This window comes from Mycobacterium sp. NGS39 (genome assembly GCF_059812765.1).
In genome coordinates, this window is record NZ_JCALDH010000003.1 from 55,010 (window position 1) to 167,419 (window position 112,410).

Below are 112,410 nucleotides of genomic sequence, written 5' to 3' on the forward strand. Positions count from 1 at the left end.
ATGTTGGGCAGACGGGAGCGCGATCGGGCGCAGCGGTGGCAGCGTTATTGGGATAAGCACTCCCGTTCCTACGACCGAGAGATGGGTTTCTTTGACCGCTTTGTGTTCGGTGACTCACGAGAATGGGCATGTTCGCGCGCCGCTGGCAACGTCCTCGAAGTTGCGGTGGGCACCGGGCTTAACTTGGGTAAGTATCCGCCGGACGTGCAGTTGACTGGAATCGATTTCAGTGCAGAGATGCTCGAGATCGCACGTGCCCGGGCCAGGGAACTCGATCGCGAAGTCGACTTCCAGCACGCTGACGCGCACGCTTTGCCGTTCGACGATGCCACCTTTGACACCGTTGTGTGCACTTTTGGGTTGTGCGCGATCCCTGACGTCGACATTGCCCTCGACGAGATGACCCGGGTGCTGCGGCCCGGGGGCAAGCTGATTTTGGTGGATCATGTCGCCAGCTCGTCGCGTGTGGCCCGTGGCGTGCAGCGTGGGTTGGAGTTTCTAACGGTTCCCCTTGGCGGCGAGCACTTCCTGCGTCGCCCGGTGGTTGAAGTCCGCAAGCGGCCATTCGCTATAGAGCGGGCTGAACGATTCAAGCTGGGCATCGTGGAGCGCGTCGTCGCCCAGAAATGTGCCGCGTGAACAGTCTCACCTACGGCCACAACGGCGCTATGACGTAGCTTCATCGACGTTGTGCCTCACTGCGGCATCTGTCGAACCCGCCGGAGTCTCACATTCGATATAGCATCTACGTACATGGTCAGTACGCCATTTGGTGCGAAGCCGCGGTGAGGCCTCTTGGCAACGCCAATAGCTAGGAGGATTCCGGTGCGCGTACGAGGATTCGGGGAGCTGGAGGCGGTCATCATGGACCGCATCTGGAACCGGGATCCCGACACTTCCACATCCGTTCGGGAAGTATTCGACGAGCTCGCCGCTGAACGCGACATCGCCTACACAACGGTGATGTCCACGATGGACAACTTGCACAGCAAGGGTTGGCTCGAACGCGAGCGTGATGGAAAGGCCTACCGGTATTGGCCCACTCTGTCCCGCGAACAGCACAGCGCGCGTCTCATGCGCGAGGCATTAGACGGCGGTGGTCGGTCGGACTTGGTGCTCAGCCACTTCGTCGAACAGATTGACCGGGAAGACTCAGAGCGCCTGCGCGCAGCGCTGCGGCGGTTGGCGAGACGAAAGCGCCAACGGTGATTCTCGCTTTGGTCCTCCTGCTTTACAGCTTCACAGTGCTCGTGGCTGGCCCTCGGTTATTGCGGTGGCTGACTCGACACGGCGAAGTGCCCCGCTTCGGGATCGCCGCGTGGCTCGTGGCGATCAGCAGCGTCTTGCTGAGCTGGTTGGCGGCCATTGGTTCGGTTTTTGTTGACGTCGCACGCCACTGGCATCATCCCGACCACCTTGTGCTGTCTTGCTTGGATCGGTTGCACGGCGCGGTGACGGGTCATCACGGCTCAATAGCACAAACCGTAACGCTCGCTTTGGCAGCTGGCGTATCCGTAGCGGCGGCATCCACCGGCGTGCGGCTAGTCCGGACGCAGGCGCAGCTGCGCCTCCGGGCTCATCGGCACGCGCAAGCTGTGCGACTCGTTGGTCATCGCACCAGCGTTGAGGATGTGGTTGTTGTCGAGACTGACCTGCCCGCTGCCTACTGCGTAGCGGGTCGACCGCCCGCGATTGTGCTCACCACAGCGGCCCTCGCAAGACTAGATAGTCGTCAACTGAACGCTGTACTAGCCCACGAACGTGCCCATCTGGCTGGACACCATCCCAATCTCGTTGCTGCCCTTCGCAGTCTGGCAACAGTATTTCCAAAGCTGGAATTGATGACACAAGGCTTGGCCGAGATTTCGCGGCTATTGGAAATGTGCGCCGATGATGTGGCCGCTCGCCGGCACGGTCGTTGGGCGCTTCTGTCTGGTCTCATGGTTGTCGCTGGCGTGGCACCCGCCGAAGCTTTGGCCGCCTCGGGCATTGCCGTTCTTACGCGCGCTGAACGTCTTACCGCACCGCCGATTCGCCGCGCCCAGGCCCGGGCCTCCATGGTATTGGGGACCGCCGTCGCGTTCTTGGCGGCTGCGCCGTTCGTCATCATCGCCATAACCGTGTCGGGCGCGCTCATCTGCGGCCCGTAGGCAATGGGCCAACGAACCGGATGATCCTGACGCAACGAAAGAAGAAAGGAATGGCTGTGACCAGGAAAATGACGCTGACGATCGGCGTAGCCGCGCTGGCCGCGCTGACTACGGTGGCGGCCTGTAGCAATTCGACTAGTAATCAGGGCAGTTCGGCGACATCGAGCGCTAGCACCTCCGCAGCGGTATCCCCTGAGGCACACAACCAACAGGACGTCATGTTCGCCCAACACATGATTCCTCATCACCAGCAAGCCATCCAGATGAGCGACATCGTGCTTGGGAAGCAAGGTATCGATCCACGTGTAGCGAATCTGGCCAACCAGATTAAAGCGGCGCAAGGACCCGAGATCCAGAAAATGCAGGGCTGGTTAAGCGAGTGGGGCGTGACCACGACACCGACGATGCCAAGCATGAGCATGATGCCGCACCCAAGCGGCGCGCCGAGCCAGAGCCAGATGCCCGGAATGCCGGGGATGCCAGGCATGGGTGGCATGCCGGGGATGATGTCGGAACAGGACATGACGGCACTGCAAAACTCGCAGGGCAAGGAGGCGAGTAAGCTCTTCCTGACCCAAATGATCCAGCATCACCAGGGTGCGATCACCATGGCCCAACATGAAATCGATGCAGGCCAGTACCGGGAGGCCGTTGCATTGGCGCACTCGATCGTCAGCTCACAGCAGCAGGAGATCACGACCATGCAGGCCATCCTCGGCTCTCTTTAACCCGCAGTCGTCAATCAGTGCGTGCCCATGACGTGACATCGCGTGGCCAAAAGCGTAGAGCAAACCGTGGCTAGGTCGTCGACGGTCGGTGCGCTGGGTGAGGGGGAAAACGGCGGTGAGCCGCATATCGATGAGATGGTCGATCGGTGCGATGGCGGCTGTATTACTGACGGTGGCAGCGCTGATGATGGTGGCCGGTCGTAAGGACCGCCAGCTCAGCGCGGACAACGTCAACTGCATGCAGCACAAGTGCATTGCCCTAACATTCGACGACGGACCCACCCCATTCACCGATCGCCTGCTGCACGTTCTCGCCGCCCAGGGGGCGCGGGCAACCTTCTTCTTGATCGGCAACAAGGTCGCCCGCGATCCCGCCGCGGCCAAAAGGATTACCGATGCGGGGATGGAAGTCGGAAACCACACCTGGGAACACCCCAATATGACTACGGTCCCGCCCGCCGATATACCCAGCCAGCTGAGTAAGGCCACCGAGGTGATCAAGGCGGCGACCGGCCGAGCTCCCACCCTGTATCGGCCGGCTGGCGGGCTATCGAACGACGCTGTCCGGACAGAGGCCGGTCGTCAGGGATTGGCCGAAATCCTATGGGACGTAATTCCCTTCGACTGGATCAACGATGCCAACACCGCGGCAACGGTCTACATGTTGAAGACACAAATTAAGCCGGGTTCGGTTGTGCTGCTGCATGACACGTACTCCAGCACTGTCGATGTGGTCTATCAATTCTTGCCGGTTCTGATCTCCAACGGCTATCACATGGTTACGGTCAGCCACCTGCTCGGCCCGCGGTCTCCAGGCACGAGCTATGGCGGGCGTGAAAATGGTCCAGCGGTCAACGATATTCATGACATCCCGGCCGCCGACATACCGAGCCTGCCGCCAACCCCTTCACCTAGACCCGCGCCGAACTTGCCGATCACTGATATTCCTAACCAAAACCCCGGCGGCCCACAATAATTCGGGCTGATCTCCGTCGAGCGTATGGGTACTTTGCGGTCAATAGTCGATCAGCCGGGTGACATACGGCATCATTCCGGAGGTACGCACTGGTGAAACCTTCACTGGTACCCCCGTCTGTTGCGCTTCCAACATTTGGCCGTTCCCGAGGTACATGGTCTCGTGCTGACTTGCATTGGGCCCGTAGAAGATCAGATCACCGCGGCGCATTTGTGATGCCGGAATGTGGCGGCCGGCGTTGTACTGATCGCCCGAGTAATGTGGCAGCTTGATACCGACGCCGGCGAAGGCGTACAGCATCAGGCCGGAGCAGTCAAAGCCAACGGTGTCAGCTCCTGAGTCGATTCCGCGCGACGGCCCGGCGGCAGTGCCGCCACCCCACGAATAAGGCACGCCCACTTGTGACAGTCCACGGCGGATCACGTATTCGGCAGCTTGCCGTCCATACACACGTGGAATACGGCCGTTCGTGATGCCGGGGTCCGCTGAAGCACTCGTTCGAGGTAGGAGGCCGAGTTGAATAAGGAAGTTGCGGCCAAGATCGGCGGTTACCTGCGACGAGGTTGCCGTGATATTCAACACGGCGTTGACGATGGCGATGGGATCGCCGGGCACGTTGGCGCTTGGCATTTTCGGCAGGTTTGGATCCCATTGAGTGGCGTCACCGGCAGCGGTGGGCGCAGTAGCCAGCGCAGTGGCGACGATGGTGACCGCCACGAGTTGGCGGGCGCACCATTTCCATCGCCTCATCGGATTCTCCCTAGAATTTGGCGGCCACACGGCTACGGGGGTACCGGGTACTACACGGTGATCGTCGGCGGTGCGCCGACCATGCAACTACTGACCTACTTAGTACGTTGCAATAACGTACATCACTTCTTTCTCTCCTGAAACAGCTGTAACAGTCTCGAAGCCGTAACTTTTTTGCGCCCCGGCGTTGATTTGGTGGGAGCGTGCAGCGCTGCGCTGCTCCCCCCGAGCAGATGCAAGGTGCTCTCGTCTCTGCTCGATCGGTCGGCGTCATCAGCCGACGGCCTACTATGTTGGTACGTAGTTAGAGTCCCATCTTGCGATGGATTCCACCTATTCCCTATGGGAGACAACTTGCTACTAAGTCACCGCCTCAAGGTGTTTGCGCTGGGTGCCGCGCTCGTGAGCCTCGGATTGGCGGGGGCACTGGTCTTGGTGTGGGAGCCGCTGTGCCAGACTCCGTGCCAGCCCGGAATGCCAAACGCCGGGATCGATGGCCCACGTCCATCGGGGGCTCTGGCCGAAATACGTGTTGTACCAGGCGCAGACGCCGACGACGTCGACCCGTTGGAGCCCATTTCCGTCATGGCCATCTCTGGCCGGTTGATCGACGTGGTGATGAGAAACGAGCAGGGTGTGCGGATTGCGGGCATCATGACACCCGACAACGCCGCATGGAAGCCTGGTGTCCCCCTGGGCTATGGCCGTGTTTACACGATGGCTATTAGCGCTATGGGAACCGACGGCACGATCACCACGCGAGTGTCGAGTTTCTCCACCGTGACACCGCACAATCAGACCAAGGTCTCGCTGACGACTACTGCTGGCGCTGCGTTGCAAGCGGGTGGGACATACGGCATAGGCGCCGTCGTTGTGGCTCACTTCGATGAGCCGATACCCGATCGGGCCGCTGCTGAACGGCGACTATTTGTCAACACGCAGCCCCCAGTGGTCGGATCGTGGTATTGGCTCGACGACCAGAACGCTCACTGGCGCCCGCAGCAGTACTTCACTCCCGGGACGGTGGTCACCGCGGCAGCCAACATCTACGGGGTTCCGCTGGGTGATGGCCTCTACGGCCAAGAAGATACTTCCGTACGCTTCATGATCGGCGATGCGCACATTTCGATCGCTGATGACACCACGAAGCAAGTAAGTGTGTTTAATAACGGCGTCTTGGTCCGCACCATGCCCACATCAATGGGCATGGGCGGGAGTGAAACGATCGGTGGAAAAACGATTTCATTCTGGACTCAGCGTGGCGTGTACACGGTTATGGATAAGGCCAATCCGGTGATCATGGACTCGGCGACTTATGGTTTGCCGATTAACTCCAGGCTCGGCTACCGAGAGGCGATCAACTACGCCACCCGAATCAGTACAGATGGAATCTATCTCCATCAGCTCAACAGCACGGTGTGGGCCCAAGGCAATACCAACGTCAGCCATGGCTGCCTGAACCTCAACACCGACAACGCCAAGTGGTTCTTCGAGTTTTCGCGGCCCGGCGATATCGTCGAGGTGCGTAACACCGGAGGCGAGCCATTGCAGCTGTGGCAGAACGGTGATTGGAGCATTCCCTGGGAACAATGGCTTAAGGGCAGCGCTCTTACCTGAGCGAACCGCGGGGACGCACGCCAGATGGCGCAGCACAACGTGAATGTACGCATACCTGGTAGGCGGCCAAGGCGAGCTGGCCCCGGTCTCGTGGAATCTCGCGATTACGTGCAATGTCTTGACTTGCCACAATAAGGCGAAGGGACGCCCTATCCATGCGTTGGCGGCATCGGGTCGGGCGCGTACCGGCCCGCCCTGGCCCATACCCCTAGGGGGTATATAATTTAATGAGACACGTGAATTGACAGGAGATACGATTATGAAACGATTAGCACTGATTGCGACCCCTATAATTGTAGTTGGTCTTGCGGCAGGCGGGCTACTTTACTTCACGGACAATGGCGGTAAGACGACGATGCCCGGTATGGACCACGGCAGTATGACGTCGAGCGGCACTTCGTCGCGCTACACCAATAATTTGATGTCTGGGCAGTCCTACAAGAGCAACCAACCCACAACACTGCGCCTTGACATCGAACACCAGGGCAAAGTATTCAAAGATTTTGCAATTGATAGCACAAAGCTCATGCACTTGGTAGTGGTGCGAAAGGACCGCCATTACTTTCAACATGTCCATCCCGAATATGACCCGTCCACTGGCGTGTTCACTATGGCTAACTTCCAGTTTCCGACCGATGGCCAGTACCGATTGTATGCGAATTTTGTACCGGTAAATGCACCGAAAGATGCCATGGGTATGGACGAAGCAGAAGCGCCCTATGTCGACGTCTCCGTAGGCGATGCCGATAAGGTCCCCGACGAGCCGCTCGGCATCGATAATCTTGCTAGCATTCAGGGCGGGCTTACTGCGACCATCACGGCCGCGCCGGCCAATGATGGGCCGAACTACGCGAAACAGCACCCTACCTTTTATGCACGACAAGATGAGACGATTTATGTAGAGCTAACCAAAGACGGCGCGCCATTCAAGAACTTGCAACCCTATCTTGGCAATTTGGGCCATATGGTGATCTTAGGGCCGGATCTAGACTTTATTCATGCCCACCCGATGTCGAATGATTCGAGCAATCAGAGTGGCTATATCCCGTTTATGGTGACATTCCCGGAAAGCGGCCAGTACAAGCTATATCTTCAAACCCAAGCGAATAGCACTGTCAGTACTTTCGATTTTACTGTCACTGTTAAATGAAATGAAGAAGCCGCTCACAACATCCTTCCTGACGCGCTCGGACACCCTTTCTATATACCCCCTGGGGGTATATAGAGGTACTGCAACGGCGATCAACCTCCTGACCGCAGACCTCAAGGAGAGGTTCCTATGAGCGCTACAAGGGATGACGCGCCGGTCGGCGCCGCGACAACCGGCCCGGATAGCACTTGCCGCGAGGATGCCGCTATGGCTGCGGTCGGTGTATGGATCGTGGCAGCGGTTCACCTGGATGGTCGCGCACACTTCGAGGAGTTGCCAGACTCGTTCTTTACCTGGTGGCACCTCTTGATGTACTTGGGGTTGGCTGTTGCCATTGCGTTGCTTGTGATGATGGGTGAACGCCGCCGCGAATCCGGTCAGTCAATCGTGTCGGCGGTGCTGCGGCAACCGCGCGGATACGGCTATTCACTGGTCGGGGCGGTGGTGTTTTTCCTCGGGGGTGTCGGGGACCTCCTGTGGCACAGCGTTTTCGGCGTTGAAGCGGGGCTCGACGCACTGCTGAGTCCGACACATCTGGTGTTGTTCTGCGGCGCCGTGCTGCTCTTCAGTGGCCCCATCGTTGCTGCGACCGCCAAGACCGGGCGACGAGACGTGTGGCCGTTGCCCGCGCTTCTCAGCATCGGCGCCATCGCCGGCGTGACAGGATTCGCTTTAAACTACGTCTCTGGATTCACCACCGACGCGCCCCTGAGGCGGGTGGAGCGGTTCCCCGAGGGAACTCCGGAGCACTACGCAACCGAAATTCCGGCCGTCGCTGGTCTGGCCGCCCTTGTTCTTACAAGCTTCCTCTTGGTTGTACCGCTGGTATTTCTAGTCGTGCGTCGCCGTGTGCCATTCGGCACCGGAATGGTAGGTGTCACCGCACTAGCGCTGCTCGCTCAGACGGTGCACAACTTCGACCGCCCGTGGATCATGGCGGCAGCCGCAGTGGGTGGTTTCTTCGTCGATGTTGTCATCGTGGTCGCGTACCGACGTATGTCGCGGTCGGCACTCGCAGTCACAATCGCCGTGATCGTCCCGCTGGTGGTGTGGTCGGCGCAGCTTATGGCTCTCGAATTTACTGATGGCGTGCGCTGGTCACCGGAGCTGACTGCCGGATCGGTGCTGCTATCGGCCTTGATATCGGCAATTGTCGTCGTCGGCACAAGCCTTCCGAACCAGAAGGAGTTGGCACTGTGAATGCGATCTGGCACGCCCTGGCCGTTGCGGGGTCAATGGCCTGGGAGATCCTGTGGGCGTTGATTCTCGGATTCGCCCTCTCTGCCGTGGTCCAGGCGGTGGTGCGTAAGTCGACGATCGTACGACTGCTCGGCGATGATCGACCTAGAACACTCGCTGTAGCGGCAGGTCTGGGCGCAGCATCTTCGTCATGCTCCTATGCTGCTGTTGCCTTGGCGCGCTCGCTGTTTCGCAAAGGGGCCAACTTCACAGCGGCGATGGCCTTCGAGATCGCCTCCACCAACCTGGTGATCGAACTTGGCATAATCCTCGCGCTGCTAATGGGCTGGCAATTCACCGCAGCCGAATTTGTCGGCGGCCCAATCATGATCGTGCTGCTGGCTGTGCTATTCCGAATCTTTGTGCGTTCGAGGCTAATCGACGCTGCGCGTCATCAGGCCGAACGCGGCATCGCCGGATCGATGGAAGGCCATGCCGCCATGGACATGGCCGTCGCGACCGAGGGACCGTTTCTGCGACGACTGTTGTCCGGGAATGGATTTACCGCCGTCTCGCACGTCTACGTGATGGAATGGGCCGCCATCCTGCGGGATGTCATCGTCGGCCTGCTCATCGCCGGTGCTGTGGCTGCCTGGGTGCCGAATTCCTTCTGGCAGAGCTTCTTCCTGACAGATCATCCAACCTTGTCGGCGGTATGGGGGCCCATCGTCGGCCCCGCCGTGTCGATCGTCTCGTTCGTCTGCTCGATCGGCAACGTGCCACTCGCGGCGGTGTTGTGGAACGGCGGCATTAGCTTCGGCGGTGTTGTCTCCTTCATTTTTGCCGATCTACTGATACTGCCAATTCTCAATATCTACCGGAAGTATTACGGCGCCAAGATGACGCTGGTCCTGTTCGGCACGTTCTATGCGGCCATGGTGGGCGCGGGATATCTGGTTGAAATCATCTTCGGCGCCGCTCGCCTGATCCCGGCGCACCGCAGTGCGATGGTGATGGAACAGGGCATCACTTGGAACTACACCACGTGGCTCAACATCGCGTTTCTGATCCTCACGGCGATACTGCTGATCCGATTCATCCGTACAGGAGGCATTCCGATGCTGCGGATGATGGGTGGCTCGCCCGACATGAACCATGATGGTCACGGGCATCACCATCACACGCCCGGCCATGGAAGTCATGAACCGCACGACCCCCGTCAGCACCGTCATTAAACGGAATGAGACCTCTCGGGTAGTCAAATGGATTCTCGCACGCGGCAGCGCAACGCAGAACTGCTTGCAACCCGATGCCTCTACTAATGTGCCCAGTAGGAGGGCGACTGTCGGCTGCGGTTGCACCGCGTAAGAATTGAGGAGAAGTCATGTCGAAACATCGTCGATTGCGGTGGGCGTGGGCCTTCTTATCCCTCGTTGCCCTGGCCGTCGCCGCATGCGGTTGGGGGAATGATCATGAGTCATCTGCGGCGAATGGATCATCGGCCGTTGGTACATTACCCGCAACGGCGAGTACTCGGCCCGGCGCGGTGACGATCACGATCGAAAACTTCGGGTATCAAGTCCCAGGGACGCTGCCACCTGGTGCCGAAGTCACCGTCTTCAATAGGGATTCAACCGAACACACGATCACGTCCGATGCGGACGGCGACTTCAACATCGAGGTAGCGGGCAATTCGCGTGCAACCTTTACCGCACCGCAACAGTCGGGAGCTTATCCGTTCCATTGCGCCTACCACCCAACGATGACAGGCCAGCTGGTTGTTACCCATCAGGACTAGTCGTCAGGCAGTCCCGGCCGGATCGAGCTCCACCATTACAGAGCGCCTAACTCCCTAGAGGAAGGCCATCATCAGCACGACGTCAGAAGGTAAATCGTGGTCCATTCAGTGAAGAGGCATTCGAGGCGCTACTGGGGCATGTGGTTCTTTGCGATAGCGGCGTTGATAGCGATAGCCGTGGGCGTAATCGTTATTGTCACAGGCACTTCTGGCAGCGGCGAATCGAAACAACAAGCGGCGCGGGACCATTGCAAATCCGAGGTCTTCCGCAAGCTGGCCTCACCGTCAACCGCAAGCTTGTCGAGCGTCAAGGCGCAAGCCAGCAATTTGGATGCCGACAGCCGTGATCTGTTCCCGCTGAAGCTTGACGAACCCCTCAAAGGGGTTCCTATGTCTCAAATCTCGGTATGGGAAGTTTCCGGTGTTGTAGATGCGCGCAATGAGGTTGGTACTACGATCCATGACCGCTTCACATGCCGCGCTTATTTCGTCGACGGCAATGTGGCTGACACGCTTGTTTTGTTTGATCATGACCACTAGGTCCAGCCGGGCGTGCGGCGATGGCAATGACCCTCTTCGCTGTGGACGTCCAGCGCCCCGAGATCGACGCGATGAAGGGCCTCCGCGGGCCGCTGTAAAGCGGACGCGACCGATCGTGCGCCTGATGCGATACCACAGCGATTCCAGGTCAATAACGGGATCGCTTCGATCGAATGAGCACCGCTCGATCAGCCGTCGCGTTGTTACAGTCGAGGTGTCGTGATGTCTCAGACCGCTCGATCAGGTTCGGCTGGCGCAATCCTTGCGCTGGCCGCCGCGGCGTGGCTACTGATCGTCACCGCTGAGTTCGCAAGTCTGTGGTCAGAACCGGCGATGCCTCACCACCCGCACGCGCTTTCACTCTCGCCGAACGACGGCTCCGCCGTTGTCACGGCACACGACCACATCGAAAACGATGCTGCGCCGGCGGCTCCTCGGGCCTTCACTGCCGCAATCATCCCACGAACGGTGACCGCGTTGGTCGCGTTGTTCCTCGTCGCCCCGCTGGCCATGTGCGCCACGTCGCTTTCACAAATTCTGTCGCCTGTCATGCGAGGACCGCCCGGCGACATGCTGGTACCTCTTACAGGGCGAAGGCTGCTCAGCCAGTTCTGTATCGCTCGTCACTGACAGGACAGCGGCAAGCAGGTCGTGTCTCAACACAACCTGCTGGTGGCTGTTGTCCAAGTCAATCTGCCGTGCGCATAAACTGTGCGGCTTCAATGCAAAGCGATGAATTAATGGATCATGTCTTGTACCCGCACGCTTCAGAAGTCCACCGCGTTAACCGATGTGTTCCTGGCCGCTCTCGCCGCCCAGGTGCGATGGTGGGACACACTCCCGTCCTCTGGATTTCGGAGCCCTTTGCCTCGGACGGCCACGGTTTCTGGGCCAAGTTGGAAGGGTTCAACCCAGGCGGCATGAAGGACCGTCCAGCGATGCACATGGTGGAGCGTGGACGAGCCCGCGGTGACTTACGGCCCGGCGCACGCATCATCGAATCCACCAGCGGCACACTGGGCTTGGGCCTCGCGTTAGCCGCGACGGTGTACCGTCACCCGCTCACCCTGGTCACTGACCCCGGCATGGAGCCGATGATGCGGCACATGCTAGCCGCGTACGGTGCCGAAGTAGATCTCGTCCGCGAACCGCATCCTCGCGGAGGATGGCAACAAGCGCGCCGCGATCGTGTTGCCGAGTTGCTAGCCAGTGATCCGCAAGCGTGGTATCCCGACCAGTACAACAATCCCGACAACGTCGACGCTTATGAACCGCTTGGTCGCGAGCTGATCGCTCAACTCGGCAGCGTCGATGTGCTGGTGTGCTCGGTGGGCACTGGTGGCCACTCTGCAGGCATCGCCAGAGTGGTTCGGAAGGCCAATCCACAAATGAGACTGATCGGCGTTGACACCGTGGGCTCCACGATCTTCGGGCAACCTGCATCACCGCGCCTGATGCGCGGGCTTGGATCAAGCATCTATCCCGGCAATGTGGACTATGCCGCTTTCGATGAGGCGCACTGGGTTGCGCCAGAGGAAGCGGTGTGGGCCTGCCGGACTTTGGCTGCGACACACTACTCGAGTGGTGGGTGGAGCGTCGGCGCAGTGGCGTTGGTTGCGGGATGGGCCGCTCGCACCCAATCGCGAGGCGCGACGGTCGCAGCCGTGTTTCCTGACGGGCCGCAGCGCTATTTCGACACGATCTATAACGACGATTACTGCCGCGCGCACGGCCTTTTGGACCACGAGCCGCCTCGCGAGCCTGCCGTCATAACGCACCCAAGGGAGCAGGTGGTGCGGTCATGGACGCGTTGTGAAGTCGTGCTCAATCCGAAGCAGATGGTGCGCCGATGAATTTGCTTCGCCAGTTCCGCAGCTTCGACGCAGCGAGTCGACTGCTGATGATCAATCAGTTCGGCATCAACCTCGGCTTCTACATGCTCATGCCATATCTGGCTGGTTATCTGGCCGGCCCACTCGGCCTTGCCGCATGGGCCGTGGGACTTGTTCTCGGTCTACGGAACTTCTCACAGCAGGGCATGTTCATTGTCGGCGGCACTCTCGCTGATCGCCTCGGCTACAAGCGACTGATTGTGGCGGGGTGCCTGTTGCGCACCGGGGGTTTCGCTCTGATGGCCCTCGCCGAATCGCTACCAGTTCTGCTCGTTGCATCCGCAGCAACAGGTTTCGCGGGTGCGCTGTTCAATCCAGCGGTCCGCGCCTATTTGGCCGCCGATGCCGGTAGCCGGCGCGTGGAAGCATTCGCGATGTTCAACATTTTCTATCAGGGAGGCATTCTGCTCGGTCCGCTGGCCGGACTCGCGTTGATGAACTTCGACTTTCGCGCCACCGCTCTGGGTGCCGCCGTGGTCTTCGCGATACTGACCGTCGCGCAGATCCTGGGGCTTCCCGCCCGTGTCACCACCTCCGTCGGCGAGCGGACGGCGATTATGCATGACTGGCGGCAGATCCTCGCTCACCGACCGTTTCTCTGGTTCGCCGCCGCAATGATCGGTTCTTACGTTCTATCGTTTCAGGTTTACCTGGCACTTCCACTGCAGGCGCGGATGTTGATTCCAGAATCTTGGTTGATTACAGCGATTTTCATGATTAGCGGTGTCGTCGCGGTAGCAGGACAACTGCACATCGCCCGTTGGTTCGCGAAGCGGTGGGGATCAGGCCGCAGCCTCGTGATCGGCATGGCCATCCTTGCATCATCCTTCACGCCCCTTGCACTTGTTCCAAACAGTCAGCGGTTCGGCTCGATCCCCGCGATCACCGCGCTACTGGTGTGTGCGGCATTACTCGCAGTCGGTTCTGTCGCCGTGTTTCCATTCGAGATGGATACCGTAATGTCGCTATCCGAGGAACGCTTAGCGGCAACCTATTACGGCTTTTACAGCACGATCGTCGGTGTTGGCATTCTCCTCGGTAACCTCGTTACAGGAGCGGTCATGGAGGCGGCGCAAAGAATTGATGTGGGCGAGCTCGTCTGGATAGGATTAATTGCGATTGGCGTTATTTCGGGATTGGCGTTATATCGACTAGACCGGGGCGGCCACTTGCGTGCCTCAAAAAGTGGAAGTGCGCTGACCGTATGAAGTTGGTATTGGCGCCGACTACAAGAGGTCACTAAAGTTTAATGACTGACTGAGGCGAAGTATGGTTGTCGACTTAGAGCCTTGGAAGGTCTACCTCGCGCGCAATCTGCTCGACTACTTCATGAACGGCCCTACTGCCGAGAGCCCAACATTCACCATCGTCTAATATTCCCCGGCATTCCATTACCCGCTTACAGAAAATCTCGCCCGCTCGCTTATTGATCAGGTCTTCGTGTGTACGATCACGCTTTTGCGGATCGATCGCTCTAGCTAGTTGAGCAAATGCCGATTCTGCTGGGATTTGCCACGTTCCTGTCGCAACGCTTCTGTGGTCATCAGGATCTTCGGTGTACCACACCCCGACAACGTCGATGGTCTCGCCGCTCCTCACATCATCGACCACAAGATCAAAATTGTCGGATGTAATGCGACAACCACCGTCGCTTCTTTCTGTGGGACAAAGCGGATAAGGGGGTACATAAGGCTCCGCGTTTCTAAGCATATATCTGTATATTGCAGCAACGCGACGGAAGCTTCAGTGAAAATTCTTACTGATTCAGCAATCCGTTAAGTAGCCAGACCACACTGGCGTTTTAATAACCGGATGTCTACTTATCAACCCATGCGAACGTGCGCTCGACGCACAAACGAGCCGCCTGCCCGATGCGTTAATCGGGCTTTTTCTTTTCCCGCCCATGAGTATCGCGCATCTTGACTCCCCACTTACGAAGTTGGCGCCAGACCGTTCCGTGATCTACCCCAAGATGCACGCCTATCTGCGCTAGTGACTGCCCTGCTTCGTACAGATCGGCGGCTTCGTTGATCTGGTCGTCGGTCAGGGGTTGGTTGCGTATGAGAACACCGGCATCCCGGAGCAGTCGGAGGACACTGCCCTTGCTGATCCCGAAGGCTGCCGCCAACGTAGTCGATGGCTCGCCTGCCGCATAGCGCTGGATGATCTGAGCGACAGTGTCCGCTTTTAGCCGTTGGCTCAGCTTGAACGGCTGGGTTGGAGCAGATTGCGGCCATGGTGATGGTATGTAGAAGTCGCCGTTATCGCTTCTGACCAGCGATTTTGTTAAAATATGGACGGATCTCTGGAACGCATCAAGTTTTGAGTAACGTCTCAGCAGTTCCACCAATTCGATACCTTAAGGTTCTTACTCGAACCATTCCAGAGAGGTCGAGATAGCAATATCTGGGCCTTTTTGTGTTGTATCGATACATGAGATTACTTGTGCCGATCTTGAACCCGCAACCCTTGTTGGAGACTCAAGTCTCGTCCAGTGGCCCTGTAATTGAAATTACAACATTAGCACTCTTGACACTAGAGTGCTAGTTTTGCTATATAAAAATTAGGTAGATGTGTGAGTCCATTGGCTTCGCATCTACCACCGCAAAGATGCGGTGACTTGTATTAATCATTTAATTCACAACCGTTACTCCGCATGGTACGAGGGGTTGCCATCTGGAGTTAGGAGACGCACTGTTAGCCGAATCCCTATGGCAGCGTCACTCCATGTATAGCAGCTTCCAATGTGCCGTGCGCAGCACGGAGAAAGGAGGTGAGCTATGAAAAGTTTAGCTTTGCGTAGTCCCGCGTTGGGGCTTAGCAATCGCCTATTTGATAATTTCTTTGATGATTTCTTTGATAGCGTTCGTTGGCCGAGCGCAGTAGTTCGCCAGCCTTTGACCGACATTTCCTACAGCGATGACGGCAAGACGATGCGCATCGATATGGAAGTGCCGGGTTACCAACCGGACGATATCCAGATGTCCGTTGAAAACGGCGTTCTGGAGATCAGCGGCGAACGCAACGAAAAAGAAGAACACAAAGACAAGGACCGCAGCTATATGGTCCGCGAAATGAGCCGTAGCTTTGCGCGGCGCGTCGTTCTGCCTGAGGGCAGCAACAGCGACAGCATCGCGGCCGAACTGGACAACGGCATCTTGAAGGTCACCGTGCCGATGGCCGAAAAGCACGCGGCGAAGCGGATTCCTATCGCTGCGAAGAAAGGGAAGGCCAAGCTGGCTTCACTTACCGAAGCTAAGCCGGAAGATAAGTAGATTTCTGGCGACCCGGCACTGGCCATAGCAGCCCGTGCCGGGGTCGCTTCAAGGAGTTACGTCCATGAAGATGACACTTATCCTATCCAGTTTCATCAACTTCCTGTTCGGCCTCATCGAAGGGCTACTAATGGTAAGGGTGGTCTTAAAACTATTCGGTGCGAATGCGGCTGCGCCGTTTGTCCATTGGGCCTACGGTGTTACCGCGCCGCTACTGGCTCCTTTTCAGGGCGCGTTTCCGGCGCCAGTTCTCGACGGCGTATGTGTGATCGAATTTACAGCGTTGTTCGCCATTCTGGTCTACGCTTTAGGAGCGAATCTGCTACAGGAGTTAGTGGCATACACCGACGCCTGGAGCACCCGCAGAGTGGTGCACAAATAATCAGCTAAAGCGAAAGGAGGTGAGCTATGGCTAACGGCATTTGCGACATTTGTCAGCGTCGTCCTGCAACGCATACCATTACCGCGACGACCAGTCGAAACGGAAACCAACAGGTAATTGAGGTATGCGACCAGGACTATGCTCGCGTGCGCGGTCGCCAGACTCACTCTCCTTTCGATTCGCTGTTTGGCAGCAGCAGCCTGCTCGACATGTTTGATGACCTCCCAAGCGATTTCGGACGACTCAGTTCCGATATGGGCTATCCGATTCCTCGGGACCGCGAGGCGACAAACCTCGAGAAATATTTGTCCGAACACGCTAAGGAGATCATCCAACAAGCCGCTGAAACGACGGTCAAATTCGGTCGGCGTGAAGTCGACACCGAGCATTTGCTCTATGCCCTCGCCGACAGCGATGTCACGGCGGAAATTTTGAAACAGTTCAAGTTGAAACAAGCTGACCTGAAGGGCTACATCGAGGCCAATGCGCCTAAGGGTGACGAGAAGGAGCCCGAAGAAGGCCAGGTGGAAGTCACCGTGTCGCCAAGGGTCAAGGCGGTGCTGGAAAGCGCGTTTCAAGTTGCCCGCGAACTGGGCCATGGCTACATCGGACCCGAACATCTGTTGATCGCGCTGGCCGAAGAGGACGAAGGTATGGCCAGCGAAGTCCTGAGGAAGTATGGCCTGACACCGCAGGCGCTTCGGCAAAAAACCGTCAAAGTCGTCGGCAAAGGCGCCGAGGAAGGCCGCGTCGATACGAAGACCAATACGCCGCAGCTGGACAAGTTCTCACGCGATCTCTCCAAGCTGGCCCGTGAGGGCAAGCTTGATCCGGTCATCGGCCGTGCCGACGAGATTGAAACGACGATCGAGATACTCGCGCGGCGCACCAAGAACAATCCGGTACTGATCGGCGAGCCTGGCGTCGGCAAGACGGCGATTGTCGAGGGCTTGGCGCAGCGCATCGACCGCGGCAAGGTGCCGGAGGTCCTGAAAGATAAGCGCGTCGTGGAACTGAACCTCAACGCGCTGGTCGCGGGCAGCAAGTACCGCGGCGAGTTCGAGGAGCGCGTCAAAGCGGTCGTCGATGAGATCGTCGAACACAACGACGAGCTGGTCGTATTCGTCGACGAGCTGCACACCATCGTCGGTGCCGGCCAGGGTGGCGGCGAAGGCGGCCTGGACGTATCGAACGTCCTAAAGCCTGCCCTCGCCCGCGGCGAATTGCACCTTGTCGGCGCGACGACGCTGAACGAATACCAGAAATATATTGAGAAGGACGCCGCGCTGGAGCGCCGCTTCCAACCAGTGTTTGTGCCCGAGCCGACCGTCGAGCAGACGATCGAGATCCTTCGCGGCCTGCGCGACAAGTACGAAGCGCACCACAAAATCAGGATCACCGACGAGGCGATCGTCGCGGCAGCCACATTATCCGACCGCTATATCTCCGGCCGGTTCCTGCCTGACAAGGCGATCGACCTGATCGACCAGGCGGCGTCGCGTGTCCGTATCGGCGCCGACACGTTCACGTCTGACATCAAGGAAAAAGAGGACGAGATAGCGCGGCTGAAACGCGAGCAGGAGTACGCGTCCAGCCACAAGCAGTACGAGGACGCCAAGAAACTTGACCGTCAGGTCAAGGACAAGACGGACGAGAAAGACAAGCTGACGGATGAGTGGCGACGCAAGAAAGGCGTGACGTCGCGCGAAGTGCTCGCCGAGCATATCGCACAGATTGTCGGCGCCATCACCGGTATTCCGGTAACTGAGCTGACGCAGGAAGAAAAAGACAAGCTGCTCAAGATGGAAGAGCGGCTGCATGAGCGCGTCATCGGACAGGACGAGGCTATTACTGCCGTTTCCAACGCGATCAGGCTCAACCGTGCCGGGTTGAGCGAGGGCAACAAGCCGATCGCGACGTTCCTGTTCCTTGGCCCTACGGGTGTCGGCAAGACGGAGCTGGCAAAAGCGTTGGCCTGGGTCGTCTTTGGTGATGAAGACGCCGTGACGCGTATCGACATGAGTGAATACATGGAGCGCCACAGCGTCGCGCGGCTCATCGGCTCGCCACCGGGGTATGTCGGCTATGACGAGGGTGGCCAGCTGACCGAACGCGTCCGCCGCCGGCCGTACACCGTGCTGCTACTCGACGAGATCGAGAAGGCGCATCCTGATGTCCACAATGTCCTGCTGCAGGTCTTCGACGACGGCCGTCTGACAGATGGCAAAGGCCGGGTCGTCGACTTCACCAACACGATCATCATCGCGACCTCCAACGTCGGCGCGGCCATTATCAGCCAGGACCTCGCGGTCAAGAAGTGGCAGCGCGAACCGCATGCCGATGTGAAGAACGATGTGCTGCAGGAACTTCGCAATCACTTCCGCCCAGAGTTCCTCAACCGGCTGGACGAAATCATCGTCTTCGAGCCGCTGAATAAGGAGCAGATCAAAGACATCGTCAAGCTGCAGCTGGAACGCGTCAAACGGACTGCCCGCGCCCAGCACATCGAACTTGAATTTGACGATGCTGCGGTCGAACATCTTGCCGAGATCGGCTATCAGCCGGAATACGGCGCACGCGAGCTGAAGCGCCGCATCAAGACAGAAGTTGAGAACCGCCTGGCGACCGAGATACTGAGCGGCAAGGTCAGCGAGGGCTCGCGCATATTGGCTACCCACACCAGTAAGCAAGGCATCCAGTTAGTCCGACCGAATGCCAAGCATTCGTCTAAAGCGGCCTGACCGCAAGCAATTGAGATAGGAGGGAGGTGGTCTATGACAAATGCAACACTTCATTCTGACCGTACGTTGCCCTACCCGGCAGCGATAGGCGCAGGCAAGACGGAATCGAGCACTCTACCGTCGGCAGGGCGCCATAACCGAGAACTATTCCGACTACGGGCTTCTCGACTGGCCGACCTGTTCCCGGACGAGCTGGTGATTCAAGAGAAGACGATATCGGTCATCTGCAACCAGTTCCTCGTGTCGTATGTCGAGACACTTCCCGTACGCGACATTGGCAGGGTCGTCTATGTGGACACTGTCTTCTTCGGAGGCCTCCGCATCATCGGTAAGAACACTCAGCACGAGCTGAAAATAAGAGGCTTGAACAAACAGCAGGCGATCAAGGCAAAGGAGATCATCGAAGGCCTGCTCCTTGAGGACTCCGGCGTTGTCGACGTCCCTCACTGGGTAGAGGCGGATCGCCGCCGCGACATGCTCGCCGAGGCTGGCCGCGCTCCCGAGAATCAAAACGATCTCCATGATCGTGCGCATGACAATTGAGCAGGGGCAGAGGCTATCGCTCCCGTCCGTGTGAGTCGCGCATCTTCACGCCACGCTTGCGCAGCTGGCGCCAGACGGTGCCGTGGTCGACGCCAAAGTGCGCACCGATCTGGGCCAACGAACGACCGGAGGCGTAGAGATGAGCAGCCAGAGCGATCTGATCATCGGTGAGGCCTTGCTTGCGAATCGGCACGCCAGCATCGCGAAGGAGCCGGATGACACTGCCCTTGCTGATGTTGAAGGTGGTGGCGATGGCGGTTGAGGGTTCGCCTGCTTTATAGCGGGCGATGATTTGGGCTATGACGTCCGGTTTGAGCCGCTGGGAGAGCTTGAACGGCTCGGGTGGATCAGTCCCAATACGAGGTGTGCTCGGCGCCTGAACGAGCCCGTCAGGGGTGAGTACGCCAGATTCACGCAGCATATGAACTGTTTTTGACGGACTGTCAAGGTTCGAGTAACGCCGCATCAGCTCCACTCAGTTCAGTTCTCGGCCCTGCGGCCCGCCTCACCGCCGATGAACAGACCACCGATGATGCTGACGATGCCCAAAGCGGTGAACCCGAGCGCGCTCGCCTGCCAGACACGACCGATGTCGTCGCACCGGGTCGCCAGGTCGTCGCTTGCCGAGAGCTCACTGCCAGTCGCTGTGGCCACCTCTGCAGCCTGCGGCTGATAGGCGATGCCGCACGATTTTGCTGAGCCATTCTCGGTGACCGTCAATTGATGGGAGCCGACGCCTACTCCAACCGCGAGTAGCGCGACGCCCAATACGAGAAACAGCGCTTTCACTGCGTCTCCAACTGTTCCGATTCGTGCCCCGGTTGTTTTCTCATGAGGATCGTCTCACCACTTCCGTCATCGCACTCGGATTTGCTCTTAGGTGAACGGTGCCAGCGGCGCACCGGTTCGTCAGTCGACCGATCGACCTATGCGATGGAGTACATGCGGATCGTCCGATTGGGGGACCCGGGCAATTAAAGCTGCTGCTGCGATTTCGGCGCGTTTTCAACGGTGAGCGTCACTACGCTGAGCGTCGTTTCGCGCGCCGAAATCCTAGAACGACGTCGGCTGTTCGATGAAGGTGAACAGTGCCCAGCCCATGCAGATCAGCAAGTTCATTGCGACGGCGACGAGCGCCAGGAACATCAGGCATCGCGCACAGAAACGACGGCGGCGTTGGTTGTGCGCGTGGCGTTCCTCGCGGATCAGGTGCCTGGCTGCGAGCGCGAAATTGACATCGACGAATTCGTCGGTGCTGACGGCCGCGCCGGCCGCGATCTGGCGGAGCCGCGCGGCAGGGATCTCGACGCCCACGCCGGCGAAACTTCGACTCAGGCGGTACGCCTGCCAACGGCCCAAGTCGTGATCCGTCATGGCCACACGACGCGGGCGGTTGGTCCATTCCTCTTGGTTCGACGGGGTGGTCATCTCCCAGATTGTGCGACAGCGCAGCGCCCAATGTTGCGAATTCACAAGGATTTTCCACTGCATGCGAACGCCCGCTCGTCCGCCGCGCACACCGTGCGGTGTCAGCGTTTGCCGTAGCCGACCTCGGCCGGCAAGGGCGGCCCGGACGGCGTCGTCGGAGCCGGTGTCGTCGGAGCCGCCGGCGAAGCGGGCGCTCCCGGGCGGTGGAAGTCGACCATCTTCTCCTCACGGATCACCCTGTTGTCGACGGTGACCGACAACGAGTTCGCGGTCACGAAATAATCCACGCCGTCGTTCTTGGCGACGAACCCCCCGTCACCGGACTCCGAAGCAGCCAGAATCACCTTCGCGCCGTCGCGCACACGGACACCGCGGTACTGATACTGGCCGCCCGGGGTCTTGCAGATCGCCACCCGCGACGAATCCGTGCTTCCGAAAACCACGGCAGTGTCCGGTGCGGTGCACCGCGCAGTCGAGTCGACGTAACCCTGCCCGTCGCTGGCAGGCGCAGCGTGAGCCATTGGGAGTGCGATGGTGAGCAGGGCCGAACCCGCCGCCGCGGCGATGGCCAGGCGACGCGTCGAAACCGCAGAGAACGACATCACCTCCACCAGACCACGGTTCGGCGGACCGTGCGAGCGTCGGCTCCAAGGCACAACCGAATTGTTAGCGATCAGAAACCTCGGCGTGTCGACAATTTCGGGTATTTCCAGGCCGTGGCCTGCAACTGTAGGTTTTGCCGCAGCTGACGCCATGATTGGAAGGGCCCGGTCATTGCCATACCAGCCCCCTTGTCCGCCACGCCGCAGGCCGCACCTTGTCAAGCGAACTTCGTTGAGCGACAGCGCAAGACCATGTGGAGGATGAACGCATGCGCCATCTGACAGCTGTAGTCACCGTCGCCGTCGCATGTGTCCTCGCCGCAGCCTGTGGCAACAGCAACGAGGGCAGCAAGACGTCGAGCAGCAAACCAACGACGACGACCGTCGCCGCACCTCCGCTCGCCGATACCGACCTGCCCGGGTTGCTGCTCAGTCCCGAGGAAATCAACGCCGCCATGGGCGCAACGGAAATGGTGGTGTCGAACACTCGTTTCGAGATGTCCGACGACAGCGCCTTGATGGAGCCTAAAGAATGCCTCGCGATCGACGGGGCGGCGCAGGCGCAGACGTACGCGGGCAGTGGCTTCACCGCTGTGCGTGACCAGACGCTGCAAGAGGGCGACAACTTCACGCATTTCGCCGAGCAGGCGGTGGTGCTTTTCCCGAGCGCCAAAGAAGCCACCGCGTTCTTCACCGCATCGGTCCAGCAGTGGCCGGCTTGCCATACCTACAAGCACCTTCAGTCCGGCTCTGAATGGCAGGCGGGACCGATATCCAACGCCAACGGCATCTTGAGCATCACCGCGAGTCAACAGAACGCGAAAGCCCCCGGCTGGGCGTGTGGGCGGGCTCTGGCAGCCCGCAACAACGTGGTCGTTGACGTCAACACCTGCAGCCCCAACCCGGCAGACACCGCGGTGAAGATCGCCGCCCAGATCGCCGCCAAGGTGAAGCACTAGCAGCGCGGCTAAGAGTCCACTGCCACAGGCACACAACGACTCTCACGATCTCGACGTGTGTGCGGCCGTCGTCGGCTTGAATGTCATATGCCGACGTCGAGAAGAGAGCCCATGAAGAGTCGTGAAAGCGCCGTTGTGCTGTCCGAAATGGGAATCGCGCTGTGACCGCGTCGACTGCGACCGTGTCGCAGAAGCCGGTCGAATTCGATCCTTACTCTGACGACTTCTTCAATTCTCCCTACGCGACGTACCGCCGGATGCGTGACGAAGCGCCGGTGTACTACAGCGAGAAATACGACTTCTACGCGCTGACCCGCTACGAAGACGTCGCGCCGGCGTACAAGGACTTCGAGACGTACTCGTCGGCCAAGGGCGTCACGCTCGACATGGTCAAGGCCACGGATCTGAAGATGCCGGAGGGCCGGCTGATCATCATGATGGATCCGCCCGAGCACGAGGTGATGCGCAAGCTGGTGAACCGGGTGTTCACGCCGCGCGCCGTCGCAGCACTTGAACCGATGATCCGGGAAAAGATCTACGACGTCGTGAAGACGTTGAATCCCGAGTCGTTCGATGCCGTCGCGGATTTCTCGGCTCTGTTTCCGGTCGAGATCATCACCGCAATGCTGGGCGTCCCGCCCGAAGACCGCCAGCAACTTCGCATCTGGCTGGACAAAGGACTGGAACGCGCGCCGGGATCGATGAATCCGTCCCGGGAAGGTATCGACTCGATGATCAAATCGGGGACCTACTATTACAACCTGATTCAGCAGCGCCGAGCCGAGCCTCGCGACGACATGATCAGTCGGCTGATCGAGACGGAAGTCGTCCAGGACGGCGAGGTGAGGCGTCTGGATGACGTCGAGATCGCGGGTTTCGCCAACATGTTGGGCGGTGCGGGCGCCGAAACGGTGACGAAGCTCGTCGGCAACGCGGTGGTGGTCTTCGCTGAGAACCCCGACCAGTGGCAAGAACTACGAAACGACCGCAGCAAGATTGCGGCGGCATTCGAGGAGTTGCTCCGCTACGAGGGGCCGTCGCAGTACAACGTGCGGTACACGATGCGCGACGTGACGTTGCACGGCACCACGATTCCGGCCGGCAGCACCGTCGTGCTGATCAACGGAGCCGCGAATCGTGACGAGAGAGTGTTCCCGGATCCGGATCGGTTCGACATCCACCGTGAGCGCAAGTTCGGCTACAACAGGACTGCGTCGGGTGCACATGACCAACGTCTGCGGTTGGTCGAATGTCCCTGTTCGCGCTGCCTGACGTCGGTTTTCGCCAGTCCGGGCAATGTGCGGCACCTCTGCGTGAGCGGGGTTACTGTCGAGTAACAGCCCAGCTTCTGTGGAGGTCGACATGACCGTGACGAAGGAAGTCAGCGAGCAGCAAGCCCGACAAGTCGCCGAGCAGGCGCGTGAGGCGCGATGGGAGCACCCGAGTTTCGGCAAGGAGCTGTTCTTGGGCCGCTTGCGGCTGGACCTGGTTCATCCGCACCCCAGCGGTGCCCCGGAAGCCGTCGAGCGCGGGGAGGCGTTCCTGGCAAAGCTGCGCGCCTTCTGCGAATCCGAGATCGACGCCGCCGTGATCGAACGCGACGCGCAGATCCCGGACAACGTCATCCGCGGCTTGAAGGATCTCGGTGCGTTCGGCATGAAGATCGGTACCGAATACGGCGGCGTCGGTCTGTCGCAGGTCTACTACAACAAGGCGCTTGCGCTCGTCGGGTCCGTGCATCCGTCGCTGGGCGCGCTGCTGTCCGCGCACCAGTCGATCGGGGTGCCGCAGCCGATCAAGATGTTCGGCACCGAAGAGCAGAAGCGCACCTGGCTGCCCCGGTGTACCCGCGAAATCAGCGCGTTTCTGCTGACCGAACCGGACGTCGGCAGCGACCCGGCCCGGCTACACGCCACCGCCACGCCCGACGGCGACGACTACGTCCTCAACGGTGTCAAGCTGTGGACCACCAACGGGGTGATCGCCGACCTCCTGGTGGTGATGGCGCAGGTGCCCAAGAGCGACGGGCACCGAGGCGGCATCACCGCGTTTGTGGTCGAGGCCGACGCGCCCGGCATCGTGGTGCAAAACCGCAACGCATTCATGGGACTACGCGGCATCGAGAACGGGTTCACCCGGCTGACGGATGTGCGGGTCCCGGCGGCCAACAGAATCGGCCGGGAAGGCGAAGGCCTCAAGATCGCGCTGTCCACGCTCAACGTCGGACGCCTTTCGCTGCCCGCGGTGTGCACCGGCTCGGCGAAGTGGTGCCTGAAGATCGCCCGGGAATGGTCGCGCGAGCGCGTGCAGTGGGGGCGGCCGGTCGGTGAACACGAAGCCGTGGCCGGCAAGGTGGCGTTCATCGCGGCCACCGCCTACGGGTTGGAGGCGATGCTCGATCTGGCCAGCGAGCTCGCCGATGCCGGCGGCGCCGACATCCGGATCGAGGCCGCGCTGGCCAAGCTCTACGGCTCCGAGATGGCCTGGCTGATCGCCGACGAGCTGGTGCAGATCCGCGGCGGCCGCGGTTACGAGACCGCCGCGTCGCTGGCCGCCCGCGGCGAGCGTGGCGTGCCCGCGGAACAGATCCTGCGCGACCTGCGGATCAACCGCATCTTCGAAGGCTCCACCGAGATCATGCATCTGCTCATCGCCCGCGAAGCCGTGGACGCGCACTTGTCGGCGGCCGGTGACATCATCGACCCGCAAGCCGACGTGCGGCGCAAGGCCCGAGCAGCCGCCCAAGCGGGAAAGTTCTACGCGCGCTGGCTGCCCACCCTGGTCGCCGGCAAGGGGCAGCTGCCCACGTCCTACCCCGAGTTCGGCCCGCTGGCAGCGCATCTGCGCTACGTCGAGCGGGCCAGCCGGCGGCTTGCCCGCAGCACCTTCTACGCGATGTCGAGATGGCAGGGCAGGCTCGAGCACAAGCAGCGTTTCCTCGGGCGGATCGTCGACATCGGCGCTGAGTTGTTCGCGATGACCGCCGCGTGCGTGCGGGCGCAGCGCGACAACGCAGACCCCACCGCGGTCGAGCTCGCCGACGCGTTCTGCCGTCAGGCCCGGGTCCGCACCGAGCAGCGCTTCGACGAACGATGGCACAACAGCGACGACTCCGACCGGGCGCTGGCCCGCGCGGTGCTCGACGGCCGCTACACCTGGCTGGAGGAAGGCATCCTCGACCCGTCGATCGACGGCCCCTGGATCGGGCAAGACGGCGGCGCCAGCAAGGACGACGTGCACCGCGTCATTTCCTGAATCAGGTTGCGCCACAACAAGTTCCGCACCATGAGTCTTTGGAGGTGGCCAGCTGGACAGCTTCGCGCGACTCAATGCGGTCGGGGCGGCCCTAGCCGCCGCGGCGATCGCGATATCACCGGCACCGGCGTCAGCTGATCCGGCCGCAACTGACGTGATCACCGCCGTCGCGGTCAGCCCGGCGGGCGAGCCGATCAACGGCTACCAGGAGGCGCCGGCTCAGGGAAACGTCACCGCGGTCACCGACTGCACTGCGCCGTCTCCGTCGGCGCTGGCCGACGACATCTACTCGTGCTCCCCAAGCGCCGCCGGCGCCGGAACCTGCTGGCCGTCGACGCCCGGATCGCTGCTGTGCATCGACGATCCGTGGAGCAAGCGGCTGCACCGGGTGACCTACGACGGTCCGCTCCCACACGTAGCGCCACCGGCTGTCACCGATCCGTTCGCGCTGCTTCTCACTGACCGCACCCGCTGCCTGCTGCGCAACGGCGGCGCGTGGGGCGGCCGCGACGACGGCTACGTCGGCGTCTACGGCTGCGGCGACGCGACCTCGAATCTCGCAGTGCTGTGGTTGCCCAGCGCAGGCCCCGGCACGTGCATCGACCGGTCGCAACCACTGTGGACGGTCAAAGTCGGACAACTCGGTAGTCCGGGGGAGCGGTTTGCGCCGCCGCAGATCCGCACGGTGGCCAGCGCATGGTTCGCCGGCAACGCCGTCTAGTCACCCCACGACGCACCCCTCGGCAAGTTCTGTAGGGTGATGCACCGATTCCGGGCCGTCGAATGAGGAGCAGCTGGTGACGCTCAACACCGTCGCGCTCGAGCTCGTACCACCCAATGTGGAGCGAGGTCGGCAGCAGGCGATTGAGGATGCGCACAAAGTGCTGCAGTTTTCCGCCGAGTCCGGCCTGGAGGGCCGGATCCGGCACGTGATGATTCCCGGGATGATCGCCGAAGACGACGACCGGCCCGTCGAGATGAAGCCGAAGCTCGACGTGCTCGACTTCTGGTCGATCATCAAGCCGGAGCTGCCGACGGTGAAGGGACTGTGCACGCAGGTCACGGCGTTCATGGACGAGCCCACGCTGCGCGAGCGCGTGGCGCAGCTTTGCTCGGCGGGTTTCGAGGGCATTGTCTTCGTCGGCGTCCCACGCACCATGCAAGACGGTGAGGGCTCAGGCGTCGCGCCCACCGACGCCCTGTCGATCTACCGGGAGCTCGTACCCAACCGGGGCGTGATCCTCATTCCCACCCGCGAGGGCGAGCAGGGCCGGTTCACCTTCAAATGCAATCAAGGCGCCACGTTCGGCATGACGCAGCTGCTGTATTCCGACGCGATCGTCGGCTTTCTCCGCGAGTTCGCGAAGAGCTGCGACCACCGGCCCGAGATCCTGCTGTCGTTCGGCTTCGTGCCGAAAGTGGAGGCCCGGGTCGGCCTGATCGACTGGCTGATCCAGGACCCCGGAAACGCTGCGGTGGCCGACGAGCAGGAGTTCGTCAAGAAGCTGGCGGGCAGTGACCCGGCGACAAAACGCCAACTGCTCGTCGACCTCTACAAGCGGGTGATCGACGGGGTCGCGGAGCTCGGTTTCCCGCTGAGCATCCACTTGGAGGCGACGTACGGCGTCTCTGCCGCGGCGTTCGAGACCTTCGCCGAGATGCTCGCCTACTGGTCCCCGGCGGTTCCAGGAGGAAGTCCGCGCCACTGAGCGCACAAATCGGATCCGCCGAGGGCACAAATCGGCGCCCACTTGTTTCTCTTTGCCGGGTTGCGGGCACGCTGCGGCCATGGCGTTCAAACTCACATACCGCGATGGACAAGAAGACGATTACGACGACTCCACCAAGTGGGCCGTCGAAGACGGCGTTCTGAAGATGGGGCGAGAGGCCGGCAAGTGGACGGTCCTGGTGTCGCCAGGTCATTGGGCCACGATCGAAGTTCGCGACGACGACAAGAGCGGCCGCGACAAAGACAAGGACCGTGACAAGGACAAGGACCGTGACAAAGACGAGGATAAGGATCGCGAGAAAGACGACGACGACAAAGACGACGAGGACAAAGACAAGCGCGACAAAGACAAGGAAGACGATAGGGACTGACCCGGCCGCCGTCGGCGATCAGACCATCGCGGTCGGCGAGACTTTCAGGCCAATGGCCAACGCACCGGCCAGTTCTCGGCTGACGTCGTAGTCGAAGATCACGTGGCCGCTGAGGACGTCGACGTCACGCTTGAACCGCTGCAGCGGATTGCTGACGAAATGCGCACTGGCACCTGACGATTCGAGCAGTCCAGAGATCACTGCACGCGATTCCCGCACGATGTGTGCAGCCGCCAGCCGGGCGTCGGCGCGGATCGAGCGCGGCACGCGGTCCCCGGTGGCCAGGATCGTCTCGATCTGATGCGTCGTGCCGTCCAGCAGTCCGTGCAGCGCACGCAGCCGAACCCGGGCGTCGGCCAACCGGGCTTGAGCGGCCGGCTTGTCCTGCTGCCGAGTGCCCTCGTACGCGATGACGCGCTCGCCGAGCCGTTCCGCATACAGCTCGGTGACGCGCTCGGCGGCCCCCAGCGCGGGCATCGCGGCCACCAGGGCGAGCGCCGGCACCATCGGCCATCGGTAGAGCACCGCGTCGTGCAGCGCAGCGCCGGGCGCAGTGCCGCGATAGATGTCGACGACTTTGACAAGCCGATGCGCGGGCACAACGACGTCGTCGACGACGACGTCGTTGGACCCGGTGGCCCGCATCCCGTCGGTGTGCCACACGTCGACGACGCCCACTTGCTCCGCGGGAAGCAGGGCCAGTGCCGGATAGATCGCGTCGTCGGGTCCGCACAGCGCTCCGACCATGACCCAGTTGCCGTGCATGACGCCGGTGGCCCAGGACCAGCGGCCGCGCAGCCGCACGCCGCCGTCGACGGGGACGCCTCGGCCGGTGGGGGCCAGCGCCGCCGGCGCCAGGAAAGGCTCGCTCGCGAACGCCTCTTCCTGTGCCCGCTCGTCGAATAACGCCAGAAGCCAGTTGTGCAGCGCGTAGAACGCCGCCGTCCACGCCGTCGAGACGCACCCGTGTGCCATCCGCCGCACGGGACCGAATATCTGCGAAAACGCTGCCTGCTGGCCGCCGTAACGCGCCGGTCGGAGGAGTTCGGTGAAGCCCGACTCGGTGAGTTCTGCGACGGTGGCCGCGGGCAAATGCCTTAGCTGCTCGGCCTGCTGCGCGCGCTGGGCCAGCCGGGACACGAATTCGTCGGTGATGGCGCCGGCCGTCATCCCGGCACCGTACCATACCTTTTGGTATGGTCGGCCGTCACGGCCGCAGCATGAAGTCGAGGAACCGCTCACGCTGTTGGGCGGATTGCCTCTTGGGGGTGGCGCCGGACAGATGCAGGAACCCGATGCCTGCGGCGAACACCGTGTCGGCTCGTAGCTGAGCATCGCCGGCGTCAAAGCCACAGTCGCAGAACGCCTCCCGCACTGCGCGCAGCAGCCGCCGGTCAGCCGAACGCACAGCTGCCGCCACCGTCTTGTCCGAGCGCGCCCACTCACGCATCGCTCGCTCCAGCGTCCAGTGCCGCTGGCTGACGAGGGACGACATCATCCGGGACAGCCGTTCGCGCGGCGCGACATCACGCATCCGGGCGATCGCACGGCGATCTTCGTCGCGCAGCTGCGCCCAGGATTCGATCAGCGCGCTGCGGTAGGCGGCCATGTCGGCGAAGTGCCAGTAGAAGCTGCCCTTTGTCACGCCCATGCGTGCGCAGAGCCGGTCGAGCTTGAGTGCGTTTCGCCCCTCCTCGGCCAGAAGCGCATACCCTGCCTTCAGCCAGTCATCTGCCGACGTGCGAGTGGTCACGGCAGTGGGTGGCCGGGCAGGCTGCCGACCTCCAAGCCCGCCATGCTGCAAGTGCCCTCGAAAATGACCCGGCCGAATTCCCTTATGCGGCAACTTAGTCGACCGGCAAGGTGTTCGAAATCGGTGTCGACGTTGCGGCGCTCCGCGGGCAGGGGCACCGGCAGGACATGCGGATCGAGGGCTGTTCCGTCGCCGTCCAGGTCGACCTGATAGCGCAGACCCCTGGCGCGAACTTCCCACCGCCCGTCGCCGACGTCCCACTGCACAAGCTCGGGCGGGGTCACGCGGATCACCTTCTGGCCCAAGCGCACTACCACTCCGCCGACGTCGCGTCCGAGGGGGCCGAGCCGCAGACGCCCGCCCGAGAACGCGACACAGACGTCGGCACCGTCGAAGTCGTGGGCTTGTCCCCACCACCAGCGTTCCGGGAAACCCGCGCCCCAATTGCGTTCGGAATACCACCGGGCATCGTCGAATCGCCAAATCTCGCCGCTGAATTCGACGGTGCCGCTAGCGGATCCACCGAGCCGGTACGGATGCCAGTACTGGTTGAGGAAGGGAACCGAGGAGAAGACTCCGCCTCCGGCGAAAGCCTTGGGCCAAGGGAATGGGTTTTCGAACCGCAGATCGAGGTGAACGTCGTCGAGATCGATGCGAAGCCGTTCCGCCGACGCGCTCAGGGTGCGGGCCGGATCGGTGCCGGCTCGGACCGCGAAATGCGACCGCGGCGCGTGCGCGTCGTCCAACGCCGCCGATCGCACCAGGCCGCCGGGATGCAAAGCCACCGCGACGGTCGCCCAGTCGCCGTCCGGATGACGGTTGACGCTGCACAGCGCCACGGCCACGCGACCGGAAGCCGCGTCGGTGACCCGCCAAAACCAGCCCTCCATCTCCGTTCCGTGGGACGGCAGAGGGTCGCCGAAGGGCACGTCGGCGCCGGTGCGCCGGTACAGGTCGACAAGGCGGTGTACAGCCCCCAACGATCCGTTGCGCAGGTTTTCAGTCAATGTCATCGGCGACCTCCCGGGGCAACTCTAGGTATAGCCGAGTGCTGCTCGCCGAAAGTGGGTAGCCGTCAACGAACAGCCAACGAGGGGAGAAGCGCTCATGCGCGCCGAAGAAGGCGACGAATCGATCGAAGAACTCGCAGCAGACGCCAAGAAGTCGCAGAAGAGAATCGACGAGGCGGTCGACAACCCCGAACGCGAGTCAGATCACCCGCAGCACCGCGCCGATCGCTAAGCCGGCGACAAGCAGTGCGCCCGCCAGCCGCACGTGCAGCCACGCCAGCGCGGCGTACCACAACGGCCACACCGGAAACTTCGGCGGCGGCTCCGCCGGCGGGGGCTTGCGGAAGTACGGCCAGACCTTCACCAGCCGGGGCAGCGCCAGCACCACCACCAGCGCCGGCCACGGCATCGCACCTACCGCCACACACACGCCGACCAACACGTAGAAGCCGACCATCATCGCCAGCGTCGTGACCCGGGCGCGCGACTCGCCGAGAAGAACCGGCACCGTGCGAATGCCCAGCGGCGCGTCGTAGGGGATCTTGTCAATGTGCTTGCCCATCAACACCGTTGTGCACAGCAGCCCGTACGGCAGCGACGCCAGCAGCACGTCCCACCCGACGTGACCGACCGCCGAATAGTAAGTGCCGCAGACCATCAACGGGCCCCACACGACCAAGACGTCGGGCTCGCCGAGTCCGCGCTTCTTCAACCGAAGCGGAGGCGCGGTGTATGCGACGCTCAGCACGAACCCGGCGAGCGCGAACGCGAGGACGGGCCAGCCGCGCACCAGTGTCAGCACCACTAAAATTGCCAGGTCCGCGAGATTGACCGCCAGGATCGCCGATACCAGGGTGCGCCGGCTCACCAGACCGGACAGCACGGGATGCGGTGCATACAGCGCGCGGGGATAGTTCTCGCTGTCGGTGCCCGCTTTCGTGTCGAACAGATCGTTCATCAAGTTGTTGGCGGTGTGCGCCAACAGGATGCCCACCACCGCGAGCACCAGCCAGCGCCAATCAAGCCCCGGCTCGCCGACCGCCAGCAGCGCCGCCACCAGACCGGCGAACAGCGTCATCGGCAGCACCGCGGCGCGGGTGACGACGATCCATCGGGTCACCGCGTCGACACGGCCGTCTGGGGGCGGGTTCGTAGTGCGCAAGGCGTACAGCCATGAACTGATGCGCGACCGCGTCGCGACCTCGGCCATACGGACAGCGTAGGCCGATGTTCAGCGCTGGTCACCGCGCTTTGGGATACAGATACTGTTCCTCGATGACCGACGAATTCGATGCCCGCCAACGATTCACCGACGCGCAGGTGGCCTGCCTCGCCACCGCCTCGTCCGACGGTGTGCCTCATGTCGTGCCTGTCGTGTTCGCGGTCGCCCACGACGTCGTGTACACCGCGGTGGACACCAAGCGGAAGACCACCCACCGCCTGCGCCGGCTGCGCAATATCGAGCAGAACCCGCGCGTCAGCCTGCTCGTCGACCACTACGACGACGACTGGAACCAGCTGTGGTGGGTGCGCGTCGACGGGCTCGCGCAAATTCATGACCGGGGTGAGGAGATGGCCACCGGATATGACCTGCTGCGCCGCAAGTACCCCCAGTACCAACGCATTTCGCTGACCGGTCCGGTGATCAGCATCGCGGTGAGCCGCTGGTCTTCGTGGCAGTCCTGATCGCGACCCGACAGACGGCTCAGTGGTGATCGGTGCGGGTCAGCTGACGCTCGAGCTCTGCCAGCGACTGCCGGGCGTAGCCGCGCCACAACCAGCCGAACACCGGCAGCGCCGGCGCACCGAGCCGTGAGCGCGGATGGATCGTCCACCGCCAGGTCACAGTGGTGCCGTCGCCAGTCGGGTTGAACAGCCACTCGCCGTCCACCTTGCTGACCAACGGGGACAGCGGACCTTTGATGTCGCGCAGCACGTAGCGAAAGGCGTGCGGCGGTTCCACGTGGGTGAGCTCCTCGCGCATGCTGCCACCACCGGTCAGCCACACCGTGCGCGTCTGACCGGCGCCGTCCCAGCCGCCGGTTTGCTCGGTCACCTTGCTGATCGGCGGGATCGGCCCGTACCAGCGCTGAAACAATGTCGGCAGTGGCAACGGCAGGGTGCCGGCGAAGGCCCGCTGGGCGTCGACGGGAATGTCACGAGACTGCTTCACAGTCAGCGGCTTCGTCATGGCGCTGATCGTAGTGGGGCAGTGTGGTGATCTCCGCGGCCACGGACCGGCGCGACTCGAAGCGGCCGATCCCCAACGCCACCACGGCGGCCAGCCCCCAGCCGAGCAGGATGTCGATGACGTAGTGCTCGGCCGAGTACACCAGTGTGAAGGCCATCATCAACACATATGCCGCCAGAATCGGACGCCACCGGCGTTGCACCCGAGTCCACAAGAACGCCGCGATCATCGCCGAAAGCGCGGCGTGCAACGACGGAATGGCAGCGACCATGTTGACGCTGACCTGGCCGCTGTTCACCAGGTCGCGGGCGACGTGGAGGTGCAGCGTCTCCCATCCCCGGGTGGAGATCCGCTCGACGAACTGATTCGCGCCCGGCTGAGTCATCTGCATCGGTCCCAGCAGCCCGCCGTCGGGCACGCCCGCGGGGGAGCCGAACATGCACGCCGGATACGACGGGCCGCCCGCCACGTCGGCAGCCGTGCACCGGGCGGCCGCCCACGGCGGCGCGGCGGGCAACACGATGTAGATCGCCAGCGCGGTGAACGACAACGCGACGAAACGGCGCACGAACGCCTTCCAGTCCTCCCGTGAACGCAGCCACAGCGCCCCGGCCACCACGTAGGGAAGGATGAAAAACGACATGTACACGGTGCTGACGGCGACCTCCCACCACGGCGGCGCCGCCAACTTGATGTGCTCCTGCAACCAGACCGTGGGCACTTTGCCGAAGAACAGCCACTTGTCCGCGTCCACCTGCCATTGCCAGAGGGTGGGTGTGCCCACGAGTTTCGCCGCGCCGCGGCTCACGTCGTAGACCAGCAGCACCACCGCAAACGGCAGCCAGTCGCGGATCACCATCAGCATCTTGCGGCGACCGATGCTGGCCGCGATGAGACCGGTCGCGATGTAGAGCAGGATCAGTTCGCGGTTGAAGGCCAAGCCCGCGGTCAAGGTGCGGTAGACCACGACGACGGCCCATGTGGTGACCGCCGCGCGCCGTATCAGCGTGAGGCGCCGCTGCCGGGCCGCGGCGTCGTCGTCCAGCGACGATTCGAGTTCCCTGCGTCGACGGAGGACGTCGGGCAGCCGCGAAAACCGTGCGGATGCTGTCTCCACGTCCACGCTCAAGACATGAGCCTTTCAGCCAGCCGGATACCAGGTGCAGCCGACCAGGCGTTTCGGCCGCGCGTTTCCGAAGTCTAGATACTCGCGAGAGACACCCACGTCGCCGCCTGAACACGACTTGGTAACCGGGGAGCTGCCGTGGGCCACGCCAGGTGGGCGCCGGAGTCGGTTCTGGCCACCGGCGCGAGTTCAGAAAGTCGACCCAATTCGACTGCAGTCGAGGGTATGAAATTGGTGTTTTCAGCAACATTTCAGGTCGGCACGATTAAATCGAAATGAGCCGAACCCAAAAGTGTTGCTGCGACCAGCAATTCAAGTAATTGACGCGGACGATTGCGCAGCTAGCGGCGTTGACAGTGAACCGCGGCACTCCTAACGTCCTGCGCACGCTGGCGATGATAGGAATGCAATTGGAACCCGTATATGAAGTTCCGCGCGCCGCGGCGATGATGCCGCGGCGGTCGCCTTTTGTGGGCGCATATCGGCGAGAAAGTAAGCCGGCGCCGAGAATTGTCGCGCAGCGACCATGACGACGGTGGTGTGGTCGAAGCCGGCCGTTGCGATCGGCGACTTCGTAGTGCTCGCGGGCGAGACTCTGGCCGCGACGTTCCGTCGACCCTTTGCATGGCGCGAGCTGCTGGATCAGATCTGGTTCGTGGCCAGGGTCTCGATCGTTCCCACGCTCGTGCTGTCGATCCCGTACACGGTGCTCATCGTCTTCACGCTCAACATCGTGCTGCTGGAGGTCGGCGCCGGCGATCTGTCCGGTGCCGGCGCGGCGCTGGCGTCGGTGACGCAGGTCGGCCCGGTGGTGACCGCGATCGTGGTGTCCGGCGCCGCAGCCACCGCGATGTGCGCTGATCTGGGCGCCCGGACGATTCGGGAGGAGATCGACGCGATGAAGGTCATCGGCGTCGACCCTGTCCAAGCACTTGTGTTGCCGAGGGTCATCGCCGCGACGTTCGTCGCGATGATGCTCTACTCGGTGGTCGCCGTGGTCGGGCTGTTCGGCAGCTACTTCTTCGTAGTCTTCGTCCAGCATGTGACGCCGGGTGCGTTCGTCGCGGGCATGACCCTGCTCACCGGGTTGCCCCAGGTGATCGTGTCTTTGGTCAAGGCGCTGCTGTTCGGACTGTCGGCCGGTCTGATCGCGTGCTACAAGGGCCTGCACGTCGGCGGCGGCCCGACGGCGGTCGGCAACGCCGTCAACGAGACCGTGGTGTTCGCGTTCATGGCGCTGTTCTTCATCAACATTCTGGCCACCGCGTTCGGCGTGAAGGTCGCGCCGTGACCACGTTGCGTTGGCCGAGGACGGTCCGGGGCCGCGCATGACGGCGGTCGAGGAGTCCGCACCGGGCGCCGAGTTCCTGAACGGCCTCGTCGCCGGCACCCGCAGGCTGGGCGAGCAGACGGCGTTCTACGGCCAGGCGCTTGGCGCCGTCGCCGACGCGGTCCGGCGCTACCCGACCGAGGTGCTGAGGCTGGTCGCGGTCATGGGTATGGGCAGCGGAGCCCTGGCCGTCATCGGCGGCACCGTCGCGATCATCGGTTTCCTCACGCTGTGCACGGGCGCGTTGATCGCCGCACAGGGCTACAACACGCTGTCCAATGTCGGCATCGAAGCCCTCACCGGTTTCCTGGGCGCTTTCCTCAACGTGCGATTCATCGCGCCGGCCACCGCCGGGGTCGCTCTGGCCGCCACGATCGGTGCCGGCGCGACCGCCCAGATCGGCGCAATGCGCATCAACGAAGAAATCGACGCCCTCGAGGTCATGGGCATCCGGCCGATCACCTACCTCGCCTCAACCCGAATCGTGGCGGGGGTGATCGCGGTCATCCCGATCTACACGATTTCGGTGCTGATGTCGTTTCTGGCGACACGATTCGGAACGACGATCGTCTACGGCCAGTCCCGTGGTGTCTACGACCACTACTTCTCGACGTTTTTGCACCCGATAGACCTCTTCTGGTCGTTCGCGGAGGCGCTGGCCATGGCTGCCGCCGTGATGGCGGTGCACACCTACTACGGGTACACCGCGACCGGAGGTCCTGCCGGGGTCGGCGAAGCCGTCGGCCGTGCGGTGCGCACGTCGATCACCGCGGGCGTTTTCATCCTGCTGACCATCACGCTGTCCGTGTACGGGCAGTCCGGAAACTTTCATCTGTCGGGGTGACGGGATGAGCGAGCAGAAGACGAACTCGCCCCGGCGGGAACGTATCGATCCGATTTGGTGGGCGCCTGTGCTGCTCTTGGTGATCACAGCGCTGTCGACGCTCACCGCTTTTCAGTTCTCCGGAACGCTACGCCAAACCGTCCCGCTCACAGTGGTGTCCGACAGGGCCGGACTGGTGATGGAAGACGGCGCGAAGGTCAAGTTGCGCGGTGTCCAGGTCGGCGAGGTGGTTTCTGTTGGTGCGCAGCCGAATTCAGCCGGGACCAACGTCTCCAAGCTGAACCTCAAGATCGACCGAAGAAACTTTCGGTACCTACCGGGCAACCTCGAGGCGGAGATCAAGGCGAGCACGGCGTTCGGCGCCAAGTACGTGGACCTGGTAGTGCCGGCGACCGGCGCCAGTGCCCAGCGCCTCGAGCCGGGAGCCGTGCTGCACTCGCGCAACGTGACCGTCGAAGTCAACACGGTGTTCGAGAACCTGCAGTCGGTGGTCCATTCGGTCGACCCGGCGAAACTCAACGCGGTGCTGTCGGCCGTCGCGCAATCGGTGCGAGGCAAAGGTGATCGCATCGGCGAGGCGATCACCGATGCGAACGCCGTACTGCAGGCGGTGAACCCGCGCATGCCCACGGTGCAGCAAGACTGGCGATTGTTCGGTCAGACTGCGCAGGCGTATTCGATTGCAGCGCAGGACATTCTGTCGATTCTCGACTCGTTCACGACGACGAGCACGACGATCAGCACGCACGACAAGCAACTCGACGAGTTGCTGCTGGCGGCAATCGGCTTCTCCCGGTCGGGCATCGACACAATCGGGGCCAACCAGCCGAATCTGGTCGATGCCGTCAACATCATGGTGCCCACCACCGACCTGTTGTTCAAATACTCGCCCACCTACGCCTGCCTGTTCCAGGGCGCGCAGTGGTTCCTCGACCATGGCGGCAGAGACGCGCTGGGCGGCAATGGCAAATCTGTGATCATGGATGCCGCGTTGCTGTTCGGCGATGACCCGTACCGCTATCCCGACAATCTGCCCAGGGTCAACGCCAAAGGAGGCCCCGGGGGCAAGCCCGGTTGCGGTTCGCTGCCCGATGTCAGCAAGAACTTCCCGGTGAAGTATCTGGTCACCGACACAGGATTCGGCACCGGGTTGGACGTGAGGCCCAATCCCGGCATCGGATTTCCCGGCTGGGCCAACTACTTCCCGGTCACCCGAGCGGTGCCGGAACCGCCGAGCATCCGCTATCCCAGCGGCCCGGCGCCAGGACCGCCGCCGCCGTATCCGGGTGCACCTCCGTACGGCGCGCCGGAGTTAGCGCCGGACGGAGCGCCGCTCTATCCGCCGCCGCCCGAAACGCCCCCACCGCCATCGCCCTGACGGTTCACTCGACCAGCCCGTCACCGAGAAAGCAAGGAAAGCCATGAGAGGCACAACCATTCGCGCTGTCACGCGCGTGGCGCTGTTCACCGTGTTGTGCCTGATCTTCATGTTCATCCTCGTCACAGTGTTCGGGCAATTCCGGTTCGGCCACCGCGCCTCCTACCGTGCGGTGTTCACGAATGTGTCTGGTCTCAAGGGCGGCAACTTCGTTCGGATCGCGGGGGTGGAAGTCGGCAAAGTCAAGGGCCTCGCGCTGCACAAAGACGGCACCGTGACCGTCGACTTCGCGATCGACACCGGCTTGACGCTCACCGAGGGGACAAGGGCGGCGGTGCGCTACGAGAATCTGGTCGGCGACCGCTATCTGTCCCTCGACGACGGACCCGGCTCGACGCGCAAACTGCAACCGGGACAAGCAATTCCGCTATCGCACACGTCGCCTGCACTTGACGTCGACGCTCTCATCGGCGGGTTCCGGCCACTGTTCCGTGCGCTGGACCCCCAACAGGTCAACGCGCTGTCCGGCGAATTGCTGAAGGTCTTCCAGGGCCAAGGCGGCACCATCGCGTCCGTGCTGGCGCAGACCTCGGCGCTGACCACCACCCTGGCCGGCCGCGACGAGTTGATCGGCCAGGTGATCACGAATCTAAACACGGTGCTGCACACTTTCGCCACCCGCGATGATCAGTTCTCGCAGGGCCTGGACAAGCTGAGCCAACTCGTGAAAGCCCTGGCCGACCGCAAGACAGACATCACCAACGGCGTGGCGTACATCAACGCTGCGACGGCCTCGGTCGCCGACTTGCTGGCGGCGGCGCGCGAACCGATCAAAGACACCGTCGCGCAGACCGACCGATTCGCCGGACAGGTCATGGCCGACCGGGACTACGTCGACGATCTGGTCAAGACACTGCCTGACGGGTATCAGGTGCTGGCCCGCAACGGCCTTTATGGCGACTACTTCGGCTTCTATCTCTGCGACGCGATCCTGAAAGTGAACGGAAAAGGCGGCCAGCCGGTCTACGTCAAACTCGCCGAGCAACCGAGCGGACGGTGCACGCCCAAATGACCTCATTGCGAAAACCACTCGGCGGCAAGCTGACCCTGCCGGCCATCAAACCGCTGGCTGAGCGCAACCGGCTCGCCGTCGGTGTGGTGGGCATCTCGATCCTGGCCGCCTTGATCGTCGCGGTCTTTTCCTACGACAAGATCCCGTTCATCAAGGGCACGAAAGACTACTCCGCCTACTTCGCCGAAGCGGGAGGCATCAAGTCCGGCAGCGATGTGCGGGTGTCCGGGCTGTCCGTCGGCAAGGTCTCCGACGTTGTGCTGGACGGCACGAAGGTCCTCGTGACCTTCACCGTCGACGACGACGTCGAACTCGGCGACCGGACGGAAGCCGCAATCAAGACCGAGACGGTGCTGGGCACCAAGATGCTCGAACTCACTCCGCGCGGCGACGGCAAGCTCGCCGGTGCCATCCCGCTTCAACGAACCACTTCGCCCTATGATTTGCCGACCGCGTTGGGTGACCTGACCACGGTCATCAGCGGCTTGGACACCACGCAACTGTCCTCGGCGCTCACCACATTGGCAGACACCTTCAGAAACACTCCGCCGGAATTGAAGAACGCGCTCGAGGGGGTAGCGCGGTTCTCCGACACGCTCAACAACCGCGACGCCAAGCTGCGTGGTCTGCTCGCCGATGCTAACAAGGTCACCGCGGTGCTGGCGAAGCGCAGCGACCAGATCGCCGACCTGGTGGCCAATGCCAACGCTCTACTGGCCGAGCTGCTTTCGCAACGAGAGTCCGTCGACGCGTTGATGACGAACGTCGCGGCCGCATCGCAACAGATTTCCGCACTGGTGAACGACAACAGGACACAGCTCAAGCCTGCGGCCGACAAACTCAACGGCGTGCTGGGCATTCTCGACAACCGCAAGAAGGAACTACAGCGCACACTGTATCTACTGCGCCGCTATGCGATGTCATTCGGCGAAGTGCTCGGTTCCGGGCCGTTTTTCAAGGCGTCGCTGGTCAACCTCGCACCCGGCCAGTTCGCGCAGCCCTTCATCGACGCGGCGTTCTCTGATCTGGGCCTGGACCCCAATGTGCTGCTGCCGTCGCAACTTGTGGACCCGCCGACCGGTCAACCGGGCACACCCGCGCTGCCCGTGCCCTACCCCCGCACCGGACAAGGCGGGGAGCCGAATGTCACTCTGCCCGAAGCGATCACGGGTAACCCTGGTGATCCGCGCTACCCGTACCGCGAGCCTCTGCCGGCGCCGGCGCCCGGCGGCCCGCCTCCGGGACCGCCCGCGGCACCGGCGCCTGCCCCGCCACCGACCCCGGTATTCGTCCCTGCGCCAGGCGAAGTGCCCCCTAGCGGAGGGCAGTAGCCGTGCCCACAGAGTCCTCGACTCATCTGCAACGCACCAGACGCCTGCGGGTCCTGCGGATCGCAACCGCGCTCACCCTGGTCGCCGTTCTCGCGATCGGGGTCAGCATGGTCACCACGCCATGGTGGAAGCGGGTGAGCCGGAATGTCTTCGTCGCCTACTTCGCCAACACCAACGGCCTCTACACCGGCGACGAGGTTCGCATCCTCGGGATAGCGGTGGGAACCGTGGAGAAGATAGAACCGCAGCCTGCCGCGGCGAAGGTGACATTGTCAGTGGACTCGAGCTACCCCGTACCGGCAGACGCGCGGGCGGCGATTCTGTCGCCGTCACTGGTCACGGCGCGAGCGATCCAGCTTGTCCCGGCCTACTCCGGCGGGGCGAAACTCGCCGACGGCGCGACGATTCCGTTGAACCGCACCGCTGTCCCCGTCGAGTGGGACGATCTGCGCCAGCAGCTGGAAAAACTGACCGACTCCTTGCAGCCGACCACCCCCGGCGGGCCCAGCGCTGTCGGCGAATTCGTCAACAGCGCCGCGGCCAACTTGCGTGGACAGGGTGACACCGCCCGGGACACCGTCATCAAACTGTCGCAAGCGGTTTCGGCGTTGGGCGACCACAGCACAGACATCTTCAGCACGGTGCGCAACTTGCAGCTGCTGGTGTCGGCGCTGTCCTCGAGCAGCGAACTACTGGCGTCATTCAACAGAAACCTGGCCGACATCACGACCGTGCTTTCGGACACGCCGGACGAGTGGTCGGCGGCGACACAGAGTCTGGACAGCGCGGTGAACAACCTGCGCGGCTTCGTCGCCGAAAACCGGGAGGCGCTCGGTGAGACGTTCGATCACCTCAACGCGATCACCACCGCGCTCAACGACAGCCGCGGTGATGTCAAGCAGATCCTGCACATCGCGCCGACTGTGTTTCAGAACTTCATGAACATCTACCAACCCGCCCAGAGCGCGGTCACCGGAATCCTCGCCCCGGTCAACTTCGCCAACACGGTCCAATTCATCTGCAGCGCAATCCAAGCCGCGTCTCGAGAGAACTGGCAGCAGTCGGCCAAGTTGTGCGTGCAGTACTTGGCGCCGATCATCAAGAACCGCCAGTACAATTTCCCGCCTCTTGGTGTGAACCCGTTCGTCGGTGCGGCGGCGCGGCCCAACGAGATCACCTACAGCGAAGACTGGCTCAATCCCCATCTGCCACCGGCGACCGCCAACGAGACCTATCCGCCCCAGCCGGCCGCGCCGTTGCCGGGCGAAGCGGCGTTGCCCGCGGGTTCGCCGGGACCTGGAACCGCCCAGTCCACCGACCCCAGCCAAGGACTGCGCGGCCTCATGGTGCCGGGAGGATCGCCATGAGACGCAGCGCAGCGGCGGCCTTACTCGTCGCGTCCTTGGCCGCTATCCCTGGATGCCAATGGCGGGGCCTTAATTCATTGAGCCTGCCGGGAACGACGGGCACCGGCGACGGCTCCTACACCATCCAGGCGCAACTGCCCGACGTCGTGACCATCCAGCAGAACACCCGGGTGCGCGTCGCCGACGTCAACGTCGGCAACGTCACCAAAATCGAGGTGCAGGACTGGCATGCGCTGGTCACCATGCGCATCAACCGCGACGTCCACCTTCCGGCCAACAGCACCGCCAAGGTGGGACAGACCAGCCTGTTGGGTTCCATGCACATCGAACTGGCGCCGCCCACCGACGAGCCGCCGCGCGGCGACCTGAAGGACGGTTCGGTGATCCCGCTGGCACGGGCCGCCACTTATCCGACCACCGAACAGACACTGGCGTCGGTGTCGGTTCTGCTCAACGGCGGCGGACTGGCTCAGCTGCAGGAGATCAACCGGACGTTCGCGACTGCGCTGGCCGGCCGAGAAAATGACATGAAAAGCCTTCTGAGTCAACTGGATACGTTCATCGCTCAGCTGAACACCCAGACCGACGACATCATCACCGCCACCGAAAACCTCAACTCGCTCGCCGGCCAGGTAGCCGCGAAGAACCAAACCGTCGACAAGGCACTCACCACGATTCCTCGCGCGCTTGGCGTGCTGTCCGACTCCCGCACCAAACTGGTGGAGGCGATCGACGCGGTCGGAAAGTTCAGCGCCATCGCCGCGTCGACCGTGGACCAAACCAAGCAATCGCTGGTGGCGAACCTGCGCAACATTGCACCCGTGTTGCGCGAACTGGCCAACGCCGGCCCCGCTCTCACCAAAGGGCTCGACTTCCTCTCGACGTACCCGTGGGTGAAAAGCACTCTCGCGAACTGGTTTCGCGGCGACTTCGCCAACATCACCCTGGTCATCGACCTGACTTTGAGCCGGCTCGACAGCAGCTTGTTCACCGGGACCAGCACTTCGGGGGCTACTAGCATGCTGCGCTTGTCACGCGGGGTGTGGATCCAACTGATGATACTCGCCGCCATCACCATCGTCGCCGTCGGCGTCATGGCATTCGGCTTCCTCCACGTCCCCGCCCTGCTGGGAGTCGGGCGGTACACCGTGACGGCCGAACTTCCCACGTCTGGAGGGCTGTACCCGACCTCGGTGGTCAACTACCGCGGCACCGAAGTCGGCCGGGTGGAATCCGTCGACCTCACCCGCGACGGGGTTCGCGCGGTGCTCACGCTCGACTCAGCCGTCGCGATCCCGTCGAATGTGTCGGCCGCAGTGCACAGCCGTTCTGCCATCGGTGAACAGTTCCTGGAACTGACGCCGCAACCAGGGACCCACGACGCGAGTCCGAAATTGCGCGACGGCGACGTCATCCCGGTGGCCAAGGTGCAGGTTCCGCCCGACATCGGACGGCTGCTCGACGCCACCAACACAGCACTGCAAGCGATTCCGCAGGACAACCTGCGCACCGTCGTCGACGAAGCGGCCAAAGCCGTCGGTGGGCTAGGACCGGAACTGTCACGCATCGTCGACGGGTCGACGGCGCTGGCCACCGACGGCGGCAAGACCGTCGAACCACTCGGCAAGCTGATCGACCAGTCGCCCCCGGTGCTGAATTCCCAAGTGCAGACCGCTGATTCGATCCAGACCTGGGCGCAGAGGATGGCATCCATCACCGGGCAGTTGAGCGCGCACGACGCCGCGTTCGCGGATCTGCTCGATGTCGGAGCCCCGGCGCTGCAGGAAGGCAAAGCGCTTCTCGATAGGATCGCGCCCTCGTTGCCGGTGCTGTTGGCGAACCTGGTCAGCCTCGGGGACATCGCGGTGACGTACCGCAACGACATCGAGCAGCTGCTAGTGCTCTTCCCGCAGGGGACCGCCGTCATGTCGGCGATCGCGCTGGCGAACTCCAACACCAAGCAGCCCTACCGCGGCGTCTATCTGGACTTCAACCTGAACCTGAACCTGCCACCGCCCTGCAACACCGGATTCCTTCCTGTCCGGCAGCAGCGGTCGCCGTCGGATCAGGACTACCCGGACCGGCCCGCCGGCGAACTGTACTGCCGGATCCCGCAGGACTCCGATCTGAATGTGCGCGGGGTGCGCAACGTCCCATGTGAGAGCAACCCGGCCAAACGCGCGCCGACCGTCGAGTTGTGCGAAAGCGACGAGCCCTACGTGCCACTGAACGACGGCTACAACTGGAAGGGCGATCCCAACGCAACCCTGTCGGGCCAAGGCATTCCGCAGTACCCGCCTAGCGCAACACCTGCGCCTGCGGCGGCGCCAACTCCGCCCGTCGCATTCGTCCCCTACGACCCGTCCACCGGCACCTACGTGGGCCCAGACGGCCACACCTACACCCAGTCCGACCTGGCTGGCAGCGCGAAAGGCAAGACATGGCAGAGCATGTTGATACCGCCCGGCAACTAGTCGACCCCGACGCCCCCGATGACGCCCCCGATGACGCCCCCGACGATGACAGGTCTCGTGGTGCTGAACCCGTTGCGGCCAAGAGGCTTTCGGGTACCAAGGCAGCTTTCGCTGCGCTGCTGGTCGTGGTGGCGGCGCTGGGCAGCGTGACCGGCTGGTGGGCATACCGCAACTATCAGGACCGTCAGGCACAGGCCCAGCGCAACCTGTTCGTGCAAGCCGCTCGTCAAGCAGCCGTCAACCTGACCACTATCAGCTACACCGAAGTGGACGCCGACGTGCAGCGGATCCTCGATTCGGCGACCGGCACCTTCCGAGACGACTTCCAAAAACGATCGCAACCGTTCGTCGACGTCGTCAGACAGGTCCGCTCGAAGTCAGAAGGCACTGTCGCCGAAGCCGCCGTGGAATCCGAAACCGGCGACCAGGCTCAAGTGCTGGTCGCGGTGTCGGTGAAGACGTCGATCGCGGCTGCGCCAGAACAAGACCCGCGTCGGTGGCGATTGCGGATCAGCGTCGAGAAGACGCCTGACGGCGCCAAGGTATCGAATGTGGCGTTCGTGCCGTGACCACCACCGCAGCCGCTACCGCACAGAAAGAGAGCCGGACCATGTCCATTGACACCGACGCGTTCATCGAGACTCCACCGCCCGACGTGGACGACAAGCATCCGCCGCCGGGCGATGCCGAAGCGGGCACCGGCGAGGGGGGCGGTGGCGGTGAATCGACAGGCGCCGTCGACGAACCGGACGTCGGCGACGGGGCCGAGGAGCCGACCGCGCGACGCGTACACGTTCGCTGGCGGCGAATCTTCGGCTACGGTGTGCTGCCTGTGGCGGCGTTGCTGCTGGCCGTGGGTGCCGGCTACCTGAAGTGGCTGGATGGGTCAGCGAGACAAGCGAATTCGGCTGCTGATGAGGCCGTGCGTACCGCCAAAGACAGCACGGTCGCCCTTCTTTCGTACCGGCCGGAGAACGTGGAGCCGGCTTTGTCGGCCGCCGCTGACCGACTCACCGGCGGCTTTCGTGACCAGTACACACAGCTGGTCACGTCCGTCGTGGCTCCCGGCGCCAAGCAGCAGCACATCTCTGCGGCCGCTACCGTGCCCGCCGCGGCCTCGGTCTCTGCGACCCAAGACCATGCCGTTGTCCTGGTCTTCGTCAACCAGACCACCACCATCGGCCACGACTCGCCCACGCAGACCACCTCCTGCGTGCGCGTCACTCTCGACAAGGTCCACGGTCGATGGCTCATCTCGCAATTCGAACCGGTGTGACGTCCGCCGTGACCGGCCTGTTGGCCTTCGGTATCGCGGTCGCCCCACCCGCAAAAGCGGATGCGGTGGCATATCTGGTCAACGTGACGGTGCGTCCGGGCTACAACTTTCCCGATGCCGACGCCGCACTGGCCTACGGGCACGGCATATGTGACAAAGTGGCCGCGGGTCGTGCCTACGCGCAGATGGTGGGCGACGTCAAGAGCGACTTCGCCACGTCCGACGAGTTCCAGGCGTCCTACCTGATCGGCCAGGCGGTCAACGAGCTGTGCCCTGCCATGATCTGGCAGCTACGCAACTCCGCCGCGGATTACCGGCCGCAGCCGTCATGAGCCGCCGAACAATCCCGATCGCGGTTGCCGCAGTGCTGTTCAGCGGTAGTGCCGTGGCCCCCTTTGCGCACGCCGACAACAAGCGGCTCAACGACGGCGTGGTCGCCAATGTCTACACCATCCAGCACCAGGCCGGCTGCACCAACGACGTGGGAGTGAACCCGCAGCTGCAGCTTGCCGCGCAGTGGCATGCCGTCGACGTGCTCAACAACCGAGACCTGCAGGGCGAGAGGGGTTCTGACGGATCCACGGCGCAATCCCGGGCTGATGCCGCAGGATTCCGGGGCCAAGTTGCCGAAACCGTCGCTGTCAATCCCGCACTGGCCATCAACGGTGTCGAGATCCTCAACCAGTGGTACCACGACCCGGTCGCCTTCGCGATCATGTCGAATTGCGCCAACACCCAGATCGGCGTCTGGTCGGAGAACAGCCTGGACCGCACCGTCGTGGTGGCGGTCTACGGGCAGCCCGCACCAGCTGGCCCGGGCGGCTCACCAGTTGCTGGGAGCGGCAATGTCCCGCTCGACCCGAGTCCCGACTACGACGCCAGCGACGAGATCGAGTACGGGATGAACTGGCTGCCGTGGGTTTTGCGAGGTGCCTATCCGCCGCCCGCCTATCCGCCGTCGTAGAGGCGAAGGGCGGCGAAAAATCAGCTGACCTTCGCGGACCGGGTATCGGCCAGCTGGGTCAGCAGTGCCTTGATGTCGGGCCGCGGGCCACGGTTGTAGGGCAGCTTGGCCAGGGCCGTCGCCATCGGGCAGGTGTTGCTGAGCGCGGCATAGGTCAAGCCGCCCCCGATCGCAGCCGCCACCCACTTCACCTGTGGCACAACGATGCTCCCGAGGATTGCCGACAGGACCACCGAGCCGGCGACCAGACGCACCTGACGTTCCAAGTCCCACCGCTGGACGCCGCGATCGACTGCGAACCCCCGATTTTCCCAATCGAGGACACCATTCTCCAGCACCTGAGCGCCGGTCAGCCCCGCACTTCGCAGCAGCTGGTGAGCTTTGGTCGATCGTTGACCGGATCGGCAGACCAGCACAACGTCGTCGTCATCTGCCAGCTGTGCCGCGATCTCATCCAGATGCTTGTCCAGCACATGGAGTGGCACGTTGTACGACCCTGGGATGTGCGCGGTTTCGAATTCGCTCGGGGTGCGAACGTCCAGAACGCGTAATGGTGCGGAGGATTCGAGCGCTTCGCGCAGCGCGGGGGAGGTGATGCTCGGGGCGGTCATGTTGGTCTCCTTAACGGTTAGGCCGAGGTGGTCCCCTCGAATTGCGTTGTGATGCCGAGCTTCTCGGCGTTGGCGTATGTGTCGTCGACCAGCACGACGCGGCGATCGTGGCGGTCGAGCAGCGCGGCAGCCACCGAGGCGCGGTAGCCGCTGGCGCAATGGACCCACCATTCGTGGTCAGGTGAAATGTCTGAAAGGCGGTGAGGTAGTTCATGGAGGGCGATGTTGACCGCGCCGCGGACGTGGCCCTTGTCGAATTCGCCGGCCTGACGCACGTCGAGCACCACCAGACCGACACCATCCAGTTCGTCGGCCAGTTCTGCGAAGTCTGCAACCCGGTAGCTTCGGAGTCTGCCGCCGCCGGCCAGCGCACGGATGTCGCCAGTGGCGCCGCCGACGAGCTGATCGACACCGATGCGCGACAACTCCCGCTGGGCGTCGGCGATCTGCTGGGAGTTGTCGCCGATCAAGGTCAGCGGCGCTCCCCAGGTGTACAGCCAGCCCAGGTAGCTGACGAAGGAGCCGGAAAGTTCGAAACCGTAGCTGCCGGCGAGGTGGCCCGCTGCGAATGCGGTTCGGTTCCTCAGGTCCACCACCCATTCGCCCGCGTCGATTCGGCTGCGAAGCTCGTCTGGATCGACGCGCCGTGGTGGCGACAACTCAGCTGCGGCGGGGCCGGCCTTGTTGATCACGTTCATATGCGCGTAGTAGGCCGGATATGCCGACAAGCCGGCGACGAGTTCGTCGACGTAGGTCTTCTCGTCCTTCGTGAGCGCGGGGTTGGTGTGCCGCTGCTCGCCGATCGTGGACGCGTCTGCGTCGGCCGGTGTTGCCGAGCAGAAGCTGCCGAACCCGTGAGTCGGATAGACGTGAGCAGTCGGGGGAAGTTCCTCCGCCAGCCGCCGGACCGAATTGTATTGCCGGCGCGCCAAATCGACGGTGTGCTCGTCGCCCAGCAGGTCGGTTCGCCCGGTGCTGCCGAACAACATCGACCCGCCGGTGAACACGCCGACCGCTTCACCGTCGGGGCGGCGCAGGACATAGCTGACGTGGTGGTGGGTGTGCCCCGGAGTGAGCAACACCTGCAGCCGGATCGTCCCGGTGCTGATGACGTCGCCTTCTCCAGCTGCGCGGTGTGCGAACGCGACGTCTTCGCCTTTCGGAATGACGTATTCGGCGCCCACAGCGTTCGCCAGGGCCAGCCCGCCCGTCACGTAGTCGTTGTGGATGTGGGTCTCCAAGACATGGGTGATCGGGATATCGCCGGCGAGCTGCAGGACCCGGTCGATGTCGCGTTGCGGGTCGATGGCGACCGCGACGGCACCGTCGGTCACCAGATAACTGCGATCACCCAGTCCTGAGGTTTCGATCACTCGAACGTCAAACATGTGTCACGACCCGAGTCTTGTCACTGTGCGTCGATGCGCACGCGTGCCCACGAATTGTTCGCATAACCTTTCGGATTCCACAGTGCCGCAGCGGATTCCGGCTGCGTCGCGCCTGTGCTGTCCCAGGCGCGGGCGGTGACGGTAACCGGTCCTTGCGGCACCTCCACCGTCAGCTCCCAGCGTCGCCACGCCCAGGGGCTGAGCTCACGACCCAGCTCGGCTTGGCACCAGCTGCGGCCACCATTGAGCGACACGTCCACACGGGTGATCTGGCGGTCATCGCCGGCGAATGCATACCCTCTGATGGTCAACGGGCCGGCTGACACTGTCGCGCCGTCGTCGGGTACCAGGATGTCGCAATTCAACGCCACCGACGACAATGGGAACCCGGTGTGCGGTCCAGCGGTGTCGGGGTCGACGTCGGCAGGCATGAGGTGATATGCGGTGCTCTGAAAGTAGTTGTCCGAGGGCCCATTTCGGACAGCGATGTCCGTAACCCACTTGACGCTGCGTGCTCCGATGTAGCCCGGCACCACTATTCGCACGGGGCCGCCGTGCAGCGGCGGCAGCGGCTCGCCGTTCATATTCCAGCTGAGCAGCACCTCGCTCGACAGCGCTTTGGCCAGCGGGATGGAACTGCCGTACTGCTGCGGCGGTGTGGCAAGGTCCGACACATCCGGCGCGGTGAAGGCGACGTGCAGATTCTCGCCGCGATGGACACCCGCCGCATCGAGGACGTCGGCGAGCCGCGCGCCGCGCCACTGGGCGGTCGACGTTGCTCCCGGCCCCCACGGGTCTTCTCCTGCGATGGGCCGGATCTCGTTGAAGCCGGCACGGCGGTTTCCGGCGCACTGCAACGTCGCCACTACGGTGTGGGCCGCGAATCTACTCGTGAGGTCGTCGAAGTTCAGTGTCAGTGGCCTGTCAACCAGACCGTGGACGGCCAGGCGCCAGTCGGCAGTGCTGAGCTGGGGCACCGGGCCGTGATTGCGGGTGTAGAACGTGTCGATCGCCGTGATGTCGCCTGACGCCAACGCCGAGCGGCTGGCTTCGGCGTTGAAGGGCGACTCCCCGTGCACGATCGTGTCTGCACGTTTGCCCCATGCCGCAGCGCTCACGAAGTCAATGTAACGGCGATCGGATTCGCCGGTGGAGTGCCGACAGCGGCCGCGGCGCGTTCCCGACAGTCGACGTAGGCGCCATAGAGGAGGTAATGCCTTGTCGGAGTGGTATTTCAGCGTTTGTCGGGGACGGCGAACGCGCGGATCGCATGTCCGCGACAGTTACACGCGTAGCGATTCCATCCGCTGTAAGTCAGCAGCAGCGCGCGCCCGGATCAGCGTCGGCCGCAGCATGCCGCGCCTTCCAATATTCGCGTTCCGTGAGCACCAACTCGCCGGGATGCCTGCGACGACGGTGCTGTACGTAGCGGGCGTAGTGGGTATCGCCCATCAATGTGCCGACGTACCAACGGACTCGGCGGGCGAATCGGCCAACTCGTCCCATTGTCGTTGCACCTCCCGTTCTGCCGCGGTCGGGATGAGGCCCGACGGGGCGAATAGCCGTGACGCCACCGGCGCATCCTCGGTCAGCGGCGTGCCGCCTCCGCGAAGCACCCGCACGATCATGACCACGCCGGTGACGAAGACGACGACGACCAGCGCCGCGAACACGACCGACAGCGTGCCCTGGATGTACGTGTTGCGAATGATTGCGTGCATCTGGTGGGCGTTCTTGGCCGTCGAGCACAACTTTCCCGCGTCCAAGGCATCCTGGCAGCGCGCATGCAGCTCCCAGTAACCGACCGCGGGAGCAGCGGAGAAGATCTTCTGCCACGATGCGGTCAGCGTCACCGCCAAATCCCACAGCAGCGGAATTGCCGGTATCCACAGCCATTTCAGATAGCCCTTCTTGACCACGACCACCGACACCAGCGTCAGCGCGATCGCGGCCAGCAGCTGGTTGGCGATGCCGAACAGCGGAAACAGGGTGTTGATACCGCCCAGGGGATCAGTGACGCCCATCAAAAGCACACTGCCCCATAACGCGACCACGACCACGCTGCACGCCCAGGCCCCCGGTCGCCAGCTCGGATTGCGGAAGTTGCGCAGCGGGCCACCGAGGTTGCCGAGCGCGTCGGAAAGCATGAACCGCGCCACCCGGGTGCCGGCGTCGACCGTGGTGAGGATGAACAGGGCCTCGAACATGATCGCGAAGTGGTACCAAAACGCTTGCAGCGCAGGACCGCCGAATGCCCGATGCAGCACATCCGACATGCCGATGGCCAGTGTCGGCGCGCCACCGGTGCGAGAGACGATCGACGCCTCGCCCACCGCAGCGGCCGACTGCTTGATCTGTGCCGCAGTGATCGGCTCGCCGCCCAGCGGCAGCATGTTGACGTACGCGGCCGCGGACTCGGCCGTCGCGCCGGTCTTACCTTCTGGGGCGTTGAGCACGAAGTACAGATGCTGATTCAAGATCGCGGCGGTCACCAAAGCCATGACGCCGACGAACGATTCGGTGAGCATGCCGCCGTAGCCGATCAGCCGCATCTGGCCTTGCTTCTCGAGCATCTTCGGTGTGGTGCCCGAGGAGATCAGTGCGTGAAAACCCGACAACGCACCGCAGGCGATGGTGATGAACAGGAAGGGAAACAGCGAGCCGGCGAAGACCGGTCCGGTGCCGCTGTGTGCGAACTCGGAGACCGCCGGCGCCTGGATCGCCGGCCGGGCGATCAGAATCCCCACCGCCAGCAGCGCGATGGTGCCCACCTTCATGAATGTCGACAGGTAGTCGCGCGGAGCCAGCAGCAACCAGACCGGCAGCACCGACGCCGCAAACCCGTAGATGATGATGCACCAGCTCAAGGTGACCTTCGACAGGCCGAACCAGTCTGCGCCCCAAGAAGTTTCGGCTACCCAGTTGCCGGCGATCACCGCGACCAAAAGCAGAACCACGCCGATCAACGTGACCTCGGAGACCCGGCCGGGACGCAGGAAGCGCAGATAAAGGCCCATGAAGATCGCGATCGGGATCGTCATCGCGATCGAGAACACGCCCCACGGGCTCTGCGCGAGCGCGTTGACCACCACCAGCGCCAGCACTGCCAGCAGGATGATCATGATCGCGATCACCGCCAAGATCGCGGCCGTCCCGCCGATGGCGCCGACCTCGTCGCGGATCATCTGGCCCAGTGACCGGCCGCGCCGCCGAGTGGACACCCACAGCACCAGGTAGTCCTGGACGCAGCCGGCGAACACCGCGCCCACGATGATCCAGATCGTGCCGGGCAGATAGCCCATCTGCATCGCCAGCACGGGCCCGACCAGCGGCCCCGCACCTGCGATCGCCGCGAAGTGGTGGCCGAACAGCACCCGCCGGTCGGTCGGCATGTAGTCGGTGGCGTTTTCGAACACCTCGGCCGGGGTGGCCTGTTCGTCGCGGGGCCGGACGATCTGCATCTCGACCAGCCGGGCGTAGAACCGGAATGCGACGACATAGGTGCAGATGGCGGCGATGACGAACCAGACGGCGTTGACCGCCTCACCTCGGACGAACGCGATGATCGCCCACGCCACGGCGCCGAGCAGCGCGATGACGCCGAAGACGATCTTGTGGCGGGTGGTGATCGGGGAGCGGTCGACGACCGCGACGGGCGGCAGCTGCGGATCGGTGCGGATGTAGGTGATGTCGCCGTCGGTTTCCTCGGTGAGCTCCAGAGAAGTGGCGGTCGGTGAGGCCATGCGCTGATCTTGGCACGCCTCTCGCGCCGAAACGGTATTCCGCGTGGACCCTTCTCGAACTTTCCCGCGCTGGTTACCGCGTCGCCGGGGCGTCGCGGGCTCAGCGGTCGGCGAACTGCCGCACGGTGTCGATGGTGTCGGCTTCGGCGGGGGTCTTGTCGTCGCGGTAACGCAGCACACGCGCGAACCGCAAGGCCGCCCCGCCGGGGTAGCGGCTGGAGATCTGCACACCGTCGAACGCGATCTCGACCACCTGCTCGGGCCGAAGTCTGACCACGTAGCCGTCGGTCGGGCCGTCGGCAAGCTCGAGGAACCGCTGGGTCTGCCAGTCCAGCACGGCGTCCGTCATGCCCTTGAACGTCTTGCCCAACATCACGAACCCGCCGGTCGCCGGGTCGCGGGCGCCGAGGTGGATGTTGGACAGCTTGCCGGTGCGTCGCCCGGAGCCCCACTCGACGGCAAGCACCACCAAGTCGAGTGTGTGCACCGGCTTGACCTTGAGCCAGCCCGCGCCGCGGCGGCCTGCCTCGTACGGCGCGGTCGGCGACTTCGCCATCACGCCTTCGTGGCCGGCGGCCAGCGTGGCGTCCAGAAACCGGGCCGCTTCGGCGGCATCTGCGGTGATCAGCCGGTCGACCCGTTGTGCGGCCGGCACGACCGCGTCGAGAGCGGCCAGCCGGTCGATGGCCGCAAGGTCCAGCAAGTCGTCGCCGTCGCAGTGCAACACGTCGAAGAAGAACACCGAAAGCCGTTGCGCCCCGGCGGCGCCGGCGCGCCCGAACCGTGAAGCGGTGACCTGGAACCGGTGCGGCCGGCCGTCGGGCCGCACCGCGATGGCCTCGCCGTCGGCGATCAGCGACCGCACCGGCAGCGCCAGCGCGGCGTCGACGACTTCAGGCAGCCGAGCGGTGACGTCGTCGAGGCTGCGGGTGTAAAGCGCGACGGAGTCGCTGTCGCGGTGGATCTGCAACCGGGCGCCGTCCAGCTTGGCCTCGAAAATGGCTGTGCCGCCGAGCTTTTCGAGAGCGTCGCCGACGCCAGCGGCTGTCTGCGCCAGCATCGGCCCGACCGGGCGGCCGACCCGCAGCGTGAACTGGCCGAGAGCGGCCGCTCCACCGGTCAACGCCGCAGCCGCCACCGCCGGCAGGTCACCGGCGAGCATCGCCGCCCGCCGCACCTGTGCGGGGGCAATGCCGCCGGCCCGCGCGACTGCGTCGGCCATCACCCCGGCCAGTGCGCCCTGCCGCAGCTCTCCCCGCAAGAGGCGGCGCAGGAAGGTCTGCTCGCCGGAGGTCGCCGCCGAGAACAGCGCTCCGACGAGTGCGGCCCGCTGCTTTTGTGACCCGGCGCCTGACAGCGCACCGATCGCGGTGAACGCCGCGTCCACCTCGGCGACCGTGAGGGTCGGCTCGTCGGCCGGCGGGGGAAGCGCGCGCAGCGCGGCCCACCCGACGCCGATCTGTCGCTGCGGGAGTTCGCCTGACAGCCACGACACCACCACGGCGACCTGCCGCGCGTTGCCGTCGGCCGCCGCGGCGGCCAACAACTCGGCGAGGCGTGTGGTCTTCGCCAGCCGCGACGACTGCGCAGCGACGTCGGCCGATGCGGTGGCGACGTCGACGAGCAGCATGGGGTCCAGCCTCTCACCCGCCGTCAGCGGTGCGATCCTGGACGACGGGCGCGGTGGGCATGGGGGATGCTGGTCGGGTGCCGCGATTCAACCCGCTGCCCGACTGGGATCCGTTCCGTTCCCGCGAGCGGTTGGCGACGCTGTGGTCTTCAGCTGCGGTACCCACCATCTCGACCGGTGCGGCGATCGCCTACCGCACGTTGTTCCAGACGCTGCGCCGGCTGGTTGTCGGCCGTGACCTCACGGTGCGGGTCGACGGCGACGACCTCACGCTGACCGTCACCGAATTCGACTTCCGGCTCGAGGCGCGTGGCCTGGCGGTCGGCCAGATCGGCGACGTGCTGGTGGTGGCCGAGGACGTCGCATGGCGGGAGTACCGGTTCGACCAGGCGATGGCCGTGCTGAGCAACGTGCACTTCCGGCCGGGCGCGACGTCGGAGATCGTGGCGGCACCGGTGGAGCTGGCCCTGAAACTGCCTGCCGAGGTGCTCGAGGAGCTTGTCGCGCAAGCGACCCCGCAGTTCGCCGCCAAGGTCGGCGACGACGGGGTGGTGCGGCTGTGCTGGACCCGCCGGCCCGGGTGGGGCCACCTCGAAGTGGACATCCGCATCGTCGGCACTGCGTTGTGGCTGCAGCCGCAGGCATTGGTGGTCGGCGGTCGGCGGATGGGCTTGCCAGGGCGGCTGCCGATCTACCCCGTCGAACTGCCCGATCTGCCCAACGGGCTGCTTGTCACCAAAGTCGACGTGCGACCTGGGTTCGTGCTGCTGTACGGCTTGCTTCCGGAATGGCAGATCGACCTTCCGCTGAGCCGCCTCGAGGACATCGTCAGTCAATTGAGTTCACGCACCGGGATCGTCAACCTCGCGCGCTCCGCGCGGCTGATGTGACCGCGGATCAATCCTCGCTGCTGCTGCGGTTCTCCAGGAAGCGCAACAGCCGCGGATCCGTCGACCTGATGCGGTCCACCTCCTCACCGCCGTCGCATCGGAACAATCCCACCGTGACCTCGCCTCCGCGGTGCTCGATCACCCGCCACACCGCACCGGCGTCCGCCCAGCGTTGCAGCACAGCAACCGGATCCTCGTGCGCCATGCGGGCAGCATCGTCGCGCCCGTGACGGCGCGCAAGCGCTGACGCGGTCATGGTGCGGTCGCGCTCAGCGCTGGCCCAGCAGTTGAGCCGTCTCCCGGTGCAGCCGACCGAAGTTGTAGTACGCCGCGCAGGCTCCCTCCGGTGACACCATGCACGTGCCGATCGGCGTCTCAGGGGTACACGCGGTGCCGAATACCTTGCACTCCCACGGCTTTATGACGCCCTTGAGCACCTCCCCGCACTGGCACGCCTTCGGGTCGGCGACCCGCACACCCGGCATGTCGAACGCCTGCTCGGCGTCGAATTCGGCGTAGTCGCGGTGGATTTTGAGCGCGCTCTGCGAAATGAATCCCAGTCCGCGCCATTCGAAGTGAGGCCGCAGCTCGAACGTCTGCGCCATCAATTTCAACGCCTGAGTGTTGCCCTCCGGACGCACCACCCGGGTGTACTGGTTCTCGACCTCGCATCGCCCGTCGCGAATCTGGCGCAGCAGCATGTGCACCGACGCCAGAATGTCCAGCGGCTCAAAGCCCGCTACCACCATGGGTTTTCCGTACACGTCCGGCACGAACCGGTACGGCCGCAGCCCCACCACCGTCGAGACATGGCCGGGACCCAAGAATCCGGACAGCCGCAGGTCAGGTGACTCCAGGATCGCCTTGATCGGCGGCACGATCGTGACATGGTTGCAGAACACCGAGAAGTTGCGGACACCGAGCGACCGGGCCCGGACCAGGGTCACAGCTGTAGACGGGGCAGTGGTTTCGAATCCGACGGCGAAGAGCACCACGTGGCGGTCGGGATTGTCCAGCGCCACCTTCAACGCGTCGAGCGGGGAGTACACGAACCGCACATCCGCGCCGCGCGCCTTCGCCTCGATCAGGTTGCCTCTGGAGCCCGGGACGCGCATCATGTCGCCGAACGTGGTGAAGATGATTCCGGGTTGCTCGGCAAGCCACATCGCGTCGTCCACCCGACCCATCGGGATCACACACACCGGGCAACCGGGACCATGCACCAGCTCAACCGATTCCGGCAGCAGATGCTCGATCCCGTGACGGTAGATGGTGTGCGTGTGGCCGCCGCAGACCTCCATGAACTTGAAGTGGTCGCCACCGGCGAGCTCGGTGATCGACTTGACGAGGGCGCGAGCTGCTGCCGGATCGCGGAATTCGTCGACGAATCTCATTGCTCAGCTCCCTCAAGCGATTTCGGATGAATTGAAGGCTTGGATCTCGTTGTCGTAGTCGGCGCCCATGTGCTTGAGCTGATTCAGCGTGATCTCGGCCTCGCGTTCGTCGATCTTGGCCATCGCGAACCCCACGTGCACCAGCACCCAGTCACCGACGCGCAGGTTGTCGTCGGTGAGCAGCCGCACACTGATATTGCGCCGCACACCATTGACGTCCACCTTCGCCAGCGATTGTTCGGCGTCGACGATGTCGACCACCTGACCCGGTATCCCCAGACACATCGTGAAAACTCCTCAGTCTCAACAGATTCGCGGCAGCGGATCGCCGACGAGCATGTCGACGATTCGGCTGCCGCCAAACGATGTCCGCAGCGCGACGATGCCGTGAGGTTCGGCCACGATCTCGCCGACCACCGCCGCGTCGGCGCCCTGCGGGTGGGATCGCAGCGCGGTGATCGCCACGTCCGCCTCCTCGGCCGGCACGACCGCGACGAACTTGCCTTCGTTGGCGACATACAGCGGGTCGATACCGAGCATGTCGCACGCACCGAGGACTTGCGGCTGCACCGGAAGGCTCGCCTCGTCGAGGATCAGCGCGAACGGCGAGTCCTTGACGAGCTCGTTGCAGACGGTGCCGACGCCGCCGCGGGTGGCGTCGCGCATCCACCGGGTCCGCGGGGCCGCCTCGAGCAGAAGCTCCACCAGCTCGTGCACCGGTGCGGTGTCCGACGCGATGTCGGCGTCGATGGCCAGGTCACCGCGAGCAAGCATCACCGCCATGCCGTGCTCGCCGATGGTGCCCGACAACACCACCTTGTCGCCGGGCTGCACACGCTCGCGTCCCAGATGCCGGCCGTCCGGGATCACGCCGACGCCAGCGGTGCAGATGTAGAGCCCGTCGGCAGCACCCTTACCCACCACCTTGGTGTCGCCAGTGACGATCTGCACACCGGCTCGGGCCGCCGATTCGCTCATGTCCGCGACGACCTCGCGTAGCTCGCTGATGGGAAAGCCTTCCTCGATCACGAAGGCCGCCGACAGCCATTGCGGCCGGGCACCCGCCACCGCAAGATCGTTGATGGTCCCGTGCACGGCGACGTGGCCGATCGAGCCACCCGGAAAGCGCCGCGGCGCAACGACATACGAGTCGGTGGAGAACGCCAGCCGCTCGCCCGATGTAGTGCGCAGCAGCGCGGCGTCGCCCAGTTGCTCGAGTTCGGCGTTGCGGAACGCCTCGACGAACACTGCGTCGACGAGTGCGGCCGACGACTTGCCACCCGCGCCATGCGCGAGTGTCACCACGTCGTCGAGCAGGCGCGGACGGCGCTGCCGGAACTTGTCGATGCGTTCCAGCACCCGGTCTTCGCGCTCGGCGGCGCTCATCGCGTTGGTGGTCACGGGTGAACTCCGTTGCGGGGCTGAGCCATCCGGTCCTGTGCCACCGACCAGAGCCGATAGCCGAGCATCGCATGGCTTTCCTGGATGCGATGGATGCTCTGCGAATGCACCGTGAAACAGAAGTCGAGGTCGTCGGCTACGGCCATCCTGCCGCCGTCGTGGCCGGAGAACCCAATGGTCAGCAAACCACGCTGGTTGGCCTCCGTGATCGCCGTCATCAGATCCTCAGAGTTGCCGGACGTCGACAACGCGATCGCCACGTCTTTATCGCGGGCATGAGCGATGATCTGGCGCTTGAAGATCAGCTCGAATCCGACGTCGTTGCCGAGTGCGGTCACCACGGCCTCGTCGGCGGCCAATGACCACGCGGCGACTGGGCGGCCCCGCGCGGGACGGCTGAACAGTGACGCCAGCGTCGCCGCATCGGTGGAGCTGCCGCCGTTTCCGAGCGTGTAGAGCCGCCCGCCGCGGCGGAAGCGCTCGGCCATCTGCGCTCCGGCGGCCGCCAGCGCGTCGCCGTACTCGTCGAGCGACTCTCGTTGCAGCCGAGCACTTTCCGCGGCCTTGCCGCGTGCCGACGCAGCGAGGTCGTCGAGCAGGCTCTTGGCGTCGGTCTCCTCCGACTCGATGAATGGGTAGAGAAATCCGGTGCTTTCGGTCATCTGGTCACCTCGCGGCCGGTTGTCTGCTCTTCGCTCGAGCGCTCATCGCCGAGACGGGCGATTGCGGCTCCCGCGTGCACCAACACGAGGTCATTGGTGGCGACGTCACCGAGGATCGTGACGTCCACCCACTCCTCGCCGTTGGCGGTGCGCACCAGCGCCTGACCGGTGTCATCTGCTGGCGCCAGAAGAATTTCAGCGATCCGGCCCTCGTCGCCGCATGTCACGCAGACTTCGTCGGTGTGGGAGGGCTTCAGCAGGCCCGGGTGCTCGAAGCAGACGTGGGTGAGCTCCCACAACAAGTGATATAGCAGCACGAACGTTCCGGTCGCCGGCACCATCGGGTCGTCGGAGTCGATCCACAGGATGTGGTTGGCCGCCCCGGCTGGCGGTCGCGGTCCGGACCCGACCCACAGCGTGGTAACGCCCCACGCCTGCGCGCGCCGCATGGCGTCGAGGACGGCGGGCTGATCGGCGGCCGCAATGGCGATCAACAGGTCGCCGGGCTGGCTGGCCACCCGCGCCTGCGCCACCGGGTCGGGGTCGACGAGGGCGACCGACGGCAGCGCCCGCTTACCCATGATCACCGGGTGGACGAACTCGACGGCGACGTGATGGGCGTGCGGCTCCCATTCAGGCGAGATCACCCACAGCGTGGCGCCGTCGTGGAATCGGCGCGCCAGATCCAATGCCGCAGCGGCCAAGTCAGCGGAGAGGTCGGTGTCGACGTACGAGCCGCCCAGTTGCGCGGTGGTTGTCATCGTGAGCCTCCGGGGTGCGCGGGCCTGCGCTGCCCACCAGTCTGCTCTTGTTTCGCTGCGACCGGCAGGCGTTCGGCACGGGCAATGTTCACCAGATCCAGCGTGGCTTGGGTGGCGGCCGCTAGCGCGGCGGCTTCGTCGTCGCTCAGGGTTGCGCACATCCAGTTCCAGTGCGCCGACACGAGGTCACCAGGCGCGGGCATCGGCGCCAGCCGCAGATCGCCCTTCTTCCACCGGACGTCTTCGGTGCGCGTCTCGCCGAGAGACAGTCGGCCCGCAGTGAACTGCAGTGGCTGCGTCGCGATCGTCACATGGTCATCGGACACCGACTGCACCGTGCCCCAGCGGATCCGGCAGTCCTGCAGCACGGTCAGCGCGGTGTCTGGGTCGCGATCCAGGAAGCGCACCCACGGATAGACGACGAAGACGTGAAAGCTGTGGTGCGCCAGCACGTCGGCGCACGGCTGGATCACGTCGAGCAGACCGGTCACCTGCCCCTGGAATGCGCTTCGGAGGCGACGGAGCAGCTCGCTCGGGTCCACCTTGTCCAACGCGCGGCCGCCCGTCCAGTAGCTTCGAACGACGTCTTCATGCAATGCCTCGGTGCCGCCGACTGCGTCGGCGATCGCGGCCAGGTAGGGCCAGGCGCCGTCGAATTCGCGTGCGTGTGCGCCGAGTTCGCCCGCATCGCCGGTCCCGGCGGGCCCGCAGAAGCCGAGCTCGTTCGGCGGATAGGCGTACTGGGCGAACAATTCCTGCCCTCGAGTCACCGTGCTCATGCCGAATTCCCCACCAAGAGCTGGCCCAACGCAAGCCCGCCGTCGTTCGGCGGCACCCGGCGGTGGCTGATCACTCGAAAACCTTTGTGGCGCAAGCACTGTAGCGTCGAGTGCAGCAGCAGGGCATTCTGGAACACCCCGCCCGACAGGGCGATCGTTTGCGACGCCTCGGCATGCCGAGCCGCCAAGTCGACGATCAGGTGGGCGACCGTGTGGTGGAACCGGGCACCGATCACGGCTGCGCTCACACCGGCGCGCCAGTCGCCGACCGCCGCAGCCAGCACGGGAGCGGGGTCGATCAGATCGACCGGGCCGCGGCGCTCAATACCGAACGTGTACACCTTTGCGCCGCATGCGCCACCGCGTGCAAGGCCCTCCAGCTCAATGGCTGCCTGCGCCTCGTAGGCAACCACCTGGCGCACCCCGGTCAGTGCCGACACCGCGTCGAAGAGCCGCCCCATGCTCGACGTCGGCACGCAGCCCCGGCCGGTGGCGAACTGGTGGGTCAACAGCTTTCGTTCCTCGGGCGGACACGCCGCGACCGGCGGCAGGTCGGGATCCCAGTCGATGCCGGCCGACCACAGGTGGGCCAGTGCCATCCGGTACGGGCGCAGCACGCTGACGTCACCGCCGGCCAGCGGTACATATTTCAGGTGCGCCAAGCGCTCGTATCCCTTGTAGTTCGCGAGCATGACCTCGCCGCCCCACACCGCTTCGTCCGAGCCGTAACCCGTGCCGTCGAAAGCGAACCCGAGCACTTGCTCGGAACCGTCGCACCCGTGCTCGGCCATCACGGCCGCGATGTGGGCGTGGTGATGTTGCACCGTGCGGACGGGCCGCCCGTCGGCGTTACGGTGCGCCCAGCCCGTCGACCGGTACAGCGGATGTGCGTCAGCCACCAGCACTTGGGGCTGCACGCCGGTGAGTGCGCGCAGGTGCTGCTGGGCGTCGTCGAACGCCGACAGGGTGGCCAGGTCGTCCATGTCGCCGATGTGCTGACTCAGCCAGGCGTAGCGACCGTCGGCCACAGCCATCGTGTTCTTCAAGTCCGCGCCGACCGCCAGTGTCGGGGGTACGGGCAGCGGCAACGCGACCGGCAGAGGGGCGTAACCGCGTGAGCGCCGGATCGGCAGCTCCGATCCGTCGACCATCCGGACGACCGAGTCGTCACACGGAACCAGGATCGCGCGGTCGTGCGTCAGCCAGCCGTCGGCCAGGTGCGCCAACCGGGTCAGCGCATCGTCGTCGTGATAGCAAATCGGTTCTCCGCCAAGGTTTCCCGACGTCATCACCAGCACGTCGGGTCCCGGCTGGTCGCCGTCCAGCCCGAACAGCAGGACGTGCAGCGGCGTATAGGCCACCATCACGCCGAGGTCGGGGTTGTGCGGTGCGACGGATTCGGCTACCCGCGCCGAAGCCAAGCGAGGGAGCAGCACAATCGGCCGCTGCGGCCCGGTGAGCATGCGCTGAGCCGTTTCGTCGACCACGGCGATGCGCCTCGCACCGGCCAGGTCGGCCACCATCACGGCAAACGGCTTGTCGCCGCGGCGCTTCCGGCGTCGCAATTCCGTCACCGCGGTCTGGTCGCGGGCATCACAGGCGAGGTGGTAACCGCCGACCCCTTTCACGGCGAGCACACCGCCGTCACGCAACAGCGTGCGCGCCGCGCTCAGTGCGTCCTCGCGGTACAGCATGTCCCGTCCCGGCTTCACGTAGCGCAGGGCGGGGCCACAATTCGGGCAACACACCGGTTGGGCATGGAAGCGGCGGTCGGCTGGATCGGCGTATTCGCGGGCGCAGTCGGCGCACATGTCGAACGTCGACATCGTCGTGGTGGCGCGGTCGTAGGGGAGGCCGCCGATGATCGTGAACCGCGGTCCGCAGTTGGTGCAGTTGACGAACGGGTGCCGGTACCGGCGGTTGGTCGGGTCACGCAATTCTGCCGCGCAGTCCGCGCACATCGCGACGTCGGGGGAGACCAGCGTGCGGCCGCTGTTCGACCGGGAGGTGTCGGCAATCGCGAAGCCGGTACCGCCGACGGGCGAAATTTCTTCAGTCTCAAGGGACTCGACGAGCGCCAACGGTGGCGGCGAGTCGCGCAGTCGGGACAAGAACTGCTCGAGACCGGCGGGGTCGCCTTCTACTTCGATCAGCGCGCCAGAGCTGTCGTTGCGCACGCACCCGGACAGGCCGAATGCCGCCGCAGTGGTGTAGACGAATGGCCGGAAGCCCACGCCTTGCACCACCCCTCGCACGCTGACCCGCAGTCGGCGCCGGTCGGTCACGGCGCTGTCTCCGGATCGCGGCCCATCAGCTTCAGGCCTGTCATCGCGGCGTCAGCTCCTGCGCGGTCGGTCTTTTCGACGGCGAAGCCCATGTGGATGATCACCCAGTCGCCCGGCTCGAACGTCTCCTCGGGCAGCATGCCGATGTTGACCTTGCGTTGCTCGCCGGCGACGTCGACGAGTGCGAGTTGGCCGCCGTAACCCTCGAGCAGACGGACCACCTGACCGGGAATGCCCAGGCACATCTCAACCGCCTCCCGCGCAGATGCGCGCCGCCATCGCCGAGACCACCTGCAGCACGTCGTCGACGGCGCCGTTCACGGCCCTGCGCACCGAATCGGACAGCCCGATGCCTTCGTCGACGTTTTCGACCTCGCAGCCCACCACCACGGTGTAGGGCGGTTTGCCGCCCAATGCGGCCACGCTCGCGAAGACCGCACCGGGGTCCATGCTGTGGGCATCCAAAACCGGTGTGCTGCAGGTGGATTCGTGGTCCACCTCGAAGAGGTGTACGGTGCCCGGCGAGCCCCGGTTGGGCACCGCGTCGACGAGGACCAGGCCGTCCCAGTTCTCGAGCAGGTCGTAGGCCAGGTGCATGCCGCCGATGCCGTAGTCGACCACTCGCGCGCCAATGGCGGCGATGCGTGCCCGCCCGCGCCGCACCACCTCGGGGCCGAACCCGTCGTCGCCGAGGAAGATGTTGCCGATGCCTGCTACCAGAATCCGGGACGTGATGTCACTTCCGCCCTACATCCGGCGAATCTTCATGTAGCGCCGTGCATCCGGTATGGAGGTCACGCCGACCACGACGCCCGCGACGATGACGGCGGCGACCACGCCGATCGCCACCCAACCCACTACATCCATTTCGAACTCCTTTCGAGCGGCTCGACTTCATCAGGGGCGAAGTACAGGTAGCGGCCGTACCACTCGTGCAAATCGGCGGCCGGGTCGTCGTCGACCACGACAGCGACGTGCTGGTTGCCGTCCACGTCCTCGTGGACCGAGGTGACGCGTGCGGTCTTCCCGCTGAAGAAGATGTCCTGAGCGTCGGCGCGCCGTGACGGGTGCAGACGCACCCGAGAGCCGGCGGCCACCCGGACCCCGTCGACCAGCACCGCGTCGATCTCCGGCTGAACCGCGGTGTCGGCCACCGGGTCCCACCAGTCCACGCCGTCGGGAACCTCGGGTATCAGGGCCGGGGGGCTGTCCGCGGCGTGCGGATCACGCAGAATGCCATGCAGATTGAGCATCGCCTCGGGCGACATCGAGTCACACCGGTCGATGATCTGGGCGGCGAGCGGATCGGTCGCCCGGGCCTGCGCCTTCTCCTCGTCGGTCATGGTCATCACGCGCAACGTGAGGATCTCGTCGATCTCGGTGGAGTCGTAGAGCGCGCCTTCGCTCTGCTCGGCGATCTGCGGGTGGTCGTAGAGGATGATCGGCGAAACCAGCATCAGATCACGGGCGTCGGGTGGACCGGCGAGCACCGGGAAACAGCGGTGCTGGTGACATCGCGCGGCGGCGTCGGCAGCGCCCGGTGGCGGGTCGAGCAGCGACACGAAGGCGCCGTTGCCCACCTCTGCGATGACGTGCGTGCCGATGAACGAGGCGGCGACGGCATCGTCCTTGTCGCCCGGCGCCGCACCGGTGTTGCGCACGGCCAGGCTGACGCGCACGAGCCCGTCGTCCCAGTCCGCAGTCAGCGCGAATTCACCGGCAAGCTGTCTGCGGCTACGGACCAGGCGGCCGCCGTCGACGGGTTCGACGTCGGTGCCGCCGGCCACTTCTATCGGAATCTGTTGCAGGACTTCCAGATCCGCGACAGTGAACGGTCCAAAAACCAACTCCCGTTCTACCGCCTCGTCCCACGTGAGCCATGTCCGGTCACCGGCGGTCAGCTGGTCGACGGGCTCGAACCCGCCGGCAGCGCTGTTCTTCTGCGCAGTGCGCCGCTGCAGCTGAAGGAACCGCAACACCACCGTCAACTCGGCGGTGTCACCGTCGACGAGCACCTGGCCCGACATCGTGTCGTTCTCGCCGATGCCCTTCTGTTCGGCGCCAGGCGGTCCGAGCACACCGAATTGCCAGCGTGACTGGTTCTTTGGTGAGCCGGCCCGGTACGGGTACAGCAGATAGCCCTCGTAGAGCACCGCGTCGGCGACGGCGCGAACGTGGTCCCAGCCGCGGTTCATCGCAGCTCCTTGTGGCACGCCGCGTCCAGAAGCGCAGTGACGGCGTCGTCGTAGCCGAGCAGACCCCGCTCGGTCTTGTACGCGGACAACGCCGCCAGCGTGGCGCGGTTCAGCCGCAGCCAGCCGGTATTCGGGTAGTGCTGGTCCATCAGCGTGCGCCACGCCGCCACCGGCAGGTCGTATCGGTCCTCTTTGTCCCACGGCACCTGCCGCACCGCGAAGCCGCGCGCGCCCTGGGTGAACACTGTTCCGCTGAACAGGAACTGAAGCGGGATGGTGCCGTCCCGCAACGCGTGCATGTACTTGGCCGCGGCGACCTCGAAATCGTAGGTGCATTGCAGCGGCAGGTCGATCTGGGTGGTGCCGGTGAAACCCGGCACCATCACGGCGCAGTGCAGCCACACGAACGTTCGCTGTGTGGAGCTCCACCGCTCCCGCGGCCCGAACAGATCCAGCAACCCGGCCGCTTCTTCGTCGGAGTACCGGCGCCGCAACGGGTCGATCCGAACCTGGCAGCGCAGCGCGACCGCATGCAAGGGGTCGTCGCCGACTGCGGTAACCGCGACGCGCGCCGTCAGCACCGGTGTCACCGCGTACGGCTGCGGCGACACGTCGACAACGCCAAACGTCAGGTCTGTCATCGCTCTACCACCTTGCTTCGGGTGGCGAGTTCGTCGAAGAATCCGGCAATGTAATCGCGGACTTCTCGGCCGCCGTCGAAGCCGTGCCACAGCATCCGCATCCGGCCGACGAACTCGTAGCAGACATCGATCGGCACCAGATAGCAGTCCGGCGAACGGCTTTCGTCGGCCGGTACCCGAACGATCAGCGCCTCGGTGTCGTCGGCGAGCATGTCCACACGCGGGTCCGCGTCGCGAATGGCGCTCCAGGCAGCGAGGTCCAACTCTGACTCCGTCGCACCGGCGGGCCCGGGGTAGAACGCGACCACCCGGCCGAGCGCCGAGTTGCGGAAGAAGAATGCCAGACCGACCGGGATCTGCAACGTGTCCCACTGCCTCCGGTCGATCCCGAAATCGCCGAAGCTCAGAACTCGGTCCGGTATCGCCCTGTAACGCAGGTCGGCGTTGGTGTCGGTGAACAGCAGATAACATCCGCGACACACGCACAGCAGTTGTCTGCCTTCGACATTGACGACGTGCTGGTGTTCGTCGGCGATCGGATCGGCACACATCTCGCATCGCTCGCCGGCCGGCTGCGTAGACCCGCGGTTTGCCCGGATACGGGCCAGCACGTCATACGCGCCGTCCATCAGGGGGCGCCCTGTAAAGCCATCGACAGCACACCATCGCGTTGCAGCAACGGAATCGGCTCGAGGTGCGCATCAGCGTGGCCGTTCCCGTCGACACAGCGCCCGGCGTGAACCACGTCGAAGTGAGCGTGACAGCGCGGACATCGCAGCACCGGTGCCGTCGAACCCATCACCCGGTGCAGCGCCGCGCCGGCCAGCGATTCGCCACAGCATCCGCAGCGGTCGCGGTAGGCGAACAGGGTGTCGTCGACGCGGCACGCCAGCACCACTGCGCCGTCGACCCGGAAGCCGCCCACCTCACCCGGGGCCAGCGTGGCGACGTCGGGCACCCGATGCCAGACGGGTTTGGTGTGGACACGGCTCATCAGCGAGTCGGCGGGAATCGGCTGCGGCGGTTTGGGTTCGGCCGCGACGACTTCGATCGACTCGATCTCGGGAGCGGCAGCGCGAATCGCCTCCTCGACCGCCAGCTCCAGGGTCACCGAGGAGGACGGACAGGTGCGGCAGCTGCCGGTGAACTGCAGCCGCACGACCTGACCCGTGACCTCGATCAGATCCACGTCGCCACCGTGACTGCCCAGATACGGCCTCACGCTGTCGAGGGCATCAGCCACCCGCCGCTGGACCGGATGCGGGTGAAGGTTGTGCACCAGAAGCAGGCTGGCAATCAGTGGGTCCGCTGCGAAGGCTTCTGCCAATTCGGGATTCGCGGACACGACGAGCCGCATCACCCTTTCCAGACCGGCGCCGTAGAGATCGGTGACCTCACGGACCAGTTGCTCGGTACGCTGCTGCGCCACCGGGCCCGCGGCTGCGCTGGCCTCGAGCAAATTCTGAATCCGATCGCCGGCCGTGCGCCAGTGCGCCTCTGGCTCAAACCCTTCCGGCTCGGTCACACTTGCTCCTCGCGCCGGCGATCGGCCATACGTCACTCCCCGGTCACGGACTGGGTCGGAGAGTGCAGTCTCTCGAGCGTCTTGCCCTTGCCCAGATACATGTGCACACCGCAGGGCAGGCACGGATCGAAGCTGCGGACCGTGCGCATGATGTCGATGCCCTTGAAATGCTCCCTGTCGTTCTCCTCGAAGATCGGCTGGCCTTGCACGGCATCCTCGTACGGCCCCGGGGTGCCGTAGCTGTCGCGTGGGTTCGCGTTCCACGGGGTGGGCGGATATGGGTGGTAGTTGGCGATCTTGCCGTCGCGAATCACCATGTGGTGGCTCAGCACACCGCGAACCGCCTCGGTAAAGCCGCACCCGATGCCCTCGTCGGGCACGTCGAACTTCTCCCAGGTCTTGGTGCGCCCGGCACGGATCTCCACCAACGCCTTCTCGGCGAAGTGCAGGGCGGCCGCCGCAGCATAGGCCTGGAAGTAGGTGCGGGCCCGGTTGCGTTCGATGGTGTTGCTGCCGTGCTGCGGCACCTTCCACTCCAGCTCGACCGGGCCTTTCAGCGCCGTCTTGGGAAGGTTGATCTTCACGCTGTGGCCGGTCGACTTGATGTAGCCGATGTCGACCAGCCCGGCCAGTGCCGTCGACCACAAGCGGGCCAGCGGCCCGCCGCCGGTGTCGAGGGCGAGATGATCTTTACCGTCGAACCAGCGCGGCGCCATCACCCAGCTGTAGTTGCCGTCGAAGTCGCGCTTCTGCGGCTTGGGATTGGTGTGTTGGTTCCATGGGTGGCGCCGGTCCACCGGATTGCCCAGCGGATCGGTCTTGACGAACATCTCCTGGTCGGTCCAGTCGTCATAGTAGCTGTGCCCCAACAGGATTCGAATGCCGAGGTTGATGTCGACCAGCGAGGTGGTGACGAGCTTGCCGTCCACCACCACGCCCGGCGTGACGAACATCTTGCGGCCCCAGTTCTCCATGTCCTTGTAGGAGAAGTTGCAGTGCTCGGGATCCTGGAACGACCCCCAGCAGCCGAGCAGGGTTCGACGCAGGCCGACCTTCTCGTATCCCGGCAGCGCCTCGTAGAAGAAGTCGAACAGGTCGTCGTGCATCGGCACCACGCTTTTCATGAACTCCACGTAGCGCATCAGCCGCGTCATGTAGTCGGTCATCAGCTGGATGGTGGCGGTGGTGCCGACGCCACCCGGGTACAGCGTCGACGGGTGAACGTGGCGGCCTTCCATGAGGCAGAACATCTCTCGTGTCCATCGGCTGACTTGCAGTGCCTGCCGGTAGAACTCGCCGGTGAACGGGTTCAGCGCGCGCATGATGTCGGCAATGGTCTTGTAGCCGTGCATGTCTGCATGCGGTGCGGCAGTGTTCTCGGCCTTGGCCAGTACACCGGGATTGGTCTCCGCGACCATCTTCTCGCAGTAGTCCACGCCGACCAGATTTTCCTGGAAAATGTTGTGGTCGAACATGTATTCCGCGGCCTCGCCAAGATTGACCAGCCACTCCGCCAAGTGGGGCGGCTGGACGCCGTACGCCATCTGCTGCGTGTAGCAGGAGCAGGTGCAGTGGTTGTCACCACAGATCCCGCAGATGCGGCTGGTGATGAAGTGCGCGTCGCGCGGGTCCTTGCCCTTCATGAACAGCGAGTAGCCGCGGAAGATCGACGATGTCGAATGGCATTCCACCACTTCTTTGTTCTCGAAGTCGATCTTGGTGTAGATGCCCAGGCTGCCCACGATCCGGGTGATCGGATCCCACGCCATCTCGACCAGTTGGCCGGGTTCACGCTTCGCCTGTGTCGGTTCGGGGGTGATCGTTGTCATCGGACTTCTCTCTCGTTGATGCGTGTGGCGCTGCTCGAAGAAGCGAAAACCGCTCGGAGAGCGCAGAACACAACCGGCACCTACCAGGTGCGGGTTGCTCCCGTTTCCAGCTTGGTTCCCGGATGCCGCCACTTCGGCTCTTTGTCGACAGTGCGGCCGGTGATGTGACGCAGGCTGCGGATCACCGAGCCGTACATCGTCGACGCGGTGGACGACAACTTGCCGCCCGGGGGTTCGTCCATGAACGGCATGAACTTGTCCGGGAAGCCCGGCATGGTGCAGCCGATGCAGATGCCGCCGACGTTCGGGCAACCGCCGATACCGTTGATCCAGCCGCGCTTGGGCACGTTGCACTTCACCACCGGACCCCAACATCCGAGCTTCACAATGCATTTCGGGGATCCGTACTCGGTCGCGAAATCGCCCTGCTCGTAATATCCGGCCCGATCGCACCCCTCGTGGACGCTCTGGCCGAACAACCACTTAGGCCGCAGCGCATCGTCGAGCGGAATCATCGGCGCCTGACCTGTGGCCATGTAGAGCAGGTATGTCAGTGTCTCGGAGAGGTTGTCGGGATGGATGGGGCAACCGGGGACACAGACGATCGGGATGCCCGCTTTGCTCTTCCAGTCCCACCCCAGGTAGTCGGGCACTCCCATGGCGCCGGTGGGGTTACCGGCCATCGCATGGATGCCTCCGTAGGTCGCGCAGGTGCCGACAGCGACCACTGCGGTGGCCTTCGGCGCCAGCCGGTCGAGCCATTCGCTGGTGGTCATCGGTTGACCGGTGGCCGGATTGTTGCCGAATCCGCACCAGTAGCCTTCGTCGTGCAGCTGCTCGTTCGGAATGGAGCCCTCGACGACGAGCACGAACGGTTCCAAATCGCCGCGGTCGGCTTTGAAGAACCATTCGAGGAAGTCGTCGGCGCCCCCGTTCGGCCCGCATTCGAAATCGATCAGGGGCCAATGGACGGCGACCTTTGGTAGCCCGGGAAGCGCGCCGAGAGCAATTTCTTCGACACTGGGTTGGGTGGCGGCAGTCAACGCCACGGAATCGCCGTCACAACTCAGACCGGCGTTGATCCACAAGACATGGATCAAGGTCTCTTCTGCTTGGACTGCTGCCTCAGTTGGCATTTAGCAGCTCTTTCCGGGACGACCTGTGTCCCTGCACCACAGGAGTCGACCATCGGCCCACTTGCGTGGCGCTAGTTTCTGGGTCTACTCCCGGCGCAAAGACTTGTCAACGTCCAGTTTCGCAAGAGTTGTTTGCGTGAGCGTCAATCCACGCATACCAAGCAGAGGTGCCGTCACCCGTTGTGGCCGACACCGGGATGATGTCGACATTCGGGTTGATCGACCGCGCATGCGATGCGCAGACATCAAGATCGAAATCGACATAGGGGAGTAAGTCGGTCTTGTTGATCAGGACAAGTCCGGCGGCAGAGAACATATGGGGATACTTCAGCGGTTTGTCGGCGCCTTCGGTCACCGAAATGACCACGACTTTGGTTTGCTCGCCGAGGTCGAACAGAGCCGGGCAGACCAGATTGCCGACGTTCTCGATGAACACCACCGAGTTGGGTTCGGGTGCCAGGCTTTCCAGCGCACGCCGGGTCATCTCCGCGTCGAGGTGACACCCGGCGCCGGTGTTGACCTGAACCACGCGGCAGCCGGTAGCGCGGATGCGTTCGGCGTCCAGCAACGTCTCCTGGTCGCCCTCGATCACGGCGACCGGTCGCCGGCCCGACAGCTCGCGAATGGTGCGCTCGAGGAGGGTGGTCTTGCCGGCGCCGGGGGAGCTGGTGAGGTTGAAGGCAGCAATATTGCGCTGTGCCAACCACTTTCGGTTCCGCTCGGCGAGTTCGTCGTTCTTGGCTAGTACTTTCTGTTCGAGCGAGACGGTTTGCGTCGCCGGCCCATGCTCATGGGGGTGATCGTGGTGATGGTCATGGCTGTGCGGGTGGTGGTGGCCGGTCTCGCCGGCGACGGTGATGACTGCACCGTCGTCGCCGCATCCACAGGTAGCGCACATGTCAGCTCACTTCCATCGAGAGAATGCGCAGATCGCGTCCGGCGAGCACCTCGACGTCGGCGCTGCCGCATCCGCACAGCAAGATCAGGTCGTCGACGCCGAATTCGGCGCCGCAGGTGCGGCACCGCGCCAACCCTGGCTGCAGATCGAGATCCAGCCGGGCTCCTTCGGCCACGGTGCCTTCAGTGGCCAAGCCGAAACAGAACTGCATGGAGTCGGGAACCACGGCGCACAGCGCGCCGACTTGCACGCGGACGCTGCGCACGCGCCGGCCTCCGGCGTGTTCGCAGACGGTGTCGACCACGCTCTCAGTGATGGCCATCTCGTGCATCGCCCACTCCGTCGCCCCGATGATCCTCACGATAGGACCGCGCTGCGCCTGCGCACAATGACGCTTCCCGCCCCGCGGCTCCTAGGGTGCTTACGATCGTGCGATGGCGGAATCGCTTACCGACGACGACCTCGCGGTGCTGCGGGACTGGATACGCGAGCAGGGCATCGGGTCAGAGGTCACCGACGTGACACCGCTTGCCGGGGGCACACAGAACATTGTGGTCGGACTGCGCGTCGACGGACGCCGGATGGTGTTGCGCCGCCCGCCGGCGCATCCGCGGCCGACCAGTAACAAGACCATGCAGCGCGAGATCGCGGTGCTCCGCACGCTCGCGGGCACTGGCGTACCGCATCCCGAATTCGTCTGTGGCTGTGAAGATTTGGACGTACTGGGGGTGGTGTTCTACCTCATGGCCTACGTCGACGGGTTCAACCCCGGCACTGAGGTGGCCCCGGCCTACGTCGACAAGCCGGAGTTTCGCCACGACGTCGGCCTGCATTACGCGGCGGGTCTGGCCACCCTCGGCCAGGTGCCGTGGGAAGGCAGCCCGCTGGCCGCGCTCAAACGACCGGGATCCTTTGTGGCGCGCCAAGTTCCGCAATTTCGCGGCTTCGTCGAGGCCTACCGTCAGCAGGCCAATTACCCGCACGATGCGCTGCCCGGTGTCGATCGGCTCGCGGATTGGCTAGAGGACAACCAACCACCGGATTCCGCGCCGGGCGTCATGCATGGCGACGCTCACCTGAACAACGTGTTGTTGCGTCGCGACCGGCCAGAGGTGGCGGCGTTCGTCGACTGGGAGATGTGCACGGTCGGCGATCCGCTGTTGGACCTCGGCTGGATGCTGGTGTGCTGGCCCAGCGACGCCGACCCGCTGGGCAGTGGCAAGGCGCTGGCTGCGCTCGGCGGTTTGGCCAGCCGTCGCGAGCTGCTCGAGGCCTACCACGCGGCCGGCGGCCGTCGCACCGATTACCTGCCCTGGTATCTGGCGCTGGCGTGCTTCAAGCTCGGCACGGTGATCGAAGGGACCTGGGTGCGCTATCTCGAAGGGCAGGCCACCCGCGAGGCCGGCGAGTACCTGCACGCAGCCGCCATTCACCTTGTGACTCTGGGCAATCAGATCGCCTCGGGCCGCGATCTTCTAGCCTCGTAGGTTTGCCGACGAGGCCGTCGTGCGCCAAGACCGGACACCTCGCCGATCTGCAACCGGTCGCCGACGAGGTCACGAAGATGCTGCAGGATGCCATCGATTCGCTAGCTACCAGCTGATTCGGTTGCACCGACTGCGCAGCAGCGTCTATTGTCGGCGACGTGCCTAGGCTTCTCGTAGTAGCAGCCCGCAGCGGGGTCTGATTCAGACCGACCCCCCGCTGTGGGTCGAGCTACTACGTCGGTCATCTTCCTTCGACCCGAGGACCGGCACCCATGACACCTTCACCGAGCACCAACACCGCGGCTCACCCCTGCGACTCACCGTCGAGCCGCTTCCGCGTTCCCCTGCCGCGCGGGCTTCGCGAGGACGCCGAGCACATGTCGTGGGAGACGTTCACCGCCACCTACAGTCCCGTCTCCGGCCCGCTGCGACTCGGTTCGTTCACCTGCGCGGATGCCGACAAGCCCGCCACCCGGCTCGGACCTCAGCCGCGGACCTATCAGGCGACGTTCGCGATCGGCGACCGCATCGAGACCACCACCGTCGCGTCCACCGGGGCTGTCGACGCATTGATCTCGATGTTGTTCGACTGCGGGATCTTCATCGACATGCTGCGCTTCCACCAGCTCGAGTCCGGGACCCACACCGCCACGTTCATCCAAGGCACCGACGGCCAGCACGTCCAATGGGCAATGGGCTGGGCGGAGGACAAGACCGAGTCGGCGCTGCGCGCGATCATCGCGTGCGCCAATCGGTTGATGTCAGTGGCGTGGTACACCGAGCTCGACGTCGACGCGAAGAAATTCACCTGGCGGCGTCGATGAGCGCTTGCGCGAAGAGCGACAAGCGCTGAAATCACCGGCCGGCGAGCGGCCGTAGCACGATCGGCATGCCGTCCATCGGCACCGGCATGCCCGCGTAATCCCAGCGAGCCTTGTAATCGGGCCGTGGCAGCTCGAGCCGGTAGTGGCGCAGCAGCCGGTGCAAGATCGTCTTGATCTCCAGCTGGCCGAACACCATGCCGATGCACTTGTGCGCGCCACCGCCGAACGGGGTGAATGCGTAGCGGTGCCGCTTGTGCTCGTTGCGCGGTTCGGTGAAGCGCTCTGGATCGAACTTGAGCGGGTCCGTCCAGATCTCGGGCAGCCGGTGATTCATCCCCGGGTACGCGATGACCTGAGTGCCCTCGGGAATGTAGTAGCCCAGCAGGTCGGTGTCCCGCACGGTCTGGCGCATGGCCCACTGCACGGGCGTCACCAACCGGATCGACTCATTCATCACCAGGTCCAGCGACTCCAGCTTCTCCAGAGAGTCGATGTCCAGCGGCCCGTCGCCAAGCCGGTCCGATTCGTCGCGGCAGCGATCCTGCCATTCCGGGTGCGCCGCAAGGTTGTAGACCATCGTCGTCGCGGTCGACGTCGACGTGTCATGCGCGGCCATCATCAGAAAGATCATGTGGTTGACAATGTCCTCGTCAGAGAACCGGTTGCCGTCCTCGTCTTCGGTTTGGCACAGCACGGTCAGCAGGTCGTTGCCTTCCTTGCCGCGGCGTTCGGCGACCCGCTCTTCGAAGTACTCCTCCAGGAGCCGGCGCGCCCGCAGGCCGCGCCACCACTTGAACGGCGGCACGCTGGTGCGGATGATCGCGTTGCCTGCGCGGGTGGTGACGGCAAACGCGTTGTTCACCTTGGTCACGAGCTCTTTGTCGGTGCCCGGTTCGTGGCCCATGAACACCATCGACGCGATGTCGAGGGTCAGCTCCTTCATCGCCGGATACAGCAGGAACCGCGCGTCATTGGCCACCCAGTCCCTGACGACGACCTGAGACACGACCTTGTCCATCTGCTCGACGTAGCCGACGAGCCGCGAGCGGACGAACGCCTCCTGCATGATCCGCCGGTGGTACATGTGCTCGTCGAAATCGAGCAGCATCAGCCCGCGGTGGAAGAACGGGCCGATCACCGGAACCCAGCCCTGCTGCGAGTAGTCCTTGTTGCGGTTGGAATAGATGACCTGCGCGGCGTCCGGCCCCAGCGCCGCGACACCGGGCAGCACCGGCGAATCGCCGAACACGACGGGGCCTTTGGTCCGGTACAGGTGCAGCATGTAGTCCGGCCCGCCGCGCAGCATTTCGATCATGTGGCCGAGGATGGGCAGTCCTGCGTCGCCCACGACCGGCTTCAGTCCGCTGCCCGGTGGCGGATCGGCAAGCTTTTTCTGCGGGAAATCCGTTTGGAGAAGTTTGCGTTCGAGAGCACCCATGCCAGGGAAGTTGTTGAACGATGGCGTGAACCGGCGCTTCGCCTGATCGATCAAATACTCCCGGGTGCTGATGGTCGCCATGCGTTCTCCCGCCGTCGGATCTGTGGTCGAGGTCACTCGGCTCCATCCTGACGGGCATACTTGACGGCTGTCAAGTTTGTCCTCGACCAGCGGTGATGGAACAGTGCAAGGCATGACTGCTGAGCCCGCACAGTCGGCCGCCCGCCGCAGCCGCGGCGACCGGCAGCGCGAGGCAATCGTCACCGCCGTCCGAGAACTGTTGCAGGAGCAGTCCTTTGCGGACTTGTCGGTCAGTGCCATCAGCGAGCGGGCCGGCATCGCCAGGTCGGGGTTCTACTTCTACTTCGACTCGAAATACGACGTGCTGGCCCTGATCCTGGCGGAGGCGACCCATGAGCTCGAGGAGCTCACGCACTACTTCGCGCCGCGGGGCGCCGACGAGACGCCGGCCGAGTTCGCCGAGCGGATGGTCGGCAGCGCCGCCGCGGTCTTCGCGCACAACGATCCGGTGATGACGGCGTGCAACAACGCCCGCAATACCGACGCCAAGATCCGCGAGATCCTCGACAGTCAGATCGACACCGTGATCGACCAGATCGTGCGCGTCGTCGAGGCCGAGTGCGCGGCCGGTACGGCGCGGCCGATCAGCGACGACATACCGGCATTGGTGCGGACTCTCGGTGCAGCCACGGCGCTGATGCTCTCCGGCGACGCCACCTTCTTGGGCCCTGACCGCGACGTGCAGCGTGGGCTGCGAGTGCTCGAACGGCTGTGGCTCGCGGCACTGTGGGGCGGTGCGGGCGATACCCGGTAGGGTCACGCCCGTGGCGCAGGGGTTCGCAGGAAAGCGGGTTTTCTTGACGGGCGCGGCCAGCGGAATCGGCCGGGCGACCGCACTGAAGTTGGCGGCCGACGGCGCCGAGTTGTACCTCACCGACCGTGACGCGGACGGCCTCGCCACCACCGTCGCCGACGCCCGCGCACTGGGCGCCACGGTGGCCGAGCACCGCGCGCTAGACATTTCCGACTATGACGAAGTCGCCCGCTTCGCCGCCGACATCCACACCGCCCATCCGAGCATGGACATCGTGATGAACATCGCGGGCGTGTCGGCATGGGGGACCGTCGACCAGCTCACCCACAAGCAGTGGAGCTCGATGATCGCGATCAACCTCATGGGGCCGATCCACGTGATCGAGACGTTCGTGCCGCCGATGGTGGCCGCCGGTCGCGGCGGGCATCTGGTGAACGTGTCGTCGGCTGCCGGCTTGGTGGCGTTGCCGTGGCATTCCGCTTACAGCGCAAGCAAATTCGGGCTGCGAGGGTTGTCCGAGGTGTTGCGCTTCGACCTCGCGCGCCACCGGATCGGCGTGTCGGTGGTGGTGCCGGGAGCTGTCAACACCCCGCTCGTGAATACGGTGGAGATCGCCGGAGTCGACCGCAACAACCCGCGGGTGCAACGCTTGGTCGGCCGGTTCACCGGGCATGCCGTCGCGCCGGAGGTGGTAGCCGACAAGATCCTGGCGGGAGTTCGCAAGAACCGCTATCTGATCTACACCTCCAACGACATCCGCGCGCTGTACATGTTCAAGCGGGTCGCGTGGTGGCCGTACAGCATCGCAATGCGAGTGGCCAACGACACGTTCACCCGCGTGATGCCGCGGACGTGATCGGCGCGGGCGCCGCCAACTCCAGGCGCACGCCCAACAGCCGCACCGGCCGGTCCAGCTCGAAGAGGTCGAGGACATCCAATGCCGTCGGCACGACCACGTCGGGATCGACCGTCGGCTTCGGCAGCTTGCGGATCTTGGTGCGGGTGAAGAAGGTCGACGTGCGGACGGTGACGGCGACGCGCGTGACGATCCGCGACTCCGCAGTCACCTCGGCGAGCGTGCGGCGCGCCAAATCGGCTATCGCTGCGTTCATTTCGGTGCGATCGGTCAAGTCGCGCGGAAAAGTGACGACGTGGCTGCGCGATCGCGGGATCCACGGCTCGGCGCTCACGGTGGTGTCGCCACCACCCTTGGCCAACAACAGCAACCACAGCCCAGTTGTCGGGCCGAAGGCGGACGTAAGTGTGTCGGCGTCTGTCGCAGCGAGTTGGGCAACTGACGTAATCCCCATCGCCGCAAGCTTTTTGGCGGTCTTCGGGCCGACGCCCCACAGTGCGTCGACCCCACGGTCGCCCATCACCGCCATCCAATTCGCATCGGTGAGCGCGAAGATGCCGCCCGGCTTGGCGAATCCGGTCGCCACCTTCGCGCGTTGCTTGTTGTCGCTGATGCCGACCGAACACGACAGCTGCGCCTCCGCGGCGATCGTCGTGCGGATGCGCTCGGCCAGCTCCACCGGGTCATCCACGTCGGCGCCCACATACGCCTCGTCCCAGCCCCACACCTCGACCGGAAAACGCAAGCCCCGCAACAGGTCCATCACCTCTTCGGAGGCTGCGTCATAGGCGGCCGGATCCGACGGCAGGAACGTCGCATCCGGGCACTTGCGCACCGCGATGCGCAGCGGCATCCCCGCATGCACGCCGAACTTGCGGGCCGCATACGACGCACACGTGACGACCTTGCGCGGCTCTGTCGGGTCTCCGCTGCCGCCGACGATGACCGGCAATCCCGCCAGTTCGGGATGCCGCCGCTCCTCGACGGCCGCGAGGAACTGGTCGAGGTCGACATGCAGAATCCAGCGCGGAGATTTCGTCATCGGTGCCGTCTGCTCTTCGCGCGAGCGCTCATCGTCCGCACAACTTGCGCGCCACGTCTTCCCAACGGTCCCCGAGGGCGTCGAGCGCCAAGCCGGCGTCGCGCAGCTGATGAGCGACGTAGCCGGGCTCGAGAAGCGCCAGGAGCGCGTCGGCCTGGGCATCGAGACTTCCGGTTGTCCCGGCCGCTTCGAGCAGAACGCGGACGTGGGTGCGATGCAGGGTGGCCGGCGCGTTGTAGCGGGTCTGCGGGTCGCGGGCAGCGTCGCACAGCACGCCCAGGTGCTCGGCGACGAAAGTCAACCGCGCGCGACCGTATGCCAGCAGGCGGTCCAGCGCAGGCGCGCCGGGCCCCAGCGGCGGCGGTCCGGACAGAAAAGCCCGCTGCAGCGCCTGCTCGTCCTCGTCGAGCAGCACGACCATCAACCCGGCGCGGCTGCCGAATCGGCGGAACAGTGTGCCCTTGCCGACGCCTGCCGCGGCGGCGATGTCGTCCATCGTCACCGCATCCGGTCCGCGCTCGGCGATGAGCCGCCGCGCCGCAGCCAGCAGCAGTTCGCGGTTGCGGGCAGCGTCGCCGCGTTCTTGTGTGGTCTGGTCTGAGACGCGCAGCGGCTCGTGGGCGGCGACCATGCTTGACTTTAACTCAGCCGGAATAATTCGGACTGCGGTCCGGTTAGGGCATGCGAGGATCGACTCGAACGGCGGAAGGATCGTCACATGTCGGACATCAGGGTGCTGGTCTTGGTCGGAAGCCTGCGGGCCGCCTCGGTAAACCGTCAGATCGCCGAGCTGGCGGCGGCCAATGCGCCGGAAGGGGCTGCCGTGACGCTGTACGAGGGGCTCGGCGAGCTGCCGTTCTACAACGAAGACATCGACGGCCCGACGGCGCCCGCGGCGGCCGGCAGGCTGCGCACCGCGGTTGCCGACGCCGACGCCCTGCTGGTGATCACCCCCGAATACAACGGCGGCATCCCGGCCGTGGTCAAGAATGCGATCGACTGGTTGTCGCGGCCATACGGCCGAAGTGCAGTCGCCGGCAAGCCCGTCGCGGTGATCGGTGCGGCACTCGGCCGCTACGGCGGGGTGTGGGCGCACGACGAAACGCGCAAGTCGTTCGGGATTGCCGGCGCCACCATCGTCGACGCGCTGGCATTGTCGGTGCCGATCGGATCGCTGAACGGCAAACATCCGAGGGAGAACGCCGCGCTCGTGGCCAACCTGCACGACGTGCTGCGGAAGCTTGTTGCCGAGGCTGGCTAACTAGTTTGCTACAAGGATGGTCGCCGGCGCTGAGGAGCGTCGGCGACCAACTTGTCGGTGCCCGGTGATAGACCTGTCGTCATGCTGCCCCGGCGACACGCCGAACGTGGCGCGACACGCCGTGGCTGGGCTCACGCACCGGCTTACGACCAGGGAATTTCATCAATGTGGTTTCGAATATGTTGTATGCCCTCGCTTTGTGGGACACTAGGTGTAGTGTCCCAAGCACCGACAGACCCCGAGATCTTCGGGTCGACGGGAACGAGGATCCGGTGCAGAAAGCCCCGGTGCAGATCGGCCCCAGACCCGTCGAAATCTCGGAGTCCGGCGGTCCGCTGAGCCCCTGGGCTCTTGGTTTTGAGTGTCCGTGTCAACTTTCGCTGAGGAGCCGTACCGCCGATGACGATCACCGTGTACACAAAGCCCGCATGCGTGCAGTGCAACGCCACCTACAAGGCCCTAGACAAGCAGGGCATCTCTTACGACGTCGTGGACATCAGCCTCGACAGCGAGGCGCGCGACTACGTGATGGCTCTGGGATACCTACAGGCACCGGTGGTGGTGGCGGGCAGCGAGCACTGGTCGGGGTTCCGGCCGGACCGGATCAAGGCTCTGGCGGGCGCGCTGAGCGCCTGACGCCGCGGCCGTAGCGAAGGAGGTTCAGGTGAGTCCGCACGGCGGGTTGGTGTACTTCTCCAGCGTCTCGGAGAACACCCACCGGTTCGTGCAGAAGCTCGGGCTGCCGGCCACCCGGATTCCACTGCATGGGCGGATCCGGGTGGACCAGCCGTACGTGCTGGTGCTGCCCACCTACGGCGGAGGCCGCGCGACGCCGGACATCAGTGCCGGCGGCTACGTGCCCAAGCAGGTCATCGCCTTCCTCAACGACGAACACAATCGGTCGCTGTTGCGCGGAGTCATCGCGGCCGGAAACACCAACTTCGGCGCGGAGTACTGCTATGCGGGTGACGTCGTGTCCCGCAAGTGCAAGGTGCCGTATCTCTACCGGTTCGAATTGATGGGCACCGACGAGGACGTGCACGCCGTCCGTGCGGGCCTGGCTGAGTTCTGGAAGGACGCAACGTGCCACCAACCGTCACAACTGCAGAGCCTGTAGCGGCCACGTCCGGCGCGGGGCATCCGTCGACGGAGACGGACTACCACGCGCTGAACGCGATGCTGAATCTGTACGGGCCCGACGGCAAGATTCAGTTCGACAAGGACGTTCAGGCCGCGCGCCAGTACTTCCTGCAGCACGTCAACCAGAACACGGTGTTCTTCCACAACCTCGACGAGAAGCTGGACTATCTCGTGGAGGAGAACTACTACGAAGCCGAGGTGCTCGAGCAGTACTCACGGGAGTTCGTCAAGTCGCTGTTCGACCGCGCCTACGCCAAGAAGTTCCGGTTCCCCACGTTTCTCGGCGCGTTCAAGTACTACACCTCCTACACGCTGAAGACGTTCGACGGAAAGCGGTACCTCGAGCGGTTCGAAGACCGGGTGTGCATGGTGGCATTGACGCTCGCCGCGGGCGACACCGACTTGGCCGAGAAACTGGTCGACGAGATCATCGACGGCCGGTTCCAGCCGGCGACTCCGACGTTCCTCAACTCGGGCAAAAAGCAACGCGGCGAGCCGGTTTCGTGCTTCCCGGCCGGAACCCCGGTGGACACCCCTGACGGGCCGAAGCCGATCGAGAGTTTGCAGCCGGGCGACCGAGTGCTGTCGCACGACGGATCGTTTTCCGTCATTGAGTCCGTCGTCGAGAACCCGAATCACCAAGCCTTGGTGTCGATTTCGCACTTCGGGCACAAGGAGCCGATCCGGTGCACTCCCGAGCATCCGATTCTTGTCTGGACCACGCGCGAGGTCGATACTCTCATCGACGGCGACGGTGCTGACCCGTTCAACGGCTTCGTATGGCTCGCCGCCAAAGACATTCAGCCGACAGACTTCATCGTCACCGCAGCACCGCTGGACACGCGTGAGCCGCGCGTCTACGACTTGATGGAATACGTCGGCTCAGGCGTGTACGAAGAGGTCGACGGGCTCATCAAAAAGGTGAACGCCGACTTGAAGCATCGCAGCAAGCAGCGTCACCGCATCAAGTTCGTTCCCGTCAATCGCTATGTCGAAGAGTCGTACGATCTCGGCCTCATCCTGGGCTGGTACGTATCCGAAGGTCATGTCTCGAAGCGATCGGGGTCTGACGGACTGACGCCGAACGGTATCCATTTCACGCTCGGCGCGCATGAACTCGAGTATCAGCACGAGCTGGCGACAGCGTTCAAGCGAGTGTTCGCAGCCGACCTCTCCGTCGATCACAGCCTCTCGGATCAGTCGGTGCGGATGATCTGCAACAGCAAGGTCGTCGCGTCGCTATTCCTCTCCATGGTCGGCACGGGGTACCACGAAAAGCGGTTGTCGCACGATGTGTTGACGGCCGACGAAGAGTTCCAGCGCGGGCTGCTGGCGGGGTTGTTCCGGGGCGACGGGTGCAGCACCACGGGCGGGATGATGCTCGATCTGGTCAACCCAGAACTGGTCGATCAAGTCCAGCTGATCCTGCGCCGACTAGGAATCGTTTCCGTCGTGCGGCGATACGTCAACCGAGCAGGCAAAGTCACCGGCCAGGTGTTCGTCCCGGGCCTGCCCGGCACGAATGAAGAGTTCATTTTCGATGTGGGTAAGAACTTGCACAATTACGTGGGGCGAAAGGGTTTCTCGCGCAAGACTTACCAGGTCGTACATGGACGCCATGTATACGGGATCCGGGAGCTGAAGCGCACGGACGTGATCCCGGAGAAGGTGTACAACCTTCATGTCAAGGGCACGCATACCTACGCCATTCATGGCACGGTCGTGCACAACTGCTTCCTCCTTCGCATCGAGGACAACATGGAGTCCATCGGGCGCTCCATCAACTCGGCGCTGCAGTTGTCGAAACGCGGCGGTGGAGTTGCGTTGCTGCTCACCAACATTCGCGAACACGGTGCGCCGATCAAGAACATCGAGAACCAGAGCTCGGGCGTCATCCCGATCATGAAGCTGCTCGAGGATTCGTTCTCCTACGCGAACCAGCTAGGCGCGCGCCAGGGTGCAGGTGCGGTGTATCTGCATGCCCACCACCCCGACATCTACCGCTTCTTGGACACCAAGCGGGAGAACGCCGACGAGAAGATCCGCATCAAGACGCTGTCGCTGGGTGTGGTGATTCCCGACATCACGTTCGAGCTGGCCAAGAAGAACGAGGACATGTACCTGTTCTCGCCCTACGACGTCGAGCGGGTGTACGGCGTGCCGTTCGCGGACATCTCGGTCACCGAGAAGTACTACGAGATGGTCGACGACGCGCGAATCCGCAAGAGCAAGATCAAAGCGCGCGAGTTCTTCCAGACGCTGGCGGAGCTGCAGTTCGAGTCCGGCTATCCGTACATCATGTTCGAGGACACGGTGAACCGGGCCAACCCGATCGAGGGCAAGATCACGCACTCCAACCTGTGCTCGGAGATCTTGCAGGTGTCGACGCCGTCGGAGTTCAACGAGGATCTGACGTACAAGAAGGTCGGCAAAGACATCTCGTGCAACCTCGGGTCGCTGAACATCGCCAAGGCCATGGACTCGCCGGATTTTGCGCAGACCATCGAGGTGGCTATCCGGGCGTTGACGGCGGTGAGCGATCAGACGTCGATCAAATCGGTGCCGTCAATCGAACAGGGCAACAACGACTCTCACGCCATCGGGCTCGGGCAGATGAACCTGCACGGGTATCTGGCGCGCGAGCGGATCTACTACGGGTCCGAAGAGGGCATCGACTTCACCAACATCTACTTCTACACGGTGCTCTACCACGCGCTGCGGGCGTCCAACAAGCTCGCGATCGAACGCGGCACGCATTTCAAGGGCTTCGAGCGGTCGAAGTACGCGTCGGGGGAGTTCTTCGACAAGTACACCGACCAGGTGTGGGAGCCGAAGACGTCGAAGGTGCGAAAGCTGTTCGCGGACGCTGGCATTGCGATTCCGACGCAAGCGGATTGGCGGGAGCTCAAGGCGTCGGTGCAAAAGCACGGCATCTACAACCAGAACCTGCAAGCGGTGCCGCCAACGGGGTCGATCTCGTACATCAACCACTCGACCAGCTCGATCCATCCGATCGTGAGCAGAATCGAGATCCGCAAGGAGGGCAAGATCGGGCGGGTTTACTACCCGGCGCCCTACATGACCAACGACAACCTCGAGTTCTACGAGGACGCATACGAGATCGGCTACGAGAAGATCATCGACACCTATGCCGCTGCCACGCAGCACGTCGACCAAGGGCTGAGCCTGACGTTGTTCTTCAAGGACACGGCGACCACACGGGATGTGAACAAGGCGCAGATCTACGCCTGGCGTAAGGGAATCAAGACGCTGTACTACATCCGGTTGCGGCAAATGGCTTTGGAGGGAACCGAAGTCGAGGGCTGCGTCAGCTGCATGCTGTAGCGGGCGCTGCCGCTTAACGCCGCCGCCGCCTCGCTCAGTTCACCTCGGTGAGGCGGTCTGCTGCCACGGCACCCTGATCCACGGGTTCTGCCACAGCTGCGACTGCCACAGCGGGGACTGCCAGAACCGCTGCTGCCAGAACTCACACGGCACGAATTGTTCGGCAGGACACCATTGACGGTCCGCCGGACCAGTCCCGGGATCGGCCGCGGCAACGGCCGGCAAGCCGATGCCCGACAGCGCCACACCAGCGCCCACAACGGCCGCACCGACGATTGCTCGCATCCGCATATTGAAATGGTGCGCCGAGTGGGGAGTTGATACACGCGTTTCGCGAAAAAGCGTGGCTCAAGTGGACGCTTCGGCGCACGCCACATCAGTCAGTAGGTGTGCTGCGGGCCTTGCGCTTTCTTGTACATCCGCTTGAGCATGAAGTCGCGCACGCGGCCGTTGTCGAGCACCTTGATTCCGGCGTTGGCGATAGCCGGGATGCCGGCCAGCTTGTGGAAGTAGCGGCCGCGGCGATACTCCCGGCCCCACGCATCTTCCATGCGCAGCGCGTAGTTGGTGAAGTCGTCGGGCCCGCCGTTCTGCAGCGCCATGACCGCGCATTCGCCTGCGGCCAAGCCTGATTCGAGCGCCTTGGAGATACCTGCGCCGGACGCCGGCTTGCCGGCACCCAGGGAGTCGCCCGTGAACAGCACACCCGGACGCCACGGCGGCCACGCTGTGAAGCCCATCGGCAGCCGCCACGCCCGCACACTCTTGTTCTTCTTGAGCTCCTCGATCGGTGGCAGCTCCCACTCGGCAGGCAGCGACCGCAAGAACTCGCCCAAGAATTGCGTGGCGTTGATCTGCTGCCAGTTCTTGTAGCTGTTCACGTACCCCAGGCCGATGTTGAACCGGCCGGAGCCCATGGGGAAAACCCAGCCGTAGCCGGGCAATTGGTCGCTTTTGAAAGCCAGTTTCAAATAGATGTCGAGGCTGTCGGAGTCGGGGCGGTTCGCATACATCTCCGAGCGAATCGCGATCGCCGAGTAGCCGTTGTATTCAGAGTCGATTTTCAGGGCGCGCTTGATCGGGGAGTACGCACCGTCGGCGGCGATCACGGCGTCGCCGTACACCTTCTCGCCGCTCTTGAGCGTCACGCCGACGACCCTGCCGTTGTCATCGACGATCGGCCCGGTGACTTCGGCGGACTGCCGCACCTCGGCCCCCGCCGACTCCGCGTGCTTGAGGAGCAAAGTATCCAGCTCGGTGCGGCTGACGGTGTGCCCGTGATCAGGCATGCCCGGGCGCTTGGGGAACGACAGCTCCCACTGGCTGGGGCTGAAGACCGTCACTCTGTTGACGCGGTGGAATTTGGCCACTTCGCTGGCCAGGCCCATCTTCTGCAGGTAGCTGACCGCGCGGGCGGTGAGGCCGTCACCGCACGGCTTGTCGCGCGGGAATTCGGCCTTGTCCAAGACCACGACTTTGGCCCCGGCCTGCACGGCCTGCCATGCCGCGGCCGACCCGGACGGTCCGCCGCCTGCTATGACCAGGTCGTAGTGCTGCGTCATCAATCTCGCTATCGGTAATCGGATTTGATCCCGAATAGTACCCACGACACGCGCATACAATTCGCCCCGCGACAGTCGGAAAGCGCTTATGAGCAGGTCAGCAGCCTGATACGGGTAGAGTGTTGCCCGTGCGTAGACCGGCGATGCCCAGACCCAGCGTGACCGCGGGCGGCAAGGTGGACGCCCGCAGCGAACGCTGGCGCGAGCACCGCAAGAAGGTGCGCGCCCAGATCGTCGACGCCGCGTTCCGTGCCCTCGACAAGCGCGGCCCTGAGCTGTCGATCCGCGAGATCGCCGAGGAGGCCGGCACCGCCAAGCCCAAGATCTACCGGCACTTCACCGACAAGTCTGACCTTTTCCAGGCCATCGGGGAGCGGCTGCGCGACATGCTGTGGGCGGCCATCTTCCCGTCGATCGACCTTTCCACCGACTCGGTGCGCGAGATCATCCGCAGCAGTGTCGAACACTACGTCGACCTGGTCGACCAGCACCCCAACGTGCTGCGGTTCCTCATCCAGGGCCGCTTTGTCGAGCAGACGGAGTCGACGATGCGGACCCTGAACGAGGGCCGCGAGATCACGCTGGAGATGGCCGCCATGTTCAGCAACGAGCTGCGGGAGATGGAACTCGATCCCGCTGCCCTGGAGCTCGCGGCGTTCGCGACGTTCGGCTCAGCGGCGTCGGCGACGGACTGGTGGCTGGGCCCGAATGCCGACAGCCCGCGACGGATGGCGCGCGACAAGTTCATCGAGCACCTGACCACGGTGATGCTGAGCGTGATCACGGGGACCAGCGAACTTCTCGGTATCAAGCTCGACGCCGAGCGGCCGATCAGCGAAGCGGTTCCGCTGCCCAGCCACTCGGTCGCCTGACGTCGTCGCGGGTCAGAGGCCGACGGGCACGACGGCGTCGGAGTTCTGCCCGCGCCGTACGAACATCGCGAGCACCGCGCCCACGGCGGCCGCAGCCGCTGCGACCACAAGCGACGTGTGCAGCCCTGCCATGAACGCGTTGTGGCTGCCCTCGGCGATCGCGGCCGACAGCGGGGCCGGCGCGCCGGGTATCGACGGCGCCACTCCTTGCGCGACGAGCTGCTTGGCCGCAATCAGCTTGTCCACCAACGGTTCTGGTGTTCCAGCGGCCGTCAGCTCACCCGGCAGCGCCGAACCCACGCGGCTGCTCAGCACCGAGCCCAGGATCGTCGTACCCAGCACTCCGCCCAACTGCACGGCGGTGCTCTGCAGGCCGCCGGCCACCCCGGCGTCGTCGACGCTGGCGTTGCCCACGATCGCGTCCGAGCTTGCCGTCAGCACCAGCCCGATACCGGCGCCCAGCAGCGCGAACGCCGGCCACAGCGCGTCATAGCCGGAATCGGTCTGCAGACCCGTGAGCAGGAACAGTGCAGCCGCCACGGCGGCGAGCCCCGCGACCATGGCCGGACGCGGGCCGAACCTTTCGGTGACCAGGCCACTCACCGGGGCCGACACCATCAGTGCCAAGCTCAGCGGCAACGTCCGTACGCCCGACTCGACAGGCGACATTCCGTGCACATTCTGCAGGTACAGCGTCATGAAGAACAGCGCCCCGAAGAGTGCGAAGAAGTTGATGACGACCACAGCCGTTCCGATGGACAGCGACCGGTTGGCGAACAGGTGCATGGGAACCAGCGGCTCCGGTGACCGCAACTCGACCATCACGAACACCGCAAGCGCGGCCAACCCGGCCACGATGAACGCCAATGTGCTGGCCGCCAGCCAGCCCCAGTTCTGCGCCTTGATCAAACCGAACACGACGAGGAACAACCCGCCGCTGAGCGCGGTGATGCCGGGCACGTCGAGCCGGTGGGCGTTTGTACTGCGGCTCTCGACGATCGCCATGGCGCCAATGATCAAGGCGGCCACGGCAATTGGCGCGTTGATGTAGAACACCGACTCCCAGCTGACGTGTTCGACCAGCAGGCCGCCGACGATCGGGCCCGCGGCGATCGACACACCCGACGCGGCACCCCAGATTCCCACGGCGGTGTTGAGCTTGTCGGCCGGGAAGGCGCTGCGGACGATGGCCAGCGTGCTTGGCATCAGCAATGCGCCGAACACGCCTTGCAGCGCGCGCAGCGCGATCACCCCGGACACCGTGCCGACCAGCCCGATGCCGACAGACGTCAGTGCGAAGCCGGCCACGCCGATGAAAAACATCTCGCGGCGGCCGAATCGGTCTCCCAGCTTCCCGCCGAAGATCAGCAGCGACGCCAGCGCCAGCAGGTAGGCGTCGGTGATCCACTGCAGATCTGACAGTGACGCGTGCAGGTCGGCCGCGATGCGCGGGTTGGCGATCGCCACCACCGACGCGTCGAGCCCAACCATGATCACGCCGATCGACACCGCGGCCAGCGTCCACCACGGGTGCCCCCGCAGGCCGCTCTTCTCGGGCGCCCGATGCCGACCGCCGTGGGTCGACTCAGGCGCCATCGTTACGACTGACATATTCGCTCCCGTTCTTAAGTGGAGGACAACTACCACTTACTGCTACCGACGATACGGATAAGCGGACCCACGCCTCCACTTCAGCGGGTAGTCTGGGCCTGTGATTTCAAGCGCAACGAGGCGCGCGAAGAAAGCCAGGCCACTGCGCGCCGATGCTCAGCTCAACCGCGACCGCATCTTGTCAGCGGCCGCCAAGGCGTTCGCAGAGCGCGGACTCGGCGTTCCGCTCGAAGAAATCGCACGCCGGGCCGGGGTAGGCGTGGCCACCCTGTACCGGCGATTTCCCACCCGGGCCGACCTGGCGGAGGCGGCGTTCGAGCGCAGCATGTCGCAGTACACGGAGGCGGTAGACAGGGCGCTGGCCAATCCCCGCGCCGGCGACGGCTTCCGCGACCTGATCTTCGAGGTCTGCGAATTGCAGGCTCGCGACGCCGGTCTGCGCGACTTGCTCACCACCGCATTCCCGGCGACCAGCACCGTCGAGCAGCAGACCGCCGAGGCCGTCGACAAGCTCAAGGCACTGATCGCGCGAGCGCAGGCCGAAGGTGCAGTGCGCGCCGACTTGGTGGTTGCTGACGTCGTGGTGTTGCTGTTGGCCAATTCCGGCGTGCTGGCCGCAACGGCCACTGCTGCGCCGGACGCCTGGCGACGATTCGCTGCGCTGATGGTCGACGCGTTCCGAACCGGAAACTCGCAGCTGCCGGCGCCGCCCGACGAGCAGCAACTGCGTCGCTCCGTCGCACTTCTCACCGGCTCCGGGTGACGCCTACACTGGTCCGCAGTTACCCGGTACCGGCGTTCCCAGGAAAGGACGGACCGCCATGACTGTCACCGAACCAAGCGTGGACACCCGACCGGACGCTTCGCCCATCCATACCCGCGCGCTGATCATCGGCACCGGCTTCTCCGGCCTCGGCATGGGCATCGCGCTGCAGAAGCAGGGGGTGGACTTCCTGATCCTGGAGAAGGCCGACGAGGTCGGCGGCACCTGGCGCGACAACACCTATCCCGGATGCGCCTGTGACGTCCCGTCGCACCTGTACTCCTTCTCCTTCGAGCCGAAGCCGACGTGGAGCAAGCTGTTCTCGCCGCAGCCGGAGATCTGGGATTACCTCAAGGGCGTCACCGACAAGTACGGGTTGCGCCGCTACATCAAGTTCAACGCCTTTGTCGACCGCGCGAATTGGGATGACGCCGAGTGCCGCTGGCATGTGTTCACCGCGGATGGCCAAGAGTACGTCGCGCAGTTCCTGATCTCCGGGGCCGGCGCATTGCACATACCGTTGATCCCCGACATCGACGGCAGGGACGAATTCCGCGGTGCCGCTTTCCATTCGGCGCAGTGGGACCACAACGTCGACCTCACGGGCAAGCGCGTTGCGGTGATCGGCACCGGAGCGAGTGCCATCCAGATCGTGCCCGAGATCGTCAAGGACGTCAGCGAACTGCAGCTCTACCAGCGCACGCCGCCGTGGGTGGTGCCGCGGCCCAACAAGCCGTTCCCGGAAAGCCTCAAGCGAGCCTTTGCGACTGTCCCGGGTTTGCGGCTGGCCGTTCGCGGCGGCATCTATTGGTGGCTCGAGGGGCTGGGCTTCGCGATGACCCGGCAGCCGGCACTTCTGCGGGCGGTCGAGCTGGTGGGTCGGTGGAACATCCGGCACCACGTCAAAGACAAGGAGCTGCGCCGCAAGCTGACTCCGACGTACCGGGCGGGGTGTAAGCGAATTCTCTACTCGCCCAACTACTATCAGGGCGTCGCGAATCCGAAGACGCAACTGATCACCGACCGGATCAACCGGATCACGCCGGACGGGATCGTCACCGCCGACGGCACCGAGCGCAAGGTCGACGTCATCGTCTACGCGACCGGATTTCACGTCACCGACTCCTACACGTACGTCGACGTCAAAGGCGCCGGGGGAGAAGACCTGGTGGATCGGTGGAACCGCGAAGGCGTCGTGGCACACCGCGGCGTCGCCGTGGCCGACGTGCCCAACCTGTTCTTCCTGCTCGGTCCCAACACCGGGCTCGGGCACACCTCGGTTGTCTTCATGATCGAGGCGCAGATTCGGTACGTGGCCCAGGCGATCGCGGCGGTGGACAAACGCGGTGCCCAGGCACTGGCGCCTACCCGCGACGCCCAAGACCGCAAGAACGCCGAACTTCAGCAAAGGCTCGCCGGCTCCGTGTGGAACACCGGCGGATGCCGCAGCTGGTATCTCGACGCGCACGGCGTCAACCGGACTCTGTGGAGCGGGATGACGTGGGAATACTGGCGCGATACCCGCAAGCTTGACCCCAGCGAGTACCGGTTCTGGGACGGTCGCACCGACACGAAAAATCTAGATGTTGGGGTGCCGGAGGTTGTCGCGCCCCAGAGGTAGTGTCGGTGGCGCGCTATAGAACCGCTATAGGCACGTCAAAACTCCTTGGTGAAGTGGGGTCCCGTGAGCGACATGAAACTCATCGACCGCGTTTCGGCGATCAACTGGAACCGTCTCCAGGACGAGAAGGACGCCGAGGTCTGGGACCGGCTGACGGGCAACTTCTGGCTGCCCGAGAAGGTGCCGGTGTCCAACGACATCCCGTCGTGGAACACCCTCACCCCGGCTGAAAAGCAACTCACCATGCGGGTGTTCACCGGGCTGACGCTGCTCGACACCATCCAGGGCACGGTCGGTGCGGTCAGCCTGATTCCCGACGCGCTGACGCCGCACGAAGAGGCCGTCTACACCAACATCGCGTTCATGGAGTCGGTGCACGCCAAGAGCTACAGCGCGATCTTTTCCACGTTGTGCTCGACGGCTGAGATCGACGACGCGTTCCGCTGGTCGGAGGAGAACCCGAACCTGCAGCGCAAGGCCGAGATCGTCATGGAGTATTACCGCGGCGACGAGCCGCTGAAGCGCAAAGTGGCCTCGACGCTGCTGGAGAGCTTCCTGTTCTACTCCGGCTTCTACTTGCCGATGTATTGGTCGAGCCGGGCCAAGCTGACCAACACCGCCGACATGATCAGGCTGATCATCCGCGACGAGGCCGTGCACGGCTACTACATCGGCTACAAGTACCAGCGCGGCCTGGCGCTCGAGGACTCGGCCAAGCAGCAGGAGCTCAAGGACTACACGTACGAGTTGTTGTTCGAGCTCTACGACAACGAGGTCGAATACACCCAGGACCTCTACGACGAGGTCGGCCTGACCGAGGACGTCAAGAAGTTCCTGCGCTACAACGCCAACAAGGCACTGATGAACCTGGGCTACGAGGCGCTGTTCCCGCGCGACGAGACCGACGTGAACCCGGCGATCCTGTCCGCGCTGAGCCCGAACGCCGACGAGAACCACGACTTCTTCTCGGGTTCGGGTTCGTCGTACGTGATCGGCAAGGCCGTCATCACCGAAGACGAGGACTGGGACTTCTAACGTCTATACGCAGAGCCTCCTACTTAGATGGCCAGCGTGAAGCGAGCGAGCTCCTTGCTCTACCCCCATCGGCGTGGCCTGCCAGCGCTCGCCTAACCACGTGACCGGGGTCGTTGACTTAACCCGCCGGGGGCGGTTATTTCCCGTTCATGGCGCACAGTTTCTGTCCTTCGGCGTCGAAGTCGCCGGAGTTGACTTTCGGCGCGAAACCGGTCGGGTCATCTAGCCAGATATCGCGAAAGTTCTTCCAACCCTCTTGTGGTGCCCAGTCCATTGCGGTGCCATTCGACGCATATGTGTCGCTGCTTCCATCCGGAGTAAAGGTGATTGAGCTGCCCTTTGTCGCATCACACGTGAGCGTTCCGCCGTCGACACTAAGCGGCCAAACGCCGTGGAATGTTGCTCTGCTGATGTGCTCGCTGTGGACGAGATTCGTGCCAGCGTCATCGCCGCACGCCGCGGCGGCGCTGAGCAAGAAGATAACGACAAATAGCAATGCTCGATGAGTTGCAAACCCCGCGATGGCAGGAATGCTAGCGTCGTGCGCATCACCGAGAAGTGCTTTTGGCTCACTTTTACGGCCTGATAAAAGAACGCGAACATTTGCGCCGAGGTGGATTCATGTTGCAGGCATAGCTACGCTTTCCCCATCATTTGCTGCGACGTGTTGGTGCACCGCACAGTTCGAAGTGTGGCACCAGTTTCGACCCCAGGGGCGGTCGCAGAGCGGCGGCCGGCACGGTAGACGGGAGCAATCGCGGCGCCCGCTTGTGTCTGGAGCACCAGCTCGACGGCATCGGACCTGGATAGTAGGTAAACGATAGGCACAAGGACTTTTGGGGGTCGCGAACGTCCAATGCTGCGTGGGCAGCAATCTACGATCGCCGATTAGAGTCCGACGGCGGCTACTCCATACAGCGCTTGCGCTGGGGTGAACCCGGAATACTCGAGCTGGTCGATGAGTGCGCTGCGTGAGAAGGCGCTGACCTTAAGGTAGTCCTTTGCGGCCTTCGCCGCCTGTGCGTTCCAGTCAACGGTGATGTGGTCAACGGCGAAAATTGCGTCTTCAGTTGAGTAACCGCTGTATTCCAATTGTTCGATCAGCCCCTGACGGGAGAAGGCACTGACCTTGAGGTAGTCCTCTGCAGCGCGCACCGCATTTTGTTGACTCGCCGGACTGAGCGGTGGCTGATTAACCGGACCGACGGATATTCCCAGTTCAAGCGGGGTTGCCTGTGCCTCACCAGCGGCGAATCCGCTGATCACAACTAACACCGTGGTTGCCAGGGCGGTGAGGAGCCCTTTGCTGTTCATGGCTCGAAATATAACTCTCTTCGCGGGCTGTCGGGGCAGTATCGAAAAGTTAGCTGGTATGTAGCTGTGAGCGGCACAACTCATGCGCCGAGGGCACAGTGGTGTAGACGAAAGTCACTTGGAATCGCCTACATCGGCGCGGCATGAGAGTCGAATGAGAACGCGATCCCGCGCCCCACTCGTACTGCAACCAACTCCAAATGCTGCTGTTAAGCGGTGTTAGCGTATGTCGGCACGATCGTGGAGGCCGCGCTTCCAGAGGGTGCACGAAACACGCCGTCGCACCGAATTCGCGAGCCAACCCCTATTGGGGAACGCGCAATCTCGCGCTGTGCGACACGAGGCTGGGACTTTTGCCCACGTTAGAGCGCTAGCGTGCGAGGTCCCACTGCCCGAAGTCGGCCGCCAGCACGTCGTCGACGTCGACGATGGTCCCGCCGACCGGCACGCCGGGGGAGCCGGGGCTGTTGACGACCGACTGATACAGCACGGCAGCGGGTTCGCGCTCGCCGTTCGACCATGCGCGCGTCTGCCATGCCCACCGGTGCCCCGGGGTGCTCGAATGCCCGATCACGCCGTCGCGGATCGCCCATGCGCACGCCCGGTTATGCCCGTAGATGCCGGTACGCTCAACGCCCAGCACTGAGTTGATTCCCCGAAACCATTGCGCCGCAAGGTTTTTCCACGTGTCGGCGTTGATGTCCTCGTCGACGCTGAAGAAGATCGGCGCGGAATCGGGACCTCCGGCGGCGGCATGCAACTGCAGCGCTTTGTGCGCGTCCGCCACGCCGCCGTCATAACCACGGGTGAAATCCGACGGGTCCGGCCAGCCCGGTTTGCCGAATTGGTAGACGCTGACGATGTGAAGACCCGCTGCGCGAAGCGCGTCTGCATACTCGCGGGTGACGGGTTTGAAATCGAAGTTCGCGCCAGGTCGTGATTCCGAGACGTACACGATTGCGCCGTCGAAGCCTCCTGCTTTGAGCTGATCCGCGGGCACGATGTGCTCGGTGAAGTCGACCAACCGCATGTCGGCCGCGGCTGCCATAGGCTCGCCGACCGCGGCGGCCAGGCCCACGACAATCGGCGCGGCGAGCGCGTATTTAAGCACGTCACGACGCGCCACGGAGCGCTCCGGCGCAGGCGAATGACGCATCGCGCGAGGGTAGCAAGCCACGCGTTTCTCGGTGGCCGCTTGCCGGACTCGGCGCCTCCCGGCGACACTCAACTCCGCGCGACGACACGCCGACGACCACCCCCGACGTTCACGTCTCGAGGAAGCAGCGGGCCGCTCGCCCGACGGGGCCAGACCCTAATTGATTGGCGCATTCAGCCACTTCAGATCCGCGACGATGCCGCGGGCCGCGACGATTCCCTGGCCGGTCTGCCAGACCTCGTTGTTGACGACGAACACCCGGTTGTCGCGGTTCGCCGACAGCCGCCGCCACGCGTCGCTCTTCAGGATCTCCGGGGCCCGCTCCTTGGCCGCCCCGGAGGCAAACGACATGTACACGATGTCCCCGTCGGCGGCCGAGAAGTCCGCCTTGCCCAGGTCGCTGGTGCCGATCTCGATGTACGGCTTGTCGGTGAACCGCTGTGAGGCCGGCCGGTCTACGCCGACGGCGGTGAGCACGCTCGCCGGGAAGTTGGCCGTTCCGAAGACCCGCAAGGTGTTGTCGGTCAGCTGCACCACCGACGCCTGGAAGTGCGCGGCGTCATTCTCCGCGCCCGCCTTGGCCGCGAACGCGTTGAATCCGTCGACCAGTCCGTTGGCCGCATCGGCGCGGCCAGTCGCGGCCCCGACCAGCCGCAGATTGTCCTGCCAAGCGGCCCCGGGCGGCCCGGTGAACACGGTCGGCGCGATCGCGGCAAGGGCAGGGTAGAGCTCCGGCGTCAGGGCCTGTGAACCGAGGATCAGATCGGGTGCCGTCGCGCGGATCGCCGAAAGGTCAGGGGAGCTGCGCGGGCCGGCGCCGCGCACGTTGTGAATCACCGTTCCCAGGTAGGACGGCTGACTCGACGAGCTGTCGGGCAACGCAGCCGCGACGATCCGCGACTGCAGGCCCAGCGCGCACAGTGCGTCGAGTTGGTCGCCCGCGAGCACGACGATCCGCTGGGGATCGGCGGGCACGTCGGTTTCCCCGGCAAGATGGCGCACCCGCCGCACCGGCGGTCCCGGATCAGGCGCGGAGGGTTGGGGAGCACAGGATTCGTCGGGCCGGCGATCGTTGCCCAGCACGCCTGCGTCCGCGATCTTCGTCGTGCTGGTGATCACCGAGTTCGACGGGGAAGCCGCGCCACCGGGGGTCTTGGCGCCGCAGCCGACGGCGCAGGTGAGAAGGACCGCCACGACGGCAGCAACACCGGCCCTGACCACGTCGCGACGGTAACACCGCAGCCTACGACACCATGTAGGACCCGCGCCGACGCCCGCGTGCGGCTCCAACTAGGATTTAGTCCGCAACCGATATTTGGAGGAGCTCTTGACCGCGGAAGCGCCCCCTCTCGGAGTACTCGAGGCCCGCCGACCCTTCCCCCAGCGCCTGGGGCCCAAGGGCAATTTGATCTACAAGCTGATCACCACCACCGATCACAAGCTGATCGGCATCATGTACATCGTCACGTGCATGGCCTTCTTCTTCATCGGTGGGCTGATGGCACTGCTGATGCGTGCCGAGCTGGCTGTACCCGGGCTGCAGTTCCTGTCCAACGAGCAGTACAACCAGCTGTTCACCATGCACGGCACGGTGATGCTGCTGTTCTATGCGACGCCGATCGTGTTCGGGTTCGCCAACATCGTGCTGCCGCTGCAGATCGGCGCCCCTGACGTCGCGTTCCCGCGGCTCAACGCGTTCTCGTTCTGGCTTTTCCTCTTCGGCGCCCTGATTGCGCTCGCCGGGTTCATTACCCCCGGCGGCGCCGCCGACTTCGGCTGGACCGCGTACAGCCCGCTGACCGACGCGATCCACAGCCCCGGCGCGGGTGGTGACCTGTGGATCCTGGGCCTGGCCGTCGGTGGCCTCGGCACCATTCTCGGCGCGGTCAACATGATCACCACCGTCATCTGCATGCGCGCGCCCGGCATGACGATGTTCCGGATGCCTATCTTCACCTGGAACATCCTGGTGACCAGCATCCTTGTGCTGCTTGCCTTCCCGTTGCTGACGGCCGCACTGTTCGGCCTGGCCGCCGACCGTCATCTCGGAGCCCACATCTACGACCCGGCCAACGGCGGAGTGCTGTTGTGGCAGCACCTGTTCTGGTTCTTCGGCCATCCCGAGGTGTACATCATCGCGCTGCCGTTCTTCGGAATCGTCACCGAAGTGTTCCCGGTGTTCTCGCGCAAGCCGATCTTCGGATACTCGACGCTGGTCTACGCGACGATCGCGATCGCAGCACTGTCGGTGGCCGTGTGGGCGCACCACATGTACGCCACCGGCGCGGTGCTGCTGCCGTTCTTCTCCTTCATGACGTTCTTGATCGCGGTGCCCACCGGCATCAAGTTCTTCAACTGGATCGGCACGATGTGGAAGGGGCAGCTGACCTTCGAGACGCCCATGCTGTTCGCGGTCGGATTCCTCGTCACGTTCTTGCTGGGCGGTCTTTCCGGCGTGCTGCTGGCCAGCCCGCCTCTGGACTTCCACGTCACCGACAGCTACTTCGTCGTCGCACACTTCCACTACGTGCTGTTCGGCACCATCGTGTTCGCCACCTTCTCGGGCATCTACTTCTGGTTCCCGAAGATGACCGGCCGGCTGCTCGACGAGCGGCTGGGCAAGCTGCACTTCTGGCTCACATTCATCGGGTTCCACACCACGTTCCTGGTGCAGCACTGGCTCGGCAACCAGGGCATGCCCCGCCGCTACGCCGACTACCTGCCCACGGACGGCTTCGAGAGTCTCAACATCGTGTCGACCATCGGCGCCTTCATCCTCGGCACGTCGATGATCTTCTTCACCTGGAACGTGTTCCGCAGCTGGCGCTACGGCGAGCCAGTGACCGTCGACGACCCGTGGGGTTACGGCAACTCACTGGAGTGGGCCACCAGCTGCCCGCCGCCGCGGCACAACTTCTACGAGCTGCCCCGGATCCGTTCGGAGCGGCCGGCTTTCGAGCTGCACTACCCGTGGATGGTCGAGCGCATGCGCGCCGAGGCCCACATCGGCAGGCATCCCACGGTGGGGGAGTCGGGCGGCATGGGTCCGCGGACTGAGCCGGACCGCAGCGGACAGGCGGCGCCGGACCGGGGCTGATTCCGTGCCGAACGGCGGCGCCGCTGGCTCGATCCTGATTACGGTCACCGGGGTCGACCAGCCCGGTGTGACGTCGGCGCTCTTCGAGGTCCTCTCCCGCTACGACGTCGAACTGCTCAACGTCGAGCAGGTCGTGATCCGCGGCCGGTTGACGCTGGGTGTGCTGGTGGCCTGCACCGACGAGGTGGCCGACGGACCACATCTGCGTGAGGACGTCGAGCGCGCGATCCACGCTGTGGGCCTTGATGTTTCGATTGAGCGCAGCCGTGACCTGCCGATCATCGCCGAGCCGTCCACCCACACGATCGTCGTACTCGGCAGGCCCGTCACCGCGCGGGCGTTCAGCGCTCTGGCCACCGAACTGGCCGACCTCGGAGTCAACATCGACTTCATCCGCGGCGTCTCCGACTACCCCGTGACCGGGCTCGAGCTTCGCGTGTCGGTGCCGCCGGAGCGTCGGGCCGACCTGCCGCACGCACTGACGCGCGTCGCCACCGCCGAGAAGGTGGACGTCGCAGTCGAAGACACCAGCCTCGAACGGCGCGCCAAGCGGCTGATCGTGTTCGACGTCGATTCCACGCTGATTCAGCAGGAAGTCATCGAAATTCTGGCCGAGCGGGTGGGCGCACGCGACGCCGTGGCCGCGATCACCGACTCCGCGATGCGTGGGGAGATCGACTTCACCGAGTCGCTCAAGCAGCGAGTCGCGACGCTGAAGGGCCTGCCTGCCAGCGTGCTCGACGAGGTCGCCGACGAACTCGAGCTCACCCCGGGTGCCCGCACCACGCTGCGGACGCTGCGGCGCTTGGGTTTTCACTGCGGCGTCGTCTCCGGCGGATTCCGGCAGGTGATCGAGCCGCTGGCGCACGAGCTGATGCTGGACTTCGTCGCCGCCAACGAACTGGAGATCGTCGACGGCGTGCTGACTGGCCGGCTCGTCGGGCCGATCATCGACCGGGCGGGAAAAGCCAAGGCACTCAAGAGCTTTGCACAGCAGGCCGGCGTGCCGCTGGAGCAGACCGTGGCCGTGGGCGACGGCGCCAACGACATCGACATGCTGGCGACGGCCGGGCTCGGGGTCGCATTCAACGCCAAACCGGCCCTGCGGGAAGTCGCCGACGCGTCGCTGTCGCACCCGTATCTGGACACGGTGCTGTTCATCCTCGGTGTCACTCGCGGTGAGATCGAGGCCGCCGACGCAATCGACGGGACGCTGCGCAGGGTCGACATCCCGCCCGGTTCGTGATGCGGCACGATGGTCGGGTGGTCGAAACAGCCAACCGCGCGCCCGATCCGGATCTGCTGCTCGACTTCCACAACGTTTCCCTGCGCCGTGGCGGGCGGACTCTCGTCGGGCCGGTCAGCTGGTCGGTGGAGCTCGACGAGCGCTGGGTGGTGATCGGCCCCAACGGTGCGGGCAAGACGTCTTTGCTGCGGATCGCGGCGGCCATGGAGCACCCGTCGTCGGGCACTGCGTACGTGCTCGGCGAGCGGCTGGGTCGCGTCGACATGTCGGAGCTGCGCTCACGGATCGGGCTTAGTTCGTCGGCGCTGTCGCAGCGGGTCCCCGACGGCGAGGTGGTCCGCGATCTGGTGGTGTCCGCCGGCTACGCGGTGATGGGCCGGTGGCGCGAGGTGTACGACGACGTCGACTACACGCGGGCCGTCGACACTCTGGAGAGTGTCGGCGCCGAGCACCTGGCCGACCGCACCTACGACACGCTGTCCGAGGGCGAACGCAAGCGGGTGCTGATCGCGCGTTCCTTGATGACCGACCCTGAGCTGCTGCTTCTCGACGAACCCGCCGCCGGCCTGGATCTGGGCGGCCGCGAGGAGCTGGTGGCTCGGCTGGCGGATCTGGCCGCCGATCCGGACGCGCCCGCGCTGGTGCTGGTCACCCACCACGTCGAGGAGATACCGCCAGGCTTCAGCCACTGCCTGATGCTGTCCGAAGGCCGGGTGGTGGCGTCCGGTCTGCTGCGCGACACGTTGACCGCCGAGAACCTGTCCACGGCGTTCGGGCAGTCGATTGCGCTGGATGTGATCGACGGGCGCTATTTCGCCCGGCGGGTTCGCACCCGTGCCGCGCACCGGAGGCGGGCGTGAGCACGTCGGATTCCGATACCGCGATGACTCCCCGGCCGGCCGCCACCGTGATGCTGCTCCGCGACGCTGCCGACGGACTGGAAATCTTTCTGCTGCAACGTCATTCGCGTATGGAGTTCGCGCCTGGCACCACGGTCTTCCCGGGCGGCGGCGTGGACGACCGCGACCGCGAATTCGACATCGCCTGGGCCGGGCCGGAGCCTGCGTGGTGGGCGCAGAGGCTGGCCGTCGACGAGGAACTCGCGCTGGCGCTGGTGTGCGCCGCAGTGCGCGAGACGTTCGAGGAATGCGGGGTGCTGCTGGCCGGTCCCGACGAGAACAGTGTGGTCGCCGACGCCACCGCATATGCCGGCGCCCGGGACCGCCTGGCCAGCCGCGAGCTGGCGTTCAGCGACTTCCTGCGCGGCGAAGACCTGGTGTTGCGTTCGGACCTGCTGCGGCCGTGGGCGAACTGGGTGACGCCGGCCAAGGGGCATCGCCGCCGCTACGACACCTACTTCTTCGTGGCGGCGCTGCCGCCGGGCCAGCACGCCGACGGCCGGACCACCGAGGCGGTGTCGGCAGGCTGGTGGTTGCCCGCCGCAGCGATCGAGGAGTTCGCCGCCGGCCGTAGTCTGCTGCTGCCGCCCACCTGGACGCAGCTAGACACGCTGCGAAAGTATGGCAACACCGTCGATGAGATCCTTGCCGTCGACCGCGAGATCGTCGCGATGAGAACGGAAGTCATTGGCAGCGAGGGTAACTGGAGTTTGGAATTCTTCGACTCGGACCGCTACAACAAGCTGCTCGGTGGACGGTCCTGGTCGTGAACAGCGATGAGCGCTTGCGCGAAGAGCAGAGGGCAGAGTTCGTCAGCGTCTATCTCGGCGACGAGCGGCCTGGCATCGCCACGATAGTGCTGGCGCGGCCGCCGAGGAACGCGCTGACCCGTCAGTTCTGCCGGGAGATCGTCGCGGTGGCGGGCGAGGTCGGCCGGCGCGACGACATCGTCGCCGTGATCCTGTTCGGCGGCCATGAGATCTTCTCCGCCGGAGACGACCTCGCCGAACTGCGCGCGCTCAGTGCCGGTGAAGCCGACGCGGCAGCGAAACTGCGCCAGGACGCGGCAGCCGCCGTCGCCGCGATACCGAAACCGACCGTCGCCGCGATCACCGGCTACGCGCTGGGCAGTGGGTTGTCGCTGGCCCTGGCCGCCGACCGGCGGATCGCCGGCGACAACGCGAAACTCGGGTTCGCCGAAATCCTGGCCGGGCTGATCCCCGGCGGCGGAGCGCTGCAGCGGTTGCCCGCGTTGGTGGGTGTCAGCAACGCCAAGGACCTCGCCTTCTCCGGGCGGTTCGTGGACGCCCGGGAGGCGCTGGCGATGGGTCTGCTCGACGAGATCGTCGCACCCGACGCGGTGTACGACGCGGCGGCTGACTGGGCGCAACGCTTCGCAGGGTTACCCGTGCCAGCGCTGGGGGCGGCCAAGGCCGCACTCAACGACGGCACCCCGGAGGCGGAGCGGCGCGGCTACGTCGAGGTGTTCGGCCGCGCGGACCGGAGGTACGTCGCGTCGAACCGGGGCCACTAGGCTGGCGGGCTATGACCACGACCAGTCACGACCACCCGGCTCCGCAGCCGCACGCCACCGCCGAACAGGTGGAGGCCGCGCGTCACGACAGCAAGCTCGCGCAGGTGCTCTACCACGACTGGGAAGCCGAAAGCTACGACGACAAGTGGTCGATCTCCTACGACAAGCGCTGCGTCGACTATGCGCGCAACCTCTTCGACGCCACGGTGCCGTTCGAGGAGCAGCGCAAGCTGCCGTACGACCGTGCGCTGGAGCTGGGCTGCGGCAGCGGGTTTTTCCTGCTCAACCTGATCCAGGCCGGCGTCGCGCGGCGCGGATCGGTGACCGACCTGTCACCCGGCATGGTGCGGGTCGCCACACGAAACGGCCAGAGCCTCGGCCTGGAGGTCGACGGCCGTGTCGCCGACGCCGAGCGCATCCCGTACGACGACGACACCTTCGACCTGGTGGTCGGACATGCGGTGCTGCATCACATCCCCGACGTCGAGCTGTCGCTGCGCGAAGCGGTCCGAGTGCTCAAGCCGGGCGGGCGGTTCCTGTTTGCCGGCGAACCGACGAACGCCGGCGAAGCCTATGCCCGCCCGTTGTCGACGCTGACGTGGCGCGTGGTGACCAATGTGACCAAGCTGCCGGGACTGACCGGCTGGCGTCGCCCCCAGGCCGAGCTCGACGAGTCGTCGCGGGCGGCCGCGCTCGAGGCGGTCGTCGACCTGCACACCTTCGACCCGCACGATCTCGAGCGGATGGCCCGCAATGCCGGCGCGGTCGACGTGTCGACCGCTACCACCGAATTCACCGCTGCCATGCTCGGGTGGCCGCTGCGGACCATCGAGGCCGCGGTCCCGCCCGGGCGCCTCGGCTGGAGCTGGGCGAAGTTCGCGTTCAACAGCTGGATCACGCTGAGCTGGATCGACGACAACGTGTGGCGCCGCGTGGTTCCGAAGGCCTGGTACTACAACGTCATGCTCACCGGAGTCAAACCGTCGTAGCGTTCACCCTCGACGATGTCGCTTACCTGCGGTCGCAGCCGGGCGCCGAGGCGCTTGCCGAAATCGGGACCTACCCGCTTACCGACGCCAGCCGGATCTCGGACATCGCCACCGCCAGAGCCAGATTCGGCGACCGGGCCCGCGTGCTGGTGGAGACCGTGCTGCTGCGCCGTCGGGCGGCCGCCAAGCTGGCCGAGCCGGGCGACTGGCTGTTCACCGACGAAGCCCTTCAGCAAGCGACCGCGACCCCGGTAGCCGCCCACCGCGCGCGTCGGCTCGCCGGGATGACGGTGCACGACGTCACCTGCTCGATCGGCGCCGAACTGGCCGAGTTGCGGCGCACAGCCGACGTGCTGGGTAGCGACATTGATCCGGTGCGGCTGGCGATGGCACGCCACAACGTTGCCGAGGTGCCGCTTGTGCGCGCCGACGCGCTGCAACCCGTCAGCCGCAACGCCGTCGTCGTCGCCGACCCCGCGCGGCGCGCCGGAGGGCGTCGCGTCTACAGGCCGGGCGACTTCACCCCGCCGCTGACCGCGCTTTTGGACACCTACCGCGGCCGCGATATCGTCGTAAAGTGTTCTCCTGGAACAGATTTCGGTGGCCTTGACTTCGGAGGGGAAGTCGAGGTGACGTCGCTGGGCGGTGACGTCCGCGAGGCGTGCCTGTGGTCGGCGGGCCTGACTCAGCCCGCGGTGTCGCGGCGGGCCACCGTGCTCAGCTACGACGGCAGCGTCGAGCAGATCACTGATGCCGACCCCGACGACTGCCCGGTGCGACCGGCCGGTCGCTGGATCGTCGACCCCGACGGTGCGGTGGTACGGGCGGGTCTGGTCCGCCAGTACGCCGCCCGCCATGGGCTCTGGCAGCTCGACCCCAAGATCGCGTACCTGTCGGGCGACGGATTGCTGCCTGGGACAAGGGGATTCGAGGTCCTTGAGCAAAGTCCGTTCGGGGAGCGCCGGTTACGCCAGATGCTGCACGAGATGGATTGCGGCGCTGTCGAGATCCTGGTGCGCGGCGTCGACGTCGACCCGGCGGCGCTTCGCGCTCGGCTGCGGCTGCGGGGAACGCGATCGCTTTCGGTGGTGGTCACCCGCATCGGCGCCGGCTCGAAAGCGCGGGCGACTGCGTTCATTTGTCGCCCCTCGCAGCGAGCACACAGGTACCCTGGCGCAGGACACCCTTTCAAGGACGGTGCATGACACGTTCACACAGGGCGGCCGCGACGTTGGTCGCCGCGCTATTGATCGGGTCGGGGGGAAGCGCTGTGGCGCACGCACAGTCGCCGTGCGCAGATTTCGGCGGCACGCTCGACGGCACCTCGTGCCGGCTGCACACCAGCACCGACGCGTACACGGTGGACATCACGTTCCCGGTGGACTACGCGGACCCGGCGCCGATGATGGATTATCTGCGGCAGACCCGCGACGGGTTCGTCAACGTCTCGGACATGCCGGGTTCCAGCGGCCAGCCGTACGCGCTGGACATCACCTCGGAGGAATACCGGTCCGCCGCGACCCAGAGCGTGGTGCTGAAGATCTACCAGAACGTCGGTGGCGCACATCCGCTGACGTGGTATCAGGCCTACAACTACAACGTGTCGGCCCGTAAGCCGATCACCTTCGACACGTTGTTCACGCCGGGCAGCAAGCCGCTGCCGGTGATCCTGCCGATCGTGCAAAAGGAGATCGACACGCAATTGGGCAGTCGGGTGAAAGTATCACCCGCTGACGGTCTCGACCCGGCGCACTACCAGAACTTCGCGATCACCGACAACGAGCTGATCTTCTTCTTCGGGCAAGGCGAGTTGCTGCCCGCCGCAGCCGGTGCGACCGTCGCGCATGTGCCGCGGTCGGCAGTCGCTTCCATGCTCGCCCCGTTGTGATTTCGGTGCGCTTTTCGGTGCTGAGCGCACGTTTGCGCCCCGAAATCACTGACTGCTAGGCGGGGTCGAACCCGTACACCTGGCCGTCGCTGGTTGCGGTGAACACCCGCCGGTCGGTCGCGACGGACACGCCGACCGGCCAACCGGTGGCCTGCGGCAGGGCATAGCTGCTGATGGTGTGCCCGTCGCGGATACCGAAGACCAGAAGCGCAAGCCCGTTGCCGGCCGCACGCGCCACGGTATAGCCGATGTCGGCGCCTGCCTGACTCGACGTGCACAGCGCGGTGACGTCGTCGCGGCGCCACACGATGTCGCCGCGGTCGCCCTTGTCCCGGACCGCGACCAGCTTCGCGTCCGGCCCGCCCCCGGCGATCAGCAGGCCCTCGGGTCCCGCCGACGGCGGCGTTTGTGGTGAAAAGCCAAGCGCCACCGACCATTTGGGCTTACCGTCCGATGCGTTGAGCGCCCACAGCTTGCCGTCGCGGCTATTGACGTAGACGGTCGACCCGTCGTCGGAGAACACCGGGCTGCCCAACACTCCGCTCGTCACCGCGTCGGTGGACCACTCCACCGCAAGCACCGGCCCGTCGCCGGTGCTGTATCGCAGCGCGGTCAGCGTCGCCGCCGGTGCGCCGGGTTGCCAGATGCCGGTGACCAGCAGACCCGTCGCCGACGAGAACGCCGGAGCCGCCGCGATCGGGCATGCGGCACGAGCTTGCTGGCAATCGGTCAGTCCCCGCTGGCTGTCGGTCGGGTCGACGCCGGCCACCAGATCCACCGCGGAGCCGATCATCTCGCCGCGATGGGCGTCGACGACCTGCACCTGCCCCAGATGGGTGACCACCAGCAGCCGTCCGTCGCCGACGAACCGGGGTGTCAGCGGCATACCGATCACCGGATGGCGCCAGCGGACCCATTGCGTCGGCGGGAACGACAACATGGTGCCCGGTTGGCCGACGTAGAGGTTGTCGAACTTGTCGAAAAGCGGGCTGGCGAACCCGCCGCCGAGCACCAGCCGCGTGCACCAGCGTTGCCTGCCGTTGTTGTCGAACTCCCACACCATCAGTGAGCAGCCGGCTGCGGTCTGCGCGTTCGCGGCGAGGTAATGGGTATCGGTGGAGCCGAGCGCCACCGACGCGAACAGGCTGCCCTTGACCGAGCGGCTCCATACGAGTTTCAGTTTGTCTGCACCCGCGGTGGCGGTGTGGCTGCTGTTCGCGGCGTCGGCATACTGAGCCGACCAGCCCGCTGCGGGCGCAGCGTCGACCCAATCGTCGGTATTGCCGCAGCCTGCCGCCGCAAGTAAGGCGACGCCCGCCATCGCTGCCAGCCGCCGAGAAGTGCGGTGTCGCGGGAACATGCGTCCTTCCGTCGTCGGGCCGGCGTCCCCTGAGGGTAACCCGGCGCCCGAGCCGTCCGGCGTAGGCTTTGCGGCCATGACGACGATGTGGGGAGCACCGTTGCACAAGCGCTGGCGGGGGTCGCGGCTGCGCGACCCGCGCCAGGCCAAGTTCTTGACGACGGACTCGCTGAAGTGGGTTCTGAGGAACCGCGCGTACACACCGTGGTACCTGGTCAGGTACTGGCGACTGCTGAAGTTCAAGCTGACCAACCCGCACATCATCACCCGCGGCATGGTGTTCCTCGGCAAGGACGTCGAAATCCACGCGACGCCGGAACTGGCCCAGCTGGAGATCGGCCGCTGGGTGCACATCGGCGACAAGAACACCATCCGCGCTCACGAAGGCTCGCTGCGGTTCGGGGACAAGGTGGTGCTCGGCCGCGACAACGTGATCAACACCTACCTCGACATCGAGTTGGGGGATTCGGTGCTGATGGCTGACTGGTGCTACGTCTGCGACTTCGACCACCGGATGGACGACGTCAACATGCCCATCAAGGATCAAGGCATCGTCAAGAGCCCGGTGCGAATCGGGCCGGACACGTGGATCGCGGCGAAGGTGACGGTGCTGCGGGGCACGATCGTCGGCCGCGGCTGCGTGCTGGGCGCACATGCCGTCGTCAAGGGCCACGTCCCCGACTACTCGATCGCGGTAGGAGCCCCCGCCAAGGTGGTGAAGAACCGCAAGCTGGCATGGGAGACCTCGGCTGCAGAGCGGGCCCAAATGGCCGCCGCACTGGCCGACATCGAACGCAAGAAGGCGGCCCGCTAGGGCAGCTGGGCGGAAGAGCTACTCGCCGAGCGTGAGTCCAGTGCGAAAAATCGGCCGAAATTCCGCGGTGCGTTCACGTTCGGCGCAGGGAGCCTCGGCGCCTTAGTCCGCCCAGTCGATGCCGAACCAATCGGCGAGCGCCGTGCGACCGTCCGGTGTGACTTTGACCGCCCGGCCGCGCGGCATCCGCTTCACCCAGCCGGCGGCTACGAACCGATCGAGGACCGCACGGCCCAAGGCGCCGGACAAGTGGTGGCGCTGCTCGGTCCAGTCCACGCAGTAGCGGATCAACGGCCTTCTGCTCACCGGTATTTCGACTCCCAGCCCAGCGAGAATGGTGCGTCCCGTGTCCGTCAGCTCATAGCTGACGTCACGGCCAGGGCTACTGAGCGCGTCATGGTTGTCTCGGTCGGCGTCGAATCGGCCGTCGCCGCCGATCAGCACCTGCTGCCTCAGCAAGCTGGCCATCACCTCGACGCCGAGGCGTCCCGCCAGATGGTCGTAACACGTTCTTGCCGATCGCAATCGGGCCGCATTGGTGCCTTCCCGCAACGACCGGACCGGCCGAGGAGGCGCCAGCCGGACGAGGTGCTCCAGTAGCTCGCCAACATGCGGACCGGCCAGCCGGTAGTAGCGGTGCCGGCCGTGTGTTTCGACCCGCAGCAGACCCGCCTCGGTCAGCTTCGTCAGATGGCTACTGGCAGTGGATCTGCTGATTCCCGCCTCCTCAGCCAAGACGCTGGCGGGCAGCGCGCGCCCGTCGTCCAGCGCCAGCAGCACAGCGCAACGCGCGGAATCGGCGAATAGCGATGCCACCGCGGCGATGTCGGCGTCGCCGACCGACGGCAGGTCGGCTGCGTCACGCATGGCACGTCTCCTTGCTGTCGGGCGCGGGGGTTGCCCCGCGGGTGACCCACCCCAGCACGACGACCGCCGCCGCCAGTTCGACCACTCCGCCCATCGCGAGGGCGGCGCCCACCCCGCCGAGTGCCATCACCGTACCCAGCGCGGCAACACCGACCGTGATGCCGATCAGCCGGGCCAGATTGACCACTCCGGACGCAAGACCGGCGCGGGTGACCGGCATTGACGCCATAGCCAGCGCGACGGCGGGTGCGGTGTTCAACGCCAGCCCTGCGCCCGTCAAGACGAAACCCACTTCCAGCATTCCCAATCGGCCGTTCGGTCCGGCGATCGCATACAAGAACATGCCCGAAGCCATCAGACCCAGACCGGCGACCATCGGCAGCCGCCGACCGGTCCGGTGCGCCACGACGTTGACCAGCGGAACCAGCGCCAGATACGTGAGCGGCATCGGCAGGAACTCGACAGCCGTCGCCAACGCGGTTTCGCCGCGTTGTTGTTGAAACGCAAAGCTATTGACCATCAGCATGCCGTAGGTGCCGAATGTCATAGCTGCCGTCGCGGCCAACGCCGCGATCAGCGGACGGCTGCGCAACAAACGCATAGGCAGCATCGGACTGTGGACTCCGTGCTGAGTCCAGACGAACGCCCCGCCGCACACCACAGCAAGCAGCGCCAGCGCCGCCGCCCATGCCGGCGCCATCGTCCGGCCCTCGACCAGCACGAGCGTCAGCGTGGCCAGACTCGAGATCGCAAACACCTGCCCCGGCAGGTCGATTCGGCCGGCATCGGGATCGCGCGATTCGGACAAATGGCGGTATGTCATCAGCAGCGCCAGAACGCCGACGGGAGCGTTGAGCCAGAAGATGTACCGCCAACCCAGCGTATCGGTGAGTACGCCGCCCAGCACCGGGCCCAACGCTGTGCTGCTGGCTGCCGCCATCGCCCATGCTGCCGTCGCCCGGGCGCGGTCCGCCGCATCAGGGAACGCGTGGGCTGCGATGGCCAACCCTTGCGGCAGCATGAGTCCGGCGCCCAGGCCCTGAACCGCCCTCGCGGCAAGCAGCAATGGCAGGGAAGGCGTCAATGCGCAACCCAGCGACGCGGCCATGAAGACCAGCAGACCCACGCGCAGCACCGCGCGCCTGCCGAAGCGATCGCCGACCGATCCCGACGTCAAGAGCACGGCCGCGAACGCCACGTTGTAGGTGTCGATCGTCCACTGCGCTCCGGAGATCCCCCCGCCCAGGTCCGCCCGAATCGCAGGCAGCGCCAGGTTCACCGCATTCGCGTCGATCAGGCCGACGAACAGTCCGAGGTATGCCGCGATCAACGTGACAATCGAGCTGTACGTAATCCTGTTGGTGCCCATACCCGCACGGTATGGGCGAAACGATTCGACGCCGATCGAATCGTCCGGCGCTGATCTAGCGGTCGGGCAATGCCCGTTCGGCGATGACTGGCCGCGCCAGCGGTTGGCGCTCACGGCGTTTGGCGGCCATGTAGACCTGTGCGGTCTCGTCGGCGACTGTGCTCCAGGAGAAGTCGGATGTGAGCCGTCGCCGTGCGGCGTCTGCTCGGTGCTGCGCAGCAACCGGATCGTCGAGCACGCGACGCACCGCCGTCGCCAATCCCGCGACATCCCTTGGGGCGAACGATATTCCAGTGTGTCCGTCGATCACTGCCTCACCGAGGCCGCCCACGTTCGACGTCACCAGCGGCGCGCCGGCGGCGGCTGCCTCGAGCGCGACGATGCCGAACGGTTCGTAGTGGCTGGGCAACACGACGGCGTCGGCGTCGTGCAGTTCTTGGAGCAATTGACTGTGGTCGAGATGTCCGAGGAATACCGTGGCCTTCTGCACTCGATGGCGACGGGCCTGTTCGGCGAGCCAATCCTGTTGTGTGCCTTCGCCTGCGATCCTCAGCGTGGTGCCCGGATGGGTCCGCCGGATCCGTGGCAAGGCGGCGATGAGATCGTGGACGCCTTTCTCGTATTCCAGCCGGCCGACGAACAGCAGTCGCGCCGGTCCGCTGCGCGGCTTCCGCGGCGCGAAAGGCCAAGTGCTTGAGTGAATTCCGTTTCGGATGACGTTCACAACCGGCAAGCCGGGGCTGAACAGTGTGGTGATCTCGTCACGCATCGACGCCGAACAGGTGATCAGCTCGTCGGACTCATGAGCCAGCCAGTACTCCAATGCGTGCACCTGACGACTGACCCGCCCGTTGAGCCATCCCGAATGCCGGCCGGCCTCAGTGGCGTGCAGGGTGGAAACCAATGGGATGTCGAAGAACTCGGAGAGGGCAACCGCCGGGTGCGCCACCAGCCAGTCGTGCGCGTGGACAACGTCGGGAGTGAAGCGCGCCGCGAGGCCGGCCCGCACCATCGCGTGGCCCATCGCCAACACCCAGGCCATCATGTCGGTGCCGAACTGGAACTCGTGCGGGTCTTGTGCGGCGGCTATGACGCGCACGCCGTCATGTACTTCGTCGGTGGTGGGGTGGGTGGCCGGGTCGGTGTCAAAAGGCCGGCGGCTCAACACCACGACCTCATGACCGGTCGCCGCCAACGACGTCGCTAGGTGGTGGACATGGCGACCGAGGCCGCCGATCACCACCGGCGGGTACTCCCACGACAGCATCAAGACTTTCACTTGCGCACCTTCGTCGGCCGCGAGGGTGCGCTGTGGCACGCCCGGTGCGGCGTGTCGCGGAGCAGACACGCACGCTCGCGGGGCGCGGAAGTCACCGCGGGAGCCTGCGCGCGTCGAGCGCGCCGAACAGGCCGTCGGCGCGGTTCCAGCCGTCTGCGAGCCGCTGCGCCGCGTCGCGGCGCCCAGATGCCAACGCCCCTGCGATCTCCCGGGTTGCGTGGGCGTGAAGATGGGCGCGATAGCGGGCGTAGTCGGCGGCCGAATCCTTGCTGACCATGAACGGCCAGTCACTGGACACCGTCAACAGCGTCTCGCGCAAGATCTGGTCGGCGACGAAGTCGCGGGCGTGCGGCGCGTCGGTCTGCTCCAACGCCTTGTCGACGGTCGTCAGCGCGGTGTCGACCACCTCTGCGTTGAGCTGCACCAGATCGGCCACCTGTTCGCCCGCCCACACCTGCCAGTCCTTGCCGGAACCCCAAGAGCTGGGCGGCAATTCGACGGGGGAGCCGACGAACCCGGCGCTCGCGGCGTCGCGCAGCGTGCCGATCCGCACACCGGCTGCGGGCAGTGCCCGCAGCACCCGCTCGAGCCACATCGGGCCCTCGTACCACCAGTGCCCGAACAACTCGGTGTCGAACGCGGCGATGACGTGCGCGGGGCGGCCGAGCCGTTCGCTCTCGGCGACGAGGCGGCGCCGGACGACGTCGACGAAATCGGCCACGTGTGCGTCGACCGTCCGCTCGGCACGCGCGGGGTCATACGGCGCCTTCTGATCGGCGGGCACATTGCGTCCGGTCACCCGAGCCGGCTTGAGCCCGGTGTGGTGGTCGTAGGTGTGGAAGTCGCGGTAGGCCGCGTGGCCCGGGTAGCCCGATTTCGGCGACCACACCCGATAGCTCACCTGCAAGTCGCGACCGAACGCCACCACGTCAGTCGTGCCGACCGGCCGGCCCAGCGCAGTATCGCCGTGCAACGATGGGCCGTCGACCATGAAATGGCCGACTCCTGCTGCGGCATAATCTATTTCCATACCGGGGGCGTAGGCGCATTCGGGAGCCCAGATGCCGGCCGCGGTGTGCGCGAAGCGCTGCTGTGCGTCGGCGAGGCCTTCCCGCAGCGCGAACTCGCGAAGTCGTGGATGCAGCAGCGGCTGGAACGGGTGCGCCAGTGGGCCGCCCAGCAACTCGATGGTGCCGCTGTCGATCAGCTGCCGCAGCAGCGGGCTGGCACCGTGACGCCAGAGGTTCGCGAAATCGTCGAGCGCCTCCTCGGTCTCGGCATACTCGCGGATTCCGAACTCGCGCAACGACGGAATCGTCGTCGCCTCCAGCGCGCGAAGCTGCCAATTCGCCAGCCAGTGGTGCATGCCGTCGAGACAGTACGGATCGTCGAGCTGGGCGGCCACCACCGGTGTGATGCCCAAAGTCAGTAGGCCAGTGCGGTTTTCAGCGGCCAGCCGCCGCAGCACCCGCATCAGCGGCAAGTACGCCGCAGACCACGATTGGTACAGCCACTCCTCGCCGACGGGCCAGCGGCCGTGGTGCGCCAGCCACGGCAGGTGGGTGTGGAGCACCAACGTGAACAGTCCCGGAGCCGCCTGGGCGGCGACATTGGGGTGGGGCGTGTGGTCCGTCATGGCCGCATCGCGATCGCCACCAGATCCAGGCTGTCGTCGATATCGCGATCGGACGTCAGCTCGAAGTCGTCGACGCTCACCGAAGCCACGTCGGCCAGCAGCTCGGTGGGCCAGGGCGCGTCGCTCAGCGCGCGTCGCACCTGCGCATCGATGATCGAGCCGCCGTGTTTGGCGTCCAGCGCCGCCAGCCGGGCTCCGTGGAACACCCCGCTCATCGACTTCACCGTGAAGCCGCCGGCCTCGAGAAGGGCGGTCAGTTCGGCGGCGTTGAGTTCTCGGGTGTGGAACGGGTTGACCGGGGTGTCGCGGCCGGGGGAGAAGGTGATTCTGTTCGGCGTCGACATCATCAGCAGCCCACCGGGGCGCAGCACGCGGAAGCATTCGGCGACGAATTGCGGCTGATCCCAGAGATGTTCGATGACTTGGAAGTTGACCACCACGTCTACCGAGGCGTCCGGCAGCGGCAGCGCCGCCAAGTTGCCGTGACGCACGTCGACGCGGGGATAGCGGGCGCGCACGTGGGCGACGGTGAGTTCGTCGTAGTCGAGCCCGATCACGCTTGCGGCCACGTCGGCGATCAGATCGGCGCCGTAGCCTTCTCCGCAGCCGGCTTCGAGCACGTCACGACCGCGGCAGTGCTCGACGAGCCGCCGGTAGACCACCTCGTGGCGGCGGAACCAGTAGTTCTCCTCGGCCACGCCGGGCACCGTGCGCTCGCCGGTCAGGGCCAAGGAGTCGTGTGCGCTCATCGCATCGCAGGCTAACGCTAATCAGGTTGTTCGGGAGAGGCAGCAGGCACGCGCAGTCAGGCGACCTGCGACGACCCGATATGGTGTACAGGCGAACCACGCAAAGTTACCCGCCAGTAACACGGCGTGCGGTCGAATCGGACATATCCGCACTATGGGCGCGGCCGGTCCTACGCCGGCTTATTCGAGGAGGGCAAACCACACCCATGACGAACATCGTGGTCCTGATCAAACAGGTCCCTGACACCTGGTCGGAGCGCAAACTCAAAGACGACTTCACGCTCGATCGCGACGCCGCCGATCCCGTGCTGGACGAGATCAACGAGCGCGCCGTCGAAGAAGCGCTGCTGATCAAGGAGAAAGAGGCCGCCAACGGCACGGAGAGCACCGTGACCGTGCTGACCGCCGGCCCCGAGCGTGCGACCGAGGCCATCCGCAAGGCACTGTCGATGGGCGCTGACAAGGCCGTGCACGTGCTCGACGACGGGATCAAGGGCTCCGACATGGTGCAGACCGGCTGGGTGCTGGCCAAGGCGCTCGGCACCATCGAGGGCACTGAGCTGGTGATCGCGGGCAACGAGGCGACTGACGGTGTCGGGGGCGCAGTACCGGCGATCATCGCCGAGTACCTGGGCCTGCCGCAGCTGACCCATGTGCGGAAGCTGACGGTAGAGAACGGCAAGGTCACCGCCGAGCGCGAAACCGACGACGGGGTGTTCACCCTCGAGGCGTCGCTGCCGGCCGTCGTGAGCGTCACCGAGAAGATCAACGAGCCGCGATACGCCTCGTTCAAGGGCATCATGGCCGCCAAGAAGAAGGAAGTCACCACGCTGACGCTGGCCGAGATCGGCGTCGAGCCTGACGAAGTGGGTCTGGCCAACGCCGGCTCGAAGGTGTTGTCCTCGGCGCCCAAGCCACCCAAGACCGCCGGCGAGAAGGTCGAAGACGACGGCGAGGGCGGCAACAAGATCGCCCAGTACCTGATTTCGCAGAAGATCATCTAGAAGCACCTAAGAGCATCTGAGAGAAGGCAGCGATCATTCATGGCTGAAGTACTTGTACTCATCGAGCACGCGGAGGGTGCCCTCAAGAAGGTGAGCTCCGAATTGCTTACCGCCGCAAGGAAGTTGGGTGAGCCGTCGGCAGTTGTCGTCGGCACGCCGGGCACCGCAGAGCCGTTGATCGGCGAGCTGAAAGCGGCTGGGGCACAGAAGATCTACGTCGCGGAGGCGGACTTCGTCGACGACTACCTGTTGCTGCCGCAGCTCGATGTGCTTGCCTCCCTTGTGGAGTCGGTTAGCCCGTCGGCCGTGCTGCTGGCCGCCAGCGCCGACGGCAAGGAGATCGCGGGCCGCCTGGCGGCGCGCATCGGCAGCGGCGTGTTGGTGGACGTCGTCGACGTGCAGCCCGGCAACAAGGGTGTGCACTCGATCTTCGGTGGTGCGTTCACCGTCGAAGCGCAGGTCGAAGGCGACGTCGCGGTGATGACCGTGCGGCCGGGCGCCATCGACGCCGAGCCCAGCGAGGGCGCGGGCGAGGTGGTCAACGTCGAGGTGCCGCAGCCGCCGGAGAACGCGACGAAGATCACGTCGCGCGAGCCGGCCGTGGCCGGCGACCGTCCGGAACTCACCGAAGCCAGCATTGTGGTTGCCGGTGGCCGCGGCGTCGGCAGCGCCGAGAACTTCCACGTGGTCGAGGAATTGGCCGACGCGCTCGGCGCGGCGGTGGGCGCATCGCGCGCCGCGGTGGACTCCGGCTACTACCCGGGCCAGTTCCAGGTGGGCCAGACCGGCAAGACCGTGTCGCCGCAGCTGTACATCGCGCTCGGCATCTCCGGGGCCATCCAGCACCGCGCCGGCATGCAGACGTCCAAGACGATCGTCGCGGTGAACAAGGACGAAGAGGCGCCGATTTTCGAGATCTCCGATTACGGCGTGGTGGGTGACCTGTTCAAGGTCGCGCCGCAGCTGACCGAAGCGGTCAAAGCCCGCAAAGGCTGATTTCAAGCGGTTTCGGCGCGCTTTCCCACGCTCAGCGTTGGAAAGCGCGCCGAAGTCGTCACTGGGTGTGCACGGACACGTCACCCGCACGATGCCGTCCGGAGAGGCAGCTCAGAGACGGTGCACCCGTGAGCACCGAATCTGTCCTGCTGGCCACCGACCCCCGCCTCGTCGAAGACGCGCAGCAGCTGCGCTACGAGGTGTTCGCCTACGACCCGGACTTCGGTGTCGCGGACTTCATGGCGCTGCTGGACAAACGCCAGGCCGACACGCGGTATCTGAAACGGCTGCGATCGGTCGCCGCGGCCACCGCCACCGCGGCCCGATGACACACGCCTGGCTGCCGCGCGCCACGTGCGACGAGCGCTGTGTAGAGCAGCGGGGCGGCCGCGCACTGCGAGCGTGGCGTGCGACGTACCGGTGCGTGTTCGTGTCGCTGCTGCTGCCACTGGTTCCGGCGCTGTTGATCTGGTCTGCGCCTGTGCGCTTGTATTGCCGGGTCATGTTGCGCTGCATGGGTGTGCATGTCACCGCCACGGGCGGACCGATCCGCAATGTCGCCGGCGTGCTGG

The 112,410-nt window shown here is 64.7% G+C and carries 112 protein-coding genes and 7 pseudogenes (1 of these 119 running past the window's edge); 66 read left to right on the forward strand and 53 right to left on the reverse strand.

Annotation, left to right across the window (positions count from 1 at the left end; translation table 11 throughout):
- Window positions 1–81 precede the first annotated feature (81 nt).
- From AC5Y39_RS04885 to AC5Y39_RS04905, 5 genes are all read left to right on the forward strand, one after another.
- Window positions 82–639 (forward strand): class I SAM-dependent methyltransferase, encoded by a 558-nt coding sequence (locus AC5Y39_RS04885; RefSeq protein WP_500048168.1) that lies wholly within the window; start codon window positions 82–84, stop codon window positions 637–639.
- A 186-nt stretch (window positions 640–825) separates the two neighbouring features.
- On the forward strand, window positions 826–1,209 hold the full coding sequence (locus AC5Y39_RS04890) for a BlaI/MecI/CopY family transcriptional regulator (protein ID WP_500048169.1): 384 nt from the start codon (window positions 826–828) through the stop codon (window positions 1,207–1,209).
- Complete coding sequence (locus tag AC5Y39_RS04895; protein ID WP_500048170.1) at window positions 1,206–2,150, forward strand: M56 family metallopeptidase; 945 nt, start codon at window positions 1,206–1,208, stop codon at window positions 2,148–2,150. The genes AC5Y39_RS04890 and AC5Y39_RS04895 overlap by 4 nt, the downstream gene beginning before the upstream one ends.
- A gap of 20 nt (window positions 2,151–2,170) precedes the next feature.
- Complete coding sequence (locus AC5Y39_RS04900) at window positions 2,171–2,878, forward strand: DUF305 domain-containing protein (RefSeq protein WP_500048171.1); 708 nt, start codon at window positions 2,171–2,173, stop codon at window positions 2,876–2,878.
- A gap of 130 nt (window positions 2,879–3,008) precedes the next feature.
- The gene (locus tag AC5Y39_RS04905) at window positions 3,009–3,854 is read left to right on the forward strand and encodes a polysaccharide deacetylase family protein (RefSeq protein ID WP_500048172.1); all 846 of its coding nucleotides are present in this window, start codon (window positions 3,009–3,011) and stop codon (window positions 3,852–3,854) included.
- Between the two features lie 39 nt (window positions 3,855–3,893).
- On the opposite strand, the pseudogene AC5Y39_RS04910 reads toward AC5Y39_RS04905, so the two are convergent.
- Window positions 3,894–4,505 (reverse strand): annotated as a pseudogene (locus tag AC5Y39_RS04910) (NlpC/P60 family protein); the annotation flags it as partial.
- 441 nt (window positions 4,506–4,946) lie between these two features.
- Between AC5Y39_RS04910 and AC5Y39_RS04915 the strand changes: the two are divergent.
- The 9 genes from AC5Y39_RS04915 to AC5Y39_RS04955 all read left to right on the forward strand — a co-directional run bounded on the left by AC5Y39_RS04915 (window position 4,947) and on the right by AC5Y39_RS04955 (window position 13,988).
- Window positions 4,947–6,221 (forward strand): L,D-transpeptidase, encoded by a 1,275-nt coding sequence (locus AC5Y39_RS04915; protein ID WP_500048173.1) that lies wholly within the window; start codon window positions 4,947–4,949, stop codon window positions 6,219–6,221.
- A 259-nt stretch (window positions 6,222–6,480) separates the two neighbouring features.
- A complete protein-coding gene (locus tag AC5Y39_RS04920) occupies window positions 6,481–7,371 on the forward strand; it encodes a DUF8832 domain-containing protein (protein WP_500048174.1) in 891 nt (296 codons plus the stop codon).
- Between the two features lie 207 nt (window positions 7,372–7,578).
- Complete coding sequence (locus AC5Y39_RS04925) at window positions 7,579–8,571, forward strand: hypothetical protein (protein ID WP_500048175.1); 993 nt, start codon at window positions 7,579–7,581, stop codon at window positions 8,569–8,571.
- Entirely contained in the window at window positions 8,568–9,785 is a 1,218-nt protein-coding gene (locus AC5Y39_RS04930) for a permease (RefSeq protein ID WP_500048176.1), read from the forward strand. The genes AC5Y39_RS04925 and AC5Y39_RS04930 overlap by 4 nt, the downstream gene beginning before the upstream one ends.
- 311 nt (window positions 9,786–10,096) lie before the next feature.
- Complete coding sequence (locus tag AC5Y39_RS04935; protein WP_500048177.1) at window positions 10,097–10,348, forward strand: cupredoxin domain-containing protein; 252 nt, start codon at window positions 10,097–10,099, stop codon at window positions 10,346–10,348.
- A 138-nt stretch (window positions 10,349–10,486) separates the two neighbouring features.
- The gene (locus tag AC5Y39_RS04940) at window positions 10,487–10,888 is read left to right on the forward strand and encodes a hypothetical protein (protein ID WP_500048178.1); all 402 of its coding nucleotides are present in this window, start codon (window positions 10,487–10,489) and stop codon (window positions 10,886–10,888) included.
- A 222-nt stretch (window positions 10,889–11,110) separates the two neighbouring features.
- The gene (gene lpqS / locus AC5Y39_RS04945) at window positions 11,111–11,518 is read left to right on the forward strand and encodes a putative copper homeostasis (lipo)protein LpqS (protein ID WP_500048179.1); all 408 of its coding nucleotides are present in this window, start codon (window positions 11,111–11,113) and stop codon (window positions 11,516–11,518) included.
- Window positions 11,519–11,628: 110 nt separating this feature from the next.
- On the forward strand, window positions 11,629–12,741 hold the full coding sequence (locus AC5Y39_RS04950; RefSeq protein WP_500048193.1) for a PLP-dependent cysteine synthase family protein: 1,113 nt from the start codon (window positions 11,629–11,631) through the stop codon (window positions 12,739–12,741).
- The gene (locus AC5Y39_RS04955; RefSeq protein WP_500048180.1) at window positions 12,738–13,988 is read left to right on the forward strand and encodes an MFS transporter; all 1,251 of its coding nucleotides are present in this window, start codon (window positions 12,738–12,740) and stop codon (window positions 13,986–13,988) included. The genes AC5Y39_RS04950 and AC5Y39_RS04955 overlap by 4 nt, the downstream gene beginning before the upstream one ends.
- A 668-nt stretch (window positions 13,989–14,656) precedes the next feature.
- Here AC5Y39_RS04955 and AC5Y39_RS04960 read toward each other — a convergent pair.
- A complete protein-coding gene (locus tag AC5Y39_RS04960) occupies window positions 14,657–15,127 on the reverse strand; it encodes a helix-turn-helix domain-containing protein (RefSeq protein ID WP_500048181.1) in 471 nt (156 codons plus the stop codon).
- A gap of 433 nt (window positions 15,128–15,560) precedes the next feature.
- Here AC5Y39_RS04960 and AC5Y39_RS04965 point away from each other — a divergent pair, with 433 nt between their 5' ends.
- The 4 genes from AC5Y39_RS04965 to AC5Y39_RS04980 all read left to right on the forward strand — a co-directional run bounded on the left by AC5Y39_RS04965 (window position 15,561) and on the right by AC5Y39_RS04980 (window position 19,721).
- The gene (locus AC5Y39_RS04965; protein WP_500048182.1) at window positions 15,561–16,055 is read left to right on the forward strand and encodes an Hsp20/alpha crystallin family protein; all 495 of its coding nucleotides are present in this window, start codon (window positions 15,561–15,563) and stop codon (window positions 16,053–16,055) included.
- A gap of 64 nt (window positions 16,056–16,119) precedes the next feature.
- Window positions 16,120–16,437, forward strand: a complete 318-nt coding sequence (locus AC5Y39_RS04970) for a YggT family protein (protein ID WP_500048183.1) — start codon at window positions 16,120–16,122, stop codon at window positions 16,435–16,437.
- 26 nt (window positions 16,438–16,463) lie between these two features.
- A complete protein-coding gene (locus AC5Y39_RS04975) occupies window positions 16,464–19,178 on the forward strand; it encodes an AAA family ATPase (RefSeq protein ID WP_500048184.1) in 2,715 nt (904 codons plus the stop codon).
- 33 nt (window positions 19,179–19,211) lie between these two features.
- Window positions 19,212–19,721, forward strand: coding sequence for a hypothetical protein (locus AC5Y39_RS04980; RefSeq protein WP_500048185.1), 510 nt, complete (start codon window positions 19,212–19,214; stop codon window positions 19,719–19,721).
- Between the two features lie 13 nt (window positions 19,722–19,734).
- Here the strand turns inward: AC5Y39_RS04980 and AC5Y39_RS04985 are convergent, their stop codons facing one another.
- The 4 genes from AC5Y39_RS04985 to AC5Y39_RS05000 form a co-directional block, all read right to left on the reverse strand.
- Entirely contained in the window at window positions 19,735–20,187 is a 453-nt protein-coding gene (locus tag AC5Y39_RS04985) for a helix-turn-helix domain-containing protein (RefSeq protein WP_500048194.1), read from the reverse strand.
- A gap of 14 nt (window positions 20,188–20,201) precedes the next feature.
- Window positions 20,202–20,510: a hypothetical protein gene (locus AC5Y39_RS04990; RefSeq protein WP_500016167.1), complete on the reverse strand. Its 309-nt coding sequence runs from the start codon at window positions 20,508–20,510 to the stop codon at window positions 20,202–20,204.
- Window positions 20,511–20,774: 264 nt separating this feature from the next.
- Complete coding sequence (locus AC5Y39_RS04995) at window positions 20,775–21,035, reverse strand: hypothetical protein (RefSeq protein ID WP_500016168.1); 261 nt, start codon at window positions 21,033–21,035, stop codon at window positions 20,775–20,777.
- A gap of 215 nt (window positions 21,036–21,250) precedes the next feature.
- Window positions 21,251–21,751 carry a hypothetical protein gene (locus AC5Y39_RS05000; protein WP_500016470.1) on the reverse strand — a complete coding sequence of 167 codons (501 nt, stop codon included), beginning with the start codon at window positions 21,749–21,751 and terminating at the stop codon, window positions 21,251–21,253.
- A 269-nt stretch (window positions 21,752–22,020) separates the two neighbouring features.
- On the opposite strand from AC5Y39_RS05000, the gene AC5Y39_RS05005 reads away from it, so the two are divergent.
- The 6 genes and pseudogenes from AC5Y39_RS05005 (at window position 22,021) to AC5Y39_RS05030 (ending at window position 28,065) form a co-directional block, all read left to right on the forward strand.
- Window positions 22,021–22,710: a sensor domain-containing protein gene (locus tag AC5Y39_RS05005; protein WP_500016169.1), complete on the forward strand. Its 690-nt coding sequence runs from the start codon at window positions 22,021–22,023 to the stop codon at window positions 22,708–22,710.
- Between the two features lie 161 nt (window positions 22,711–22,871).
- Window positions 22,872–23,982 (forward strand): annotated as a pseudogene (locus AC5Y39_RS05010) (cytochrome P450).
- Between the two features lie 90 nt (window positions 23,983–24,072).
- The gene (locus tag AC5Y39_RS05015; protein WP_500016170.1) at window positions 24,073–25,965 is read left to right on the forward strand and encodes an acyl-CoA dehydrogenase family protein; all 1,893 of its coding nucleotides are present in this window, start codon (window positions 24,073–24,075) and stop codon (window positions 25,963–25,965) included.
- Between the two features lie 154 nt (window positions 25,966–26,119).
- Complete coding sequence (locus tag AC5Y39_RS05020; RefSeq protein ID WP_500016171.1) at window positions 26,120–26,686, forward strand: hypothetical protein; 567 nt, start codon at window positions 26,120–26,122, stop codon at window positions 26,684–26,686.
- Window positions 26,687–26,762: 76 nt separating this feature from the next.
- Window positions 26,763–27,674 carry a mycobacterial-type methylenetetrahydrofolate reductase gene (locus AC5Y39_RS05025; protein WP_500016172.1) on the forward strand — a complete coding sequence of 304 codons (912 nt, stop codon included), beginning with the start codon at window positions 26,763–26,765 and terminating at the stop codon, window positions 27,672–27,674.
- Between the two features lie 79 nt (window positions 27,675–27,753).
- Window positions 27,754–28,065 (forward strand): hypothetical protein, encoded by a 312-nt coding sequence (locus tag AC5Y39_RS05030; protein WP_500016173.1) that lies wholly within the window; start codon window positions 27,754–27,756, stop codon window positions 28,063–28,065.
- Window positions 28,066–28,083: 18 nt separating this feature from the next.
- Here the strand turns inward: AC5Y39_RS05030 and AC5Y39_RS05035 are convergent, their stop codons facing one another.
- Genes AC5Y39_RS05035 through AC5Y39_RS05045 form a run of 3 tightly spaced genes read right to left on the reverse strand, consistent with a single transcriptional unit; the run spans window position 28,084 to window position 30,831 of the window.
- A complete protein-coding gene (locus tag AC5Y39_RS05035) occupies window positions 28,084–29,235 on the reverse strand; it encodes an acyl-CoA dehydrogenase family protein (RefSeq protein WP_500016174.1) in 1,152 nt (383 codons plus the stop codon).
- Window positions 29,236–29,272: 37 nt separating this feature from the next.
- On the reverse strand, window positions 29,273–29,818 hold the full coding sequence (locus AC5Y39_RS05040) for a TetR/AcrR family transcriptional regulator (protein ID WP_500016175.1): 546 nt from the start codon (window positions 29,816–29,818) through the stop codon (window positions 29,273–29,275).
- A complete protein-coding gene (locus AC5Y39_RS05045; protein WP_500016176.1) occupies window positions 29,815–30,831 on the reverse strand; it encodes a tocopherol cyclase family protein in 1,017 nt (338 codons plus the stop codon). The genes AC5Y39_RS05040 and AC5Y39_RS05045 overlap by 4 nt, the downstream gene beginning before the upstream one ends.
- A 94-nt stretch (window positions 30,832–30,925) precedes the next feature.
- On the opposite strand from AC5Y39_RS05045, the gene AC5Y39_RS05050 reads away from it, so the two are divergent.
- Window positions 30,926–31,060, forward strand: coding sequence for a hypothetical protein (locus tag AC5Y39_RS05050; RefSeq protein WP_500016177.1), 135 nt, complete (start codon window positions 30,926–30,928; stop codon window positions 31,058–31,060).
- Here the strand turns inward: AC5Y39_RS05050 and AC5Y39_RS05055 are convergent.
- Window positions 31,028–32,038 carry a prenyltransferase gene (locus AC5Y39_RS05055; protein ID WP_500016178.1) on the reverse strand — a complete coding sequence of 337 codons (1,011 nt, stop codon included), beginning with the start codon at window positions 32,036–32,038 and terminating at the stop codon, window positions 31,028–31,030. The genes AC5Y39_RS05050 and AC5Y39_RS05055 overlap by 33 nt on opposite strands.
- A gap of 65 nt (window positions 32,039–32,103) precedes the next feature.
- Between AC5Y39_RS05055 and AC5Y39_RS05060 the strand changes: the two genes are divergently transcribed.
- Complete coding sequence (locus AC5Y39_RS05060; protein WP_500016179.1) at window positions 32,104–32,514, forward strand: TIGR03668 family PPOX class F420-dependent oxidoreductase; 411 nt, start codon at window positions 32,104–32,106, stop codon at window positions 32,512–32,514.
- A 19-nt stretch (window positions 32,515–32,533) separates the two neighbouring features.
- Here AC5Y39_RS05060 and AC5Y39_RS05065 read toward each other — a convergent pair whose 3' ends face one another.
- Both AC5Y39_RS05065 and AC5Y39_RS05070 read right to left on the reverse strand, forming a co-directional pair.
- Window positions 32,534–33,019: an SRPBCC family protein gene (locus AC5Y39_RS05065; protein WP_500016180.1), complete on the reverse strand. Its 486-nt coding sequence runs from the start codon at window positions 33,017–33,019 to the stop codon at window positions 32,534–32,536.
- Window positions 32,985–34,064: a phosphatase PAP2 family protein gene (locus AC5Y39_RS05070; protein WP_500016471.1), complete on the reverse strand. Its 1,080-nt coding sequence runs from the start codon at window positions 34,062–34,064 to the stop codon at window positions 32,985–32,987. Before AC5Y39_RS05070 ends, AC5Y39_RS05065 begins: the two co-directional genes overlap by 35 nt.
- A 607-nt stretch (window positions 34,065–34,671) precedes the next feature.
- On the opposite strand from AC5Y39_RS05070, the gene AC5Y39_RS05075 reads away from it, so the two are divergent.
- From AC5Y39_RS05075 to AC5Y39_RS05130, 12 genes and pseudogenes are all read left to right on the forward strand, one after another.
- Window positions 34,672–35,436 (forward strand): MlaE family ABC transporter permease, encoded by a 765-nt coding sequence (locus AC5Y39_RS05075; protein WP_500016181.1) that lies wholly within the window; start codon window positions 34,672–34,674, stop codon window positions 35,434–35,436.
- Window positions 35,437–35,473: 37 nt separating this feature from the next.
- Window positions 35,474–36,319 (forward strand): ABC transporter permease, encoded by an 846-nt coding sequence (locus AC5Y39_RS05080; protein ID WP_500016182.1) that lies wholly within the window; start codon window positions 35,474–35,476, stop codon window positions 36,317–36,319.
- 4 nt (window positions 36,320–36,323) lie between these two features.
- A complete protein-coding gene (locus AC5Y39_RS05085) occupies window positions 36,324–37,697 on the forward strand; it encodes an MCE family protein (RefSeq protein ID WP_500016183.1) in 1,374 nt (457 codons plus the stop codon).
- Between the two features lie 43 nt (window positions 37,698–37,740).
- Window positions 37,741–38,769 (forward strand): MCE family protein, encoded by a 1,029-nt coding sequence (locus AC5Y39_RS05090; RefSeq protein WP_500016184.1) that lies wholly within the window; start codon window positions 37,741–37,743, stop codon window positions 38,767–38,769.
- A gap of 44 nt (window positions 38,770–38,813) precedes the next feature.
- The gene (locus AC5Y39_RS05095; protein ID WP_500016472.1) at window positions 38,814–40,100 is read left to right on the forward strand and encodes an MCE family protein; all 1,287 of its coding nucleotides are present in this window, start codon (window positions 38,814–38,816) and stop codon (window positions 40,098–40,100) included.
- A 2-nt stretch (window positions 40,101–40,102) separates the two neighbouring features.
- Window positions 40,103–41,467 carry an MCE family protein gene (locus tag AC5Y39_RS05100; RefSeq protein WP_500016185.1) on the forward strand — a complete coding sequence of 455 codons (1,365 nt, stop codon included), beginning with the start codon at window positions 40,103–40,105 and terminating at the stop codon, window positions 41,465–41,467.
- Window positions 41,464–42,345: pseudogene (locus AC5Y39_RS05105) on the forward strand (MCE family protein); the annotation flags it as partial. The gene AC5Y39_RS05100 and the pseudogene AC5Y39_RS05105, both read left to right, overlap by 4 nt.
- Before the next feature lie 141 nt (window positions 42,346–42,486).
- Complete coding sequence (locus AC5Y39_RS05110) at window positions 42,487–43,941, forward strand: MCE family protein (protein ID WP_500016473.1); 1,455 nt, start codon at window positions 42,487–42,489, stop codon at window positions 43,939–43,941.
- On the forward strand, window positions 43,908–44,510 hold the full coding sequence (locus AC5Y39_RS05115; RefSeq protein WP_500016186.1) for an Rv1363c family protein: 603 nt from the start codon (window positions 43,908–43,910) through the stop codon (window positions 44,508–44,510). Before AC5Y39_RS05110 ends, AC5Y39_RS05115 begins: the two co-directional genes overlap by 34 nt.
- A gap of 41 nt (window positions 44,511–44,551) precedes the next feature.
- Window positions 44,552–45,217 (forward strand): Rv1363c family protein, encoded by a 666-nt coding sequence (locus tag AC5Y39_RS05120; RefSeq protein WP_500016187.1) that lies wholly within the window; start codon window positions 44,552–44,554, stop codon window positions 45,215–45,217.
- On the forward strand, window positions 45,187–45,549 hold the full coding sequence (locus tag AC5Y39_RS05125) for a DUF732 domain-containing protein (RefSeq protein ID WP_500016188.1): 363 nt from the start codon (window positions 45,187–45,189) through the stop codon (window positions 45,547–45,549). Before AC5Y39_RS05120 ends, AC5Y39_RS05125 begins: the two co-directional genes overlap by 31 nt.
- Window positions 45,546–46,181, forward strand: coding sequence for a CAP domain-containing protein (locus AC5Y39_RS05130; protein WP_500016189.1), 636 nt, complete (start codon window positions 45,546–45,548; stop codon window positions 46,179–46,181). The genes AC5Y39_RS05125 and AC5Y39_RS05130 overlap by 4 nt, the downstream gene beginning before the upstream one ends.
- A 20-nt stretch (window positions 46,182–46,201) precedes the next feature.
- Here AC5Y39_RS05130 and AC5Y39_RS05135 read toward each other — a convergent pair whose 3' ends face one another.
- The 6 genes from AC5Y39_RS05135 to AC5Y39_RS05160 all read right to left on the reverse strand — a co-directional run bounded on the left by AC5Y39_RS05135 (window position 46,202) and on the right by AC5Y39_RS05160 (window position 53,553).
- Window positions 46,202–46,792, reverse strand: coding sequence for a rhodanese-like domain-containing protein (locus tag AC5Y39_RS05135; protein WP_500016190.1), 591 nt, complete (start codon window positions 46,790–46,792; stop codon window positions 46,202–46,204).
- Between the two features lie 17 nt (window positions 46,793–46,809).
- Window positions 46,810–48,180 carry a rhodanese-like domain-containing protein gene (locus AC5Y39_RS05140; RefSeq protein ID WP_500016191.1) on the reverse strand — a complete coding sequence of 457 codons (1,371 nt, stop codon included), beginning with the start codon at window positions 48,178–48,180 and terminating at the stop codon, window positions 46,810–46,812.
- 20 nt (window positions 48,181–48,200) lie between these two features.
- Window positions 48,201–49,298, reverse strand: a complete 1,098-nt coding sequence (locus AC5Y39_RS05145; RefSeq protein ID WP_500016192.1) for a sulfite oxidase — start codon at window positions 49,296–49,298, stop codon at window positions 48,201–48,203.
- A 196-nt stretch (window positions 49,299–49,494) separates the two neighbouring features.
- Window positions 49,495–49,686: a YbdD/YjiX family protein gene (locus tag AC5Y39_RS05150; RefSeq protein ID WP_500016193.1), complete on the reverse strand. Its 192-nt coding sequence runs from the start codon at window positions 49,684–49,686 to the stop codon at window positions 49,495–49,497.
- A complete protein-coding gene (locus AC5Y39_RS05155) occupies window positions 49,632–51,923 on the reverse strand; it encodes a carbon starvation CstA family protein (RefSeq protein ID WP_500016194.1) in 2,292 nt (763 codons plus the stop codon). The genes AC5Y39_RS05150 and AC5Y39_RS05155 overlap by 55 nt, the downstream gene beginning before the upstream one ends.
- 100 nt (window positions 51,924–52,023) lie before the next feature.
- The gene (locus AC5Y39_RS05160; protein ID WP_500016195.1) at window positions 52,024–53,553 is read right to left on the reverse strand and encodes an ATP-dependent DNA ligase; all 1,530 of its coding nucleotides are present in this window, start codon (window positions 53,551–53,553) and stop codon (window positions 52,024–52,026) included.
- 77 nt (window positions 53,554–53,630) lie between these two features.
- Between AC5Y39_RS05160 and AC5Y39_RS05165 the strand changes: the two genes are divergently transcribed.
- Entirely contained in the window at window positions 53,631–54,443 is an 813-nt protein-coding gene (locus AC5Y39_RS05165) for a hypothetical protein (RefSeq protein WP_500016196.1), read from the forward strand.
- A 7-nt stretch (window positions 54,444–54,450) separates the two neighbouring features.
- Here AC5Y39_RS05165 and AC5Y39_RS05170 read toward each other — a convergent pair whose 3' ends face one another.
- The 19 genes from AC5Y39_RS05170 to AC5Y39_RS05260 form a co-directional block, all read right to left on the reverse strand.
- Window positions 54,451–54,648, reverse strand: a complete 198-nt coding sequence (locus AC5Y39_RS05170; RefSeq protein ID WP_500016197.1) for a hypothetical protein — start codon at window positions 54,646–54,648, stop codon at window positions 54,451–54,453.
- 64 nt (window positions 54,649–54,712) lie between these two features.
- A complete protein-coding gene (hypD, locus tag AC5Y39_RS05175) occupies window positions 54,713–55,837 on the reverse strand; it encodes a hydrogenase formation protein HypD (RefSeq protein ID WP_500016198.1) in 1,125 nt (374 codons plus the stop codon).
- 12 nt (window positions 55,838–55,849) lie between these two features.
- Window positions 55,850–56,122, reverse strand: coding sequence for a HypC/HybG/HupF family hydrogenase formation chaperone (locus AC5Y39_RS05180; protein WP_500016199.1), 273 nt, complete (start codon window positions 56,120–56,122; stop codon window positions 55,850–55,852).
- 18 nt (window positions 56,123–56,140) lie between these two features.
- Entirely contained in the window at window positions 56,141–57,223 is a 1,083-nt protein-coding gene (gene hypE, locus AC5Y39_RS05185; protein ID WP_500016474.1) for a hydrogenase expression/formation protein HypE, read from the reverse strand.
- A gap of 11 nt (window positions 57,224–57,234) precedes the next feature.
- Window positions 57,235–57,900 carry a D-sedoheptulose-7-phosphate isomerase gene (locus AC5Y39_RS05190; RefSeq protein ID WP_500016200.1) on the reverse strand — a complete coding sequence of 222 codons (666 nt, stop codon included), beginning with the start codon at window positions 57,898–57,900 and terminating at the stop codon, window positions 57,235–57,237.
- The gene (locus tag AC5Y39_RS05195; RefSeq protein WP_500016201.1) at window positions 57,897–58,661 is read right to left on the reverse strand and encodes a hydrogenase assembly protein HupF; all 765 of its coding nucleotides are present in this window, start codon (window positions 58,659–58,661) and stop codon (window positions 57,897–57,899) included. Before AC5Y39_RS05195 ends, AC5Y39_RS05190 begins: the two co-directional genes overlap by 4 nt.
- Entirely contained in the window at window positions 58,658–59,440 is a 783-nt protein-coding gene (locus AC5Y39_RS05200; RefSeq protein WP_500016202.1) for a DUF6390 family protein, read from the reverse strand. Before AC5Y39_RS05200 ends, AC5Y39_RS05195 begins: the two co-directional genes overlap by 4 nt.
- Window positions 59,437–61,725 (reverse strand): carbamoyltransferase HypF, encoded by a 2,289-nt coding sequence (gene hypF, locus AC5Y39_RS05205; RefSeq protein ID WP_500016203.1) that lies wholly within the window; start codon window positions 61,723–61,725, stop codon window positions 59,437–59,439. Before hypF ends, AC5Y39_RS05200 begins: the two co-directional genes overlap by 4 nt.
- Window positions 61,722–61,970 carry a HypC/HybG/HupF family hydrogenase formation chaperone gene (locus AC5Y39_RS05210; RefSeq protein WP_500016204.1) on the reverse strand — a complete coding sequence of 83 codons (249 nt, stop codon included), beginning with the start codon at window positions 61,968–61,970 and terminating at the stop codon, window positions 61,722–61,724. Before AC5Y39_RS05210 ends, hypF begins: the two co-directional genes overlap by 4 nt.
- Window position 61,971: 1 nt before the next feature.
- Window positions 61,972–62,460 (reverse strand): hydrogenase maturation protease, encoded by a 489-nt coding sequence (locus AC5Y39_RS05215; RefSeq protein WP_500016475.1) that lies wholly within the window; start codon window positions 62,458–62,460, stop codon window positions 61,972–61,974.
- Window positions 62,461–62,472: 12 nt separating this feature from the next.
- Window positions 62,473–62,592 (reverse strand): DUF6893 family small protein, encoded by a 120-nt coding sequence (locus tag AC5Y39_RS05220; RefSeq protein WP_499907930.1) that lies wholly within the window; start codon window positions 62,590–62,592, stop codon window positions 62,473–62,475.
- The gene (locus AC5Y39_RS05225; RefSeq protein WP_500016205.1) at window positions 62,583–63,920 is read right to left on the reverse strand and encodes a hypothetical protein; all 1,338 of its coding nucleotides are present in this window, start codon (window positions 63,918–63,920) and stop codon (window positions 62,583–62,585) included. The genes AC5Y39_RS05220 and AC5Y39_RS05225 overlap by 10 nt, the downstream gene beginning before the upstream one ends.
- Entirely contained in the window at window positions 63,917–64,561 is a 645-nt protein-coding gene (locus AC5Y39_RS05230; RefSeq protein WP_500016206.1) for a DUF6084 family protein, read from the reverse strand. Before AC5Y39_RS05230 ends, AC5Y39_RS05225 begins: the two co-directional genes overlap by 4 nt.
- Entirely contained in the window at window positions 64,558–65,190 is a 633-nt protein-coding gene (locus AC5Y39_RS05235; RefSeq protein WP_500016207.1) for a DUF5947 family protein, read from the reverse strand. The genes AC5Y39_RS05230 and AC5Y39_RS05235 overlap by 4 nt, the downstream gene beginning before the upstream one ends.
- Window positions 65,190–66,086, reverse strand: a complete 897-nt coding sequence (locus tag AC5Y39_RS05240; protein WP_500016208.1) for a NifU family protein — start codon at window positions 66,084–66,086, stop codon at window positions 65,190–65,192. Before AC5Y39_RS05240 ends, AC5Y39_RS05235 begins: the two co-directional genes overlap by 1 nt.
- Before the next feature lie 32 nt (window positions 66,087–66,118).
- Window positions 66,119–67,915, reverse strand: a complete 1,797-nt coding sequence (locus tag AC5Y39_RS05245; RefSeq protein WP_499907935.1) for a nickel-dependent hydrogenase large subunit — start codon at window positions 67,913–67,915, stop codon at window positions 66,119–66,121.
- Between the two features lie 80 nt (window positions 67,916–67,995).
- Complete coding sequence (locus tag AC5Y39_RS05250; RefSeq protein ID WP_499907936.1) at window positions 67,996–69,051, reverse strand: NADH-quinone oxidoreductase subunit B family protein; 1,056 nt, start codon at window positions 69,049–69,051, stop codon at window positions 67,996–67,998.
- A gap of 106 nt (window positions 69,052–69,157) precedes the next feature.
- Window positions 69,158–69,949: a hydrogenase nickel incorporation protein HypB gene (gene hypB / locus AC5Y39_RS05255; RefSeq protein ID WP_500016209.1), complete on the reverse strand. Its 792-nt coding sequence runs from the start codon at window positions 69,947–69,949 to the stop codon at window positions 69,158–69,160.
- A gap of 1 nt (window position 69,950) precedes the next feature.
- The gene (locus AC5Y39_RS05260) at window positions 69,951–70,280 is read right to left on the reverse strand and encodes a hydrogenase maturation nickel metallochaperone HypA/HybF (RefSeq protein ID WP_500016476.1); all 330 of its coding nucleotides are present in this window, start codon (window positions 70,278–70,280) and stop codon (window positions 69,951–69,953) included.
- A 103-nt stretch (window positions 70,281–70,383) separates the two neighbouring features.
- Between AC5Y39_RS05260 and AC5Y39_RS05265 the strand changes: the two genes are divergently transcribed.
- Both AC5Y39_RS05265 and AC5Y39_RS05270 read left to right on the forward strand, forming a co-directional pair.
- Window positions 70,384–71,436: a phosphotransferase family protein gene (locus tag AC5Y39_RS05265; protein WP_500016210.1), complete on the forward strand. Its 1,053-nt coding sequence runs from the start codon at window positions 70,384–70,386 to the stop codon at window positions 71,434–71,436.
- A 272-nt stretch (window positions 71,437–71,708) separates the two neighbouring features.
- Window positions 71,709–72,260 carry a homocitrate synthase gene (locus AC5Y39_RS05270; RefSeq protein ID WP_500016211.1) on the forward strand — a complete coding sequence of 184 codons (552 nt, stop codon included), beginning with the start codon at window positions 71,709–71,711 and terminating at the stop codon, window positions 72,258–72,260.
- 31 nt (window positions 72,261–72,291) lie between these two features.
- Here the strand turns inward: AC5Y39_RS05270 and AC5Y39_RS05275 are convergent, their stop codons facing one another.
- Window positions 72,292–73,779, reverse strand: a complete 1,488-nt coding sequence (locus AC5Y39_RS05275; RefSeq protein ID WP_500016212.1) for a cytochrome P450 — start codon at window positions 73,777–73,779, stop codon at window positions 72,292–72,294.
- A gap of 112 nt (window positions 73,780–73,891) precedes the next feature.
- On the opposite strand from AC5Y39_RS05275, the gene AC5Y39_RS05280 reads away from it, so the two are divergent.
- Window positions 73,892–74,533 (forward strand): TetR/AcrR family transcriptional regulator, encoded by a 642-nt coding sequence (locus AC5Y39_RS05280; protein ID WP_500016213.1) that lies wholly within the window; start codon window positions 73,892–73,894, stop codon window positions 74,531–74,533.
- A 10-nt stretch (window positions 74,534–74,543) separates the two neighbouring features.
- Window positions 74,544–75,389 carry an SDR family oxidoreductase gene (locus AC5Y39_RS05285; RefSeq protein ID WP_500016214.1) on the forward strand — a complete coding sequence of 282 codons (846 nt, stop codon included), beginning with the start codon at window positions 74,544–74,546 and terminating at the stop codon, window positions 75,387–75,389.
- Here AC5Y39_RS05285 and AC5Y39_RS05290 read toward each other — a convergent pair.
- Complete coding sequence (locus tag AC5Y39_RS05290; RefSeq protein WP_500016215.1) at window positions 75,364–76,431, reverse strand: DNA polymerase IV; 1,068 nt, start codon at window positions 76,429–76,431, stop codon at window positions 75,364–75,366. The genes AC5Y39_RS05285 and AC5Y39_RS05290 overlap by 26 nt on opposite strands.
- A 28-nt stretch (window positions 76,432–76,459) precedes the next feature.
- Window positions 76,460–77,062, reverse strand: a complete 603-nt coding sequence (locus AC5Y39_RS05295; RefSeq protein WP_500016216.1) for a TetR/AcrR family transcriptional regulator — start codon at window positions 77,060–77,062, stop codon at window positions 76,460–76,462.
- Window positions 77,063–77,149: 87 nt separating this feature from the next.
- Between AC5Y39_RS05295 and AC5Y39_RS05300 the strand changes: the two genes are divergently transcribed.
- The 6 genes and pseudogenes from AC5Y39_RS05300 to nrdE all read left to right on the forward strand — a co-directional run.
- Window positions 77,150–77,692, forward strand: a complete 543-nt coding sequence (locus tag AC5Y39_RS05300) for an NADPH-dependent FMN reductase (protein WP_500016217.1) — start codon at window positions 77,150–77,152, stop codon at window positions 77,690–77,692.
- A gap of 399 nt (window positions 77,693–78,091) precedes the next feature.
- A complete protein-coding gene (locus tag AC5Y39_RS05305) occupies window positions 78,092–78,328 on the forward strand; it encodes a redoxin NrdH (protein WP_499907947.1) in 237 nt (78 codons plus the stop codon).
- 28 nt (window positions 78,329–78,356) lie between these two features.
- Window positions 78,357–78,809 carry a class Ib ribonucleoside-diphosphate reductase assembly flavoprotein NrdI gene (gene nrdI, locus AC5Y39_RS05310; protein ID WP_500016218.1) on the forward strand — a complete coding sequence of 151 codons (453 nt, stop codon included), beginning with the start codon at window positions 78,357–78,359 and terminating at the stop codon, window positions 78,807–78,809.
- A pseudogene (locus tag AC5Y39_RS05315) lies at window positions 78,776–79,342 on the forward strand (ribonucleotide reductase N-terminal alpha domain-containing protein); the annotation flags it as partial. The gene nrdI and the pseudogene AC5Y39_RS05315, both read left to right, overlap by 34 nt.
- A 6-nt stretch (window positions 79,343–79,348) precedes the next feature.
- Window positions 79,349–80,299 (forward strand): annotated as a pseudogene (locus tag AC5Y39_RS05320) (LAGLIDADG family homing endonuclease); the annotation flags it as partial.
- A gap of 261 nt (window positions 80,300–80,560) precedes the next feature.
- A pseudogene (gene nrdE, locus AC5Y39_RS05325) lies at window positions 80,561–82,177 on the forward strand (class 1b ribonucleoside-diphosphate reductase subunit alpha); the annotation flags it as partial.
- A gap of 39 nt (window positions 82,178–82,216) precedes the next feature.
- Here the strand turns inward: nrdE and AC5Y39_RS05330 are convergent.
- The gene (locus AC5Y39_RS05330; RefSeq protein WP_500016219.1) at window positions 82,217–82,468 is read right to left on the reverse strand and encodes a hypothetical protein; all 252 of its coding nucleotides are present in this window, start codon (window positions 82,466–82,468) and stop codon (window positions 82,217–82,219) included.
- An 89-nt stretch (window positions 82,469–82,557) separates the two neighbouring features.
- Window positions 82,558–83,739, reverse strand: coding sequence for a geranylgeranyl reductase family protein (locus AC5Y39_RS05335; RefSeq protein ID WP_500016220.1), 1,182 nt, complete (start codon window positions 83,737–83,739; stop codon window positions 82,558–82,560).
- 128 nt (window positions 83,740–83,867) lie between these two features.
- Here AC5Y39_RS05335 and AC5Y39_RS05340 point away from each other — a divergent pair, with 128 nt between their 5' ends.
- Entirely contained in the window at window positions 83,868–84,611 is a 744-nt protein-coding gene (locus AC5Y39_RS05340; protein ID WP_500016221.1) for a TetR/AcrR family transcriptional regulator, read from the forward strand.
- A 12-nt stretch (window positions 84,612–84,623) separates the two neighbouring features.
- Here AC5Y39_RS05340 and AC5Y39_RS05345 read toward each other — a convergent pair whose 3' ends face one another.
- Window positions 84,624–86,207 carry an MFS transporter gene (locus AC5Y39_RS05345; protein ID WP_500048186.1) on the reverse strand — a complete coding sequence of 528 codons (1,584 nt, stop codon included), beginning with the start codon at window positions 86,205–86,207 and terminating at the stop codon, window positions 84,624–84,626.
- A 115-nt stretch (window positions 86,208–86,322) separates the two neighbouring features.
- On the opposite strand from AC5Y39_RS05345, the gene AC5Y39_RS05350 reads away from it, so the two are divergent.
- The 3 genes from AC5Y39_RS05350 to nrdF all read left to right on the forward strand — a co-directional run bounded on the left by AC5Y39_RS05350 (window position 86,323) and on the right by nrdF (window position 89,641).
- Window positions 86,323–86,985, forward strand: coding sequence for a TetR/AcrR family transcriptional regulator (locus AC5Y39_RS05350; RefSeq protein ID WP_500016223.1), 663 nt, complete (start codon window positions 86,323–86,325; stop codon window positions 86,983–86,985).
- Between the two features lie 58 nt (window positions 86,986–87,043).
- Window positions 87,044–88,606: a flavin-containing monooxygenase gene (locus tag AC5Y39_RS05355; RefSeq protein WP_500016224.1), complete on the forward strand. Its 1,563-nt coding sequence runs from the start codon at window positions 87,044–87,046 to the stop codon at window positions 88,604–88,606.
- Between the two features lie 72 nt (window positions 88,607–88,678).
- Window positions 88,679–89,641, forward strand: a complete 963-nt coding sequence (gene nrdF, locus AC5Y39_RS05360) for a class 1b ribonucleoside-diphosphate reductase subunit beta (RefSeq protein ID WP_499908077.1) — start codon at window positions 88,679–88,681, stop codon at window positions 89,639–89,641.
- 136 nt (window positions 89,642–89,777) lie between these two features.
- On the opposite strand, the gene AC5Y39_RS05365 is transcribed toward nrdF, so the two are convergent.
- From AC5Y39_RS05365 to AC5Y39_RS05380, 4 genes are all read right to left on the reverse strand, one after another.
- Complete coding sequence (locus tag AC5Y39_RS05365) at window positions 89,778–90,116, reverse strand: YebY family protein (protein ID WP_500016225.1); 339 nt, start codon at window positions 90,114–90,116, stop codon at window positions 89,778–89,780.
- 413 nt (window positions 90,117–90,529) lie between these two features.
- Entirely contained in the window at window positions 90,530–90,955 is a 426-nt protein-coding gene (locus tag AC5Y39_RS05370) for an Ltp family lipoprotein (protein ID WP_500016226.1), read from the reverse strand.
- A gap of 370 nt (window positions 90,956–91,325) precedes the next feature.
- The gene (locus AC5Y39_RS05375) at window positions 91,326–92,111 is read right to left on the reverse strand and encodes a DUF1906 domain-containing protein (protein WP_500016227.1); all 786 of its coding nucleotides are present in this window, start codon (window positions 92,109–92,111) and stop codon (window positions 91,326–91,328) included.
- 156 nt (window positions 92,112–92,267) lie between these two features.
- Window positions 92,268–93,332, reverse strand: a complete 1,065-nt coding sequence (locus tag AC5Y39_RS05380; protein WP_500016228.1) for an iron-siderophore ABC transporter substrate-binding protein — start codon at window positions 93,330–93,332, stop codon at window positions 92,268–92,270.
- A 106-nt stretch (window positions 93,333–93,438) separates the two neighbouring features.
- Here AC5Y39_RS05380 and ctaD point away from each other — a divergent pair, with 106 nt between their 5' ends.
- The 8 genes from ctaD to AC5Y39_RS05420 are packed head-to-tail and all read left to right on the forward strand — an operon-like array spanning window position 93,439 to window position 101,764.
- Window positions 93,439–95,208 (forward strand): aa3-type cytochrome oxidase subunit I, encoded by a 1,770-nt coding sequence (ctaD, locus tag AC5Y39_RS05385; RefSeq protein ID WP_500016229.1) that lies wholly within the window; start codon window positions 93,439–93,441, stop codon window positions 95,206–95,208.
- A gap of 4 nt (window positions 95,209–95,212) precedes the next feature.
- Window positions 95,213–96,454 carry a phosphoserine phosphatase SerB gene (serB, locus tag AC5Y39_RS05390; RefSeq protein WP_500048187.1) on the forward strand — a complete coding sequence of 414 codons (1,242 nt, stop codon included), beginning with the start codon at window positions 95,213–95,215 and terminating at the stop codon, window positions 96,452–96,454.
- Window positions 96,454–97,314: an ABC transporter ATP-binding protein gene (locus AC5Y39_RS05395; protein ID WP_500016231.1), complete on the forward strand. Its 861-nt coding sequence runs from the start codon at window positions 96,454–96,456 to the stop codon at window positions 97,312–97,314. Before serB ends, AC5Y39_RS05395 begins: the two co-directional genes overlap by 1 nt.
- A gap of 23 nt (window positions 97,315–97,337) precedes the next feature.
- Complete coding sequence (locus AC5Y39_RS05400) at window positions 97,338–98,123, forward strand: NUDIX hydrolase (protein WP_500016477.1); 786 nt, start codon at window positions 97,338–97,340, stop codon at window positions 98,121–98,123.
- The gene (locus AC5Y39_RS05405) at window positions 98,120–98,887 is read left to right on the forward strand and encodes an enoyl-CoA hydratase (protein ID WP_500016232.1); all 768 of its coding nucleotides are present in this window, start codon (window positions 98,120–98,122) and stop codon (window positions 98,885–98,887) included. Before AC5Y39_RS05400 ends, AC5Y39_RS05405 begins: the two co-directional genes overlap by 4 nt.
- A gap of 11 nt (window positions 98,888–98,898) precedes the next feature.
- Window positions 98,899–99,876, forward strand: a complete 978-nt coding sequence (locus AC5Y39_RS05410; protein WP_500016233.1) for a methyltransferase domain-containing protein — start codon at window positions 98,899–98,901, stop codon at window positions 99,874–99,876.
- On the forward strand, window positions 99,834–101,081 hold the full coding sequence (locus AC5Y39_RS05415; RefSeq protein WP_500016478.1) for a THUMP-like domain-containing protein: 1,248 nt from the start codon (window positions 99,834–99,836) through the stop codon (window positions 101,079–101,081). The genes AC5Y39_RS05410 and AC5Y39_RS05415 overlap by 43 nt, the downstream gene beginning before the upstream one ends.
- Window positions 101,078–101,764, forward strand: coding sequence for an esterase (locus AC5Y39_RS05420; protein ID WP_500016234.1), 687 nt, complete (start codon window positions 101,078–101,080; stop codon window positions 101,762–101,764). Before AC5Y39_RS05415 ends, AC5Y39_RS05420 begins: the two co-directional genes overlap by 4 nt.
- A gap of 55 nt (window positions 101,765–101,819) precedes the next feature.
- On the opposite strand, the gene AC5Y39_RS05425 is transcribed toward AC5Y39_RS05420, so the two are convergent.
- Entirely contained in the window at window positions 101,820–103,124 is a 1,305-nt protein-coding gene (locus AC5Y39_RS05425; RefSeq protein ID WP_500016235.1) for an outer membrane protein assembly factor BamB family protein, read from the reverse strand.
- Between the two features lie 76 nt (window positions 103,125–103,200).
- Here AC5Y39_RS05425 and AC5Y39_RS05430 point away from each other — a divergent pair, with 76 nt between their 5' ends.
- A complete protein-coding gene (locus AC5Y39_RS05430; protein WP_500016236.1) occupies window positions 103,201–103,938 on the forward strand; it encodes an acyltransferase in 738 nt (245 codons plus the stop codon).
- A gap of 102 nt (window positions 103,939–104,040) precedes the next feature.
- Here AC5Y39_RS05430 and AC5Y39_RS05435 read toward each other — a convergent pair whose 3' ends face one another.
- The 5 genes from AC5Y39_RS05435 to AC5Y39_RS05455 form a co-directional block, all read right to left on the reverse strand.
- Entirely contained in the window at window positions 104,041–104,805 is a 765-nt protein-coding gene (locus tag AC5Y39_RS05435) for an ArsR/SmtB family transcription factor (protein ID WP_500016237.1), read from the reverse strand.
- Window positions 104,798–106,174, reverse strand: a complete 1,377-nt coding sequence (locus AC5Y39_RS05440; protein WP_500016238.1) for an MFS transporter — start codon at window positions 106,172–106,174, stop codon at window positions 104,798–104,800. The genes AC5Y39_RS05435 and AC5Y39_RS05440 overlap by 8 nt, the downstream gene beginning before the upstream one ends.
- A 55-nt stretch (window positions 106,175–106,229) precedes the next feature.
- Window positions 106,230–107,453: a glycosyltransferase family 4 protein gene (locus AC5Y39_RS05445; protein WP_500016239.1), complete on the reverse strand. Its 1,224-nt coding sequence runs from the start codon at window positions 107,451–107,453 to the stop codon at window positions 106,230–106,232.
- 91 nt (window positions 107,454–107,544) lie between these two features.
- Window positions 107,545–109,089, reverse strand: a complete 1,545-nt coding sequence (locus AC5Y39_RS05450) for a 1,4-alpha-glucan branching protein domain-containing protein (protein WP_500016240.1) — start codon at window positions 109,087–109,089, stop codon at window positions 107,545–107,547.
- Window positions 109,086–109,838 carry a class I SAM-dependent methyltransferase gene (locus AC5Y39_RS05455; RefSeq protein WP_500016241.1) on the reverse strand — a complete coding sequence of 251 codons (753 nt, stop codon included), beginning with the start codon at window positions 109,836–109,838 and terminating at the stop codon, window positions 109,086–109,088. Before AC5Y39_RS05455 ends, AC5Y39_RS05450 begins: the two co-directional genes overlap by 4 nt.
- 206 nt (window positions 109,839–110,044) lie before the next feature.
- Between AC5Y39_RS05455 and AC5Y39_RS05460 the strand changes: the two genes are divergently transcribed.
- The 4 genes and pseudogenes from AC5Y39_RS05460 to AC5Y39_RS05475 all read left to right on the forward strand — a co-directional run.
- Window positions 110,045–110,842 carry an electron transfer flavoprotein subunit beta/FixA family protein gene (locus tag AC5Y39_RS05460; protein WP_500016242.1) on the forward strand — a complete coding sequence of 266 codons (798 nt, stop codon included), beginning with the start codon at window positions 110,045–110,047 and terminating at the stop codon, window positions 110,840–110,842.
- A 39-nt stretch (window positions 110,843–110,881) separates the two neighbouring features.
- Entirely contained in the window at window positions 110,882–111,838 is a 957-nt protein-coding gene (locus AC5Y39_RS05465) for an electron transfer flavoprotein subunit alpha/FixB family protein (protein ID WP_500016243.1), read from the forward strand.
- A gap of 206 nt (window positions 111,839–112,044) precedes the next feature.
- Window positions 112,045–112,167: pseudogene (locus tag AC5Y39_RS05470) on the forward strand (phosphohistidine phosphatase); the annotation flags it as partial.
- On the forward strand, window positions 112,164–112,410 hold the 5' portion of the coding sequence (locus AC5Y39_RS05475) for a lysophospholipid acyltransferase family protein (protein WP_500016244.1). The gene runs 551 nt beyond the window's last position; only the first 247 of its 798 coding nucleotides appear in the window; it begins with the start codon at window positions 112,164–112,166; its stop codon lies off the right edge, out of view. The pseudogene AC5Y39_RS05470 and the gene AC5Y39_RS05475, both read left to right, overlap by 4 nt.

Excerpts from the sequence above, each read along its gene's own strand:
- AC5Y39_RS05420 (WP_500016234.1), top strand. The coding sequence starts at position 101,078 with ATGACACGTTCACACAGGGCGGCCGCGACGTTGGTCGCCGCGCTATTG.
- AC5Y39_RS04950 (WP_500048193.1), top strand. The coding sequence starts at position 11,629 with ATGGATCATGTCTTGTACCCGCACGCTTCAGAAGTCCACCGCGTTAAC.
- AC5Y39_RS05120 (WP_500016187.1), top strand. The coding sequence starts at position 44,552 with ATGTCCATTGACACCGACGCGTTCATCGAGACTCCACCGCCCGACGTG.
- AC5Y39_RS05135 (WP_500016190.1), bottom strand. The coding sequence starts at position 46,792 with ATGACCGCCCCGAGCATCACCTCCCCCGCGCTGCGCGAAGCGCTCGAA.
- AC5Y39_RS05065 (WP_500016180.1), bottom strand. The coding sequence starts at position 33,019 with ATGACGAAGCCGCTGACTGTGAAGCAGTCTCGTGACATTCCCGTCGAC.
- AC5Y39_RS05005 (WP_500016169.1), top strand. The coding sequence starts at position 22,021 with ATGCGCCATCTGACAGCTGTAGTCACCGTCGCCGTCGCATGTGTCCTC.
- AC5Y39_RS05030 (WP_500016173.1), top strand. The coding sequence starts at position 27,754 with ATGGCGTTCAAACTCACATACCGCGATGGACAAGAAGACGATTACGAC.
- AC5Y39_RS04940 (WP_500048178.1), top strand. The coding sequence starts at position 10,487 with ATGTGGTTCTTTGCGATAGCGGCGTTGATAGCGATAGCCGTGGGCGTA.
- AC5Y39_RS05060 (WP_500016179.1), top strand. The coding sequence starts at position 32,104 with ATGACCGACGAATTCGATGCCCGCCAACGATTCACCGACGCGCAGGTG.
- AC5Y39_RS05035 (WP_500016174.1), bottom strand. The coding sequence starts at position 29,235 with ATGACGGCCGGCGCCATCACCGACGAATTCGTGTCCCGGCTGGCCCAG.
- AC5Y39_RS05250 (WP_499907936.1), bottom strand. The coding sequence starts at position 69,051 with ATGCCAACTGAGGCAGCAGTCCAAGCAGAAGAGACCTTGATCCATGTC.
- AC5Y39_RS05455 (WP_500016241.1), bottom strand. The coding sequence starts at position 109,838 with ATGAGCGCACACGACTCCTTGGCCCTGACCGGCGAGCGCACGGTGCCC.
- AC5Y39_RS05050 (WP_500016177.1), top strand. The coding sequence starts at position 30,926 with ATGCGCGCCGAAGAAGGCGACGAATCGATCGAAGAACTCGCAGCAGAC.
- AC5Y39_RS05295 (WP_500016216.1), bottom strand. The coding sequence starts at position 77,062 with ATGGTCGCCGCCCACGAGCCGCTGCGCGTCTCAGACCAGACCACACAA.
- AC5Y39_RS05410 (WP_500016233.1), top strand. The coding sequence starts at position 98,899 with ATGACCACGACCAGTCACGACCACCCGGCTCCGCAGCCGCACGCCACC.
- AC5Y39_RS05235 (WP_500016207.1), bottom strand. The coding sequence starts at position 65,190 with ATGGACGGCGCGTATGACGTGCTGGCCCGTATCCGGGCAAACCGCGGG.
- AC5Y39_RS05465 (WP_500016243.1), top strand. The coding sequence starts at position 110,882 with ATGGCTGAAGTACTTGTACTCATCGAGCACGCGGAGGGTGCCCTCAAG.
- AC5Y39_RS05460 (WP_500016242.1), top strand. The coding sequence starts at position 110,045 with ATGACGAACATCGTGGTCCTGATCAAACAGGTCCCTGACACCTGGTCG.
- AC5Y39_RS05450 (WP_500016240.1), bottom strand. The coding sequence starts at position 109,089 with ATGACGGACCACACGCCCCACCCCAATGTCGCCGCCCAGGCGGCTCCG.
- AC5Y39_RS05245 (WP_499907935.1), bottom strand. The coding sequence starts at position 67,915 with ATGACAACGATCACCCCCGAACCGACACAGGCGAAGCGTGAACCCGGC.
- AC5Y39_RS05150 (WP_500016193.1), bottom strand. The coding sequence starts at position 49,686 with ATGGGACGAGTTGGCCGATTCGCCCGCCGAGTCCGTTGGTACGTCGGC.
- hypB (WP_500016209.1), bottom strand. The coding sequence starts at position 69,949 with ATGTGCGCTACCTGTGGATGCGGCGACGACGGTGCAGTCATCACCGTC.
- AC5Y39_RS05260 (WP_500016476.1), bottom strand. The coding sequence starts at position 70,280 with ATGCACGAGATGGCCATCACTGAGAGCGTGGTCGACACCGTCTGCGAA.
- AC5Y39_RS05400 (WP_500016477.1), top strand. The coding sequence starts at position 97,338 with ATGACTCCCCGGCCGGCCGCCACCGTGATGCTGCTCCGCGACGCTGCC.
- AC5Y39_RS05305 (WP_499907947.1), top strand. The coding sequence starts at position 78,092 with ATGACGATCACCGTGTACACAAAGCCCGCATGCGTGCAGTGCAACGCC.
- AC5Y39_RS05280 (WP_500016213.1), top strand. The coding sequence starts at position 73,892 with ATGACTGCTGAGCCCGCACAGTCGGCCGCCCGCCGCAGCCGCGGCGAC.
- AC5Y39_RS05220 (WP_499907930.1), bottom strand. The coding sequence starts at position 62,592 with ATGGATGTAGTGGGTTGGGTGGCGATCGGCGTGGTCGCCGCCGTCATC.
- AC5Y39_RS05195 (WP_500016201.1), bottom strand. The coding sequence starts at position 58,661 with ATGACAACCACCGCGCAACTGGGCGGCTCGTACGTCGACACCGACCTC.
- AC5Y39_RS05345 (WP_500048186.1), bottom strand. The coding sequence starts at position 86,207 with ATGGCGCCTGAGTCGACCCACGGCGGTCGGCATCGGGCGCCCGAGAAG.
- AC5Y39_RS05125 (WP_500016188.1), top strand. The coding sequence starts at position 45,187 with ATGGCTCATCTCGCAATTCGAACCGGTGTGACGTCCGCCGTGACCGGC.
- AC5Y39_RS05225 (WP_500016205.1), bottom strand. The coding sequence starts at position 63,920 with ATGAACCGCGGCTGGGACCACGTTCGCGCCGTCGCCGACGCGGTGCTC.
- hypE (WP_500016474.1), bottom strand. The coding sequence starts at position 57,223 with ATGAGCGCCGCCGAGCGCGAAGACCGGGTGCTGGAACGCATCGACAAG.
- AC5Y39_RS04985 (WP_500048194.1), bottom strand. The coding sequence starts at position 20,187 with ATGCGGCGTTACTCGAACCTTGACAGTCCGTCAAAAACAGTTCATATG.
- AC5Y39_RS04915 (WP_500048173.1), top strand. The coding sequence starts at position 4,947 with ATGGGAGACAACTTGCTACTAAGTCACCGCCTCAAGGTGTTTGCGCTG.
- lpqS (WP_500048179.1), top strand. The coding sequence starts at position 11,111 with ATGTCTCAGACCGCTCGATCAGGTTCGGCTGGCGCAATCCTTGCGCTG.
- AC5Y39_RS05270 (WP_500016211.1), top strand. The coding sequence starts at position 71,709 with ATGACACCTTCACCGAGCACCAACACCGCGGCTCACCCCTGCGACTCA.
- AC5Y39_RS05160 (WP_500016195.1), bottom strand. The coding sequence starts at position 53,553 with ATGCTGCTCGTCGACGTCGCCACCGCATCGGCCGACGTCGCTGCGCAG.
- AC5Y39_RS04920 (WP_500048174.1), top strand. The coding sequence starts at position 6,481 with ATGAAACGATTAGCACTGATTGCGACCCCTATAATTGTAGTTGGTCTT.
- AC5Y39_RS05015 (WP_500016170.1), top strand. The coding sequence starts at position 24,073 with ATGACCGTGACGAAGGAAGTCAGCGAGCAGCAAGCCCGACAAGTCGCC.
- AC5Y39_RS04905 (WP_500048172.1), top strand. The coding sequence starts at position 3,009 with ATGAGATGGTCGATCGGTGCGATGGCGGCTGTATTACTGACGGTGGCA.
- AC5Y39_RS05375 (WP_500016227.1), bottom strand. The coding sequence starts at position 92,111 with ATGCGTCATTCGCCTGCGCCGGAGCGCTCCGTGGCGCGTCGTGACGTG.
- AC5Y39_RS05335 (WP_500016220.1), bottom strand. The coding sequence starts at position 83,739 with ATGACGCAGCACTACGACCTGGTCATAGCAGGCGGCGGACCGTCCGGG.
- AC5Y39_RS04885 (WP_500048168.1), top strand. The coding sequence starts at position 82 with ATGGGTTTCTTTGACCGCTTTGTGTTCGGTGACTCACGAGAATGGGCA.
- AC5Y39_RS05000 (WP_500016470.1), bottom strand. The coding sequence starts at position 21,751 with ATGTCGTTCTCTGCGGTTTCGACGCGTCGCCTGGCCATCGCCGCGGCG.
- AC5Y39_RS05055 (WP_500016178.1), bottom strand. The coding sequence starts at position 32,038 with ATGGCCGAGGTCGCGACGCGGTCGCGCATCAGTTCATGGCTGTACGCC.
- AC5Y39_RS05230 (WP_500016206.1), bottom strand. The coding sequence starts at position 64,561 with ATGACAGACCTGACGTTTGGCGTTGTCGACGTGTCGCCGCAGCCGTAC.
- AC5Y39_RS05430 (WP_500016236.1), top strand. The coding sequence starts at position 103,201 with ATGACGACGATGTGGGGAGCACCGTTGCACAAGCGCTGGCGGGGGTCG.
- AC5Y39_RS05425 (WP_500016235.1), bottom strand. The coding sequence starts at position 103,124 with ATGTTCCCGCGACACCGCACTTCTCGGCGGCTGGCAGCGATGGCGGGC.
- AC5Y39_RS05110 (WP_500016473.1), top strand. The coding sequence starts at position 42,487 with ATGCTGCGCTTGTCACGCGGGGTGTGGATCCAACTGATGATACTCGCC.
- AC5Y39_RS05275 (WP_500016212.1), bottom strand. The coding sequence starts at position 73,779 with ATGGCGACCATCAGCACCCGGGAGTATTTGATCGATCAGGCGAAGCGC.
- nrdF (WP_499908077.1), top strand. The coding sequence starts at position 88,679 with ATGAAACTCATCGACCGCGTTTCGGCGATCAACTGGAACCGTCTCCAG.
- AC5Y39_RS05395 (WP_500016231.1), top strand. The coding sequence starts at position 96,454 with ATGCGGCACGATGGTCGGGTGGTCGAAACAGCCAACCGCGCGCCCGAT.
- AC5Y39_RS05370 (WP_500016226.1), bottom strand. The coding sequence starts at position 90,955 with ATGAACAGCAAAGGGCTCCTCACCGCCCTGGCAACCACGGTGTTAGTT.
- AC5Y39_RS05435 (WP_500016237.1), bottom strand. The coding sequence starts at position 104,805 with ATGCGTGACGCAGCCGACCTGCCGTCGGTCGGCGACGCCGACATCGCC.
- AC5Y39_RS04980 (WP_500048185.1), top strand. The coding sequence starts at position 19,212 with ATGACAAATGCAACACTTCATTCTGACCGTACGTTGCCCTACCCGGCA.
- AC5Y39_RS05265 (WP_500016210.1), top strand. The coding sequence starts at position 70,384 with ATGGCGGAATCGCTTACCGACGACGACCTCGCGGTGCTGCGGGACTGG.
- AC5Y39_RS05190 (WP_500016200.1), bottom strand. The coding sequence starts at position 57,900 with ATGACCGAAAGCACCGGATTTCTCTACCCATTCATCGAGTCGGAGGAG.
- AC5Y39_RS05075 (WP_500016181.1), top strand. The coding sequence starts at position 34,672 with ATGACGACGGTGGTGTGGTCGAAGCCGGCCGTTGCGATCGGCGACTTC.
- AC5Y39_RS04970 (WP_500048183.1), top strand. The coding sequence starts at position 16,120 with ATGAAGATGACACTTATCCTATCCAGTTTCATCAACTTCCTGTTCGGC.
- AC5Y39_RS05330 (WP_500016219.1), bottom strand. The coding sequence starts at position 82,468 with ATGCGGATGCGAGCAATCGTCGGTGCGGCCGTTGTGGGCGCTGGTGTG.
- AC5Y39_RS05045 (WP_500016176.1), bottom strand. The coding sequence starts at position 30,831 with ATGACATTGACTGAAAACCTGCGCAACGGATCGTTGGGGGCTGTACAC.
- AC5Y39_RS04975 (WP_500048184.1), top strand. The coding sequence starts at position 16,464 with ATGGCTAACGGCATTTGCGACATTTGTCAGCGTCGTCCTGCAACGCAT.
- AC5Y39_RS04900 (WP_500048171.1), top strand. The coding sequence starts at position 2,171 with ATGATCCTGACGCAACGAAAGAAGAAAGGAATGGCTGTGACCAGGAAA.
- AC5Y39_RS04965 (WP_500048182.1), top strand. The coding sequence starts at position 15,561 with ATGAAAAGTTTAGCTTTGCGTAGTCCCGCGTTGGGGCTTAGCAATCGC.
- AC5Y39_RS05155 (WP_500016194.1), bottom strand. The coding sequence starts at position 51,923 with ATGGCCTCACCGACCGCCACTTCTCTGGAGCTCACCGAGGAAACCGAC.
- AC5Y39_RS04925 (WP_500048175.1), top strand. The coding sequence starts at position 7,579 with ATGGCTGCGGTCGGTGTATGGATCGTGGCAGCGGTTCACCTGGATGGT.
- AC5Y39_RS05170 (WP_500016197.1), bottom strand. The coding sequence starts at position 54,648 with ATGGCGCACGAGGATCCGGTTGCTGTGCTGCAACGCTGGGCGGACGCC.
- AC5Y39_RS05210 (WP_500016204.1), bottom strand. The coding sequence starts at position 61,970 with ATGTGCCTGGGCATTCCCGGTCAGGTGGTCCGTCTGCTCGAGGGTTAC.
- AC5Y39_RS05140 (WP_500016191.1), bottom strand. The coding sequence starts at position 48,180 with ATGTTTGACGTTCGAGTGATCGAAACCTCAGGACTGGGTGATCGCAGT.
- hypD (WP_500016198.1), bottom strand. The coding sequence starts at position 55,837 with ATGAGATTCGTCGACGAATTCCGCGATCCGGCAGCAGCTCGCGCCCTC.
- AC5Y39_RS04955 (WP_500048180.1), top strand. The coding sequence starts at position 12,738 with ATGAATTTGCTTCGCCAGTTCCGCAGCTTCGACGCAGCGAGTCGACTG.
- AC5Y39_RS05130 (WP_500016189.1), top strand. The coding sequence starts at position 45,546 with ATGAGCCGCCGAACAATCCCGATCGCGGTTGCCGCAGTGCTGTTCAGC.
- AC5Y39_RS05085 (WP_500016183.1), top strand. The coding sequence starts at position 36,324 with ATGAGCGAGCAGAAGACGAACTCGCCCCGGCGGGAACGTATCGATCCG.
- AC5Y39_RS05440 (WP_500016238.1), bottom strand. The coding sequence starts at position 106,174 with ATGGGCACCAACAGGATTACGTACAGCTCGATTGTCACGTTGATCGCG.
- AC5Y39_RS05200 (WP_500016202.1), bottom strand. The coding sequence starts at position 59,440 with ATGAGCACGGTGACTCGAGGGCAGGAATTGTTCGCCCAGTACGCCTAT.
- AC5Y39_RS05355 (WP_500016224.1), top strand. The coding sequence starts at position 87,044 with ATGACTGTCACCGAACCAAGCGTGGACACCCGACCGGACGCTTCGCCC.
- AC5Y39_RS05115 (WP_500016186.1), top strand. The coding sequence starts at position 43,908 with ATGGCAGAGCATGTTGATACCGCCCGGCAACTAGTCGACCCCGACGCC.
- AC5Y39_RS05290 (WP_500016215.1), bottom strand. The coding sequence starts at position 76,431 with ATGACGAAATCTCCGCGCTGGATTCTGCATGTCGACCTCGACCAGTTC.
- AC5Y39_RS05180 (WP_500016199.1), bottom strand. The coding sequence starts at position 56,122 with ATGTGTCTGGGGATACCGGGTCAGGTGGTCGACATCGTCGACGCCGAA.
- AC5Y39_RS05080 (WP_500016182.1), top strand. The coding sequence starts at position 35,474 with ATGACGGCGGTCGAGGAGTCCGCACCGGGCGCCGAGTTCCTGAACGGC.
- AC5Y39_RS05090 (WP_500016184.1), top strand. The coding sequence starts at position 37,741 with ATGAGAGGCACAACCATTCGCGCTGTCACGCGCGTGGCGCTGTTCACC.
- AC5Y39_RS05300 (WP_500016217.1), top strand. The coding sequence starts at position 77,150 with ATGTCGGACATCAGGGTGCTGGTCTTGGTCGGAAGCCTGCGGGCCGCC.